Origin of the sequence: Streptomyces nodosus (assembly GCF_008704995.1) — a bacterium.
GTDB lineage: Bacteria > Actinomycetota > Actinomycetes > Streptomycetales > Streptomycetaceae > Streptomyces > Streptomyces nodosus.
This window is the reverse complement of record NZ_CP023747.1, coordinates 3,115,846-3,231,188: the sequence shown is the minus strand read 5'-3', so window position 1 is coordinate 3,231,188 and position 115,343 is coordinate 3,115,846. Positions and strand designations below refer to the sequence as shown.

The 115,343-nt window shown below is 71.1% G+C and carries 98 protein-coding genes, 1 tRNA gene, 2 pseudogenes and 1 riboswitch (1 of these 102 running past the window's edge); of the genes and pseudogenes, 64 read left to right on the top strand and 37 right to left on the bottom strand.

Translation table 11 applies throughout. The features are described 5' to 3' along the window. Positions 1–391, top strand: the end of a protein-coding gene (locus CP978_RS14570; RefSeq protein ID WP_052454123.1) for a cellulose-binding protein. The gene continues 494 nt to the left of window position 1, outside the view; 391 of the gene's 885 nt are visible here — the last part of the coding sequence; its start codon lies beyond the left edge, outside the window; it ends in the stop codon at positions 389–391. 75 nt (positions 392–466) lie between these two features. Here CP978_RS14570 and CP978_RS14565 read toward each other — a convergent pair. Further along, positions 467–1,756 (bottom strand): annotated as a pseudogene (locus tag CP978_RS14565) (MFS transporter). Positions 1,757–2,450: 694 nt separating this feature from the next. Between CP978_RS14565 and CP978_RS14560 the strand changes: the two are divergent. The 4 genes from CP978_RS14560 to CP978_RS14545 all read left to right on the top strand — a co-directional run bounded on the left by CP978_RS14560 (position 2,451) and on the right by CP978_RS14545 (position 10,570). Then, positions 2,451–3,239, top strand: coding sequence for an ABC transporter ATP-binding protein (locus CP978_RS14560; protein ID WP_043440980.1), 789 nt, complete (start codon positions 2,451–2,453; stop codon positions 3,237–3,239). Further along, entirely contained in the window at positions 3,236–5,815 is a 2,580-nt protein-coding gene (locus tag CP978_RS14555; protein ID WP_043440978.1) for an ABC transporter permease, read from the top strand. Before CP978_RS14560 ends, CP978_RS14555 begins: the two co-directional genes overlap by 4 nt. Positions 5,816–6,118: 303 nt before the next feature. Next, the gene (gene mfd / locus CP978_RS14550; RefSeq protein WP_043440975.1) at positions 6,119–9,658 is read left to right on the top strand and encodes a transcription-repair coupling factor; all 3,540 of its coding nucleotides are present in this window, start codon (positions 6,119–6,121) and stop codon (positions 9,656–9,658) included. A 183-nt stretch (positions 9,659–9,841) separates the two neighbouring features. Beyond that, positions 9,842–10,570, top strand: a complete 729-nt coding sequence (locus CP978_RS14545) for an HNH endonuclease family protein (RefSeq protein ID WP_043440972.1) — start codon at positions 9,842–9,844, stop codon at positions 10,568–10,570. 21 nt (positions 10,571–10,591) lie between these two features. Here CP978_RS14545 and CP978_RS14540 read toward each other — a convergent pair whose 3' ends face one another. Continuing rightward, complete coding sequence (locus CP978_RS14540; RefSeq protein ID WP_043448621.1) at positions 10,592–10,792, bottom strand: DUF397 domain-containing protein; 201 nt, start codon at positions 10,790–10,792, stop codon at positions 10,592–10,594. Positions 10,793–10,800: 8 nt separating this feature from the next. Further along, entirely contained in the window at positions 10,801–11,652 is an 852-nt protein-coding gene (locus tag CP978_RS14535; RefSeq protein ID WP_043440969.1) for a helix-turn-helix domain-containing protein, read from the bottom strand. A 209-nt stretch (positions 11,653–11,861) separates the two neighbouring features. Here CP978_RS14535 and CP978_RS14530 point away from each other — a divergent pair, with 209 nt between their 5' ends. Further along, positions 11,862–12,284 (top strand): ATP-binding protein, encoded by a 423-nt coding sequence (locus CP978_RS14530; protein WP_043440967.1) that lies wholly within the window; start codon positions 11,862–11,864, stop codon positions 12,282–12,284. A gap of 87 nt (positions 12,285–12,371) precedes the next feature. On the opposite strand, the gene CP978_RS14525 is transcribed toward CP978_RS14530, so the two are convergent. Both CP978_RS14525 and CP978_RS14520 read right to left on the bottom strand, forming a co-directional pair. Further along, positions 12,372–13,103, bottom strand: a complete 732-nt coding sequence (locus CP978_RS14525) for a hypothetical protein (RefSeq protein WP_043440963.1) — start codon at positions 13,101–13,103, stop codon at positions 12,372–12,374. Positions 13,104–13,198: 95 nt separating this feature from the next. Further along, positions 13,199–13,897 carry an Rv1352/Rv1906c domain-containing protein gene (locus CP978_RS14520; RefSeq protein ID WP_043440959.1) on the bottom strand — a complete coding sequence of 233 codons (699 nt, stop codon included), beginning with the start codon at positions 13,895–13,897 and terminating at the stop codon, positions 13,199–13,201. Positions 13,898–14,142: 245 nt separating this feature from the next. Here CP978_RS14520 and CP978_RS14515 point away from each other — a divergent pair, with 245 nt between their 5' ends. The 4 genes from CP978_RS14515 to CP978_RS14500 all read left to right on the top strand — a co-directional run bounded on the left by CP978_RS14515 (position 14,143) and on the right by CP978_RS14500 (position 19,459). Continuing rightward, positions 14,143–16,185: an N-6 DNA methylase gene (locus CP978_RS14515; RefSeq protein WP_150478223.1), complete on the top strand. Its 2,043-nt coding sequence runs from the start codon at positions 14,143–14,145 to the stop codon at positions 16,183–16,185. Positions 16,186–16,347: 162 nt separating this feature from the next. Then, a complete protein-coding gene (locus CP978_RS14510) occupies positions 16,348–16,935 on the top strand; it encodes a hypothetical protein (RefSeq protein WP_043440955.1) in 588 nt (195 codons plus the stop codon). Between the two features lie 17 nt (positions 16,936–16,952). Further along, entirely contained in the window at positions 16,953–18,455 is a 1,503-nt protein-coding gene (locus tag CP978_RS14505) for a serine/threonine-protein kinase (protein WP_174498723.1), read from the top strand. A gap of 176 nt (positions 18,456–18,631) precedes the next feature. Next, positions 18,632–19,459: a glycoside hydrolase domain-containing protein gene (locus CP978_RS14500; RefSeq protein WP_043440950.1), complete on the top strand. Its 828-nt coding sequence runs from the start codon at positions 18,632–18,634 to the stop codon at positions 19,457–19,459. A 359-nt stretch (positions 19,460–19,818) separates the two neighbouring features. Here the strand turns inward: CP978_RS14500 and CP978_RS14495 are convergent, their stop codons facing one another. After that, a complete protein-coding gene (locus tag CP978_RS14495) occupies positions 19,819–20,034 on the bottom strand; it encodes a hypothetical protein (protein WP_144401452.1) in 216 nt (71 codons plus the stop codon). A gap of 662 nt (positions 20,035–20,696) precedes the next feature. On the opposite strand from CP978_RS14495, the gene CP978_RS14490 reads away from it, so the two are divergent. The 12 genes from CP978_RS14490 to CP978_RS14435 all read left to right on the top strand — a co-directional run bounded on the left by CP978_RS14490 (position 20,697) and on the right by CP978_RS14435 (position 34,307). Then, complete coding sequence (locus CP978_RS14490) at positions 20,697–20,960, top strand: hypothetical protein (protein ID WP_144401451.1); 264 nt, start codon at positions 20,697–20,699, stop codon at positions 20,958–20,960. Between the two features lie 342 nt (positions 20,961–21,302). Next, entirely contained in the window at positions 21,303–21,953 is a 651-nt protein-coding gene (locus CP978_RS14485; RefSeq protein ID WP_043440946.1) for a SurA N-terminal domain-containing protein, read from the top strand. Positions 21,954–22,117: 164 nt separating this feature from the next. After that, positions 22,118–23,143: a nucleoside triphosphate pyrophosphohydrolase gene (locus tag CP978_RS14480; RefSeq protein ID WP_052454122.1), complete on the top strand. Its 1,026-nt coding sequence runs from the start codon at positions 22,118–22,120 to the stop codon at positions 23,141–23,143. Between the two features lie 96 nt (positions 23,144–23,239). Further along, positions 23,240–24,556 (top strand): cytochrome P450 family protein, encoded by a 1,317-nt coding sequence (locus CP978_RS14475; RefSeq protein ID WP_052454121.1) that lies wholly within the window; start codon positions 23,240–23,242, stop codon positions 24,554–24,556. A 177-nt stretch (positions 24,557–24,733) separates the two neighbouring features. After that, positions 24,734–25,726: a LysM peptidoglycan-binding domain-containing protein gene (locus tag CP978_RS14470; protein ID WP_043440942.1), complete on the top strand. Its 993-nt coding sequence runs from the start codon at positions 24,734–24,736 to the stop codon at positions 25,724–25,726. Between the two features lie 199 nt (positions 25,727–25,925). Further along, positions 25,926–26,093, top strand: a riboswitch (cyclic di-AMP (ydaO/yuaA leader). A 4-nt stretch (positions 26,094–26,097) separates the two neighbouring features. After that, positions 26,098–26,793 carry a LysM peptidoglycan-binding domain-containing protein gene (locus CP978_RS14465; RefSeq protein WP_043440938.1) on the top strand — a complete coding sequence of 232 codons (696 nt, stop codon included), beginning with the start codon at positions 26,098–26,100 and terminating at the stop codon, positions 26,791–26,793. A 326-nt stretch (positions 26,794–27,119) separates the two neighbouring features. After that, positions 27,120–28,406: a phosphopyruvate hydratase gene (gene eno, locus CP978_RS14460; protein WP_043448616.1), complete on the top strand. Its 1,287-nt coding sequence runs from the start codon at positions 27,120–27,122 to the stop codon at positions 28,404–28,406. A 97-nt stretch (positions 28,407–28,503) separates the two neighbouring features. After that, positions 28,504–28,989, top strand: coding sequence for an FtsB family cell division protein (locus CP978_RS14455; RefSeq protein ID WP_043440936.1), 486 nt, complete (start codon positions 28,504–28,506; stop codon positions 28,987–28,989). Between the two features lie 121 nt (positions 28,990–29,110). Next, positions 29,111–29,716 carry a DUF501 domain-containing protein gene (locus tag CP978_RS14450; protein WP_043440934.1) on the top strand — a complete coding sequence of 202 codons (606 nt, stop codon included), beginning with the start codon at positions 29,111–29,113 and terminating at the stop codon, positions 29,714–29,716. Next, a complete protein-coding gene (locus CP978_RS14445; protein ID WP_043440932.1) occupies positions 29,713–30,690 on the top strand; it encodes a Ppx/GppA phosphatase family protein in 978 nt (325 codons plus the stop codon). Before CP978_RS14450 ends, CP978_RS14445 begins: the two co-directional genes overlap by 4 nt. A 551-nt stretch (positions 30,691–31,241) precedes the next feature. Then, entirely contained in the window at positions 31,242–32,624 is a 1,383-nt protein-coding gene (locus CP978_RS14440) for an NAD(P)/FAD-dependent oxidoreductase (RefSeq protein ID WP_079162147.1), read from the top strand. Positions 32,625–33,014: 390 nt separating this feature from the next. Next, complete coding sequence (locus tag CP978_RS14435; RefSeq protein ID WP_043440927.1) at positions 33,015–34,307, top strand: SAM-dependent methyltransferase; 1,293 nt, start codon at positions 33,015–33,017, stop codon at positions 34,305–34,307. A 95-nt stretch (positions 34,308–34,402) separates the two neighbouring features. On the opposite strand, the gene CP978_RS14430 is transcribed toward CP978_RS14435, so the two are convergent. Further along, positions 34,403–36,925, bottom strand: a complete 2,523-nt coding sequence (locus CP978_RS14430; RefSeq protein WP_043440926.1) for an ABC transporter permease — start codon at positions 36,923–36,925, stop codon at positions 34,403–34,405. Between the two features lie 53 nt (positions 36,926–36,978). Continuing rightward, complete coding sequence (locus CP978_RS14425; protein WP_043440923.1) at positions 36,979–37,749, bottom strand: ABC transporter ATP-binding protein; 771 nt, start codon at positions 37,747–37,749, stop codon at positions 36,979–36,981. A 415-nt stretch (positions 37,750–38,164) separates the two neighbouring features. Here CP978_RS14425 and CP978_RS14420 point away from each other — a divergent pair. The 4 genes from CP978_RS14420 (at position 38,165) to CP978_RS35625 (ending at position 40,136) form a co-directional block, all read left to right on the top strand. Then, a tRNA-Leu gene (locus CP978_RS14420) sits at positions 38,165–38,248 on the top strand. 278 nt (positions 38,249–38,526) lie between these two features. Further along, a complete protein-coding gene (locus CP978_RS14415) occupies positions 38,527–39,144 on the top strand; it encodes an exonuclease/endonuclease/phosphatase family protein (RefSeq protein ID WP_052454120.1) in 618 nt (205 codons plus the stop codon). A gap of 126 nt (positions 39,145–39,270) precedes the next feature. Continuing rightward, positions 39,271–39,600: a MazG-like family protein gene (locus CP978_RS14410; RefSeq protein ID WP_043440921.1), complete on the top strand. Its 330-nt coding sequence runs from the start codon at positions 39,271–39,273 to the stop codon at positions 39,598–39,600. 14 nt (positions 39,601–39,614) lie between these two features. Further along, positions 39,615–40,136 carry an NUDIX domain-containing protein gene (locus CP978_RS35625; protein ID WP_227745373.1) on the top strand — a complete coding sequence of 174 codons (522 nt, stop codon included), beginning with the start codon at positions 39,615–39,617 and terminating at the stop codon, positions 40,134–40,136. 137 nt (positions 40,137–40,273) lie between these two features. Here CP978_RS35625 and CP978_RS14395 read toward each other — a convergent pair whose 3' ends face one another. Next, a complete protein-coding gene (locus CP978_RS14395; protein WP_043440919.1) occupies positions 40,274–40,831 on the bottom strand; it encodes a GNAT family N-acetyltransferase in 558 nt (185 codons plus the stop codon). 10 nt (positions 40,832–40,841) lie between these two features. Further along, entirely contained in the window at positions 40,842–42,170 is a 1,329-nt protein-coding gene (locus tag CP978_RS14390) for a hypothetical protein (RefSeq protein WP_227745372.1), read from the bottom strand. A gap of 227 nt (positions 42,171–42,397) precedes the next feature. On the opposite strand from CP978_RS14390, the gene CP978_RS14385 reads away from it, so the two are divergent. The 6 genes from CP978_RS14385 (at position 42,398) to CP978_RS14360 (ending at position 49,411) form a co-directional block, all read left to right on the top strand. Next, positions 42,398–42,913, top strand: coding sequence for an ATP-binding protein (locus CP978_RS14385; RefSeq protein ID WP_052454119.1), 516 nt, complete (start codon positions 42,398–42,400; stop codon positions 42,911–42,913). A 477-nt stretch (positions 42,914–43,390) separates the two neighbouring features. Further along, positions 43,391–44,596: a hypothetical protein gene (locus CP978_RS14380; RefSeq protein ID WP_052454118.1), complete on the top strand. Its 1,206-nt coding sequence runs from the start codon at positions 43,391–43,393 to the stop codon at positions 44,594–44,596. After that, positions 44,593–45,498 (top strand): lactate/malate family dehydrogenase, encoded by a 906-nt coding sequence (locus CP978_RS14375; RefSeq protein ID WP_043440917.1) that lies wholly within the window; start codon positions 44,593–44,595, stop codon positions 45,496–45,498. Before CP978_RS14380 ends, CP978_RS14375 begins: the two co-directional genes overlap by 4 nt. Further along, positions 45,495–46,628 carry a phosphoenolpyruvate carboxykinase (ATP) gene (locus CP978_RS14370; protein ID WP_043440915.1) on the top strand — a complete coding sequence of 378 codons (1,134 nt, stop codon included), beginning with the start codon at positions 45,495–45,497 and terminating at the stop codon, positions 46,626–46,628. The genes CP978_RS14375 and CP978_RS14370 overlap by 4 nt, the downstream gene beginning before the upstream one ends. A gap of 381 nt (positions 46,629–47,009) precedes the next feature. Continuing rightward, positions 47,010–48,185 carry a 4-hydroxybenzoate 3-monooxygenase gene (locus tag CP978_RS14365; protein ID WP_043440914.1) on the top strand — a complete coding sequence of 392 codons (1,176 nt, stop codon included), beginning with the start codon at positions 47,010–47,012 and terminating at the stop codon, positions 48,183–48,185. Between the two features lie 338 nt (positions 48,186–48,523). Beyond that, a complete protein-coding gene (locus tag CP978_RS14360; RefSeq protein ID WP_043440912.1) occupies positions 48,524–49,411 on the top strand; it encodes a Bax inhibitor-1/YccA family protein in 888 nt (295 codons plus the stop codon). A gap of 149 nt (positions 49,412–49,560) precedes the next feature. On the opposite strand, the gene CP978_RS14355 is transcribed toward CP978_RS14360, so the two are convergent. Continuing rightward, positions 49,561–49,788 carry a DUF4287 domain-containing protein gene (locus CP978_RS14355; RefSeq protein WP_043440911.1) on the bottom strand — a complete coding sequence of 76 codons (228 nt, stop codon included), beginning with the start codon at positions 49,786–49,788 and terminating at the stop codon, positions 49,561–49,563. A 101-nt stretch (positions 49,789–49,889) separates the two neighbouring features. Here CP978_RS14355 and CP978_RS14350 point away from each other — a divergent pair, with 101 nt between their 5' ends. Continuing rightward, positions 49,890–50,201 (top strand): hypothetical protein, encoded by a 312-nt coding sequence (locus CP978_RS14350; RefSeq protein WP_079162145.1) that lies wholly within the window; start codon positions 49,890–49,892, stop codon positions 50,199–50,201. Positions 50,202–50,211: 10 nt separating this feature from the next. On the opposite strand, the gene CP978_RS14345 is transcribed toward CP978_RS14350, so the two are convergent. From CP978_RS14345 to CP978_RS14335, 3 genes are all read right to left on the bottom strand, one after another. Beyond that, entirely contained in the window at positions 50,212–50,985 is a 774-nt protein-coding gene (locus CP978_RS14345) for a hypothetical protein (protein ID WP_043440908.1), read from the bottom strand. A gap of 268 nt (positions 50,986–51,253) precedes the next feature. Beyond that, positions 51,254–52,474, bottom strand: a complete 1,221-nt coding sequence (locus CP978_RS14340; protein ID WP_043440906.1) for an acetyl-CoA C-acetyltransferase — start codon at positions 52,472–52,474, stop codon at positions 51,254–51,256. 197 nt (positions 52,475–52,671) lie between these two features. Further along, complete coding sequence (locus CP978_RS14335) at positions 52,672–53,721, bottom strand: SGNH/GDSL hydrolase family protein (RefSeq protein ID WP_174498634.1); 1,050 nt, start codon at positions 53,719–53,721, stop codon at positions 52,672–52,674. A 183-nt stretch (positions 53,722–53,904) separates the two neighbouring features. Between CP978_RS14335 and CP978_RS14330 the strand changes: the two genes are divergently transcribed. Further along, positions 53,905–55,296: a cystathionine beta-synthase gene (locus CP978_RS14330; protein WP_043440901.1), complete on the top strand. Its 1,392-nt coding sequence runs from the start codon at positions 53,905–53,907 to the stop codon at positions 55,294–55,296. 393 nt (positions 55,297–55,689) lie between these two features. Here the strand turns inward: CP978_RS14330 and CP978_RS14325 are convergent, their stop codons facing one another. Beyond that, the gene (locus CP978_RS14325; RefSeq protein WP_162484964.1) at positions 55,690–56,124 is read right to left on the bottom strand and encodes a hypothetical protein; all 435 of its coding nucleotides are present in this window, start codon (positions 56,122–56,124) and stop codon (positions 55,690–55,692) included. A gap of 225 nt (positions 56,125–56,349) precedes the next feature. Between CP978_RS14325 and CP978_RS14320 the strand changes: the two genes are divergently transcribed. Together CP978_RS14320 and CP978_RS14315 are read left to right on the top strand one after the other, a co-directional pair. Then, positions 56,350–57,192: a MurR/RpiR family transcriptional regulator gene (locus CP978_RS14320; protein ID WP_043440891.1), complete on the top strand. Its 843-nt coding sequence runs from the start codon at positions 56,350–56,352 to the stop codon at positions 57,190–57,192. Positions 57,193–57,473: 281 nt separating this feature from the next. Continuing rightward, positions 57,474–58,040, top strand: a complete 567-nt coding sequence (locus CP978_RS14315; protein WP_043440889.1) for a hypothetical protein — start codon at positions 57,474–57,476, stop codon at positions 58,038–58,040. Between the two features lie 11 nt (positions 58,041–58,051). Here CP978_RS14315 and CP978_RS14310 read toward each other — a convergent pair whose 3' ends face one another. The 5 genes from CP978_RS14310 to CP978_RS14290 all read right to left on the bottom strand — a co-directional run bounded on the left by CP978_RS14310 (position 58,052) and on the right by CP978_RS14290 (position 62,000). Continuing rightward, complete coding sequence (locus CP978_RS14310) at positions 58,052–58,426, bottom strand: roadblock/LC7 domain-containing protein (RefSeq protein WP_043440888.1); 375 nt, start codon at positions 58,424–58,426, stop codon at positions 58,052–58,054. A 16-nt stretch (positions 58,427–58,442) separates the two neighbouring features. Next, positions 58,443–58,958, bottom strand: coding sequence for a roadblock/LC7 domain-containing protein (locus tag CP978_RS14305; protein WP_043440886.1), 516 nt, complete (start codon positions 58,956–58,958; stop codon positions 58,443–58,445). A 40-nt stretch (positions 58,959–58,998) separates the two neighbouring features. Further along, a complete protein-coding gene (locus tag CP978_RS14300) occupies positions 58,999–59,886 on the bottom strand; it encodes a hypothetical protein (protein WP_043440884.1) in 888 nt (295 codons plus the stop codon). Then, a complete protein-coding gene (locus CP978_RS14295) occupies positions 59,883–60,281 on the bottom strand; it encodes a hypothetical protein (RefSeq protein ID WP_150478222.1) in 399 nt (132 codons plus the stop codon). The genes CP978_RS14300 and CP978_RS14295 overlap by 4 nt, the downstream gene beginning before the upstream one ends. A 252-nt stretch (positions 60,282–60,533) precedes the next feature. Next, positions 60,534–62,000, bottom strand: coding sequence for a type III PLP-dependent enzyme domain-containing protein (locus tag CP978_RS14290; protein ID WP_079162144.1), 1,467 nt, complete (start codon positions 61,998–62,000; stop codon positions 60,534–60,536). A 129-nt stretch (positions 62,001–62,129) separates the two neighbouring features. Between CP978_RS14290 and hutU the strand changes: the two genes are divergently transcribed. The 4 genes from hutU (at position 62,130) to hutI (ending at position 67,724) form a co-directional block, all read left to right on the top strand. After that, positions 62,130–63,794: a urocanate hydratase gene (gene hutU, locus CP978_RS14285; protein ID WP_043440878.1), complete on the top strand. Its 1,665-nt coding sequence runs from the start codon at positions 62,130–62,132 to the stop codon at positions 63,792–63,794. Between the two features lie 107 nt (positions 63,795–63,901). Continuing rightward, on the top strand, positions 63,902–65,104 hold the full coding sequence (locus CP978_RS14280; protein WP_043448602.1) for an allantoate amidohydrolase: 1,203 nt from the start codon (positions 63,902–63,904) through the stop codon (positions 65,102–65,104). Continuing rightward, a complete protein-coding gene (locus CP978_RS14275) occupies positions 65,101–66,492 on the top strand; it encodes a formimidoylglutamate deiminase (RefSeq protein ID WP_043440875.1) in 1,392 nt (463 codons plus the stop codon). The genes CP978_RS14280 and CP978_RS14275 overlap by 4 nt, the downstream gene beginning before the upstream one ends. A 23-nt stretch (positions 66,493–66,515) precedes the next feature. Continuing rightward, complete coding sequence (gene hutI / locus CP978_RS14270) at positions 66,516–67,724, top strand: imidazolonepropionase (protein ID WP_376697991.1); 1,209 nt, start codon at positions 66,516–66,518, stop codon at positions 67,722–67,724. A 159-nt stretch (positions 67,725–67,883) separates the two neighbouring features. On the opposite strand, the gene CP978_RS14265 is transcribed toward hutI, so the two are convergent. Continuing rightward, positions 67,884–68,822, bottom strand: coding sequence for an RNA polymerase sigma factor SigF (locus CP978_RS14265; protein ID WP_376697932.1), 939 nt, complete (start codon positions 68,820–68,822; stop codon positions 67,884–67,886). 237 nt (positions 68,823–69,059) lie between these two features. Here CP978_RS14265 and CP978_RS14260 point away from each other — a divergent pair, with 237 nt between their 5' ends. Together CP978_RS14260 and CP978_RS14255 are read left to right on the top strand one after the other, a co-directional pair. Beyond that, on the top strand, positions 69,060–69,428 hold the full coding sequence (locus tag CP978_RS14260; RefSeq protein ID WP_043440869.1) for an STAS domain-containing protein: 369 nt from the start codon (positions 69,060–69,062) through the stop codon (positions 69,426–69,428). 251 nt (positions 69,429–69,679) lie between these two features. Continuing rightward, complete coding sequence (locus CP978_RS14255; RefSeq protein WP_043440866.1) at positions 69,680–70,219, top strand: ATP-binding protein; 540 nt, start codon at positions 69,680–69,682, stop codon at positions 70,217–70,219. A 120-nt stretch (positions 70,220–70,339) separates the two neighbouring features. On the opposite strand, the gene CP978_RS14250 is transcribed toward CP978_RS14255, so the two are convergent. Continuing rightward, entirely contained in the window at positions 70,340–71,836 is a 1,497-nt protein-coding gene (locus tag CP978_RS14250) for an oligopeptide:H+ symporter (RefSeq protein WP_043440863.1), read from the bottom strand. 566 nt (positions 71,837–72,402) lie between these two features. On the opposite strand from CP978_RS14250, the gene CP978_RS14245 reads away from it, so the two are divergent. Continuing rightward, positions 72,403–73,080 carry a response regulator transcription factor gene (locus CP978_RS14245; protein WP_043440861.1) on the top strand — a complete coding sequence of 226 codons (678 nt, stop codon included), beginning with the start codon at positions 72,403–72,405 and terminating at the stop codon, positions 73,078–73,080. Between the two features lie 209 nt (positions 73,081–73,289). Next, positions 73,290–74,567: an ATP-binding protein gene (locus CP978_RS14240; protein ID WP_043440859.1), complete on the top strand. Its 1,278-nt coding sequence runs from the start codon at positions 73,290–73,292 to the stop codon at positions 74,565–74,567. Positions 74,568–74,585: 18 nt separating this feature from the next. Here the strand turns inward: CP978_RS14240 and CP978_RS14235 are convergent, their stop codons facing one another. Continuing rightward, complete coding sequence (locus tag CP978_RS14235; protein ID WP_043440857.1) at positions 74,586–75,083, bottom strand: GtrA family protein; 498 nt, start codon at positions 75,081–75,083, stop codon at positions 74,586–74,588. A 279-nt stretch (positions 75,084–75,362) separates the two neighbouring features. On the opposite strand from CP978_RS14235, the gene CP978_RS14230 reads away from it, so the two are divergent. The 3 genes from CP978_RS14230 to CP978_RS14220 are packed head-to-tail and all read left to right on the top strand — an operon-like array spanning position 75,363 to position 78,288. Then, a complete protein-coding gene (locus CP978_RS14230) occupies positions 75,363–76,559 on the top strand; it encodes a 5-(carboxyamino)imidazole ribonucleotide synthase (RefSeq protein WP_174498633.1) in 1,197 nt (398 codons plus the stop codon). Further along, positions 76,556–77,098, top strand: coding sequence for a 5-(carboxyamino)imidazole ribonucleotide mutase (gene purE, locus CP978_RS14225; protein WP_107070390.1), 543 nt, complete (start codon positions 76,556–76,558; stop codon positions 77,096–77,098). The genes CP978_RS14230 and purE overlap by 4 nt, the downstream gene beginning before the upstream one ends. A 5-nt stretch (positions 77,099–77,103) precedes the next feature. Continuing rightward, a complete protein-coding gene (locus CP978_RS14220) occupies positions 77,104–78,288 on the top strand; it encodes a dipeptidase (protein WP_043440852.1) in 1,185 nt (394 codons plus the stop codon). A gap of 43 nt (positions 78,289–78,331) precedes the next feature. Here the strand turns inward: CP978_RS14220 and CP978_RS14215 are convergent, their stop codons facing one another. After that, positions 78,332–78,850: a CbrC family protein gene (locus tag CP978_RS14215; RefSeq protein WP_043440849.1), complete on the bottom strand. Its 519-nt coding sequence runs from the start codon at positions 78,848–78,850 to the stop codon at positions 78,332–78,334. A gap of 82 nt (positions 78,851–78,932) precedes the next feature. Next, positions 78,933–80,090 (bottom strand): acyl-CoA dehydrogenase, encoded by a 1,158-nt coding sequence (locus CP978_RS14210; RefSeq protein WP_043440845.1) that lies wholly within the window; start codon positions 80,088–80,090, stop codon positions 78,933–78,935. Between the two features lie 232 nt (positions 80,091–80,322). Here CP978_RS14210 and CP978_RS14205 point away from each other — a divergent pair, with 232 nt between their 5' ends. Continuing rightward, positions 80,323–81,666, top strand: coding sequence for a UDP-glucose dehydrogenase family protein (locus CP978_RS14205; RefSeq protein WP_043440843.1), 1,344 nt, complete (start codon positions 80,323–80,325; stop codon positions 81,664–81,666). A gap of 153 nt (positions 81,667–81,819) precedes the next feature. Here the strand turns inward: CP978_RS14205 and CP978_RS14200 are convergent, their stop codons facing one another. Further along, on the bottom strand, positions 81,820–82,320 hold the full coding sequence (locus CP978_RS14200; RefSeq protein ID WP_043440840.1) for a CGNR zinc finger domain-containing protein: 501 nt from the start codon (positions 82,318–82,320) through the stop codon (positions 81,820–81,822). Positions 82,321–82,523: 203 nt separating this feature from the next. Between CP978_RS14200 and CP978_RS14195 the strand changes: the two genes are divergently transcribed. Beyond that, on the top strand, positions 82,524–82,883 hold the full coding sequence (locus tag CP978_RS14195) for a VOC family protein (protein ID WP_043440838.1): 360 nt from the start codon (positions 82,524–82,526) through the stop codon (positions 82,881–82,883). Between the two features lie 129 nt (positions 82,884–83,012). On the opposite strand, the gene CP978_RS14190 is transcribed toward CP978_RS14195, so the two are convergent. Continuing rightward, complete coding sequence (locus tag CP978_RS14190) at positions 83,013–84,275, bottom strand: LCP family protein (RefSeq protein WP_043440835.1); 1,263 nt, start codon at positions 84,273–84,275, stop codon at positions 83,013–83,015. A gap of 120 nt (positions 84,276–84,395) precedes the next feature. Here CP978_RS14190 and CP978_RS14185 point away from each other — a divergent pair, with 120 nt between their 5' ends. Next, on the top strand, positions 84,396–84,974 hold the full coding sequence (locus CP978_RS14185) for an acyl-CoA thioesterase (protein WP_043440833.1): 579 nt from the start codon (positions 84,396–84,398) through the stop codon (positions 84,972–84,974). Positions 84,975–85,029: 55 nt separating this feature from the next. Here CP978_RS14185 and CP978_RS14180 read toward each other — a convergent pair whose 3' ends face one another. Continuing rightward, the gene (locus CP978_RS14180) at positions 85,030–86,505 is read right to left on the bottom strand and encodes an LCP family protein (RefSeq protein ID WP_435857921.1); all 1,476 of its coding nucleotides are present in this window, start codon (positions 86,503–86,505) and stop codon (positions 85,030–85,032) included. Between the two features lie 126 nt (positions 86,506–86,631). Here CP978_RS14180 and CP978_RS14175 point away from each other — a divergent pair, with 126 nt between their 5' ends. Next, the gene (locus CP978_RS14175; RefSeq protein ID WP_043440830.1) at positions 86,632–87,660 is read left to right on the top strand and encodes a glycosyltransferase family 2 protein; all 1,029 of its coding nucleotides are present in this window, start codon (positions 86,632–86,634) and stop codon (positions 87,658–87,660) included. Positions 87,661–87,783: 123 nt separating this feature from the next. Here the strand turns inward: CP978_RS14175 and CP978_RS14170 are convergent, their stop codons facing one another. Beyond that, positions 87,784–88,212 carry a hypothetical protein gene (locus CP978_RS14170; RefSeq protein ID WP_144401450.1) on the bottom strand — a complete coding sequence of 143 codons (429 nt, stop codon included), beginning with the start codon at positions 88,210–88,212 and terminating at the stop codon, positions 87,784–87,786. A 139-nt stretch (positions 88,213–88,351) separates the two neighbouring features. On the opposite strand from CP978_RS14170, the pseudogene CP978_RS14165 reads away from it, so the two are divergent. Beyond that, positions 88,352–88,471: pseudogene (locus tag CP978_RS14165) on the top strand (glycosyltransferase family 2 protein); the annotation flags it as partial. A 63-nt stretch (positions 88,472–88,534) separates the two neighbouring features. On the opposite strand, the gene CP978_RS14160 reads toward CP978_RS14165, so the two are convergent. The 3 genes from CP978_RS14160 to CP978_RS14150 all read right to left on the bottom strand — a co-directional run bounded on the left by CP978_RS14160 (position 88,535) and on the right by CP978_RS14150 (position 93,404). Then, positions 88,535–90,178, bottom strand: coding sequence for an LCP family protein (locus tag CP978_RS14160; protein ID WP_043440829.1), 1,644 nt, complete (start codon positions 90,176–90,178; stop codon positions 88,535–88,537). Positions 90,179–90,398: 220 nt separating this feature from the next. Next, positions 90,399–92,183 (bottom strand): LCP family protein, encoded by a 1,785-nt coding sequence (locus CP978_RS14155; RefSeq protein ID WP_043440826.1) that lies wholly within the window; start codon positions 92,181–92,183, stop codon positions 90,399–90,401. Positions 92,184–92,645: 462 nt separating this feature from the next. Continuing rightward, entirely contained in the window at positions 92,646–93,404 is a 759-nt protein-coding gene (locus tag CP978_RS14150) for a TIGR03089 family protein (RefSeq protein ID WP_043440823.1), read from the bottom strand. Between the two features lie 140 nt (positions 93,405–93,544). On the opposite strand from CP978_RS14150, the gene CP978_RS14145 reads away from it, so the two are divergent. Both CP978_RS14145 and manB read left to right on the top strand, forming a co-directional pair. Continuing rightward, positions 93,545–94,948, top strand: a complete 1,404-nt coding sequence (locus CP978_RS14145; RefSeq protein ID WP_227745370.1) for a peptidoglycan recognition protein family protein — start codon at positions 93,545–93,547, stop codon at positions 94,946–94,948. A 144-nt stretch (positions 94,949–95,092) separates the two neighbouring features. Continuing rightward, the gene (gene manB / locus CP978_RS14140) at positions 95,093–96,175 is read left to right on the top strand and encodes a mannose-1-phosphate guanylyltransferase (protein ID WP_043440819.1); all 1,083 of its coding nucleotides are present in this window, start codon (positions 95,093–95,095) and stop codon (positions 96,173–96,175) included. Between the two features lie 62 nt (positions 96,176–96,237). Here manB and CP978_RS14135 read toward each other — a convergent pair whose 3' ends face one another. The 4 genes from CP978_RS14135 to CP978_RS14120 form a co-directional block, all read right to left on the bottom strand. Continuing rightward, on the bottom strand, positions 96,238–97,239 hold the full coding sequence (locus CP978_RS14135; RefSeq protein WP_043440817.1) for a DNA-3-methyladenine glycosylase family protein: 1,002 nt from the start codon (positions 97,237–97,239) through the stop codon (positions 96,238–96,240). Between the two features lie 133 nt (positions 97,240–97,372). Then, positions 97,373–98,758 (bottom strand): coenzyme F420-0:L-glutamate ligase, encoded by a 1,386-nt coding sequence (locus CP978_RS14130; protein ID WP_052454114.1) that lies wholly within the window; start codon positions 98,756–98,758, stop codon positions 97,373–97,375. After that, positions 98,755–99,714: a 2-phospho-L-lactate transferase gene (gene cofD / locus CP978_RS14125; RefSeq protein ID WP_043440814.1), complete on the bottom strand. Its 960-nt coding sequence runs from the start codon at positions 99,712–99,714 to the stop codon at positions 98,755–98,757. Before cofD ends, CP978_RS14130 begins: the two co-directional genes overlap by 4 nt. Positions 99,715–99,840: 126 nt before the next feature. Continuing rightward, the gene (locus CP978_RS14120; protein WP_052454113.1) at positions 99,841–100,401 is read right to left on the bottom strand and encodes a cysteine dioxygenase; all 561 of its coding nucleotides are present in this window, start codon (positions 100,399–100,401) and stop codon (positions 99,841–99,843) included. A 716-nt stretch (positions 100,402–101,117) separates the two neighbouring features. Here CP978_RS14120 and CP978_RS14110 point away from each other — a divergent pair. The 3 genes from CP978_RS14110 (at position 101,118) to CP978_RS14100 (ending at position 106,775) form a co-directional block, all read left to right on the top strand. Continuing rightward, a complete protein-coding gene (locus CP978_RS14110; protein WP_003975777.1) occupies positions 101,118–101,381 on the top strand; it encodes a WhiB family transcriptional regulator in 264 nt (87 codons plus the stop codon). A gap of 262 nt (positions 101,382–101,643) precedes the next feature. Beyond that, the gene (locus CP978_RS14105) at positions 101,644–105,261 is read left to right on the top strand and encodes a glycosyltransferase family 2 protein (RefSeq protein ID WP_079162141.1); all 3,618 of its coding nucleotides are present in this window, start codon (positions 101,644–101,646) and stop codon (positions 105,259–105,261) included. Then, entirely contained in the window at positions 105,258–106,775 is a 1,518-nt protein-coding gene (locus CP978_RS14100) for a DUF5719 family protein (protein WP_043440811.1), read from the top strand. The genes CP978_RS14105 and CP978_RS14100 overlap by 4 nt, the downstream gene beginning before the upstream one ends. A 78-nt stretch (positions 106,776–106,853) precedes the next feature. Here the strand turns inward: CP978_RS14100 and CP978_RS14095 are convergent, their stop codons facing one another. Then, on the bottom strand, positions 106,854–107,303 hold the full coding sequence (locus CP978_RS14095; RefSeq protein WP_079162140.1) for a metallopeptidase family protein: 450 nt from the start codon (positions 107,301–107,303) through the stop codon (positions 106,854–106,856). A gap of 380 nt (positions 107,304–107,683) precedes the next feature. On the opposite strand from CP978_RS14095, the gene CP978_RS14090 reads away from it, so the two are divergent. From CP978_RS14090 to ahcY, 7 genes are all read left to right on the top strand, one after another. After that, complete coding sequence (locus tag CP978_RS14090; protein WP_043440806.1) at positions 107,684–108,061, top strand: DUF3499 domain-containing protein; 378 nt, start codon at positions 107,684–107,686, stop codon at positions 108,059–108,061. Between the two features lie 166 nt (positions 108,062–108,227). Further along, a complete protein-coding gene (locus CP978_RS14085) occupies positions 108,228–109,592 on the top strand; it encodes a phosphomannomutase/phosphoglucomutase (protein ID WP_043440804.1) in 1,365 nt (454 codons plus the stop codon). A gap of 164 nt (positions 109,593–109,756) precedes the next feature. Next, positions 109,757–109,927 (top strand): Trm112 family protein, encoded by a 171-nt coding sequence (locus CP978_RS14080; RefSeq protein WP_079162138.1) that lies wholly within the window; start codon positions 109,757–109,759, stop codon positions 109,925–109,927. Positions 109,928–109,955: 28 nt separating this feature from the next. Beyond that, entirely contained in the window at positions 109,956–111,083 is a 1,128-nt protein-coding gene (locus CP978_RS14075; protein WP_043440802.1) for an SIS domain-containing protein, read from the top strand. A gap of 56 nt (positions 111,084–111,139) precedes the next feature. Further along, positions 111,140–112,291 (top strand): mannose-6-phosphate isomerase, class I, encoded by a 1,152-nt coding sequence (manA, locus tag CP978_RS14070; protein ID WP_043440800.1) that lies wholly within the window; start codon positions 111,140–111,142, stop codon positions 112,289–112,291. Between the two features lie 241 nt (positions 112,292–112,532). Further along, positions 112,533–113,510: a cation diffusion facilitator family transporter gene (locus CP978_RS14060; RefSeq protein WP_043440798.1), complete on the top strand. Its 978-nt coding sequence runs from the start codon at positions 112,533–112,535 to the stop codon at positions 113,508–113,510. Between the two features lie 307 nt (positions 113,511–113,817). After that, positions 113,818–115,275, top strand: a complete 1,458-nt coding sequence (gene ahcY, locus CP978_RS14050; RefSeq protein WP_043440795.1) for an adenosylhomocysteinase — start codon at positions 113,818–113,820, stop codon at positions 115,273–115,275. The last annotated feature ends 68 nt before the right edge of the window (positions 115,276–115,343 follow it).

Sequence of the window (115,343 nt, the reverse complement as noted above, 5' to 3'; positions counted from 1 at the left end):
GCGGGAGGTGCGCCGGCGCACCGGCGCGCTGCTGGCCGAGCAGGAGCGCGAGCACGCCGAGCGCCTGCGGAGCGAGGAGCAGGCGGACGGGGAGCGGGCCGCCGCGCTGGACGCCGCGGAGGCGGAGCGGGTGGCGCGCGCGGAGGAGGCCCTGGCGGAGGCGGAGCGGGCGCTCGGCGAGGCGAAGGACGCGGCCCGGCACGTCCAGCGGGACGCCCAGGCGCACGCCGCCGAGCTGATCGCCGAGGCGCGGGTCCGGGAGGAGCGCATCGCCCGGGAGACGGAACGGGTGCTGCGGGAGCACGGCGAGCAGTGGGACTGCGTACAGGCCCAGATGGACCATGTGCGCAACAGCCTCACCATGCTGACCGGGCGGGCTCCCGCGGAGTAGGGGGCTTCTCCGGACCGTGGTTCGTGGGGCCGGCCCCACGAACCACGGTCCGGAGGGCCGGCACCGGCCCTCCGGTCAGCTGTCGAGCACCGGGAAGCGGCGGGGCGCCAGCAGAAGCAGGACGAGGAAGGCGAGTGCCGCCGCGCACGAGGCCCCCAGATAGACCGCATGGACGGCGGAGGCGATCGCCCTGCGGGTCGCCTCGGACGCGGAGCCGTGGTCCAGGGCCCGGGTCACCGCGTCCAGATCGCCCGAGCCGCCCAGCCGGGAGGCCAGGACACCGTTGGCGATCGCACCGAACACCGCCGCCCCGGCGGTCTGGCCGGTCTGACGGCAGAACAGCACGGACGCGGTGGTGGTGCCGCGCTCCGACCAGCCGACCGTCGAGGCCAGCTCAGGGTCCAGACGGAGAGCACGAACCCGGCCCGCCACCGGGGCGAGTCCGAGCACCGCCTGGGCGTAGGTCGGCAGAAAGACGGTCGGGGCCACCATCAGCAGCCCCAGCGCGCCCAGCGCCAGGTTGACGGCGGCGATCGTACGGCGCCGCCACACCCACCCGGGGATGATCGGTTCCGCGGCCCGCCGCTCGACCGCCACCACCAGCGCGATCAGCGCGAGGCCCGTGCCGAACAGCGTCAGCGAGGGCGCCGACAGCCAGGGCCAGGCGACCCCGCCCTGCACCAGCGCCGTCAGCAGGACGCCCCCACAGGCGAACACCGTGAGCGCCCCGGCCCAGTCGACACGGGGACGGGGGCCCGGCTCCCGGTCCGGCTCGCGCAGATGGCGGACGATCAGCCACAGCGCGACCGCCCCCACCGGCAGATTGATCAAGAAGATCCACCGCCAGTCGGCATAGGTGGCGAGCACCCCGCCGAGCGCCGGACCCGCCACCGCGGACACCGCCCAGACCGTGGACAGCTTGGACTGGATCCTGGGGCGTTCCTTGAGCGGATACAGGTCGGCGGCGAGCGTCTGCACCGTGCCCTGGAGCGCGCCGCCGCCCAGGCCCTGCACGATCCGGAACGCGATCAGCGCCCCCATGTTCCAGGCCAGTGCGCACAGCAGCGAGCCGAGCAGAAAGAGCACCGCGCCCACGATCAGCACCGGTTTGCGGCCGACGGTGTCGGAGAGCTTCCCGTAGACGGGCAGCGTCACCGTCACGGCCAGCAGATAGCCCGAGAACAGCCAGGAGAAGACGGAGAAGCCGCCGAGATCGCCGACGATCTGCGGCACCGCGGTCGAGACGACCGTCGAGTCCAGGGCGGCCAGTGCCATCGCGAGCATCAGCGCGGCGACGACGGCACCGCGTCTGTCGGGCCGGGTGCGCCGCCCGGTCTCGCGTGTCGCAGCTCCGGTCGTGTCCACCGAGCGCCCTCCCCTTGTATATGTCAGCCGCACGCAAGTTTCCCATCCGGACCGGCTCCGGGGGAGTGGCCACCCCGACGCGCCGGGAGGACGACCCCTGAGGCGGGGCCGGGGACGGCCCTGACGGGGCGGAGGGCCCCCGGCGCCGCGGCGGCGGAACACCCTCCGGAGTGACGGCGGGGGAAGCGCCCCGAAATGGCCGGAGAACGGCGGGGCTTGACCTTGACGCGACGGGAGGGTGGAGCCTGTCGCGTCAGGAGGAGGATTCCGGACCGCACCGCGCGGGGACCGGGCCCGCGCCGGGAGGAGGAGCCCGGCTGCGCCGGACTGTGGAGACGACCCTGAGAAAGTCTCCGCCTCGGGGTGGAGGGCCCCTAGGGGGCGCTCCGTACTACGGCCCGGGGAGTCTTCGTCCGGACGGAGGACGAGCGGCGGCCGGGGCGTTCTTAACCTGGTTTTACGCCTCGGGGGAGCGGCGGGCACGTACGGGGGTCGTGCCGGCCGCAGTGGAAGGGGTGGGGTTATCCCCCGGGCAAGACGGGGCCGGGCACCAGCGCGCCGGGATCCCCTCCGACACCAGACTGTTCACGCGGTCGGGCGATGCCCGGACACCCCTCGGCAGACCGCACCACACCACCGACAGAACCGATCGGGACCACACGTCCCCTTCGAAGACCGACATAGGAGACCTGACATGACATCGGCCGTGACCATTCCCAGGCACGGGGGCACTGGAGGGCGTACGGCCGTAGCCGCGCAGGCGCGGCAGGTCGTCAAGGCGTACGGGGCCGGGGAGACCCGGGTCGTCGCCCTCGACCACGTCGACGTGGACATCGAGCGGGGCCAGTTCACCGCGATCATGGGCCCCTCGGGGTCCGGCAAGTCCACGCTGATGCACTGCCTCGCCGGGCTCGACACCGTGACCAGCGGTCAGATCTTCCTCGACGACACCGAGATCACGGGTCTGAAGGACAAGAAGCTCACCCAGCTGCGCCGGGACCGGATCGGGTTCATCTTCCAGGCCTACAACCTGCTGCCGACGCTGAACGCGATAGAGAACATCACGCTGCCCATGGACATCGCGGGCCGCAAGCCCGACCGCGCCTGGCTGGACCGGGTGGTGGAGACCGTCGGCCTGGCCGGCCGGCTCAAGCACCGGCCCACCCAGCTCTCCGGCGGCCAGCAGCAGCGCGTCGCCGTGGCCCGCGCCCTGGCCGCCCGTCCCGAGATCATCTTCGGTGACGAGCCGACCGGAAACCTCGACTCCCGGGCCGGCGCCGAGGTGCTGGGCTTTCTGCGCCGCTCGGTGGACGAGCTGGGACAGACCATCGTGATGGTCACCCATGACCCGGTCGCCGCCTCCTACGCCGACCGTGTGCTCTATCTGGCCGACGGCCGGATCGTGGACGAGATGCGTCAGCCCACCGCGGACCAGGTCCTGGACCGCATGAAGGACTTCGACGCCCGGGGGCGCACCTCATGACCGTGCTGAAGACCTCGATGCGCAACTTCTTCGCGCACAAGGGACGCATGGCCCTGTCGGCCGTCGCGGTCCTGCTGTCGGTGGCGTTCGTGTGCGGCACGCTCGTCTTCACCGACACCATGAACACCACCTTCGACAAGCTCTTCGCGGTCACCTCCTCGGATGTGACGGTGAGCGCCAAGGGCGCCTCGGACGACGGCGAGACCACCTCGGGGAACGGCAGACCGCCCGTGCTGCCCGCCTCCGTGGTCGACCAGGTGCGCAAGGCGCGGGGCGTGAAGTCGGCTCAGGGCACGGTGTTCTCCACCGCGGTGACCGTCGTCGACGCCGACAAGAACAACCTGTCGCCCACCAGCGGCGCCCCCACCATCGTCGGCAGCTGGAACGGCAACGACGCCCGCACCATGAAGATCACCTCCGGTGCGGCGCCGAGCGGCTCCGACCAGGTCATGGTCGACGCCGACACCGCCGACAAGCACCATCTGGGGCTCGGCGACGAGATCGGTGTGATCACCGCGGTCGGCACGCACACCGCGAAGATCTCCGGCATAGCCGCCTTCACCGTCACCAACCCCGGTGCCGCGATCTTCTACCTGGACACGCCGACCGCACAGCGGACGCTCATAGGCGAGCCCGGCGTCTACACCAACATCGATGTCACCGCGGCCCAGGGCGTCAGCGACGCCCGGCTGAAGAAGAACGTGGTGGCGGAGATCGGCGCCGGCTACAAGGTGCAGACCGCCAAGGAGACCGCGGACGCCAACCAGAAGGAGGTCGCCGACCTTCTGAACGTCATGAAGTATGTGATGCTCGGCTTCGCGCTGATCGCCTTCATGGTCGGCATCTTCCTGATCATCAACACCTTCTCCATGCTGGTCGCCCAGCGCACCCGGGAGATCGGCCTGATGCGGGCCATCGGCTCCTCCCGCCGGCAGGTCAACCAGTCGGTGCTGGCCGAGGCGCTGTTGCTCGGTGCCTTCGGGTCCGTGCTCGGGGTCGGCGCGGGCATCGGCATCGCCGTGGGGCTGATGAAGGTCATGGGCTCGGTCGGGATGAAGCTGTCCACCGACGATCTGACCGTCACCTGGACGACCCCGGTGGTCGGCCTGGCGCTCGGTGTGGTGGTCACCGTCCTGGCGGCCTATCTCCCGGCCCGGCGCGCCGGCAAGATCTCCCCGATGGCCGCACTGCGTGACGCGGGCGCCCCGGCCGACGCCAGGGCGGGCCGGATCCGCCTCCTGGTCGGCCTGGTCCTCACCGTCGCCGGCGCCGGGAGCCTGTATCTGGCCGCCCAGGCGGACAAGGCGAACGCCGGTTCGCTCTGGCTCGGTCTGGGTGTGGTCCTCTCCCTGCTCGGCTTCGTGATCATCGGACCGCTGCTCGCCGGCGGTGTGATCCGGGTGCTCGGCGCGATCCTGCTGCGGGCCTTCGGCCCGGTCGGCCGCATGGCCGAACGCAACGCGTTGCGCAACCCGCGCCGCACGGGAGCGACCGGTGCCGCCCTGATGATCGGCCTGTCCCTGGTGGCCTGTCTCTCGGTGGTCGGCTCCTCGATGGTCGCCTCGGCCACCGATCAGCTCGACAAGACCGTCGGCACGGACTTCATCGTCCAGAGCGACAGCGGCCAGCTGTTCACCAAGCAGGCGGTCAAGGCGGTGAAGTCCACACCGGAGCTGGCGCGGGTCACCGAGTACCGGCTGCTCGACGCCGCGCTGACCACCCCCGACGGCCGCACCTCCAAGAAGGAGATGCTCAACGCCGCCGACCCGACATACGCACAGGACCTGCGCACCAAGACGGTCGCGGGCGACCTGGCGGACGCCTACAAGCCCGACTCGATGTCGGTGCCCGAGGGCTTCGCCAAGAAGCACGGCATTACGCTCGGCTCCAAGGTCCAGGTCGACTTCAAGGACGGCACCGCGGGACGGCTCACGGTCCGCGCGATCACCAGCGACGACGTGGTGATCGACAAGGGCGCGATGTACACCTCGATCGCCACGGCGGCCAGGTATGTGCCCGCCGACAGCATGCCGCTGGACCTGCTGCTCTTCGCCACGGCCAAGGACGGGCAGCAGGAGGCCGCGTACAAGGCGCTGAAGTCGGCGCTGCACGACTACCCGCAGTACACCGTCCGCGACCAGACCGACTACAAGCAGGAACTGAAGGACCAGATCGGCCAGCTGCTGAACATGATCTACGGTCTGCTGGCCCTGGCGATCGTCGTCGCGGTCCTCGGTGTGGTGAACACCCTGGCCCTGTCGGTGGTGGAGCGGACCCGGGAGATCGGCCTGATGCGGGCGATCGGCCTGTCCCGGCGGCAGCTGCGCCGGATGATCCGGCTGGAGTCCGTGGTGATCGCTCTCTTCGGTGCCCTGCTGGGCCTGGGGCTCGGGATGAGCTGGGGCGCCACCGCCCAGAAGCTGCTGGCTCTGGAGGGACTCAACGTCCTGGAGATCCCCTGGCCGACGATCATCGCGGTGTTCATCGGCTCCGCCTTCGTAGGACTGTTCGCGGCCCTGGTCCCGGCCTTCCGGGCGGGCCGGATGAACGTACTGAACGCCATCGCCACGGAGTAGCCGCCGCGGCGCGCCACCGACGGGGAGCGGGGCGACGGGGGACGGAACGTACAGGCCCGGTGCGGGCGAGCGACCAGCTCACCTGCACCGGGCCTGCCCCCGTTCCATGGGCTCCCGGGGCCCGTGCACGGGAGCCCTTTCGGCGTGCCGGGGCGGACCCGGGGGTGGCGGGCGGGTGGCCGCGCGATGTCCGGGGCCCCGGCGGACGCGGGAGCAGCGTCGTACGCTGGACACCCCGGCCCGGATGCTCGAAACCTTGCGGCCGGGTGTTCGTGTTGCCCACCCGGGACGGGAAACCCCTTCATGAGCCTGCACGGTCTGCTCGACGCCGTCGTCAAGGACGCCGCACTCGCGGAAGCGGTGAAGGCCGCCACCGACGGCAACCGGACGCATGTCGACCTGGTCGGTCCCCCCGCGGCGCGCCCCTTCACCGTGGCCGCGCTGGCCCGGGACGCGGGCAGGCCCGTACTCGCCGTGACCGCGACGGGACGCGAGGCCGAGGACCTCGCCGCCGCGCTGCGTTCCCTGCTGCCGCCCGAGGGCATCGTGGAGTACCCCTCCTGGGAGACCCTCCCGCACGAGCGGCTGAGCCCGCGCAGCGACACCGTCGGCCGCCGTCTCGCCGTCCTCAGGCGCCTGGCCCACCCGAACGCCGACGACCCCGAGACCGGCCCGGTCTCCGTGGTCGTCGCCCCGGTGCGTTCCGTGCTCCAGCCCCAGGTCAAGGGGTTGGGCGAGCTGGAGCCGGTCGCGCTGCGCACGGGCGAGCGGGCCGATCTCCAGGACACCGTGGAGGCGCTGGCCGCCGCCGCGTACGCGCGGGTGGAACTGGTCGAGAAGCGCGGCGAGTTCGCCGTGCGCGGCGGCATCCTGGACGTCTTCCCGCCCACCGAGGAACACCCCCTGCGCATCGAGTTCTGGGGCGACGACGTCGAGGAGATCCGCTACTTCAAGGTCGCCGACCAGCGCTCCCTGGAGATCGCCGAGCACGGCCTGTGGGCGCCCCCGTGCCGCGAGCTGCTGCTCACCGACGAGGTACGGCGCCGGGCCGCCGCCCTGGCCGAGGAACACCCCGAGCTGGGCGGACTGCTCGGCAAGATCGCCGAGGGCATCGCCGTCGAGGGCATGGAGTCGCTGGCCCCGGTCCTGGTCGACGACATGGAGCTGCTGCTCGATGTGCTGCCCGCGGGCGCCATGGCCGTCGTCTGCGACCCGGAGCGGGTGCGGACCCGGGCCACGGACCTGGTGGCGACCAGCCAGGAGTTCCTCCAGGCGTCCTGGGCGGCCACCGCGGGCGGCGGGGACGCCCCGATCGATGTCGGCGCGGCCTCCCTGTGGCCCCTCGCCGACGTCCGGGACCGGGCCCGTGAGCTGGGCATGCTCTGGTGGTCGGTGTCGCCGTTCGCGGTGGACGACGAACTGGACGCCCTGGACGGGGACACCCTCAAGCTCGGTATGCACGCCCCGGAGACCTACCGCGGCGACACCGCGAAGGCGCTCGCCGACACCAAGGGCTGGCTCGCCGACGGCTGGCGCACGGTGTTCGTCACGGAGGGCCACGGACCGGCCTCCCGCACCGTCGAGGTGCTGGGCAGCGAGGGCATCGCGGCCCGCCTCGACACCGACCTCGGACAGCTGGCCCCTTCGGTGGTGCAGGTGGCGTGCGGCTCGATCGAGTACGGCTTCGTGGACCCGGGGCTCAGGATCGCCGTCCTCACCGAGACCGATCTGTCCGGCCAGCGGTCGGCAGGCCGTGACGGCGCCCGGATGCCGGCCCGCCGGCGCAAGACGATCGACCCGCTGACCCTGGAGTCCGGCGACTACATCGTGCACGAGCAGCACGGTGTGGGCCGCTACATCGAGATGGTGCAGCGCACCGTGCAGGGCGCGACCCGCGAGTATCTGGTGGTGGAGTACGCCCCCGCCAAGCGCGGCCAGCCCGGCGACCGCCTCTACATCCCCACCGACCAGCTGGAGCAGATCACCAAGTACGTCGGCGGCGAGGCCCCGACCCTGCACCGGCTGGGCGGCGCCGACTGGACCAAGACCAAGGCGCGTGCCAAGAAGGCGGTCAAGGAGATCGCCGCGGATCTGATCAAGCTGTACAGCGCGCGGATGGCGGCGCCCGGCCACACCTTCGGCGCGGACACGCCCTGGCAGCGGGAGCTGGAGGACGCGTTCCCCTACGCGGAGACGCCCGACCAGCTGACCACGATCGCCGAGGTCAAGGAAGACATGGAGAAGTCGGTCCCGATGGACCGTCTGATCTGTGGTGACGTCGGCTACGGCAAGACGGAGATCGCGGTCCGGGCCGCCTTCAAGGCGGTGCAGGACGGCAAGCAGGTCGCGGTGCTGGTGCCCACCACCCTGCTGGTGCAGCAGCACTTCGGCACCTTCAGCGAGCGCTACTCCCAGTTCCCGGTGAATGTGCGGGCGCTGTCCCGTTTCCAGACGGACACCGAGGCGAAGGCGGTCCTGGAGGGGCTGCGGGAGGGCTCGGTGGATGTCGTCATCGGCACCCACCGGCTGTTCTCCTCGGAGACCAAGTTCAAGGACCTGGGCCTGGTCATCGTCGACGAGGAGCAGCGGTTCGGCGTCGAGCACAAGGAGCAGCTGAAGAAGCTGCGCGCCAATGTCGATGTGCTCACCATGTCGGCGACCCCGATCCCGCGCACCCTGGAGATGGCGGTGACGGGCATCCGCGAGATGTCCACCATCACGACCCCGCCGGAGGAGCGGCACCCGGTGCTGACCTTTGTGGGGCCCTACGAGGAGAAGCAGATCGGCGCCGCCATCCGCCGCGAACTGCTGCGCGAGGGGCAGGTCTTCTACATCCACAACCGGGTGGAGTCGATCGACCGGGCCGCGGCCCGGCTGCGGGAGATCGTCCCGGAGGCGCGGATCGCCACGGCCCACGGCCAGATGTCGGAGCAGACGCTGGAACAGGTGGTCGTCGACTTCTGGGAGAACCGGTACGACGTCCTGGTCTCCACGACGATCGTCGAGTCCGGCATCGACATCTCGAACGCCAACACGCTGATCGTGGAGCGCGGCGACAACTTCGGCCTCTCCCAGCTGCACCAGCTGCGCGGACGCGTGGGCCGCGGCCGGGAGCGCGGCTACGCCTACTTCCTGTACCCGCCGGAGAAGCCGCTCACCGAGACCGCCCACGAACGCCTGGCGACCATCGCCCAGCACACCGAGATGGGCGCGGGCATGTATGTCGCGATGAAGGACCTGGAGATCCGCGGCGCGGGCAATCTGCTCGGCGGCGAGCAGTCGGGCCATATCGCGGGCGTGGGCTTCGACCTGTATGTGCGGATGGTCGGCGAGGCGGTCGCGGACTACCGTGCCTCGCTGGAGGGCGGGGTGGAGGAGGAACCGCCGCTCGAGGTCAAGATCGAGCTCCCGGTCGACGCCCATGTCCCGCACGACTACGCGCCCGGCGAGCGGCTGCGCCTCCAGGCCTACCGTGCGATCGCCTCCGTCAACACGGAGGAGGACATCAAGGCCGTACGGGAGGAGCTGGCCGACCGCTACGGCAAGCTCCCGGAGCCGGTGGAGAACCTGCTGCTGGTGGCCGGTCTGCGGATGCTCGCCCGGGCCTGCGGGGTCGGCGAGATCGTCCTTCAGGGCACCAACATCCGCTTCGCCCCGGTGGAGCTGCGGGAGTCCCAGGAGCTGCGGCTCAAGCGGCTCTACCCGGGCACGGTCCTCAAGCCGGCGCTCCACCAGGTCCTGGTGCCCCGCCCCAAGACCGCGAAGGTGGGCGGCAAGCCCCTGGTCGGCCGCGAACTGCTCGGCTGGGTGGGGGAGTTCCTCACCACGATTCTGGGCTCCTGACCGGTTCTCCGGGCTGACGCGGCCGGGCTCTCCCTCAGGTGCCCGGTTCGCGCTCGGCGTACACCCTCTGACCTGGGACAGTGGTGTGCACATGACCCTTTGCCAGCTACCGTGAGCGCAGCAGAAGTTCACCCGTAAGGGTGCGGTGCACGACCGGTGAGGGCAAGGGGAGGACAGAGCGTCATGCGTCTGAGGGGTGGGATCGCCGCCGCTGTTGTGGTGCTGGTCGCCGTGAGCGGCTGCACGACCGGAACGACGGGGTCCTCGGGCTCGGAGAGGACGACGGGCCCGCGGGAGTCGTCGACGGGGAGCGCCGCCCTCGCCGCGCTCGACTCGCTGAGCGTCAAGAAGCGGGCCTCGACGACCGGTTACAGCCGGGACCGGTTCGGCAGCGCCTGGGCGGACACCGATTCGAACGGCTGCGACACCCGTGACGACATACTCAAGCGGGACCTGAAGGACGTGAAGTTCACCGACGGCAGCTGCAAGGTCGCCTCGGGAGTGCTCTCACCGGACCCGTACAGCGCCGAGGACGTCACCTATGCGCGTGGCCGCAGCCTGGTGGACATCGACCATCTCATCGCCCTCTCGGACGCCTGGCAGAAGGGCGCCCAGGACTGGGACCCCAGCAAGCGGATAGCCCTCGCCAACGACCCGCTCAATCTGCTCGCGGTGGGCGCGACCCCCAACCGCAGCAAGGGTGACGGCGACGCGTCGACCTGGCTCCCGTCGAACAAGCCGTACCGCTGCACCTATGTCGCCGCGCAGGTCGCGGTGAAGCAGAAGTACGAGCTCTGGGTGACGACCGAGGAGAAGGCGGCGATGAAGGAGGTCCTGTCGACCTGCCCCGACCAGGCGCTCCCCTCCGGCGGCAACCCCACGAAGGCCCCGGACCGCTTCCACGCCCGCTGAGCCCACCCCGCGTCGAAGCCCTCAGGATGCGCCCGGGGCGCGGTTCTTGAGGGCTTCGACGAAGACACCGAACGCTTCCGCGGGGAAGGTGAGGGTGGCCCTGGCGGGGGCCTTTGAGTCGCGGACGGCTATGTGGGGGTCCAGGCTCGCTATCTCTACGCAGTCGTTGCCCTCGCCGCCACCGGAATAGGACGACTTCCTCCATCGGGCGGGGGTGGTCATGCTGCTCCTCACAGTTCCTTGGCCAACTCGTGGATGAGGTCACGTGATTGCTCCGGGGGGAGCGACGCCGCCTTCACCCTACGGAAGAGCATTCGAAAATGCTCCAGTTGGGCTGCTGAGTCGACGAAGGCCGTCCCGTGCGGTGCGTCGCGTACGACGGTGTCCAGACGGGGAACGGCTCCGCCCAGGTACACCATGGTGCTTCCGGCGCCCGCGAAGTCGTCCAGTGCGAAGGGGATGACCCGGACGGTCACATGGCCGGCCTCGGACATGTCGAGGATGCGTGCCAGTTGAGCCCTGGTGGCGGCGCGTCCGGCCACACTGATGCGCAGTGCCGCCTCGTGGATCACGGTCTCGTAGGACATCGGGGTCGGGCCCTCGACGACAACCTTCCGCTTCATGCGGTGATCCACCCGCAGCTGCACCTCTGTCTCCGGGAACTCCGGGTTCATATAGGCGAAGAGCGCGCGGGCGTACTCCTCCGTCTGGAACAGCCCTGGCACGTGCAGGACGGCCACGTCGTGACGAAAGGTGGCGTGGTGATCGAGTTCGGCGAGATCGCAGTAAGCGGCCGGGAGAACGCCTCGGTACTCCTCCCACCAGCCCTGGGTGCGATCGGTGGCCATGTCCACCAGGGCGTCGACCAGATCTCCGTCGGAGCAGGCGTAGTTCGCGGCCAGTCGGCGGAGCCGCTTTTCACTGACGCCCGTGAGACCGGCCTCGATCTGGCTGATCTGTGGAGGGCTTACCCCGAGCAGGGCCGCGGCGTCACGTGCGGTGAGTCCCGCCTCGTCGCGGAGCCTGCGTAGCTCCGCGGCCAGCCGCAACTGACGTGCCGTCGGCTCATGCCTCAGCGCCATGGCATCCCCCTTCCAACGCGCCCCTGGACGCAACTCGTTCGTGGGGGAGACTACGCGACCGCCTTGCCAGACTTAAACATGTAGGTCTACGTTCGGTAGCGCGACGCACACGCAACGGAACCCCGGGGCACCGGAACCGCACCGCTTCGTCCTGCCGTGACGGCGTCGCCCTTGCACCGATTCCCCCACTCAGCGAGCGGAGTTCACCCATGCCTGAAACCGGTCCCGTGTCCAGTGAGCCCTGGGAATACTGCCTCTACATCCCCAACGACCCCCGTGCCGTCACCGTCAGCCGCCGTACTCTTCGGCTGATCCTCACCCTGCATGGGCTGATCCGGCTGGTCGACGTGGCCGAGTTGCTGGCGGCCGAGTTGGTCTCCAATGCCGTACGGCACACCAAGGGGCCCGCCGCGCTGCGGTTGCGCTGGGCCTCGGGGGTGCTGCGGATCGGGGCGTGGGACGCGGACCCCGCGCCGCCGGAGCCGCCGGTGCCGTGGGAGCGGTCCGTCGACCTGGAGGACGGGCGGGGGCTCGCGCTGGTCAAGGCCTGTGCCGACCTGTGGGGGTGGCAGCCGCTGTCCCGGGAGGGCAACCGGGGCAAGGTCGTCTGGTGCGAACTGGCCGCCGGGTGACCGAGGGTACGAACGGAGCGGGCGGCACCGGGTGCGCCGGACCGCCCCCTCCGACGGTCCGGATCACGCGGTGCCACCCGCCTGGTATCAGTCGCCCAGCTTGTCCAGGTCGATGACCTTGCCCTTGGGCGCGTCGACGGGCACCGGCTTGCCGAAGTCGGTGAAGGTGATCGCGACGGGGTCCTTCTTGGAGTCGCTGGTGACCTTCAGGAGGTAGGGCTTGCCCTCGGTGGCGACATACGCCGTGTAGTTCTCCTTGCCGTCCTTCTCGTGCAGGACGATCGCCGGAACTCCGCCGACCTTCGTCGCCGCGCCGCGCTTGGCGTCCGTGCTGCCCTCGTCGGTCCCGGCCAGTACCGTGTCGAGATCGCAGAACCCCGCCATGTCCTCGGCGTCCTTGCCCGTGGCGGCCGTCTTGGTCCACTTCCCGGCCATGAAGGACACCACCGCGTCGGTCTCCTCCTTGGAGTCGCCCTCGCCCTGCGCGCGCAGGAACTCCTCGTCGTACTTCATGTAGAGGGTGTCGCTGGTCTTGATCAGCTCGGCCTTGCCGGTTCCGCCCATGCTGATGGTTCCGGCGCACTGGCCCTTCTTGTCCAGGGCCATGTCGATCTGGATCGTGCCGCCGGTGTCGTCGTCCTGGACGTCCCCCTTCATGCGCAGCGACGGTGCGCCGGTGGTGGCCTTCATGGCGCGTTCGGCGATCTCGCTTCCGGAGAGCCCGGCGAACGGCCCCTCGGGCTTCTTGTCGGCACAGCCGGTGAGTCCGGCCGTGGCCGCGGCGGCGAGGCAGAGGGCGGCAAATGCGGTGCGACGCATGGGAGTTCCTTGAGGGTGATGTGACACGCGATGCGATGAGAGGGTGCCGGGGCGGGGCGGCGCGGTGAGCCGCCCCGGCCGGGACCCGGCGGGCGTCAGGAGGACTTCGTCCAGTCCTTGCAGCCCGTGGTCTTGAAGTAGGCGTCACCGGCGGCGACCGTGACGACGGCGGTCCCGGTGACGTTGTCGTTGGCCGCGATGGACTCCAGGGAGTGCAGGGCGTCCTTGGTGCGTTCCCAGTAGCACCCGTCGTCCTTGTTGCCGGCGGACTTGTAGGTGCCGGGGGCGATGTCGACGCCGACCCGGAGCATCCCCGCGTCGCCGCCGATCTTCCGGGTGTCGGGCGCCCCGGACGGCTTCCCCTCGACGGTCTCCCAGCCCTTGCAGTCGTTCGTCTTGAAGAGCTTGTCGCTGGCCTTGACGGTCACATAACTGGTGCCGGTGACATTGTCGTTGGCGAGGATCGACTCGAACTCGCCCGAGGCGTCCTTGGCGCGCTCCCAGTAGCAGCCGTCGGAGTTGCCGGTCGTCTTGTAGGTGCCGGGCTGGATGTCCTTGCCGACCACATAGCTGCCGTCGCCGTCGAACGCCGGGGCCTTGCCTTCCTTGTCCTTGGCGCCGGCCCCGCCCTTGTCGCCGGACCCCGGTCCGGAGTGCTGTCCGGAGGGCGCGGAGCCCTTGTCGGCCGTGTCGGTCCTGCCGTCCTTGCCGTCGCCGCCCCCCGCGGTGGACACCGCCCCGATCACGACGACCCCGACCACCGCACCCAGCGCGATCTTGCCCTTGATGCCCATGACAGTCCCCTCCCCCCGCGATCCGCCGCTGTCCCGACGGATCGCTCGTTCGATGGGTTAATAAGACCAGAGCTTGTGAACCGAGTCAACACGATTCACGTCTCAAGTCCTATGCACACGCGTGAAGGGGGAGATATTGCGTGCATCGGTATGCTCGATGCCACACGGAAGGTGCGGAGCGTGTGCGGGGAACCGGGACGACGCCGCACCGTCAAGGGCCGCACGGGGCAGAGGGGAGCCGGTGGGTGGAGGACAACGGGACAGAGGTGACCGCCGCCGGTATCGCCCGGCTCGCGGGGGTCGGCCGGGCCGCCGTCAGCAACTGGCGCCGCCGCCACCCCGACTTCCCCCGGCCGGTCGGCGGCACCGAGACCAGCCCCTCCTTCGCGCTCACCGAGGTGGAGGACTGGCTGCGCCGCCAGGGCAAGCTCGCCGAGGTGCCGCTGCGGGAGCGGGTGTGGCAGCAGCTGGCCGGCCATCCGGAGGGGCCCCTGACGGCGCTCGTCCAGGCGGGCTGTGTCCTGGTGCTCGTGCATGACCGGCCCGGCGCCTGGAAGGAGGCGAGCGACGGATCCGACGCGCACCTCGTCGAACTGCTGCCCACCGCCCTCGAACAGGTGCTCGCGGTCCGATTCGGCGCGCCCGTCGTGCCCGTCCCGGACGCCGAACGGCTCCGGGCATCGGCCCCGCTGCTGCGCGGCGTCGCCGAACTCGCCGCCGAACTCGGCGCCCCGGGGGCGTACGAGTTCCTCCTCGGCCGGCACCTCGACGCCAACCCCCGCCAGTACACGCTCACCCCGGGCGGTCCCGCGGCCCTGATGGCCGACCTCGCGGGACCCGCCCGCACCGTCCTCGACCCGGCCTGCGGCACCGGCGCCCTGCTGCGCGCCGCCGCCCCCGTCCCCGACCAGCGGCTGCACGGCCAGGACAGTGACCCCGGACTGGCCGCCCTCACCGCGCTGCGCCTCGCCCTGCACACCGGGGCGGCCGTGCGCACCGCAGCCGGGGACAGCCTCAGGGCGGACGCGTTCGACACCCTCAGGGCCGATGTGGTGCTGTGCCACCCGCCGTTCAACGAACGCAACTGGGGTCATGACGAACTCGCCTACGACCCCCGCTGGGAGTACGGCTTCCCGGCCCGCACGGAATCCGAACTCGCCTGGGTGCAGCATGCGCTGGCCCGCCTCAGGGACGGCGGCACGGCCGTCCTGCTGATGCCGCCCGCCGCCGCTTCCCGGCGCTCCGGCCGCCGCATCCGGGCCGATCTGCTGCGCCGCGGCGCCCTGCGCGCCGTGATCGCCCTGCCGGCCGGCGCGGCACCCCCGTACAACATCCCCCTGCATCTGTGGGTGCTGCGCCGCCCCGAACGGGCGCCCGCGCACCCGGAGCTGCTGGTCGCGGACGGCGGCGCGGCCGTCGCCGAGGCCCGGGGCGGCCCGGACTGGGCGTCCGTGCGCACCGCGGTCCTCGACGCCTGGCGCCCGTTCGCGCGCGGCGGCAGCACCCCGGAGGTGCCGGGCGTGAGCCGCTCCGTACCCGTCATCGAACTGCTCGACGACGATGTGGATCTGGCCCCAGCCCGTCATCTCCCGCCGCCCGCGGCGGGCGGCGGCGCCGAGGAGCTCACGGCCCTCAGCGCCCGCCTCGGCGAGACCCTCCGCCGCACCGCCGAGCTCTCCCCGCCCTTCCCCGCGCCCTCGTCCGGTGGCGCCCCTCTCGGCACCGCCGAGCCGGCCCGCTGGTCGCTCACCACCGTCGGCGAACTCGCCCGCGGGGGTGCCCTGGTGATGCGTACCGGAGGGAACGGCCCGTCCGCGCGGGTGCTCACCGACCATGACGTCCTGGCCGGCTCCCCGCCGTCCGGGACGCTGCCCGCGGTCGGGGAGGAACCGGTGCTCGTGGAGGAGGGCGACGTGGTCGTGCCCGTCCTCGGCGGCGGTGCCGTCGCACGGGTGATCGACCGGGCGACCGCCGGAGCCGCCCTGGGGCGCAACCTCACCCTGCTGCGCCCCGACCCGGCCGCGCTCGACCCCTGGTTCCTCGCCGGCTTCCTGCGCGGCACCGCCAACAACCGCCAGGCCAGCAGCTACGCCTCCACCGCGACCCGGCTCGATGTGCGCCGCCTCCAACTGCCCCGGCTCCCCCTGGACCGGCAACGCCGCTACGGCGAACGCTTCCGGGCGCTCGCCTCGTTCGAGGAGGCGCTGCGCCTCGCCGGCCGCCTCGGGGAACAGCTCGTCCGCGGCCTGTACGACGGACTGACGGACGGCACGGTCGCACCGGACTGACCGGCCCGGGCGCTGTCGCGCACCGCACCCGCGACAGCGCCCCGCCCGCACCGTTCGACCGGGGACACAACGGTTCCGCGCAACCCGTGACCATGTGTCCGAGGAGGGCTATACGCTCGGACTTCGACCTTCGTCCGTCCTCACCACGGTCCAGGAGCAGCCATGTACGGCCACGGCGCGCAGCCGCCCACCCGCACTTCGGGCACGGTCATCTTCCTGCGCGTACTGATCGCCGCCGTCGGCATCCTCAGCTGCGGAATGCTCGCCTGCCTCCCGCTGTGCCGGGTGGCCATGCTGCGCGGAAAGGCGAGGGACTGGGTAATGGCCGCGGTCAGCCTGCCGCTGTCCATCGCCTGTCTCGCCGCCGTCGGCGAGCTCCCGGAGGACGACCTCTGGAGCGACATCGCGCTGTGCGGGCTCCTGCTGCTCGCCGCGTACAGCACGGTCTACTTCCTGGTCGTCGACATAACCCAGCACCGCGCCGCACCGCCCGCCGGTCCGACGCCGTCGCAGGCCACGGCCTATGCGCCGCCGAGCTATCCGGCCCCCGCGCCGCCGCAGCCGGGCTACGGCTACCCGCCCGCGCAGCCGTACGCCGTCACCCATTCCACGCCGGTGCCGCCGGCCCCGTACAACCCGGTCCCGCCGCCCCCGCAGCCGCCGCATCCCGCCCCCGCGCGCATCGACCAGGTCCGGGCCGAACTCGACGAGCTCAGCGACTACCTCCGCAAGCATGAGGACGGCCGGTGACCATGGCGACCGGACGCATGGTCGCCGGACGCTACGAACTGTCCACGATCATCGGCCAGGGCGGCATGGGCCAGGTGTGGACGGGGTACGACCAGCGCCTGGACCGGCGGGTGGCCGTCAAGCTGCTGCGCCCGGACAAGGTGGCCGGCCAGGAGGCCGACGAACTGCGCCGCCGCTTCGTGCGGGAGTGCCGGGTGACCGCGCGGGTCGACCACCCCGGGCTGGTCACGGTGCACGACGCGGGCAGCGAGGGCGAGGAGCTGTTCCTCGTGATGCAGTACGTCGACGGGGCCGACCTCGCCGACCACCTCGCCGAGCACGACCCCTATCCCTGGCAGTGGTCGGTGGCCGTCGCCGCGCAGCTGTGCGCCGTGCTGTCGGCCGTGCACGCCGTGCCGATCGTGCACCGGGACCTCAAGCCCCGGAATGTGATGGTCAAACAGGACGGCACGGTCACCGTCCTCGACCTCGGTGTGGCCTCGGTGATGGACACGGACACCACCCGCCTCACCCACACCGGCTCCCCCATCGGCTCACCCGCCTATATGGCGCCCGAGCAGGCCATGGGCGGCGCGGTCGGCCCGTACACCGACCTCTACGCCCTCGGGGTGCTGCTGCACGAACTCCTCAGCGGGCAGGTGCCTTTCACCGGAACCACCGCCCTCGGCGTGCTGCACCGCCACCTCTACGAGCCGCCCGTCCCGGTACGCCAACTGCGCCCCGAGGTGCCCGAGGCGCTCGAAGCGCTCGTGCTGCGCCTGCTCGCCAAGGACCCGCAGCATCGTCCGGCCTCGGCCCAGGAGACCTACGAGCAGCTGCTCCCGCTCCTCCCTGGGCGCGGTATGCCCACCGGCGCCCCCCTAGACCCCACCCGCCCCTTCCTCCGTCCGCACGCCCCGTGGCCGGACCGGGCCCGCGTCCCGGCCCCCCGTCCGCAGCCGGCCACGGCGGTCGGGAGACCCGATGTCGCGGCGGCCGTGGACGAGGTCAAACGGCTGCTTGGGGAGGGCCGTGTCACCCAGGCCGTGGACATCCTGGGCGCCATCCTTCCGGCCGCCGCCGCCCAGCACGGCGAGCACTCACCGGTCGTCCGCACGCTGCGCAAGCAGTACGCGGCCACCCTCATGGACGACGGCCAGTACCGCAGAGCCCTGCCCGAACTCCGCCGCCTCGCCGACGAACGCGCCACCGAGTCGGGCCAGGCCGATCCCCAGTCCCTGCGGTTCCGCTACGATGCCGCCCAGTGTCTGGAGCAGCTCGGGGAACCGGCGGCGGCACTCGCGGAGTACCGGGCCCTGCTGCCGTACTACGAGAACCAATATGTGTCGGGGGATCCGGAGATCGCCCTAGAGGTCCGGCGCCGCATCGGCCATCTGCTGCTCGCCCTGGGCGACCGTCCGGCCGCCCAGGACACCCTGGTGCGGCTCCTGCACGATGTGGAACGCCTGCGCGGGCCCGGTCATCCGCTGGCCGCGGACATCCGCCGGACCCTGCAGTGGCTGGGGCAGGTGCACGTCTGAGACGCCTGCCCGGCACCAGGGCGGGGCGCTCGGGTTTGCGGTGACTTGAGGGAAACTTGTGCGGTCCGAGGGGGTTCGTTTTCCGGCCGCAGAGACGCCGTCCCATAGGTTTCCTGCGCTTGCGTCCCATACGAAGTTCACATACGAAGATCGCACGATCAGGGGTGGGGTAATTCATGTCGGGCCATCGACAGTCCAAGAAGCGCAGATACATCGTCTGGGGGGTCACCGGGGTCGCCGTGGTCGCGGGGGCCGGGATCGCCGCCCAGACCTCCATGGCGGCCACCACCTGGCCCGCCCAGAAGACCTTCACCGGGCGTGCCTTCGACGCCTGCACCGCGCCGTCGCTCGCCGCGATGAAGGCCTGGAACACCGGCTTCTACGGCGCCGCCGCCGTCTATGTCGGCGGCAAGAACCGCGGGTGCGCCCAGCCCAACCTCACCGCCTCCTGGGTGAAGTCGGTCAGCGCCCAGGGCTGGAAGCTCATACCGCTCTACGTCGGCGCCCAGCCGCCCTGCCAGACCAGCGCCAACCCCGAGCGGCTCACCGCCGCGACCGCGGCCTCGCTCGGCGCGAGCGACGCCAAGGACGCGGTGGCCAAGGCCTCCGCGCTCGGCATGAAGGCCGGCAGCGCGATCTACCTCGACATGGAGCCGTACGACACCGCCGACAAGGCGTGCAACGACGCGGTGCTGACCTATGTGCGGGCCTTCACCAAGGGGCTGCGCGACAAGACCTACCGGGCCGGCTACTACGGCTTCACCAGCTCCAGCGCCAAGGCCGTCGCCACCGCGACCAACAAGACCGACCTGCCGGGCAACCTCTGGTACGCGCTGTGGGACGGGAAGAACACCACGACCTCGGACTGGCCGTGGGGCAAGACCCAGTACACCGACCACAGCCGCGCCCATCAGTACATGGTCAACAGCAAGGAGACCCGCGGCGGTTACACGATCACCGTGGACCGCGACGCCTGGGACGCGCCGGTGGCCATCACCGGCTGAGCGGGTCCCGGGGGCCGCGGTACGGCCCGCCACCGGGTGGCGCCAGGCGCGTATCCCTGTGTTGAGAATGAATGGGACAAGGGCGCCCATGGTGAGGCTCAGGGCGTCGAAGCCGGAAATGTGACCGAGACGCACGCGCACCAGGGAGACGATCCCCCACGCGAGCAGCAGTGGTGAAAAGACCAGGGCACGTTTCCGTTCCGGAGTGTGGTACTCGACCCGGGCGGCCTCGCGGGCTTCCTCATCGCCGGACGACATATTGGTCCTCGCCTTCCAAAACGGGGGTGCCGCACGCATCTTGTGCGTGCGGCACCCCCGTACGTGTTCCCTGGTCGGTTCGGGTGCTCAGGTGGGTGTGGTCAGCTTCTGAAGAGGATGAATGAGAAGACGACCCAGGCCACGATGCCGCCCGCCGTGGTCCAATTCACCCACTGTGGCGGTTCGTATTCCTTGTCGGGAACGTTCTCGCCCGCCGCTTTTCGGCGGTTGAGTTCCTTGCGTCTACCGCGCGGAAAGAACAGTGGGAACGATATGGCGGCGACAGTGCCGCCGAGCATGAATAGCAGCGCGTCCATCGACTCGCCTCTGGCGCGCCCCAGGGCGAGTCCGCTGCCGAGTGCGGGAAGCATCCAGAGCAGGAGCGACCGTTGTTTCCAGTCGGCAGTGAGTGCGATGTAGCAGCTATCGATCGCTTTACAGCAATCGCATGAATGGAGTCCGCAGAAAGAAGGTCATCTCTGCCCATTCGAAAAGGCAAATGCTAAGGACGGCCTTTGCGGAAGCGTCAGAAGCGCTCCAATCCCCCGAGGGCCGCTTCAATGCGCCCCGCTTACTATTCTCACGGAGCTCTACGCCCAACCCCTTAGGCGTAAAGGTGACGCCCAGGCCGCACATGGATACATGCCTACGCGCGCGACGCAACGACGAAGAAACGTTGATGCTGAAGCGATCTCCGTCCAATGTCCCAGAAGTTCCACGCTTAAGTATCTTCTGCGAGATCACCCCGGGAGCCCCGAAGTCACCGATTTCCATAGTGCGCCCACCGGAGAGGATCAGGCTCCAACGCTCGTGTCGCTCTGCTGACGAAATTATGTCTCGGCGCGAAGACGGAGCTCGCATCAGCACAACTTTGCCCAGCGGCGTCGTCGCTTCGCCGTACATCCCTTCCTCTTCGGAAGGGTTTCTCCATTTGCTGAGCGTAACGCTCCTCTTTATCTCCATTTATTCCGCCCTTCGCGTGAGACTTCGGAGTCGGGTATGCGTACTCGGCCTAGGCCCGAACGGCGAGGGACTCGGGTCCCTGGCCGGCCGTATCCAGGTCGGCAAGAGCTGGACAGCCGCCAACCGTCCGCTCTACACCGCCGTCCCTGACGTGCGCGGAGACGGCCAGCCGGGCCTGTGGGCCACCGGAAACAACGGTGATCTGTACACCTACGCCGACATCCGTGGCGCGGGCACGGTTATCGGCACGGGACTCCAAGGCTTCCGTTCGTTGAACTGACCCAGGCCCGTCCCGCCCGCGAGGCGAGCACGGCCCCGACGGTCATGGAGCCCTCCATGATTCACGATCCCCGGGGTACCGTGCTCGCCTCTCCATCTTCTTCATGGCCGTGGCGTCGGCGTGCGTCCCGTCTGATTGAGGGGGCACGTCGCGGCGCCACCGTGGACCGCGACGCCTGGGACGCGCCGGTGGCCATCACCGGCTGAGCGGGCCCGGGGTGCGACGGTGCCCGAAGTCGACGGGAATCGTTGGTCGAATGGGTTGGCCAGAGCCTGGCCACTGCCTACTATCGATCACCGCAAGACTTTGTGCACCGCCGCACAATCTCCTCGGGAGGCCACCTTGCACCGCCGTCGTACCGCGATCGCCCTCAGCGCCGCCCTGGTCGCGGCCCCCCTCCTCACCGCGTGCGGCGGCGCCCCGCATGCCGGTGCCGCGGCCGTCGTGGGCGGCGAGCGGATCACGGTCTCCCAGCTGGAGGGCCGTGTGAACGAGGTGCGCGTCGCCCAGCGCGCCGCCGCCCCGGACGAGGCCCAGTACGAGCAGACGGTCTCCCGGACCAGCAGCCTCACCCGGGACACCCTTCACACCATGGTCCTCGACCGGGTCCTGGACCGGGCCGCCAAGGACGCGGGGGTGAGCGTCTCCCGCGGCGATGTCGCCGAGATGCGCAGCGGCCTGGAAGCCCAGGCCGGCGGCCCCAAGGCCCTGCAGTCGGCGTGGCTGATGCAGTACGGGGTGGCCCCCAAACGCCTCGACGCCAGCCTCCGCACGGAGGTCAGGGCGCAGAAGCTGGCGGTCGCGCTCGGCATCGACATGAACACCACCGAGGGCAAGACCACGTTCTGGAAGGCGATGTCCCAGGCCTCCAAGGACCTGCATATCGACCTCAACCCGCGCTACGGCGCCTGGGACGTGGAGAAGAGCAGCCGGGTGGACGGGAAGACGCCCTGGATCCAGGAGGCCACGGCGGAGCCGCAGCAGCCGGCGTAGCGGGGGCATGGCGGGGACGGGGCTGCAGGGCCCGTTCCACCGGCCCCGGGCCGGGCTTTTCCCGGGTCGGCCCGTGGCCCTGCTCCGGACTGTTCATCGGACTGAGCTGCCGGGCCTGTGGACAATCTCCGGGTCACCTCCGCGGCGTGCGTTACGTTCGAATCGTGAACACCACCAGCCCCCGCGAGGACGGTCCGTACGGGACCGACGACGCCCCTGACCCTGCCCCCGGCCGGGTCGTCCTGCTCACCACCAGCCACCGGGTCGCGCCCGGCCTGCTGTCCTGGCCCGCATGGCAGGCGCTGCGCGCGGCCGACCGGGTCCTGTGCGCGGACGGCGCCCACCCCCAGCTGCCCTATCTGCGGGAGGCCGGCACCGCCGTGGAGGAGGCCGCCCCCACCGCCCAGGAGCTGGTCGACGCCTGCGCGGGCGGGCGGACGGTGGTCGTCGTGGCGACCGGCGAGGGCGAGCCGCACCTCACCGACGGACTGGCCCGGCTGGCGGGCTCCGGCCGCGTCCGGATGCCCGAGCTGGAGCTGCTCCCCGCGTCGTACGACCTGCCCGGGGCCCGCCTGCTCGATCTGGTCCAGGTCATGGACCGCATCCGCGCCGAGTGCCCCTGGTCCTCGCGCCAGACCCATGAGGGCCTGGCCAAGTACGGCATCGAGGAGGCGTACGAACTGGTCGAGGCGATCGAGACGGGCGACCGCGAAGAACTGCGCGAGGAACTGGGCGACGTCCTGCTCCAGGTCGTCTTCCACTCCCGGATAGCCGAGGACGACCCGGACACCCCCTTCTCCATCGACGACGTGGCGGGCGGCATCGTCGCCAAGCTGATCCATCGCCACCCGCATGTCTTCGGCGACGAGACCGCGACGACGCCCGAGGAGGTCAAGGAGCACTGGCTGCGCACCAAGGCGGTGGAGAAGCAGCGCACCTCGGTGACCGAGGGGGTGCCCCTGGGCCAGCCGGGGCTCGCCCTGGCCGCCAAGCTCTCCTCCCGCGTCCGCACCGCCGGCCTGGACGTCCCGCTCCCGAAGGGCGAGGACATCGGCTACGAACTCCTGGCGATGGCGGCACACGCGGAGGCGGAAGGAGTCGACCCGGAGGCCGCCCTGCGCGCCGCGGCACGCGCCTACCGGGACGCGATCCGCACCGCGGAGGCCACCGGCCGGCAACCCACCGGCTGAGCGGCGGCCGGGCACCGGGCCGAGGAGCGTGGCGCCCGGCGTCTGGTCCGGCCGGCGCGGGGGCGTGGGGCGGCGCCGCTCGGATACCGTCGGGGAGTGAACGGCCAGCCCCAGACCCCCGGCACCGCCCCCGTGCCCCCCGAACTCTTCACCTGGGAGTTCGCGAGCGACCCCTACCCCGCCTACGCCTGGCTCCGCGAGCACGCGCCCGTGCACCGGACGCGGCTGCCCAGCGGTGTGGAGGCCTGGCTGGTCACCCGGTACGCCGACGCCAAGCAGGCCCTTGCCGACCAGCGGCTCAGCAAGAACCCGGCGCATCATGACGAGCCCGCACACGCCAAGGGCAAGACCGGCATCCCCGGTGAGCGCAAGGCCGAGCTGATGACCCATCTGCTCAACATCGATCCGCCGGACCACACCCGGCTGCGCCGACTCGTCTCCAAGGCCTTCACACCCCGGCGGGTCGCCGAATTCGCCCCGCGCGTGCAGGAACTGACCGACCGGCTGATCGACGGCTTCGCCGGGCGGGGCAGTGCCGACCTCATCCATGAGTTCGCCTTCCCGCTCCCCATCTACGCCATCTGCGACCTGCTCGGCGTCCCGCGCGAGGACCAGGACGACTTCCGCGACTGGGCCGGGATGATGATCCGGCACGGCGGAGGGCCGAGGGGCGGGGTCGCCCGGTCCGTCAAGAAGATGCGCGGCTATCTCGCCGACCTCATCCACCGCAAGCGCCAGGCCCTGTCCGAGGAGCCCGGACCCGGCGAGGACCTCATCTCCGGGCTCATCCGGGCCTCCGACCACGGCGAGCACCTCACCGAGAACGAGGCCGCCGCCATGGCCTTCATCCTGCTCTTCGCCGGGTTCGAGACCACCGTCAACCTCATCGGCAACGGCACCTACGCCCTGCTCACCCACCCCGGTCAGCGGGCCCGTCTCCAGGACTCCCTGGCCCGCGGGGAACGCGGACTGCTGGAAACCGGGATCGAGGAACTCCTGCGCTACGACGGCCCGGTGGAACTGGCCACCTGGCGCTTCGCCACCGAGCCGCTCACCGTCGGCGGGCAGCGGATCGCCGCCGGGGATCCGGTGCTCGTCGTGCTCGCGGCCGCCGACCGGGACCCCGAGCGGTTCGCCGACCCCGATGTGCTCGATCTCACCCGTCGTGACAACCAGCATCTGGGATACGGCCACGGCATCCACTACTGCCTCGGCGCCCCGCTGGCCCGGCTGGAGGGACAGTCGGCGCTCGGCACCCTCCTCACCCGTCTCCCGGACCTCCGCCTTGCGGTGGATTCGGCCGATCTGCGCTGGCGCGGTGGGTTGATCATGCGTGGATTGCGTACGCTTCCCGTGGAGTTCACACCGGTTCCGGGGAAAGGTCGCAGAGAATCCCCGGAATCCACCGGATGAAAAGGTGAACCCGCCGACGGCCGGGAAAACATGACAGCTCCTCAGCTTCGTGATCCCGACGTGATCTGCGCTGCATTGACTTGTGACAAGCGACCGACTGCCAATAGATTCACGCAGCAACGCGGTGGTCGCCACAACCGCCGCGCCGACCATTGCTGTCGTGCGAAAGGCAAGCGCATGCTCTCCGGGAACGGCCGTCATCGTCGCCCCCGTCAGGCTCCGGCCGTTCTTGTCGCGGCGGGGGTGACCGGATCGGCGATCGCGATCCCGCTCCTGGGCGCCACCGGCGCGAGCGCGGCCACCGGTGCCACCTGGGACCAGGTCGCGCAGTGCGAGAGCGGCGGCGCCTGGAGCGCCGACACCGGCAACGGCCGCTACGGCGGCCTCCAGATGACGCAGGGGGAATGGGAGTCCCACGGCGGCCTCGACTACGCCTCCAGCCCCGACCGCGCGAGCCGCTCGCAGCAGATCGCCGTCGCCGAGAAGATCCTCGACGAGCGCGGCGCCTCCTCCTGGGCCTCCTGCGGCTTGGTCTCCGGCCTGGAGCAGGACTCCGGCTCCGCGGGCGTCGACACGGGTCTGGCGAGAGACGCGTCCGGCGCTCCCTCCTCCGGTTCCGGCGTGGTGGGCTTCGGACTGTCCGAGTCGCCCGACAGGGTCACTCCGGTCACCCCGGCACCCTCTTCGTCCCCCTCGTCGGAGGCGACCGCCGACTCCGAAGGGAGCGACGCCGGTGCCGGCGCCTCCCAGGAGTCCACCGCCCCGTCCGACCAGAAGAGCGGCAGCGCCGACGAAGGCGACAAGTCGGGCAAATCCCAGGAGCAGGGCGCCCCTTCGGGTGAGGAGGTCGACGACGCCTCCGGCGGCGGACGGCACCGCGGTGGCAGCGCCGAAGAGACCGCCGTGGACGGACGCGACGACGACACGACGGGCCGGCACGCCTCGCGCAGCTCCGACACCGCGCGGGACGCCGGGGCCGACGCCGAGGCCGGCACCTACATCGTCCGCGCCGGGGACAGCCTGGCGGGCATCGCCCACTCGCTCGGCGTCAAGGGCGGATGGTCCGCGCTGTACGACGGGAACAAGCAGACGGTCGGCACCGACCCCGACCACATCGTCCCCGGTCAGAACCTTGCGGTCGACGATGGACAGTCGGCGGACCAGCACTGAACTGAGTCCCGGACGGGGGCACTTAGTGCCCCGTTTCCTTCATCGATGTCCGTTTTGGCGAGGGTGAGAGATGGGTCTCAAAGGCCCTGATCGTCTTTGGAAATCGGCGGATCGGCTGCTTACGGTCATGTCCGCTCGCCACCGCGGGCCCCGACGGTCGCAACGCCGAATCCTGCCAGCGGCCGTACGGGAACAGTCGTCGCGCCATGCGCCGCAGGCAGGAGCGGGGGACCCAAGGTAAGTGCCGCGCCCGGGAGTTGACCGGGAACGGCTTGGGGTGGAGCCGCGCGTCCAGGGGACGCGCGGCCGGGCAACTCAACCGGCCCGAACCCGACAGCTCACCTCGCAGGCGTCGGTGAGGGGATCGAACCATGCTGTGTTCCGGCAAGAGCAGTCGTCGCCGCCCGTCCAAGGCCGTCCGCGCCATCACCTTCGCCGGTGTCACCGGCGCCGCCGTCGCCGCGCCGCTGCTCGTGGCCGGCAACGCCTCCGCCGCCACCGCCGCCGAGTGGGACGCCGTCGCCCAGTGCGAGTCCGGCGGCAACTGGTCCATCAACACCGGCAACGGCTACTACGGTGGTCTGCAGTTCTCGAACTCCACCTGGGCCGCGTTCGGCGGTACCGCGTACGCCCCGCGCGCCGACCTCGCCGGCAAGGCGCAGCAGATCGCCGTCGCCGAGAAGGTCCTCGCGGGTCAGGGCAAGGGCGCCTGGCCGGTCTGCGGCAAGGGCCTGTCCGGCACCCCGTACAACGGCGCCGCCGCCGGCACCTCCTCCGGTGCCTCCGCCGGTGGTGCGAAGACCTCCCGTCCGGCCGCCCCGCAGCAGGCCTCCCGCGGCGCCGAGCGTCCGGCCGCGCAGAAGACCGTCACCGCCCCGGCCGGCCAGAAGGCCCAGAAGATCCGGAAGGGCGACGGCGAGTACAAGGTCGTCAAGGGCGACTCCCTCAGCTCGATCGCTGCGGAGCACCATGTCCGCGGCGGCTGGAAGAAGCTGTTCGAGCTGAACAAGGACATCGTCAAGAACGCCGACCTCATCTACCCGGGTCAGCAACTGCACCTGAAGTGACGGCCCTCCGGCGGTCCGACCGCAAGGCCCTCGTGCACCGACCTCCCCGCTGACGGCCGGGTGAGGGCCACCCCGTCCCCGCGGTCGCCCCGTCCCCACGGTCCCCCCGCTCCGGCGCGTGTTCCCCCGCACGCCCGGAGCGGGGCTTTTTCGCCCGTACGACCGCTGAATTTCACCGGGCTTTCACTCCCCCCTTTGTTCCGGGCGGGAACAATGTGTACGGTCACTCTGTCCGTGGGACGGTCGGTCGGCCGGCCGCTGACCCCGGACGGTTAGGCTCTAGTCGCAAGGTGCCCCGCACTCTCAGCGTCACATCCATGAAGGAGATGCTCGTGCCGTCCATCGACGTCGTCGTAGCCCGGGAAATCCTGGACTCCCGAGGCAACCCCACGGTCGAGGTCGAGGTCGGCCTCGACGACGGGAGCACCGGGCGTGCCGCCGTCCCGTCCGGCGCCTCCACCGGTGCCTTCGAGGCCATCGAGCTCCGTGACGGTGACCCCAACCGCTACCAGGGCAAGGGTGTCGAGAAGGCCGTCCTCGCCGTCATCGAGCAGATCGGCCCGGAGCTGGTCGGCTACGACGCCACCGAGCAGCGCCTGATCGACCAGGCGATGTTCGACCTGGACGCCACCGACAACAAGGGCTCCCTCGGCGCCAACGCCATCCTGGGTGTCTCCCTCGCGGTCGCCCACGCCGCCTCCGAGGCCAGCGACCTCCCGCTCTTCCGCTACCTGGGCGGCCCGAACGCGCATCTGCTGCCGGTGCCGATGATGAACATCCTGAACGGCGGCTCGCACGCCGACTCCAATGTGGACATCCAGGAGTTCATGATCGCCCCGATCGGTGCGGAGTCCTTCTCCGAGGCGCTGCGCTGGGGCACCGAGGTCTACCACACCCTCAAGAAGGTGCTGAAGGGCAAGGGCCTGTCGACCGGTCTCGGCGACGAGGGCGGCTTCGCGCCGAACCTCGGCTCCAACCGTGAGGCCCTCGACCTCATCCTGGAGGCCGTCAAGCAGGCCGGGTACGTCCCCGGCGAGCAGATCGCCCTCGCGCTCGACGTCGCCGCCTCCGAGTTCTACAAGGACGGCAAGTACCTCTTCGAGGGCAAGGAGCGCTCCGCCGCCGAGATGACGGAGTACTACGAGGAGCTGGTCGCGGCCTACCCGCTCGTCTCCATCGAGGACCCGCTGTTCGAGGACGACTGGGCCGGCTGGAAGGTCATCACCGACAAGCTCGGCGACAAGGTCCAGCTCGTCGGCGACGACCTGTTCGTCACCAACCCCGAGCGCCTCGCCCGGGGCATCGAGGACGGCGCCGCCAACGCCCTGCTGGTCAAGGTCAACCAGATCGGCTCGCTGACCGAGACCCTCGACGCCGTCGAGCTGGCCCAGCGCAGCGGCTTCAAGTGCATGATGTCCCACCGCTCCGGCGAGACCGAGGACGTGACGATCGCCGACCTGGCCGTCGCCACCAACTGCGGCCAGATCAAGACCGGCGCCCCGGCCCGCTCCGAGCGTGTCGCCAAGTACAACCAGCTGCTGCGCATCGAGGAGATCCTCGACGACGCCGCGGTGTACGCCGGCCGCAGCGCCTTCCCGCGCTTCAAGGGCTGAGCCGTCCAGGGCCACGGCCCAGTCGTACGTACGTCCCCGTACTCGGTCCCGTACCGTGTGCGGGGACGTACGTGCGTATGAAGGGGAGGCGGGAGACATGGCCGTGAAGGACCGTGACCGGTTCTCCACCGCGACCAGGCTGCGGCTGCTCGGGGAGCAGACGGCGGCTCGGGTCTACCGCTCCCAGACCAGACGCCAGGCCCGCCGTTCCCGGCTCACCGGGCGGGCCGCCCTGCTCGCGCTCGTCCTGTGCTCGCTGATCGTGGCGCTGGCGTACCCGATGCGGCAGTACGTCTCCCAGCGCGCCGAGATCGCCGACATGGAACGCCGGCAGGAACAGGCACGCCAGCGCGTCGAACAGCTGCGCGATCTCAAGGCACGCTGGCAGGATGACGCCTATGCGCAGCAGCAGATCCGGCAGCGGCTGCACTATGTGATGCCGGGGGAGACCGGTTACATCGTGATCGACCCGGACGCGGTCGAGCAGTCCCGGACGAACCGTGCGACCGCCGCGCGCCCCTGGTACACCGGCATCTGGGACGGGATCGACCGGTCCGACGCCCTCGAGAAGCCGGGCCGGTGAGCCGTCCCGCCGGACCCCGCGCCGGGTGAACCACCGGGCCGTCGCGCGCCGATGACGCGGTGACCGGCCCCGCGGCCGAACCCCTGCCCGGACGAATCAGTGACCGATGAGAAAGACAATCATGGAAACCGCCCCGCCGCCCACCCCGCGCACCGAGCCCACCGACGCCGACGTCGAGGCCATCCAGCAGCAGCTCGGACGCCCCCCGCGCGGGCTGCGCGCGATCGCCCACCGGTGCCCCTGCGGGCAGCCGGACGTCGTGGAGACGGCGCCGCGGCTCGCCGACGGCACTCCGTTCCCGACGACGTACTACCTGACCTGCCCGCGCGCCGCCTCCGCGATCGGCACGCTGGAGGCGAACGGCGTGATGAAGGAGATGACGGAGCGCCTGGCCCGGGACCCGGAGCTGGCCGCCGCCTACCGCGCCGCGCACGAGGACTACATCGCCCGCCGGGACGCCATCGAGGTCCTGACGGGCTTCCCGAGCGCGGGCGGTATGCCGGACCGGGTGAAGTGCCTGCATGTGCTGGTGGCGCACTCGCTGGTGGCCGGCCCGGGCGTCAACCCGCTCGGTGACGAGGCGATCGCGATGCTGCCCGAGTGGTGGCGCAAGGGGGCGTGTGTGGCGCCCGCGGGGCCGCCGTCGGGCGACGACTGGCAGACGGAGACCTCCGAAAGCGGCTGGTTCGCCTTCAAGCCCGTCGACCCCGAGGAGGGCGACGCATGACCCGGGTCGCCGCCGTCGACTGCGGCACGAACTCCATCAGGCTCCTGATCGCGGACGTCACCGGGTCCGGGGACGCCCCGGGCACCGGAACCACCGCCGAACTCGTCGAGCTGGACCGGCGGATGACCATCGTCCGGCTCGGTCAGGGCGTGGACCGCACCGGGCGCCTCGCCCCGGAGGCCCTCGAACGCACCTTCGCGGCCTGCCGGGAGTACGCCGGGCTCATCAAGGAGCACGGCGTCGAGCGGATCCGCTTCGTCGCCACCTCCGCCACCCGGGACGCGGAGAACCGGGACGAGTTCGTCCGCGGGGTCCTGGAGATCCTCGGAGTCGAGCCCGAGGTCATCTCCGGCGACCAGGAGGCGGAGTTCTCGTTCACGGGCGCGACCAGGGAGCTGGCCGGCCGCGAGGACCTGGCCAAGCCCTATCTGGTCGTGGACATCGGGGGAGGGTCCACGGAGTTCGTGGTCGGCGAGGAGCATGTGCGTGCCGCGCGCTCCGTCGACGTCGGCTGTGTCCGTATGACCGAGCGTCATCTCCTGCGCGACGGGGCCGTCACCGACCCGCCGGCCCCCGAGCAGATCGCGGCCGTACGGTCCGACATCGAGTCCGCGCTGGACCTGGTGGAACGGACGGTGCCCCTGCGTGAGGCCCGGACGCTGGTCGGGCTCGCGGGCTCCGTCACCACCCTCTCGGCCATCGCCCAGGACCTCCCCGGGTACGACACCGCGAGGATCCATCACTCCCGTGTCTCCCGCGAGCGGGTCCGGGAGATCACCGAGTGGCTGCTGCGGTCCACCCACGCCGAACGCGCGGCGATCCCCTCCATGCACCCCGGGCGCGTGGACGTCATCGGCGCGGGCGCCCTCGTCCTGCTCACGATCATGGAGCGCACCGGGGCCGAGGAGGTCGTGGTCAGCGAGCACGACATCCTTGACGGCATCGCTTTCTATGCGGCCGAGTCGCCTTCATAGGCGATCCTCGACGGGATCGCCTATGACGCGGCCGAGTCGCCGTCGTAGGCCGTCCTCGACGGGACCGCCCGGCACTTCGCGCCCCGCGGCGGACGACTCTCCGGCGGTGCGCACGGCCCGGTGCCTCATGGCGCCGGGCCGTCCGTTTTCTCCACCGATTCCCCTCTACCAGGCGGTAGCTTCTGCGGGGTGATGTGCCCCTCGGCGAGGGTCCGCCAGGAATGTTCGTGAAGTTCTTCACAAGGAAAACGTCCCTGTTGAGCGGCCTTTTGGCCGCAGTGGGCCGTACGGGGGGCTCAGAGGGTCTTCGGGGATGCTCACGCGAGCGTTCCGAGGGGGTCCGCGCCGACGCCGCGCAGGGTCCGCCGGGGGGCTCTTCGGGGTGAGGAGGAGCAGCTCACGCGGCCTTTACAACGGGCGGTCAGGGGCGGGGCGTTGCCCTCGCGGTCATGGCCCGCGCCACGCGGGCGGCGCAGTGTAGCAGATACCCCCGGCAACCTTGTGAAGGGGCGCACGAGCGACCCCCCTGGGTCAGGTGGATACTCGATGCCATGAGCACCACGGAGCGTCCCAGGATCCTCGTAGTAGGCGGTGGGTACGTAGGCCTGTACGCAGCTCGTCGCATTCTCAAGAAGATGCGCTACGGCGAGGCGACCGTCACGGTCGTCGACCCGCGCTCGTACATGACCTACCAGCCTTTCCTGCCCGAAGCCGCCGCCGGCAGCATCTCCCCCCGGCATGTCGTCGTCCCGCTGCGACGCGTGCTGCCGAAGGCGGAGGTCCTCACCGGCCGGGTCACCACCATCGACCAGGACCGCAAGGTCGCGACGGTGGCCCCGCTGGTCGGCGAGGCCTACGAGCTGCCCTTCGACTACCTCGTCATCGCGATGGGCGCGGTCTCCCGCACCTTCCCGATCCCCGGTCTCGCCGACCAGGGCATCGGCATGAAGGGCATCGAGGAGTCCATCGGCCTGCGCAACCATGTGCTGGAGCAGCTCGACAAGGCCGACTCCACGACCGACGAGGAGATCCGGCGCAAGGCGCTCACCTTCGTCTTCGTCGGCGGTGGCTTCGCCGGTGCGGAGACCATCGGTGAGGTCGAGGACATGGCCCGGGACGCGGCCAAGTACTACAACAACGTGTCCCGTGAGGACATGCGCTTCATCCTCGTCGACGCCGCCGACAAGATCCTCCCCGAGGTCGGTCCCAAGCTCGGCCAGTACGGCAAGGAGCACCTCGAGGGCCGGGGTGTCGAGATCTATCTGTCCACCTCCATGGAGTCCTGCGTGGACGGCCATGTGGTGCTGAAGAACGGCCTCGAGGTCGACTCCAACACGATCGTGTGGACCGCGGGCGTCAAGCCGAACCCGGCGCTGGCCCGCTTCGGTCTGCCGCTCGGCCCCCGCGGCCATGTGGACACCGCGCCCACCCTCCAGGTCCAGGGCACGGACTACATCTGGGCCGCCGGCGACAACGCGCAGGTCCCGGACCTCGTCGGCCGCAAGGCGGGCAACGAGAACGCCTGGTGCCCGCCGAACGCCCAGCACGCGCTGCGTCAGGCCAAGGTGCTCGGCGACAATGTGATCTCCGGAATGCGCGGCTTCCCGCAGAAGCCGTACTCGCACGCCAACAAGGGCGCCGTGGCCGGTCTCGGCCTCCACAAGGGCGTCGCGATGATCGTCGTCGGCAAGACGAAGATCAAGCTGCGCGGCCGCCTGGCGTGGTACATGCACCGCGGCTACCACGGTCTGGCCATGCCGACCTGGAACCGCAAGATCCGTATCTTCGCGGACTGGACGCTGAGCATGTTCCTCAAGCGCGAGATCGTCTCGCTCGGCGCCATGGAGTCGCCGCGCGAGGAGTTCTACGAGGCCGCGAAGCCGGCCCCGGTCGCCGCCGCGAGCAAGACCGAGGAGAAGGCCAAGGCCTCCTGACCTCGAGGCCGCCGATCGCCCCGCGATCGACCTCGCTCGTCGAGCCCGCCGAAGGGCCCCCGCCATCCGTGGTGCGGGGGCCCTTCGGCTTTTCCGTATTTCTTCTCATTCATTCTTATTTCCGCATATTCCTGTGTATTCCTCCGCGCTCCTCCGTATTTCTGTGTACTCCTTCCGAAGTGCCGTGCTCACTTCACTCCCTCGGGTGGGACGGACTCCGCTCCGATGCGGTGAATTCCGTGGCGCATACAGGTTTTTGCTCAGCTGTGACGCCAACGGGGGACTGCGGCACGGCCCCGTAGGTGTTTACGTGGTGTCGGACATTCCGGGACCCGTTCCCCGCGCCCGACCCGGTTCGAGCAGGGGATGACCCCATCGGAGGTGTGCACCATGGCCGATGCCGCGCCGCGGTTGAAAAGCCTCGTCGAACAATTGCTGGGAGCCCCGTTCCCGTTGCGCGTCCGCGCCTGGGACGGATCGGAGGCAGGACCGCCCGATGCCCCGGTGCTCGTCGTGCGCAACCGTCGTGCCCTGCGCCGTCTGCTCTGGAAACCGGGCGAGTTGGGCCTCGTCCGGGGCTGGGTCGCCGGGGACCTGGCCGTCGAGGGCGATCTCTACACCGCCCTCGGCCAGCTCGCGGGCCTTCTCTGGGAGCGCGGCGACGACGCCCGCACCCTCGCCCAGGCGCTCCGCGACCCCCGGGTCCGCGCCGCCGTCCGCGGGCTCGCCGCGATGGCGGGCCCCTTCCCGCCGCCCCCGCCGCCCCGCGAGGAGGTCCGCAGGGCCCGCGGCCACCTCCACACCCGGCGCAGCGACCGACGGGCCATCAGCCACCACTACGACGTCGGGAACGACTTCTACGAGCTGGTCCTGGGCCCGTCCATGGTGTACTCCTGCGCCTACTGGGCCGCTCCCGACGGCACCCTGGAGGACGCCCAGCGGGACAAGCTCGAACTGGTCTGCCGCAAGCTGGACCTGAGGCCCGGCCTGCGGCTGCTGGACGTCGGCTGCGGCTGGGGCTCCATGGCGGTGCACGCCGCCCGCGAGCACGGGGTGAGCGTCGTGGGCGTCACCCTCTCCCAGGAGCAGGCCGTCTACGCCCGTAAGCGGGTCGCCGACGAGGGACTCACCGACCGGGTGGAGATCCGTGTGCAGGACTACCGCGATGTGGCCGACGGGCCGTACGACGCGATCTCCTCCATCGGCATGGCCGAACACGTCGGCGCCGAGCGGTATCTGGAGTACGCCCGCGATCTGCACGCCCTGCTGAAGCCCGGCGGGCGGCTGCTCAACCACCAGATCGCACGGCGGCCCCAGCGGGACGAGTCCTCGTACAGCGTCGACCCGTTCATCGACGCCTATGTCTTCCCGGACGGCGAGCTGGCTCCGATCGGCACCACCGTGACCCAGCTGGAGCGCGCCGGGTTCGAGGTGCGTGACGTCGAGTCCCTGCGCGAGCACTACGCCCTCACCCTGCGCCGCTGGGTCGCCAACCTGGAGGCCCACCGGGAGCAGGCGGAGCGCCTCGCCGGCCCCGGCCGTGCCCGGGTCTGGCGCCTCTACATGGCCGCCTCCGCCCTGTCCTTCGAACGCAACCGCATCGGCGTCAACCAGGTCCTCGCGGTACGGACCCCGGAGCCGGGCGCGTCCGGGGTGCCGCTGCGCTCCCGTACCTGGAACTGACGGACGACAGGGGTCGTACGGCCTACGACGGCGCGGGGCCCCGTCCGGTCATCACCGGACGGGGCCCCGCGCCGTGGCTGCTTCCTGCCGTACCGCTACTCCGACTTGATCGCCGTCAGCATGTTCAGACGGGCCGCCCGCCGGGCCGGCCACAGGGCCGCCAGCACGCCGACCACCGCGGCCAGGGCGAGGAAGAGGGCCATCCGGTCCCAGGGCAGGATCAGCTCGAAGGTCGTCATCTTCGTCCCGAGCAGCCGGCCGGCCGCCCAGCCGAAGAACACGCCAAGACCGATGCCGAGCACTCCGCCGAAGAGCGAGATGACCAGGGACTCCAGGCGAACCATCCGCTTGATGCCCTTGCGGTCGAGGCCGATCGCGCGGAGCATCCCGATCTCCTGCGAGCGCTCGAAGACCGACATGGCCAGGGTGTTGATGACGCCGAGGACGGCGACGATCACGGCCATGGCGAGCAGGCCGTAGAGCATGTTCAGCACCGTGGTGAACACCTGCCCGATGCTGTCGGAGATATCCTTCTTGTCCTGGATCTTGATGGCCGGGTTGTCACCGAGCGCCTTCACCAGGGTGCTCCTGGCCGAGTCGGTGGCGCCGCCGGACATCTTGACCATGATCTGCATGTCGGACGGGTTGCTCTGGTGCGGGGCCAGGGTCGCGGTGTCCACCATGATGCCGCGCATGATCTCGGTCTCCTGATAGACACCGGCGACCGTGAGCTGCTGCTGCTTCCCGTCCTCGTAGTTGACGGTGAACCGGGAACCGGCGCTCCAGTGGTGGTCCTCGGCGGTCCGGTCGTCGACGACGATCCGGGTGCCGCCGACCGCGAAGGTGCCGTCGTCGACCGTCAGATGGGTCAGCTCGCCGATGGTGGATCCGTCGACGCTGGTCAGGAACTCGGTCTTGCCGTCGATGCGGGAGGGCGCGTTGCGCAGCGGGCTGCTGGCGGCGACCCCGTCGGCGGACTTGACCGCCTGTTCGAGGTCCGGGGAGAGGTTGTTGCCGTTCGCCATGGAGACCACATAGTCCGCCTTGAGCGCGGAGGCCGCCATCTTGTCGATCGCGTTCCCCAGGCTGCCCGCCACCACCGTCAGCGCGGTGATCAGGGTCAGACCGATCATCAGGGCGGAGGCGGTGGCCGCGGTGCGGCGCGGGTTGCGCACCGAGTTCTGCCGGGCCAGCTTCCCGGCGACCCCGAAGACCCGCAGCACGGGTGCGGTGGCCGCGATCAGCGGACGGGACAGCAACGGGGTGAGGACGAACACGCCGAGGACGAGGAGCCCCGCGCCGAGACCCATCGGGGCCTGGGCGTCCGTGGCGTCCATGGTGGTGGCGTAGAGGACGGTGACGAGGCCGGCCGAGGTGAGCAGGGCGCCGAGCGTGTTGCGCAGCACCAGGGACCGGGTGGTCGCCTGTGCATGGACGCTGTTCATCGCGGCGACCGGGGGGATCCTGGCGGCGCGGCGGCCGGGCAGCCAGGCGGCCAGCATGGTGATCAGGATGCCGACGGCGAGGGCGGCGACGACCGTGCCGGGGCTGATGACGAGCGGGCCGTCCGGCATGGTGCCCAGACCGCTCACCAGCGAGCGCAGCGCGGCGCCGATGCCGATGCCGGCCACCAGACCGACGACTGCCGCGACGGCGCCGACCGCGAACGCCTCGATCAGCACGGAGCGGGTGACCTGACGGCGGGACGCGCCGACCGCGCGCATCAGCGCCAGTTCCTTGGTGCGCTGGGCCACCAGCATGGTGAAGGTGTTGGCGATGATGAACGTCCCGACGAACAGCGCGATCCCGGCGAACACCAGCAGGAAGGTGCGCAGGCTGCTGGTCGCGTCGGCGATCTGCCGGGCCTGCTCGTCGGCCAGCTGCTTGCCGGTGGTGGAGGTGACGTCCGCGGGGAGGATCTTGTCGAGCTCGGTGCGCAGGGCGGTCTGGCTGGTGCCGGAGGCGGCCTTCACATCGATCTCGTCGTAGGCGCCGGGCTTGTGGAACAGCTGCTGCGCGGTGGCGGTGTCGAAGAGCGCGAGGCTGCCGCCGGCGGCCACATTGCCGTCGTCGGTGGTGAAGATGCCGACGATCTCGGGCGTCAGCACGGGACCGTCGATCGAGATCCGTACGGTGTCGCCGACCCGGTAACCGGCGCGACGCGCGGTCTCGGAGTCGACGAGGACCTCGTTGTCGCCCTTCGGGGCGTGCCCGCCGACGAGCGGATACCGGGGGTCGTCGGTCCCCCAGTAGTTCCCGCCCTGGGAGCGGAAGCCGCCGCCGATGAGCTTGCCGTCCTTGTCGGCGATGGCGGTGAAGCCGTTGACGACACCGATGGCGGTCTCGGCGCCCGGGGTCTTGGCGGCCTTGTCGAGGAGGGCCTGCTTCAGTTCGGGCCGGGCGCGGACCTTGTCGCCGGTGCTCCGGCTGCGGTCCGGCTGGAGGGCCACGTCGACCTGGTCGAATCCCTTGGCGGAACTCTTCTGGTAGGCCTCGGAGATGGTGTTGGTGAACACCAGGGTGCCCGACACGAAGGCCACGCCGAGCATCACGGCGAGCACGGTCATGAGCAGCCTGGCCTTGTGCGCGAGCACATTGCGCAGGGCGGTACGGAACATGTCCTAGTCCAGGGGCTGGGGGTGTGCGGCGGGTCGGTGGGGGTGCGCGGGGCTCAGCTGGTGCGGCCCTTGGCGTCGAAACGCTTCATCCGGTCCAGCACCGTCTCCGCGGTGGGCTCGTGCAGCTCGTCCACGATCCGCCCGTCCGCCAGGAAGATCACCCGGTCCGCATAGGCCGCCGCCACCGGGTCGTGGGTGACCATCACCACCGTCTGCCCCATCTCCCGTACGGAGTTGCGCAGAAAGCCCAGCACCTCCGCGCCCGACCGGGAGTCCAGGTTTCCGGTGGGCTCGTCACCGAAGATGATCTCCGGCTTGGAGGCCAGCGCCCGCGCCACCGCGACGCGCTGCTGCTGACCACCGGACAGCTGCGAGGGCCGGTGGCCGAGCCGGTCCGACAGACCGACCATCCCGATCACCTTGTCGAGCCACTCCCGGTCCGGCTTGCGGCCCGCGATGTCCATCGGCAGGGTGATGTTCTCCAGCGCGGTCAGCGTCGGCAGCAGGTTGAACGCCTGGAAGATGAAGCCGATCCGGTCCCGGCGCAGCCGGGTGAGCTGCTTGTCCTTGAGGGCGCCGAGTTCGACGTCGCCGATGCGGACCGACCCGGACGAGAAGGAGTCGAGCCCGGCGACACAGTGCATCAGGGTCGACTTGCCCGAGCCCGAGGGCCCCATGATCGCCGTGAACTGTGCCTGCGGGAAGTCCACGGTGACCTGGTCGAGCGCCACCACCTGGGTCTCGCCCTGGCCGTAGACCTTCGACAGTTCCGTGGCGCGGGCGGCCACCGTGGTGGTCCGGTCGGCGAGGGGGGTGCTGGTCACGGGGGTGCTCCTACAGGGACGAGGACGAGGAAGGGGACGTGTTCCATCGTCGCCGCCGCCGGGGCCCGTGGAGTCAGCCGCTGTTCCCGTTCCGGGGGCAGTCTCTAGTCGGACCGGTCCCCGCGCCCGTCATACCTGGGGATGACGCCGTCCCTGAGACCGCCCCGGACGGGCGGCGGCCGCACGGTCCCGTGGAACCGCTCCCGCCGCCCTCCTTCCGTGCGGTGAAATTCCGTCATTCCCCATACACGGGCTGTGGTTGCCCGAGACGCTATTGGCGAGTGAGGACGGCCCCTGTCGAGTGCTGATGCACCCTCAGACATCAATAAAATAAGACAACATCGCATCGACCACCCGCTGTTCGAGGGGGGGCGTCCCGATAGGCTCGGAGCACTCGATGCGGAGCCCATGGCCTGCCCGGATGGTGGAATGCAGACACGGCGAGCTTAAACCTCGCTGCCCTTCGCGGGGCGTACCGGTTCAAGTCCGGTTCCGGGCACTTCATCCCTTATGTCGCATGACCTGCGACAACGGCCCTCTGGGGCCGTTTCTTTTTCTCGGAACTGGCGCACCACTGGCGCATGCTGTCCTAGTCTGCCCGTTATGGCATACGTGAAGGCGATGAAGAACAGCGAGGGTGTGGTCACCAGCCATCGCGTTCGCTGGCGCCTGGGGGGCGCACGCACGGGGGACAAACGGACATCGAGAACCCACCCGCCGCCGATGTCACAGTGACGCTCAACGTCTCAGGTAAGGGGCGCTGATGGCCGTTACAGGGTGCGGCACCTACCAGGCGATCATTCCGAGACCGCCGACAGCGCGGGCTGCAATCTCCTCGCCTCCCGCTTCGAGGCAGCCGGGTATGACGTGGTGTTCCCGCGGCCCGGCCGGGGCGAGCGCGGCGTGATGGTTGGCTCTCGCCTCGCCGCCCGGCCCGGCCCTGCCTCCGTCGACTACCTGCCGCACCGTTGCGTCTCCGTCACCGTCGACACCGACGAGGGACCGCTCGATGTCATCGGCCTGTACGTGCCCTCACGGGACGCCGAAGCGAAGACGACCAGGAAGCGGACCTTCCTCGAACAGTGCCGCACGGGCATCCCGCAAGCTGGCGACGCGTTGCGCCTGGTGCTGGGCGACTTCAACATCTTGGAACCCAACCACGTGCCCCGATACCGGTTCTTCCAGCAGTTCGAGGACGGCTTCTACGAATGGCTGGGGACCGCCGGGTACGCGGACGCCTTCCGCGCCCTGCACCCGGACGCGGCCGAGTACTCGTGGGTCGGCCGGACCGGCGACGGCTACCGCTATGACCACATGCACGCTTCCCAGGCCCTGGCGACCGCCCTGCGCGGGTGCGCGTACGTGCACGGCGTAGGGCCGGCCAGGACCGGCTGACGGACCATTCGGCGCTGTCGGTGTCGCTGGCCGTCCAGCCCGTGACGCCGCTTGTTGTGACCGCCCCTGACCGGGCCGCCGATCCGGCGCCCGCACTGTTCTGACCGATCGAGCAAGGAGGACGCAGTGGCAGACCGCACTTGGGAGCAGGTGGACCGGCTGCGGAAGTGGCTGGACGAGGAGGCCGCGGAGGCGAGCCCGGCGGACGTGCGGCTGCTGCGCGTGCTGAAGATCGGGGAGGAGTTCGGGGAGGCCGCGGAGGCCCTGCACGGTGCACTCGGCGCCAACCCGCGTAAGGGCCGCTCCCACGACTGGCCGGACGTTCAGAAAGAGCTGGCCGACGTCATCGTGACGGCCATGGTTGCCCTCGCCACGATCAGCCCGGACGCCCGGCATGTTTTCGACGAGCGACTTGACGCCTTGGTGGACCGGGTCTTGCCGCAGTCGGGCAGCTGAGCCCGTGTCCCCCGGTGGCCGTCCGATGTAAGACGCCTCCGCGGTGGCGGACCCGGCGAGGGCGGCGTGACGTCGGGGCACGGGCTCCAGGCCACCCGGTGACTGCCGCGTTACTCATGACCGATCCGGCGGACCGGCTCCTCATTGTGCGTCCGGTCAAGGCCGGGGCGGCGAAGTGGCATCTGCCCGGCGGACTCGTTGAGGAAAACGAGTCTCCGTCGGACGCCGTCCGTCGGGAAGTACGGGAAGAGCTCGGGCTCACCGTGACCGTGGACGAGCGCGACCTGGCAGCCGTCGAGTGGCTCCAGGCCACCCGGGCCGGTCGGCGGGACCGTCTCGCATTCCTGTTCTCCGGGCCTGTGCTCTGCCCGGAGGACACTGAGCGCATCCAGTTGCAGCGGGTCGGCCCGTGCGCTTGCTGCCGGCGCCCGACCCACAAATACGGTTGCGGGGGCCGTCCACTGTGCCAGTGGTGCATGGCGCCCGTTCTGGCGCGGTACGGCAATACCATCCGCTACGTCAGCACCCGGCCGTAGCGGCGGCGGCCGGCGCTCCCGGACTCCCGGAGGACAGGTTGCCGCGGTGGTGATGGTCAGCGGCTGATGCGGAGCAGGGGAGCGGGGTGAGAAAGCTCGGCCACAGCGCATGGTCCAGCCTTGGCGAGCGTGGAGCGCTACACCGAGGCGGTGGAGTTCCACTCTCGATCGAGGATCGCGTGCACGACGGAGTCCCGCCACTTTCCAGCTTTGTGGATGTGCTCGCGGATCACCCCTTCTTCGACCATGCCGACGGCCGTCATGGTCTTGGCAGAGGCTTTGTTGAGAGGCGACCGCGCTCCCCAGATGCGGTGCAGGCCAAGGTCGTCGAATCCGAGCCCAAGGAGCAGTCGAAGCATCTCGAGGCCGTTGCCAACGCCCCATGTATCGGGGCGCAGCGCGAAGCCGATGGTGGCTCCGCGCTGCTGGTGGGGGTCGGTGGCCAGTCGGCCGAACCCGACCAGTTCGTTCGTGTCCCGCTCGATGACGGCGAGGGCGTATTCCGTGCGGGGGGTTGCCGTGGCGGAGGCGACGGAGCGGTGCAGTATCTGGCCGACCTGTTTGCGGGTGCGCGGCTCGAACGAGAGGTGTTGCGTGGCCTCGGGGCTGCCGTAGATGGCCAGCATGGCATCGACGTCCTCAGGTGTCAGTTCACGGAGGCTGAGGCGTGGGCCGGAGCGCGAGACCGGATACATGTATCGGACTTTACCCGCGGGGGAGAGCCGGCCGGTGGGCAGGGAAGGCTTCGATCTCCGCGCGGAGGTCGCGGGCGGTGACGGCTGTACGCGCGGGGCTGGCCATCAGTGCTTGGCGGACACGCAGCGCGCTCACCACGATGCCGTTGTTCCGGTGGGAGACAGGCAGGTCCAGGACTGGGCGGATGGCCTGTGCTGTTCCGTCCAGGTCTCCGCTGAAGAGGCGGATCAGGGCCAGGTCGCACTGGGAGCCTGCGAGGTCTCCGAACGCCCAGGTCGGGCTTCCGCGGTCGCTGAACCCGAGCACGGCCTTTTCTGTCTGGGCGGCGAGCTGAGCGCCCCCGTTGCCGAGGAGCGCTTCCGACTCCACTGTGTAGTAGAGCTGTTTTTCCGGGGCGTAGGTGAAAAGGCCGCCGAGCTGGTCCAAGTCGTCGTGGACGACGCGCTCACGTCGTTCTGCGGCCTGCTGGTTGGCGGCACGTACGGTCTCTTCGTCGCCGAGGACGGCGGCGGCGCGGGCCTGGAGGCCGAGGAGCCACAGCCCTACGGTTCCGCGGAGGGCCGCGGCGGTTTCAGCGCCTTGGCCGGCGTAGTGGTAGGCGTCATCGGGCTTGTTGGCCCAGTAGGCGATCAGGGACTTGAGCCCGTCGGTGAGGGCGATGAGCCCGGGGTGCTCGGCGTCCTTGGCGCAGGAGGCGGCCACCCGGGTCATGGTCATGGCCTCGTGCGGGACTTCCATGTCGTTGAAGCCCTTGGCGACAAGGAAGGACAGGATCGCTGCCTTGACGTTCAGGTCCCGCAGCTGTGACGGCCGGACGCGGCCGCCTTCCAGAAGCCGGAAGACCTGCTCCTGGGTCGCGATCAGATCGTCCCAGATTGCTGACAGGGGCTCGCGCGGGTACGCAGCGACGAGGCGCGTCACTTCGTCGTCGAGCAGGCCGAGCGTGTCATCACCCACCCTCTCGCGGTCTTTCCCGAGGAGGAATTCCTTCGCGCGCAGCACAGCCATCGTGCCCGTCCTTTTCATTTCAGTCAGGTCCACACCGGCCTCGGCGTGGGATGGAGTCAGCGACGCGCTGGTCAGCGGGTTGAAGTTCGGCGATGCCCCCTCGGGAACTTCGGTCCACAGGTCCTCGACGCTGTAGCCCAGCATCTCGACGACGACCGGACGGAAAGCGCGCTGCGGCTTGCGGCCCTCGTAGAACCATCCCTCGACCGTTTTTGAGGCCGGGTCGGCGTTCTGCAGGCCAAGCCTCTCTGCCGCCTCCCGGTACAGCGGAAGGACGTCCTCAGGCGTTCGCACGCCACGCGCTTCGAGTGCTTGTCGGAAGAACAACACGGCGCTTACCTCTTCTTCCGGTCGCCTAGCACGTCACTGCCACGACGGTAGAACGCTGTTGCTCTCAAGTTGCCCCATATGGACGGTACTCAGCGGACCCGGGGGACGTCCGGGGAAAAGTCGAGGAGAACCGTCAACGTCCCCCTCAAAAGCCGGGGCCGGGTTGGGGGTAGAGCCGTCCGCGCCGGGTTGCAAGGCTCTTACCGACCGTCGCTGAGAGTGCCCGGATGAGCACAATCCTGGACCAGGGAGATTCCCCCATGCGCCCCAGAGATGCCGGATCGACCAGCCTGCTGATGGAGCCTCCGCGCTCAGTCCCCAAGGGACCGACGGCTGTTCTGCCGGCCTTCGACATGGCGCTCCGATCCGAACCGACCAGCGTGCGGGTTGCCCGGCGCGTCACGAAGGCGTGGATTCGCTGCCACTGCCGGATGACGGAAGACCAGGTTGACGCCGTCGTGATCGTCGTGTCGGAGCTCTGCACCAACGCGGTGCAGCACGGCCGACGCGAGTCCATCGACGTGCGGGGCTGGATGTCGGCGCCGGACGAACTCCGCATCGAGGTGCACGACAACTCGCCCTCGCCCGTCCCCGCGCCTTTCCACGCCGGTACCGAGCAGGAGAGCGGGCGCGGCCTGGTTCTCGTTGACGTTCTCGTCACCGAGCTGGGCGGCAGTTGGGGATTCACGGAGGATGGCACGTGCGCTTGGTGCTGCCTTGCCTTACGGGGGGAGGCCCGGTGATCGCGCCGGTTCAGCGCTGGACCCGCCCCGCACCCCGGTGGACACCACCGCCACTCGACGGCGAGGAGCTGGCGACCGTCCTGGCGAGGCTGCGCGAGTGGGAGGCGTTCGACGGGGGAGGCCCTGCGATCACTGGACGGCCGTCGGGCATCCGCGCCGGATGGGCTAGACCCTTAACGAGCTGCTGGAGCGGCTCATCGCTGCCAAGTGCCTCAAGGAGGCGGCATAGAGCGCTGTCCGGTGGCCCGAATGCCTTCGGCCCAGGCCATCGGACAGGACAACTCCCGGCGCGGAGAGGTACTCCAACGCCCCTCCCCCGTGGCGTACGCACCTCTCCGCGCCGGGGCTCCCCCCTTCGCCGCCATCGGGCCTGACCGCTCCCGACCAAGGCGGCTCTCGTCCTGCCGCCTGCCCCATGACGCACCCCGAAACGTGACCAGCACCCAGAGGAAGCGCGATCCCACAAGGAGACGGCCGGTGACCCTCACTACGAGCGAGACCACGACGGTGAGTGCGGCGCTGCTGCACACCGCTAGCCAGCGGATCATCACCCGCGCAGTTGCAGAGCTGTGGCCGAACAAGGACGTCGTCCTTGGCCCGCAGTGCCCGAGCGTCACGTCGTACGTCTGCCGGGTCATGGTGGACGGCGAGGAGGTGATTGCCAAATACAGTTGGCTCGGTATGTCCTTGGTGTCGATCCTGTGGGGCGCCGCAGGGACGTGGGAAGAGGTCCAGGAAGCGCAGCGTGCCTACGTCGCCAGCGCCGAGCTGCTGACCGCGCGCGAGGCTCAGAACCTGGAGTTCCTACGGAAGCTCGGCCGTCCCCGGGTGTGCGGGACCGCGGGTCTGCACGGCGGAGTCCTGTTCACGCAGGTCGTCGCTGGTACACCGTTGGCCGACGGGCTGTCCGCCCGTCCGTGGGAGACGGGCGCGCTCCTCGAGGCGGTCCTCGACGCGCTCGGCGATCTGCACGGCCCGGCCGGCGCCGAGTGTCTGCGCGGAGCGGCGCCGATCGGCGAGCGATCCGTCGTCGGCGTCTTCTGCCGGAAGTTCAACGGCCTGAGCACCACCGCCTATCTGCGGGCGCTCGGCCGGGACAGCGGGCTCCCGGAGTACGAGCGCCGCGAGATCATCGAGCTGGTGCAGAACGCGGTGTGGCGGCTGCTCCGGATGTCCAGTGCGATCTCGCCCCGCCGGGACACCGTCGTGTTCGGGGACCTCAAGCCCGAGCACGTCTTCACCGACAGCGGGCACCTCGTCTTCATCGACCCGGCCGTGCAGTGGGCCGTCGGTCCTCAGCCGGACGTCGCGAAGCTCACCGGCCGGGCCCTCCTCCTCGCTGTCGGCCACCCGGAGCCGCAGACCGGACGGCAGATCGTGCAAGGCGTCGCGTCCACGCTCGCCCGGCACATCGCGGCACTGCCCGAGCGGGAACGAGCGGCCCGGCTCCGGGAGGTCCTGGTCCTGTGGCTCATGGACACCGTGAGCATCCTGAGCACCTGCCTCAGCGCGCCGCCGGGGCTCCCCCTGGCGCCCCATCAGCAGGCCCTTGTCGCCCAGGCCCGCACGGTCGCGGGTGTCGTCGACCGGGTGAGCGCCCTCCTCGTGGGGTCGATGGCCGGCCCCCGGCTCCTGGACGCGGTCTTCTCCGAGGTGGAGCACACCGCGGGGAGCGCGCGGTGAGCGGCCCGGGGGTGGGGATCGTTGGGGCGGGTGCCGTCGGGCAGACCGTCGCCGCGAGCCTGGTTACCGCGGGCTTACCTGAACGTCTTCTCGTCGTGTCCCGGCGGCCTGGCCCGGTGCAGGGCTTAGCCGCCGATCTCCAGGACCTCGCGCACACCGCCCGCTCCCGGTCCCTGGTCGAGGTTGGTGAGGTCGCCGACCTTCACGGCTGCGATGCGGTCGTGATCGTCCTGCGGACCGACTTCAAGAACACGGCCGAGCGGGACATCCGGCGCGGCGGGGCGGCGGCGAACGCTCCCGCTCTCGGCGAGCTGGCGCGGGAACTGCGCGGGTACGGCGGGACCGTCCTGGTCGTGACGAACCCGGTCGACCTGATGGCCCGCCGGTTCGCCGACGTGTCGGGCTGCTCGCGGGTCTTCGGGATCGGGTCGAACCTCGACTCGGCGAGGTACCGGCTCCTGCTGGCGGGGTACGCCCAGGTCTCCCCGGAGTTGGTGCGCGGTCATGTGATCGGCGAGCACGGCGACCGTGCCGTGGTGTGCGCGTCGACGACCACCGTCGGCAGCCGCCCGGTCGCGGTCTCGGTGCGCGCTGTGGTGGAAGACCTCCAGCGGCGCCCGGCACTGATCCGTAACGGCATCGGCCGCACCCGCTGCGGGCCCGCGGGCGCGGTGCTCTCCACGCTCCGCAAGGTCCTCGGCCTGGTCGACGGCATCGAGGAGCTGTCCGTCCCGTACGGGGACGTCTACCTCGGAATTCCGCTCCGCTTCACCGGTGGCCAGGCCGCACCGTCCCTGCCTTCCCTCACTCGTTTTGAACGCCTGCGTCTGGACTCTGCGGCCAGCAGTCTCCGCGACGCCTACGCCCAACTCCCTGCTCTTCCCGAGAGGATCGCTACATGATCAGCGCTACTCGACTTGAGGCCGCCGACGCGGCCGTCACCGTGCTCAGCAACCGGTCAGAGGTCACGGACTGGGCCCTGCGCTACTTCGGCCCGTGGTGGAACGCCACATCGGTGGATGCCGTCGCCGTGTGCGCCGGGGCTGTGCTGATCGCGGAGGTCACGCCGGACGCCTACAAGGGGATCACCCGTCTCGTCCACGACGGCCGGCTCACTGAGGCCGTCGACTACGCGAAGCACCCGCTGCTGATGGCGCGCGACGACGAGGACATCATCGCCGCATCGCCGAGCGAGGGGATCGCGTACCGCAGCACGCCGTCCTCGGGCCGTCTCGTCCTGGCCGGTACCGAGGCACAGCCCCTCGCCCTCGCCGCCGCGCGCCTCGCGCGGGAGGCGATCCGCGGCCAGCTCCTCCGTGATGGGTGGGCCGTGCTCCACTCCTCCGCGGTCGTACGGCCGGACGACGGCGCGACCCTCCTCGCCTTCGGGGACAAGGGGGCCGGGAAGACCACCACGGCGCTGCTGCTCGCCTCGCACGGCTGGCAGCTCCTCGCCAACGACCGGGTGCTGGTCCGGCCGACGGGCGAGCGGGACGTCGAGGTCGTGCCCTGGCCGTCCGCTGCCGCGCTCGGCCTCGGCCTGCTCCACTCGCTCGGCTGGGACTACAAGGCGCGCGAGCACCTGCGGGCCGGAGGCAGCTTCCACCCGACGCAGCACGAGTCGGTGACCGAGGCGCTGCTTGCCGGCGACCACACGCCGCTGTGGGAGAACGCGAAGCGGGAGCGGAAGGTCCAGGTGTTCCCGGACCAGTTCCCGGACCTGTTCGACGTGCCGCTGGCCGCCGGCGGTCGGGCGGCCGGCCTCCTCTTCCCCCAGGTCGACGCCGACGCGGTGCCGGACGTCATCGGCGGCACCCGGACGCTGAGGGAGGCGGACTTCATGTCGGGGGCGACGGAGGACCGGTACCCCGACGTCTTCGGGCAGGGCCAGGGCGTGGACGGCGGCGGCCGGGAGAACGCGCGGGCCGAGGTTGCAGCTCGCCTTGCCGAGCTGCCGCATCGCGCGGTCCGGCTGAGCCACGACATCCCAGCGAGCGCCGCGGTGCTGTGCAAGGCCGCGGACGGGATCTGACGGCCCGGCACGCGTCTGCCTTGCGCGCTTGGTTCAAGTCCGGTTCCGGGCACCTTCATCTATATATGCGCTCCTTCGGTGGTATCCCGCCGGCCGGTCCGGCGTGGATCCCCCGGTGCCCGGGTCCGGGGTGTGCGGCAGGGGTGCCGGTGCCGTGGTGTGCGCTGCCGGGCCGGGTGTGCGGTGGACGCCGGTGAAGGCGTCGGGGCGCGGCCCGTCATGTACCGGGCCGCGCGACGTCCGCTGATGAGGTTTCGTCGATCGTCGGGTCCAGGCGTTGACAGAGGGATGCTGAGGCCGGACACTCGGCTTCGATAGAAGTGAAGGAAATTTCACCAGGCGAACCAGACGAACAAGCTGTATGTGTTGAGGGGTGTCGGAATGCGTACCACGGTCGGCATCATCGGGGCAGGGCCCGCCGGGCTGCTGCTGGCGCGGCTGCTGCGCAACGAGGGCATCGACTCGGTCGTGCTGGAGAGCCGGGACCGGGGCTACGTCGAGCGCCGCCAGCGCGCCGGGATCCTGGAGCAGGGGACCGTCGACGTGCTGCGGGCCGCGGGTGCGGGTGAACGCATGGACCGCGAGGGGCTGCGCCACGACGGGATCGAACTGCGCTTCGCGCGCCGCCGCCACCGCATCGACTTCCCCGCGCTCACCGGCGGCAGCTCGGTGATGGTGTACGCCCAGACCGAGGTCTGCAAGGACCTCATCGCGCTCCAGCTCCGGGAGGGCGGGCCGCTGCTGTTCGAAGCGGAGGCGCTGGCCGTCGAGGGCGTCACCACCGAGCGACCCCGGGTCCGCTTCCGGCACAAGGGCCAGGAGGACGTCCTGGAGTGCGACTACGTCGTCGGCTGCGACGGCTTCTGGGGGGTGTCCCGCAAGGCGGTCCCCGCGGAGCTGTCCCGGGTCTTCGAACGCACCTATCCCTTCGGCTGGCTGGGCATCCTCGCCGATGTGGCACCCTCGCACGACGAACTCGTCTACGCCCGGCACGAGCGGGGCTTCGCCCTGCTGAGCATGCGCACACCCGTCACCTCCCGCCTCTACCTCCAGGTGCCGGAGGGTACGGACGCCGGGGAATGGTCCGACGACGAGATCTGGGACGAGCTGGAGCGGCGCCTCGAGACCGCCGACGACTGGACGCTGGCCCGGGGACCCGTCACCGCCAAGTCGGTCACCCCGATGCGGAGCCATGTCCATGAACCGATGCGCCACGGACGGCTGTTCCTCGCCGGGGACGCCGCCCATATCGTGCCGCCGACCGGCGCCAAGGGGCTCAACCTCGCGGTCGGGGACGTCACCACCTTCGCGCGGGCCCTGACGCATCGGCGGGACACCGGGTCGAGCGACCGGCTGGACGCCTACTCCGAGACCTGTCTGCGGCGCGTCTGGCAGGCCGAGCGCTTCTCATACGAGATGACCACGCTGCTGCACCGCTTCCCGGACGCCTCCCCGTTCGACGAGCGCATCCAACTGGCCCGGCTGGAGCGGCTCGCCCTCTCGCGCGCCGCCGAGACCGATCTCGCCGACGGCTACACGGGATTCCCGCTGGAGTGATCCGCCGAGGGCGGCCCATCGGACCGACCCATCGGACCGACCCATCGGACCGGCCTGTTGGGCCGACCCGCTGGAGTGAGCCGTCGGAGTGACCCGGCCGGCGGGCCCGCCCGAGTGACGTGGCACACACGGCGGAACACGCGGCGGGTCCCCGGCCGGTCTCGACTGTGTCCCAAGTCGGTCAGGGAGCGAGGCGGTTCCTCGCCGGGAAGAAGGTTCACACGTAGCGTGTTGCGGACAAGGCGGAGGGAAAGATCCTTCCCAGGCACTAGGGTCAATCCTTTGCCTACCCATTACTCTTGAGCCAAGGCCGCGCAGGGTGGCCATGGAGGAGTGAAATGAGGAGCAGCAACCCGGTCTTCTCGCGACGGGGGTTCAGCCGCGACAACGGCTACGCGGGCTTCAACACCGCGCCGCAGGCCGGGGGAGCCGCTGCCGGTACGCAGGGCAACCCGTACGCGCAGGGAAATCCGTACGCTCAGAACCCCTACGCCCAGAACCCGTACGCACAGCAGACGCAGCCCGGCGCTCCGCCCGGGGCCCCGGTCTCCACCGGCCGGATGACGATGGACGAGGTCGTCACGCGCTCGGCGATGACGCTCGGCACGGTCACCGTCGCCGCGGTCCTCGCCTGGGCCGTGCTGCCGGTCACGTCCACCAGTTTCGGTCTGGCGATCGGCTCCGGCCTCATCGCGTTCGTGCTGGCGATGGTGCAGTCCTTCAAGCGGACCCCGTCGCCCGCGCTGATCCTCGGGTACGCCGCCTTCGAGGGCGTCTTCCTCGGCGTGGTCAGCAAGATGTACAACGCGCAGTGGAGCGGCGCACCCCTCCAGGCCGTGGTCGGCACCCTGGCGGTGTTCGGCGCCACCCTGCTCGTCTACAAGGCGGGCTGGATCCGGGTGACCTCCCGGTACGCCAGGATCGGCACCGCCATCGCCATCGCCTTCGTCCTGGCCATGGCGGTCAACATGCTGCTGGTCGTCTTCGGGGTCGCCCCCGACGGCGGACTGCGCAGCATGGGCCCGCTGGGTGCGATCGTCGGCGTCATCGCGATCCTGCTCGGCGCCTTCTTCCTGACCCTCGACTTCAAGCAGATCGAGGACGGCATCACCTACGGCGCGCCGCGCGAGGAGGCCTGGCTGGCCGCGTTCGGCCTGACCGTGCACCTCGTCTGGATCTACCTGGAGATGCTGCGGCTGGTCGCCATCTTCAGCAGCAGCGACTGAGCGGTGCCGGTGCCCGAGGGCAACCGGCGAACCGCGAAGGGCCCGCGCACCGTGCACACGGTCCGCGGGCCCTTCGCCGTGACGGGGGCCGTTCCGGTCCGGGTCGCGGGGGCTTGGTCCGGACGGGCCGTCGATGCGCTGGTGCGCGCTCAGAGCAGTTTGCGCGCGGCCCTCCTCAAGTCGTACTCGTGAATGATCGCCTTGGCGTGCCCGTACGCGAGATCGTGCTCGTGCCGGAGCCAGCTGACCTTCTCCTCGAAGCAGAGGGCGGGGCCTTCGTCGACGGTGCGGAGCCAGTCGGAGACTTCACGACCGGTGCAATGGGGGATACGGGCGAGCAGATTGCGGTGGGTCTCCTCGGAGAAGATCTGGGACATCGGCGCCTCCGGACGCACTCGATGAAGCCGGTCCTTCAGGTCACCGTGCCCGAGCGTCCGCCTGTTGGCAACAGTCGTGCCGCGACGCGTAGTCTCGCGGCGTGCTTGATACGACGCCTTTGACCCAGGCCGTGGACCACTTCGCCGACCGGCTGCGGGCCGCTCCGCAGAGCCGGCTGCAACGCAGCGCGGCGGCCGAGGCCCTCGGTCTGGCCAGGGAGTTGGCACGCCGTGCCCAGCTCCTGGAGGACCCGTCGGCCGAGCCGCGGGAGATGCCGGACGCGGGCATGTTCGCGGCCGCCGACCAGATCACGGTCGCCGCGCACGATCTGGCCGTGGTCCTGACGGACGAACGAGAGCTCGCCGAGGCCGTGGCACTGGTGGAGGAGGCGCAGAAACGCGCCGGGGTGTGACGGCGGCGGGCTACAGGGAGGCGATGACGCGGTCCGCGAGGATATAGACGCTCTCGTCACCGCACTCGAACGTCAGCGCGTACGCGCCCGAGACACCCGAGCCACCCAGCAGGACCGGGGGATGCCCGTCGCTCAGGGCCTCCGCCAGCCGCTCCGCGGTCTCGCGGTGCCCCGGGGTCATGCACAGCGTCGTACCGTCCGCGAACACATAGACGTCGAGGGTGCCCAGCGGGCCCGGGCGGACGTCCGAGAGCTCGGTGCGGGAGGCGGCCAGGTCCTCCAGACAGGCGACCGTGCGCTCATGGTCGTTCACCACGGGGGACGGGGCCGGTACGAAGTCGGGGTGCGAGGGGTGGCGGCGGCGGGCGGCCGCCAGTTCGGGGGAGTCGCCGGCGAACTCGATCTCCTCGGCGGTGGACTCGGCCACCGGCTCCAGGCCCGCGAAGTCCGACGGACGGGGCAGGAACAGATCGCTGTCGGACAGACCGAGCAGGGTGGGGGTGTCGGCGATGTCCCTGGCCTCCTGGGCGGCCCAGAAGGCCCGCGCCTCGGCCAGTTCACGCTCCCGTTCCTCGGCGAGCGCCTCGGCCACGGCGGCCCGTATCTCCTCCGCGTCGGCGGTGGAGCGGGCGGCGGGCACCAGCCCGCGCGTCTGCGCGGCACGGCTCGCGACGAGTTCGGTGTGCAGGGCCGCGACATGTCGGCGCAGCGACCGCACGCTGCACAGGACGGCGACGCCCACGCCCGCCGTGGCGGCCGTGGTGAGCAGCAGAGCTATCGGCATGGCGCTCACTGACGTACTCCCGGTTCACAGTCGACCCCCGACTTCCTACATCAGCTTGAAGGGTGGACTAACCAGCTGTCAGTGCGTGATGTCACGAAACGGACAGGACCTGGCCCCGGTACCGACCTGTGAAGCGGCCTGACCTGCCCAAACCCCTTCTCGGGGGAGATAGGTCACATCCTGGGGATGATTGAATCACAAAATGGCCCGAAGCCCCCTGGCGGACGGGGCTCCGGGCCTTCGCGCGGGGCGCGACGGCGTCACGCGGTCAGGAGAGGCGCTCGATCACCATGGCCATGCCCTGGCCGCCGCCGACGCACATCGTCTCCAGGCCGAACTGCTTGTCGTGCCACTGGAGGGAGTTGATCAGGGTGCCGGTGATGCGGGCGCCGGTCATGCCGAAGGGGTGGCCGACGGCGATGGCGCCGCCGTTGACGTTCAGCTTCTCCAGCGGGATGCCCAGCTCGCGGTAGGAGGGGATGACCTGCGCGGCGAAGGCCTCGTTGATCTCGACGAGGTCGATGTCGCCGATGGTGAGACCGGCGCGCCTCAGGGCCTGCTTGCTGGCCTCGACCGGCCCGAGACCCATGATCTCCGGGGAGAGCGCGGACACCCCGGTGGACACGATCCGGGCCAGTGGGGTGAGGCCCAGCTCACGGGCCTTGGTGTCGCTCATGATGATCACGGCGGCGGCGCCGTCGTTCAGCGGGCAGCAGTTGCCCGCGGTGACCCGGCCGTCGGGCCGGAAGACGGGCTTCAGGCCGGCCACGCCCTCCAGGGTGACGCCGGCGCGGGGGCCGTCGTCCTTGCTGATCACCGTCCCGTCCGGGAGGGGCACCGGGGTGATCTCGCGCTCCCAGAAGCCCTTGGCGATGGCCTGCTCGGCGAGGTACTGCGAGCGGACGCCGAACTCGTCCATCTCCTCGCGGGTGATGCCCTTCAGCCGGGCGAGGTTCTCGGCGGTCTGGCCCATCGCGATGTACGGGTCGGGCAGCAGGCCGTCCTCGCGCGGGTCGTGCCAGCCGGCGCCCTCGGACCCGGCGACGGCGGCGGTACGGGCCTCGGCGTCGGCGAAGAGCGGGTTGTGGGTGTCCGGGAGTCCGTCGGAGGTGCCCTTGGTGCTGCGGCTCACCATCTCGACGCCCGCGGAGACGAAGACATCACCCTCACCGGCCTTGATGGCGTGCAGGGCCATCCGGGAGGTCTGCAGCGAGGAGGAGCAGTAACGGGTGACGGTGCACCCCGGGAGGTGGTCCATCCCCAGCTGTACGGCGACGATCCGGCCGAGGTTGTGGCCCTGCTCGCCGCCGGGGAGGCCACAGCCGAGCATCAGGTCGTCGATGTCCTCCGGGTCCAGTGCGGGGATCTTGTCCAGGGCGGCCCGGACGATCGTGGCGGTGAGGTCGTCGGGGCGGAGGTCCTTCAGGGAGCCCTTGAAGGCGCGGCCGATGGGGGAGCGGGCGGTCGAGACGATGACGGCTTCGGGCATCACGGCTCCAGTGCACGAGGAAAGGCAGGGCTGTGAGGGAAGTTACCCGTACGTACGGTGAAGGTCACGGGAGGCGGAGTGTGACGCGGGCCGCACTCTCCCTGTGCTCGTCCACCGGTGCGCGGGACTCCCGCCCGGCCCGTGGGGGGAGTCCCGCACGGACCGGGCGGGCGGGGCGGCGGCCCGGAGTCGTCCGCTCAGGTCGTGGGCTCCGGGGCCGTGGCCGGGGCCGCCTCCGGGGTGGGCAGACGGCGGCGGCGCCTGCGCTTGAGGAGGGCCCAGGGGCCCCGGGGCCCCGTCGGCAGGGCGGCCGTGACCTCGGTGCCCGCCTCCGACGCGGCCTCGGCGGCGGCGCGGGCCACCGGCAGGAAGCCCTCCCGGCGCGAGGCGTCCGGGCGCTCCTCCTCCGCCGGCCACAGGCCCAGGGCCGCGCAGACCGTCGGCAGGACCGCCATCGCCGCGGTGGCGTAACCCTCCGCCGAGGGGTGGTAGTTGTCGGGGCCGAAGAGCTCCCTCGGGTTCGCCGCGAACTCGGGGCCCAGCAGATCGCCCAGCGACACCGTGCGGCCCCCCTGCTCGACGACCCCGATCGTCTGGGCCGCGGCCAGCTGCCGGGAGGTGCGGCGGGCCAGCCAGCGCAGCGGCTGCTGGACCGGCTCGATCGTGCCGAGGTCGGGGCAGGTGCCCACCACCACCTCCGCGCCCGCGGTGCGCAGCCGGCGGACCGCCGCCGCCAGATGGCGCACCGAGCGCGTCGCCGGCATCCGGTGCGTGACATCGTTCGCACCGATCATGATCACGCAGATGTCGGGCACCTGCCGTTGGTCCTCCAGCGTCAGCGCCACCTGGCGGTCCAGATCGTCCGACTGTGCCCCGGGAAGGGCCACCACCCGCAGCTCCACCGGGCGTTCCGCCACCGCGGCCAGGCCGGAGGCCAGCAGCGAGCCGGGCGTCTGGCGGGAGCGGTGCACGCCCTGCCCCGCGGCCGTGGAGTCACCGAGCATCGTCAGCCGCAGCGGCGGCTCGTCGCTCTCGGACCCTCGTGAGCGGGGGTAGCCCCAGCCGTACAGGCCGTCCGCGCTCGGCGGGTGCGGGCTGTGCCCGTTGCCCACATGGCGCTTGGCCATCTGCACCTCGGCGAGCAGCAGTCCGACGGCGGCCGCGCCGACCAGTCCGATCCCGCCGCCGCCGTATGCCGCGCCCGCCGCGATGCGCCGGGCCACCCTCGCCCTAGACATGCTCGACATGCGTCGCCGCCACCTCCTCTTAGCCCGCCCTACATCCACTGCTTGCCCCGTACGCACCGTCGTCCAATCTTGACGAGGGGTGAACGCCCGGGACGGCCCGTGCGCACGGGCCGTCCCGGGCACGGGACCGCTTACGCTGGCGGAACCATCAGGACCACTTCTTTGCAGCAACCGGAGACAACGGTGCAATTCCACGACTCGATGATCAGTCTCGTCGGCAACACCCCGCTGGTGAGGCTCAACCGCGTGACCGCCGGGATCCAGGCGACCGTGCTGGCGAAGGTCGAGTACTTCAACCCCGGCGGTTCCGTGAAGGACCGGATCGCCCTGCGCATGATCGAGGCGGCCGAGAAGAGCGGCGAGCTGAAGCCGGGCGGCACGATCGTCGAGCCGACCAGCGGGAACACCGGGGTGGGCCTGGCGATCGTGGCCCAGCAGAAGGGCTACAAGTGCATCTTCGTATGCCCCGACAAGGTGTCCACGGACAAGATCAACGTGCTGCGGGCCTATGGCGCCGAGGTGGTCGTGTGCCCGACGGCGGTGGACCCGGAGCACCCGGACTCCTACTACAACGTCTCCGACCGTCTGGTCCGTGAGACCCCCGACGCCTGGAAGCCCGACCAGTACTCCAACCCGAACAACCCGCTGTCGCACTATCACTCGACCGGCCCCGAGCTGTGGGAACAGACGGAGGGGAAGATCACCCACTTTGTCGCCGGCGTCGGCACCGGCGGGACCATCTCCGGCACCGGGCGCTATCTGAAGGAGGCCAGCGGCGGGCGTGTCCAGGTGGTCGGCGCCGACCCCGAGGGCTCGGTGTACTCCGGCGGATCCGGGCGTCCCTATCTGGTCGAGGGCGTCGGTGAGGACTTCTGGCCGACCGCCTACGACCGGACGGTCGCCGACGAGATCGTCGCCGTGTCCGACAAGGACTCCTTCCAGATGACCCGGCGGCTGGCCAAGGAGGAGGGGCTGCTGGTCGGCGGCTCCTGCGGCATGGCGGTCGTGGCGGCGCTGCGGGTCGCCGAGCGTCTGGGGCCGGACGATGTCGTGGTCGTGCTGCTGCCCGACAGCGGACGCGGCTACCTCAGCAAGATCTTCAACGACGAGTGGATGGCGGACTACGGCTTCCTGGAGGACGCCGGCCCCAGCGCCCGGGTCGCGGACGTGCTGCAGGACAAGGCCGGCGGCACCATCCCCTCCCTCGTCCATATGCACCCCGACGAGACGGTGGGCCAGGCCATCGAGGTGCTGCGGGAGTACGGCGTCTCCCAGATGCCGATCGTCAAGCCCGGCGCCGGTCACCCGGATGTGATGGCCGCCGAGGTCGTGGGGTCCGTCGTCGAGCGTGAGCTGCTGGACGCCCTGTTCACCAAGCGCGCCTCGCTCGACGACCCGCTGGAGAAGCACATGTCCGCACCGCTGCCGCAGGTCGGCTCCGGCGAGCCGGTCGGGGACCTGATGTCCGTGCTCGGCGACGCCGACGCGGCGATCGTCCTCGTCGAGGGCAAGCCGACCGGAGTGGTCAGCCGGCAGGACCTGCTGGCGTTCCTGGCCAAGGGCGGCAAGCAGTAGGCAGCCGCCGCACGGCGCATCGGCCGTGGGCGCGGCACCGCCGGAAGAAGGGCTTCGCGGAAGTGGTACGCGTACGTCACGTCCGCGAAGCACCGGCTTAACACGGCTCCGGCACAGTAAGGGGTGTCGGCAGGACGAGGGGAACGCCACCGGGGCGCCGAGCACCGGATGCGCCCCTCATCGGCCGGCAACCGAAACGGCGCCAGGGACATCCGGAGCGGCTCCCGGACCTCCATGGACGCCACGGACGCGCAGCCGGCCCATGCGGGCCCCGCGTCCCTCGCGGGGACCGCCGTCGTCCCGCCCCCCGGCAACGGGGGTGCGGCGGTCCCCGCGCATCTCTTCATCGGCGCCGTCGGCAGGGCGCCCGGGGTGACCGCCGTGGTGGGCGTGTCAGTCCTTCCAGCCCTCGTCCTGTGAGGACTTGGTGTGGAGGCCGAAGAGGCCGGGATGGGTCCGGGCCGCCTGGACCACATTGACGCCGACGATGCCCACCCAGGCGAGCAGCACACCGGCCAGATGTCCGAAGGCGCCGGCGATCGCCGAGAGCGGTATCGCGAGCACCAGCGACACGACGGCGAAGCCGAAGCGCTCGCCCCAGGAGTCCGTGGTCCCCGGCGACCGGGCGCCACGGGCCACCGTCATCTGCTGCTCGGCCAGTTGCCGCCGCAGCCGACGGTCGATCGTGCCGTCGAGGCGCTGCTCGATCTTCTCCATGAAGGAATCGACCAGCGCCGACTCGTACTCCTCGCCCAGCTCCCTGCGGGCCTGAAGGGTGGCGTGGAGTTCCTTCTTCAGGTCGGCGTCCCGCGCGTCCATACCGGTCATACACACCACGCTATGGGAAGCGCGACCCCCGACGCACTGGGGGTAACCCCCCTCTTGAGCCGGGGGCCGCCGGGACCTCCTCCCGGCGGCCCCCGGCTCTGCATATCGCCATGCAGGGCTCTTGGTGTTTGAATACAGCCAGAGTCAGAGGTGTGCGGTGGTGTCACAGGTGTCCGGACAGCTGAGTGACGGGCCTCCTGCCCGTCGCCGGAGGGGGAGCACGTCATGAGCGTGGCCGACGGCCCTGCCGCACGGTTGCAGGCGCTCTTCGAGGGGCACCGGCTCACGCCGACCCAGCGGCGGATCGCGCACAGCATGGTGCGGCGGGCCGCCGATGTGCCGTTTCTGTCGAGCGTCGAACTGGCCGAACTCGCCGGTGTCAGCCAGCCGTCCGTCACCCGCTTCGCGGTCGCCCTCGGCTTCGACGGCTACCCGGCGCTGCGCAGACACCTGCGTGAGGTCGCCCCCGCGGAGCAGGCACCCGAGGCGGGCTCGTACAACGAGTACCAGCAGGCCGTCGAGGCCGAGATCGAGAACCTGAGGCATCTGGCGGAGCTGCTGGCCGACCCGCGGCCCGTCCAGAAGGCCGGACGGATCCTGGCCGCCTCCCGCCCGCTGCCGGTGCTGGGCCTGCGGGCCGCCGCCTCCCAGGCCTATGGCTTCGCCTACTTCGCGGCGAAGGTCCATCCGGACGTCCGGCTGCTCAACGAGGGCGGCACCATGATCCAGGACCGTGTCGACGCGGCCGTACGCGCGGGTGCGAGCGCCCTGCTCTGCTTCGCGCTGCCCCGGCATCCCCGGGAGGTCGTGGACGCGATGGCCTATGCCCGGCAGGCGGGCCTGACGGTGGTCACGGTCGCCGACTCGGCGTTCGCCCCGGTGGCGAAGGTCTCGGACCTGCTGCTGCCGGCCGCGGTCGGCACGGGGCTCGCCTTCGACACGGCCTGCGCCCCGATGCTGCTCGGCCGGGTCCTGCTGGAGGCGATGTGCGACGACCTGCCCGAGGCCCAGGCCCGGTTGGAGGAGTTCGACGCGCGGGCGGCGGCCAGGGGACTGTTCGTGGAGTAGCCGCGCGGGCGCCGGTTCAGGGCGTCCCGGGGCGCCGGACATGTCTCCGGGCGCCGGTTTTTCAGGCTCGTCTCACATTCGCTCGCTAGCCTGCGCGGCCTGAGGCACTTCAGGACGCGACGGGAGGCCGGAACGTGGCACGCGGAGGACGCCGAGAAAGCCAAGACCGCCAAGACCGCCAAGACCGCCGAGAACGCCAAGACCGCCAAGAACGCCAAGACCGCCAAGACCGCCAAGAACGCAGAGGACACCGAGAACGCGGAGGACAAGGCCTGGCTCGGGTGGCCGTCGTGGTACGGGCCGGGGCCGCACCGTTGTGGTGGCTCGGGGTGTTCGCGGCGGGCATCGGGGTGCTGGTGCCGGGAGCGACCGGACGGCGTGTCGGTGTGACGGCCGGGGCGGCCCTGTTCCTCGTCGCGGCCGCCGTCGTCGCCTGTGCCCGCCGCAAGCGGTACACGGCCCTCGCCCGGGGCGCCGTCCGCGCCGGCCGGTACGACGTGCTCCAGGACCGCGCGGTCACCGTCCGCACCTGGCGGCGCGGCCACCGCTGGTGGCTGCTCGCCGCCTTCGCCGCCGCGCTCGCCGGGTCCCTGGTGGTACCGGCCGCCGGAGGCATGCTGCTCGCCGGGACCGGCGCCGGACTGTGGCTGAAGGCCGCCTGGCTGGGACGTCGCGAGCAGTACGGCGAGGCACTGCTGTGGGTGCGCGTGGACTGGCTCGGCCGGTACGGCGGCGCACCCGCGGGCAAGCGGGTCAAGGGCTACCGCGGCACCGGAGTCGCGGCCGGCGACGCGGCCCCGGGCGGGGCGCGCCGCCGTACCGCGGTGCTCGCTCAGCGGACGGGCTGACGGCCCGTGGATCAGACCTCCAGGTCCTCCTCGATCCTCTTCAGCTGGTGACGGGCCATCGCCAGATTGGCGCGCTTGCCGTCGAGGACGAGATAGAGGAAGAGCCCGTTGCCGCCGCGGCTGGTGAGCAGCCGGATCAGGTGGTACTGGTCGGACAGCGTGATCAGGATGTCCTCGATCTGCCCCTTGAGGCCGAGGTGTTCCATGGTGCGCAGCTTGGCGCGCACCACATCGGTGTTGCCCGCGGCCGCCACGGTGAGGTCGAAGTCCTTGCTGCCGCCCATCGTGCCCAGCGCCATGCCGCTGGTGTAGTCGACGAGGGCGACTCCGGTCGCGCCCTCGATGGCGGCGAGCGCCTCTTTCAGTGCGGTTTCGGTGTTGGCCATCTGCTGGTGTGTCCTTTCAACTTTCCGTGGTGGTGTGCGCGTTCGCGGTCGAACGGGGACTCGCGGGGGTGCGCTTGGGGAGGGTCCGCGCGGGGGCGGACCCGAGTGCGGCCGTGGTGGACGGACGGGGGGTGCCGGGCTGTGCCGGCCCGATCCGGGGGGCGGTCGCGTCGACGAGTTCGCCGATACGGGCGCTCGCACGCCGGCCCTCCAGATGCAGGCGGCCGACGTTGACCCGGTCCTGGGCCAGCAGGGTGAGGACGGCGCTGCGGCCCGCCGCATAGCCGGCCACATAGCCGTGGACGCCGCGGACCAGCAGTTCACGGAAGTCGCCCTGGCCCGTCGCCTCCGCCAGCCGTAGGGCGACGCCCAGCGCGGCGGCGGTGAGCGCGGCGACCCCCTCCGGTTCCACTCCGGGGGCGTCCTGGGCGAGGACGAGTCCGTCGACACTGGCGGCCAGGGCGCCGGTAAGCTGGGGAATGCGGGCTCTGAGCCGGTGGATTTCGGCGAGGACTTCGGCTTCCGCGTCCATCAGGGGGCTCCTCTCGGCGGGGCGTTGGCGTTCGAGCCGGTCAAAGGGCCTCCAGCGCATCCCTCAGCCTCTTCAGGAAGGTGATGTGGGGGTCGGCGAAAGGCGCCTGCTGTGCGGCGGGAACGGGTGTCTCGGCAGCAGGGGCGGAGACGGTGGCGCGGGCGGGTGCGGGGGCGAGCGGGGCGGGCACGGTGGCGCGGGCGACCGGGGCGGGGACGGCGGCAGGGGCCGCGACGAGGCCCGCGGCGGCCAAGCGGCGCAGATCCACCAGGGTGTGGAACGCGGGACGGCCCAGGGCGCGCGAGATGTCCGCCGCCGTCCGTAACCCGTTGATCCGTTCGAGCACCGCTCGCTGACGGGAGGTGACCGCCGGGCCCGCCGGGAGGCCGGTGCGCACCAGCGGATCCCGGTCCGTCGCCGGATCGGGCCAGATGCGGTGCAGCAGCTCACGGCGGCGCAGCGTCTCGCGTGCCACCGCGGCCACCGGCACCGGGCGCACCGGGCCGAGCCAGTGGGCCTCCCCGTACCGGAAGCGGGCGGGGGCGCCGCTCGGGCCGAGCACGAAGTACGCCGCGTCGTACAGCGCCCCCAGGTGGCACAGCTCCAGCGCGCCCTGGCCGATCCGGCCGCTGTCCACCAGGAACCGTCCCACCTGCCGGAGCGGCCCGGCCTGGGCGATCGCCTCCCGCCAGCCCTCCTCGTCCAGTGCGCCGCGCGCGATCAGCAGGGCGTCCAGGCCCGGGGTCGCGGGGCTCTCGGCGTACACCAGCTGTCCGCCGGACAGATGGAGCATGCCGCCGTCGCGCATCAGCACGCCCGTGGCCCGCTCGGCGGCGAGCCGGTCGAGCAGGGGGGAGATGCCGTTGCCCGGGATCTGGGTCCGCTGCCGCACGGGCAGCGTCGGCGGGGGCGTCCGTACCGTGGTCATCCCACCACCAGCCGTGCGGCCATCTCGCCGAGCCGGATACGGGCGAGGGCCAGATTGCCCTCGGTACGGGCCAGCCACAGATGCAGGAAGACGCTGCTGTCGAAGGTGGTCGGGACGAAGCGCAGCAGGTGATAGCTGTCCCGGTTGGCGATGATCAGGTCCTCCACCGGGCAGGTGCCCTCGGACCAGTCGGCGCCCTCCTCCGGGGCGAACGCCCGGTGTTCGGCGGCCAGCCTGGCCAGTTCGGCCGCCTCCGCCGCGGTCGTCTCATGGTCACCGCCGGGTGCGTCCCCGACCGTGCCCAGGGCGAGCCCGCTGGTCCAGTCGACCACCGCGGCGCCCCGGGCGCCGGGCAGTCGCATGGCTTCCAGCAGGCACTCGTCGATTCCGGGCACCGTGGCTCCCCTCCCGCCTCGGGTACGGCTGAGTGACGCCGACGCTACGCAACGTGTGCGCGACGGGTGAGCGATCTGGCATTTTCCGGTGGAACATGCGCCGGGCCGCTAGGGTAGGTCGATTTTGCCCGTGCACAGGACCGTCGGAGCGGATCCGGCTCCACCCGGCTGACCTGCGAAGACGCGGGCGGTGCGGAAGGGCGCGGGCGGTGTGCAGGGGGAGCGGGCGCCCGGGAGGGGCGCGCGCCGCCCTCAGAGCTCCGTCAGTGCGCCGGTGTGCCCCCCGCCCGACTCGGCGACGATCTCATCGAGGGTCTGCGGCTCCCGTACGACCGCGAACCGCGTCCCCTCGGTGCCCGGTGCATAGCCGTACACCCCCGGGCGGGCCAGGGAGTTGTACGCGTAGTGGTGGGCGAAGTAGTACGCCCCGGTGTCCAGCGCCGCCGCATGGTCGCCCTGCTCCAGGAGCGGCAGCGCCTGCCCCTCGGCCAGCAGATCGCCCGCGAAGCACGCCGGACCGGCCACGTCCTGCACCACATGGGGCCCCTTCTTGGGGCGTCCCTGGGCGTCGTACGCCGCGATCCGCAGCGGCCAGGACGCCGGCGCGTACACCGTGCGGGTCGCGACCTGGACGCCCGCGTGGGTGACGGCGACGGCCCGGCCGCCCGCGCGCTTGGCGTACTCCACCCGCGCCACCACCGTGCCGTGCTTGGCCAGCAGCGACCGCCCGAACTCGGTGACCAGCCCGTACCGCCCGCCGAACAGTGCGGGCACCGCCTCCGACAGCAGCCGCGCGTACTGCGCATGGGTCGGTGTCGTCGCGTCCGAGGCGAAGTTGACCGGAAGTCCGCCGCCGATGTCGATCGTGTCGATCTGACGGCGCCCGACCCTCCGGTTGATCTCCTCGGCGAGTTCATGGATCTCCGCGACGCCCCGCGCCATCAGCGACAGCGGTACGCCCTGCGAACCGGAGTGCGCATGCAGCCGGGTCAGCCAGGGCCGCTCGGCATACGCGCGCACCAGCCATTCGCGCGCCCCCTCGTCCCGCAGCGCCACCCCGAACTTGGAGGTGGCGGTCGCGGTGGACAGCGCCTCGATCGCACCGGACCCGATCTGCGGATTCACCCGGATCCCCAGAGGGGAGGAGGTCTTCGCCGTGCGCATGAGGCCGTCGAGCCGCTCCAGCTCCTGGGGATTGTCCACATTGACGGCGATACCCAGCTTCAGCGCCTCCCGCAGCTCGGCCGTCGTCTTGGCGGGTGCGTCCAGCACGATGTGCTCCGGCGCCGTCCCGGCCGCCCTCGCCAGCGCCAGCTCCCCGGGGCTCGCGACCTCCGCGCCGATGCCCTCCTCCCGCAGCAGCCGCAGCACCGGCACCAGGGGGGTCGCCTTCACTGCGAAGGCGTGCAGCACCGGGGTGCCGGGGGCGACCACCGCCTCGAAGGCCGCCCGCAGCGCCGCCGCCGACTCCCGGATGCCGACGACGTCCAGGAGGCCGACGACCGTGGCGTCCGGCCCCAGCAGCCCCTGTTCGACGGCGGCGCGCACGGCCGTGTCCCGGCGCGCCACCCGCCCGGCGTCGTCGGGGCGCCCGTCCCCGCTCGTCCGTCCCGTCCCGCCGTGTCCGTCACTCGTCTCCACCACGACCCCCGTCCTCGCGTCCCTGCCGAAGCCGCCGTCGCAGTCACCGTCCGTGCGGCCCTGCCCCCAGCCAAACATCCCCGGCCACGCCACGCTGACGCATGCATGTATTGACTAGTTCTATTCAGATGGTCAGGATGTGAATAACCACCGCAACAGTCGCCGCGCGCCCCCGGCCGCGTGCGGCCGTCCCCCAGGAGGCAGACCATGTCAGGACCCCGCCCCGTCGTGGCACCGCGCGGCACGGAATTGAGCGCCCTGGGATGGCAGCAGGAAGCCGCCCTGCGGATGCTGCAGAACAACCTCGACCCCGAGGTCGCCGAGCACCCCGACAAGCTCGTCGTCTACGGCGGCACCGGCAAGGCCGCACGCGACTGGCGCTCCTTCGACGCGATGGTCCGCACGCTGAAGACCCTCAAGCAGGACGAGACCATGCTCGTCCAGTCCGGGCGTCCGGTCGGCGTGATGCAGACCCATGAGTGGGCGCCGCGCGTCCTCATCGCCAACTCCAACCTCGTCGGCGACTGGGCCAACTGGGAGGAGTTCCGCCGCCTGGAGGCGCTCGGCCTGACCATGTACGGGCAGATGACCGCCGGCTCCTGGATCTACATCGGCACCCAGGGCATCCTCCAGGGCACCTATGAGACCTTCGCCGCCGTCGCCGCGAAGAAGTTCGGCGGCACGCTGGCCGGGACCATCACCCTGACGGCCGGACTCGGCGGGATGGGCGGCGCCCAGCCGCTCGCCGTCACCATGAACGACGGCGTCGCGATCTGCATCGACTGCGACCCGCGCGCCATCGAGCGCCGTATCGAGCACCGCTATCTGGATGTGAAGGCCGACTCCCTGGAGCACGCCCTCCAGCTGGCCGTCGAGGCACGCGACCGGCGCGTGCCGCTCTCCATCGGCCTGCTCGGGAACGCGGCCGAACTCGTCCCCCAGATGCTGGCCATGAGCGCCCCCGTCGACATCGTCACCGACCAGACCTCGGCCCACGACCCGCTGGCCTATCTGCCGGTCGGGGTCGCGTTCGAGGACATGGCCGACAGCGCGGCCAAGGACCCGGCCGGCTTCACCGCACGCGCCCGCGAGTCGATGGCCCGGCACGTCGAGGCGATGGTCGGCTTCATGGACGCGGGCGCCGAGGTCTTCGACTACGGCAACTCGATCCGCGGCGAGGCACAACTGGCTGGCTACGACCGCGCGTTCGCCTTCCCCGGCTTTGTGCCCGCCTATATCCGGCCGCTGTTCTGCGAGGGCAAGGGCCCCTTCCGGTGGGCCGCGCTGTCCGGCGACCCGGCCGACATCGCCAGGACCGACCGGGCGATCCTCGACCTGTTCCCCGAGAACGAGTCTCTGGCGCGCTGGATCAAGATGGCCGGCGAGCGCGTCCACTTCCAGGGCCTGCCCGCCCGGATCTGCTGGCTCGGCTACGGCGAGCGGGACCGGGCCGGTGAGCGGTTCAACGACATGGTGGCGAGCGGCGAGCTGAGCGCCCCGGTCGTCATCGGCCGGGACCACCTCGACTGCGGGTCCGTCGCCTCGCCTTACCGGGAGACCGAGGCGATGCTCGACGGCTCGGACGCGATCGCGGACTGGCCGCTGCTCAACGCCATGGTGAATGTGGCGTCGGGCGCGTCCTGGGTGTCCCTCCACCACGGCGGCGGGGTCGGCATGGGCCGCTCGATCCACGCCGGGCAGGTGACGGTGGCCGACGGGACGCCGCTGGCGGGGGAGAAGATCCGCCGGGTGCTGACGAACGACCCCGGCATGGGCGTCATCCGGCATGTCGACGCCGGTTACGACATCGCGGAGTCGGTCGCCGAGCAGCGGGACGTGCGGATCCCGATGCGCGAGGGTGACGACGCGTGAGCGAGCAGCACGGTGCACCGGCCGGTCCCGCCCCTGCGGGGGCCGGCGCCCCGACGGCGGAGGCGGGCGGGGCACGGCCCGCGCCCGGCGGTGGCTCCTTCCACCAGATGTGGCGCGAACTGCGGCCCATCGGCCGCCACCCCGACTCCGGCGGCTACCGCCGCTTCGCCTGGACGGATGCCGACACCACCTGCCGGGCCTGGTTCCGGGAGCAGGCCGAGTCCCGCGGACTCGCCTTCGAGGTGGACCGGAACGGGAACCAGTGGGCCTGGCTCGGCGACCCCGCCGCGGGAGACGCCGTCGTCACCGGCTCCCACCTGGACTCGGTGCCCGACGGCGGTGCCTTCGACGGGCCCCTCGGGGTGGTTTCCTCCTTCGCGGCCCTCGACGAACTGCGGGCGCGGGGCGCCGCGTTCCACCGGCCGCTGGCCGTCGTCAACTTCGGGGACGAGGAGGGCGCCCGGTTCGGGCTCGCCTGCGTCGGCTCCCGGCTGACCGCCGGGCAGCTCACCCGCGAGCAGGCGTACCGGCTGACCGACGCCGACGGAGTCACCCTGCCGAGGGCCATGGAGGCCGCCGGATACGACCCCGACGCCATCGGTCCCGACCCGGAGCGGCTCGCCCGGATCGGCGCGTTCGTCGAACTCCATGTCGAGCAGGGCCGGGCCCTCGACCTGAGCGACGAGAGTGTGGGCGTCGCCAGCGCCATCTGGCCGCACGGGCGCTGGCGGTTCGACTTCCGGGGCGAGGCCAACCATGCGGGCACCACGCGGCTCGTGGACCGGCGCGACCCCATGCTGTCCTACGCCGACACCGTCCTCGCCGCCCGCCGGGAGGCCGAGCGGGCGGGCGCCGTCGCCACCTTCGGAAAGATCGCCGTGGAACCCAACGGCGTCAACGCGATCCCTTCCCTGGTGCGCGGCTGGCTCGACTCCCGCGCCGCCGACCAGGAGAGCCTGGACGGCGTGGTCGACGGGATCGAGAAGGCGGCCCGGGCATACGCGCGGGCGCAGGGCGTGGACCTGGACGTCGTCCGGGAGTCCTTCACCCCCGTCGTCGAGTTCGACCATGTCCTGCGCGACGAACTCGCCCGCATCCTGGGCAAGGACAGCGATCTCACGGTGCCGGTCCTCGGCACCGGCGCCGGACACGACGCCGGGATCCTGTCCGGGAGCATCCCGACCGCCATGCTGTTCGTGCGTAACCCCACCGGTGTCTCTCACTCACCGGCCGAGTTCGCGGCCGAGGACGACTGCGTGGCCGGGGTGCGCGCACTGGCCGACGTACTGGAAGGGCTGGCCTGCCGATGACCGAGACCCCCTTGCGGACCTACTGGCTGGAGCATGCCTGGCTCGGCACCCGGGTCGAGCCGGGCGTGGCGCTCGAGGTGCGCGGCGACCGCGTCGCAGCCGTCCGCACCGGTGTGCCCGCCCCGCCATCCGGCGCCGAGGTGCTGCGCGGGCTGACCCTCCCGGGGCTGGCGAACGCCCATTCGCACGCCTTCCACCGGGCCCTGCGCGGCACCGCCCAGGCCGGCGGTGCGTCGCCGGGCCGGGGCGACGGTGACAACACGGAGCGGGCGCCGGAGTCCTTCTGGGCCTGGCGGGACGTCATGTACGCGATCGCCCACCGGCTCACCCCGGAGAGCTACTTCGCGCTCGCCAGGGCCACCTACGCCGAGATGGCGCTGGCGGGCATCACGGCCGTCGGCGAGTTCCACTATCTGCACCACGCCCCGGACGGCGCCCGGTACGCCGACCCCAACGCCATGGGCGAGGCCCTGATCGACGCCGCCGGGGAAGCCGGCATCCGTATCACCCTCCTCGACACCGCCTATCTCTCCTCCGGCTTCGGGGAGCCGCCCAGCGCCCGGCAGCTCCGCTTCTCCGACGGCACCGCGGACGCCTGGGCCGAACGCTGTTCAGTTCTCAAGGAACGGGATCACGCACGGATCGGTGCGGCGGTCCACTCCGTACGGGCTGTGCCGGCGGAGCAGTTGGCGACGGTGGCGCGCTGGGCGGAGGAACGGCGGGCCCCGCTGCATGTGCATCTGTCCGAACAGACGGCGGAGAACGACGCCTGCCTCGCGGCACACGGCTGCACCCCGACCCGTCTGCTCGCCGACCACGGTGTCCTCGGCCCCCGCACCACCGGTGTCCACAACACCCATCTGACGGAGGAGGACATCCGGCTGATCGGCTCGACCGCCACGGGCACCTGTATGTGCCCGACCACCGAGCGGGACCTGGCCGACGGCATCGGTCCCGCCAGGGCCCTGCAGACGGCCGGCTCCCCGCTCTCCCTGGGCTCCGACAGCCATGCCGTCATCGACCTGCTCGAAGAGGCCCGCGCGATGGAGCTCAACGAGCGGCTGCGCACCCGGATGCGGGGCCACTGGACGGCCCCTGACCTGCTGCGGGCGGCCTCCGCCGACGGGCATGCGGCGCTCGGCTGGCAGGACGCGGGCTCCCTGGAGCCCGGCGCGCTCGCCGACTTCACGACGATCGCGCTCGACTCGGTCAGGACCGCGGGACCGCCGGCGAGCAGGGGCGCCGAGACGGCCGTATTCGCCGCGACCGCCGCGGATGTGCGTCATACGGTCGTGGGCGGGCGGCAGATCGTGCGCGACGGGGCGCACACCCGGGTACCGGATGTGCCGCGGGCGCTGGAAGAAGCCGTCGCGGCCCTGAGCGCCTGATGCCCGCCCACGGGCAGCGCCCGATGCCCACCCATGGACCAGCCACCCACGAGGAACCCATGAGCAGCACGGTCATCACCAACATCGCCAGTCTGGTCACCAACGATCCCTCCCTCGGTGACACCACTCCCCTCGGTCTGATCCAGGACGCGGCCCTCGTCGTCGACGGCGACCGCGTCGTCTGGATCGGTGAGTCCAGCAAAGCACCCGCCACTGACAATCGGGTCGACGCCGGCGGCCGGGCGGTGATCCCGGGCTTTGTGGACTCTCACTCCCATCTGGTCTTCGCGGGTGACCGCACCGAGGAGTTCAACGCCCGTATGTCGGGCCGCGGCTACTCCGCGGGCGGCATCCGCACCACGGTGGCGGCGACCCGGGCGGCGACCGACGTGGAGCTGGAGGCGGGCCTGGTCCGCTATCTCGCCGAGGCCCTCCGGCAGGGCACCACCACCATGGAGACCAAGTCCGGCTACGGCCTGACGGTCGAGGACGAGGCGCGTGCCCTGCGCATCGCCGCCGCGCACACGGACGAGGTCACCTATCTCGGCGCCCATGTCGTCTCCCCCGAACACGCGGACGACCCCGCCGCCTATGTGGCCCTGGTCACCGGTGAGATGCTCGACGCCTGCACGCCGTACGCCCGGTGGATCGACGTCTTCTGCGAGAAGGGCGCCTTCGACGGCGACCAGGCCCGCGCGATCCTCACCGCGGGCCGGGACCGGGGCCTGCACCCGCGGATCCACGCCAACCAGCTGTCCTACGGGCCGGGAGTGCAGCTCGCCGTCGAACTCGACGCGGCCAGCGCCGACCACTGCACCCATCTCACGGACGCCGATGTGGACGCCCTGGCGAACAGCCGTACGGTCGCCACGCTGCTGCCCGGCGCCGAGTTCTCGACCCGCGCCCAATGGCCCGACGCCCGCCGTCTGCTGGACGCGGGGGCGACGGTGGCCCTGTCGACGGACTGCAACCCGGGATCGTCCTTCACGTCCTCGGTGCCCTTCTGCATCGCGCTGGCCGTACGGGACATGGGCATGACCCCCGACGAGGCGGTCTGGTCGGCCACCGCGGGAGGGGCCCGGGCCCTGCGCCGCACGGATGTCGGCCGCCTCACCCCGGGCGCGTACGCCGACCTGGCGGTCCTGGACGCGCCGAGCCATGTCCATCTGGCGTACCGGCCGGGGGTGCCGCTGGTCTCCGAGGTGTGGCGGCGGGGCGTACGCGTGCATTAGTGCCGCGGCAGGCAACGTTCGCCCGTCAAAAAGCGGCGCGAACGTCGCCCGCTGCGGGACCGGCACGGCGGAGACGACGCCGACGGTGCCCGCCCGGCTCATTCCGGGAATCGGACGGGCACCGTCAGGGACGAAGGGCGGTGGGGCTCGTCCCGGCCGTCATTCCTCGAGCGTGAGCCCCTTGCGCAGCCGCACCAGCGTCCGCGACAGCAGCCGTGACACATGCATCTGTGAGATGCCCAGCTCGTCACCGATCTCCGACTGCGTCATATTGGCGACGAAACGCAGCGACAGGATCTTGCGGTCGCGCGGCGGGAGTTCGGCGATCAGCGGCTTCAACGACTCGACGTACTCGATGCCTTCGAGCCCGTGGTCCTCGTACCCGATGCGGTCCGCGAGCGCGCCCTCGGAGTCGTCCTCGGCCGGCTGCGCGTCGAGGGAGCTCGCCGTATAGGCGTTGGACGCGGCCATGCCCTGGACGACCTCCTCCTCGGAGATGTCGAGGCGCTCCGCCAGCTCCGCCACCGTCGGCGCGCGGTCCAGCTGCTGGGCGAGTTCGTCCCCGGCCTTCGCCAGATCGAGGCGGAGTTCCTGCAGTCGGCGGGGGACCCGCACCGACCACGAGGTGTCGCGGAAGAAGCGCTTGATCTCCCCGACGATGGTCGGCATCGCGAAGGTGGGGAACTCGACGCCACGGCTGAGTTCGAAGCGGTCGATGGCCTTGATCAGGCCGATCGTGCCGACCTGGACGATGTCCTCCATCGGCTCGCTGCGCGAGCGGAAGCGGGAGGCGGCGAACTTCACCAGCGCCAGGTTCAGTTCGACGAGTGTGTTGCGGACGTACGAATATTCGTGCGTGCCCTCTTCGAGGGACTCCAGTCGTGCGAAGAGAGTCTTGGACAGGGCCCGCGCGTCCACCGCGCCCACCTCGTCATAGGGCGGGATCTCCGGAAGGTCGGCGAGACCCTCGGGCTCGGTGGAACCGCCCGGCGGGGCGAGGTCGTCGGTACTGCTGTGGGCCCTGTGGTCCAAGAGGGGTGCCGACGCCGCCCTCTGGGTCTGCGATGCGTCGAGCCGGGGTGACATGAGGTCCTCCATCGTTCTCGGCATATGGCTGCCGATGCCAATACGTGCACTGCGGTGTGCGGCGCCTCCAAAGCCGGCCGTGTCGAATGGGTGTCCTTACTAGCCCTACCCGCTCTTGTCAGCCCACCGCAAGTGCACTCTGGGGTGAAATGCCCGAATTGGCAGGGTTGTTCGGGTGCTGAGGGGTGGCCCGAAGGCGTAGTGTTCGAGTGCGTCCACCAACAGCCACGACGTCGGGAGAGAGACGGCATGGACCGCGGGACGGTCGGCAGCGCACAATCGGGCCGACTTCTGGTCGAGGTGCGGCAGGAGGGCACGAGTGCTGTCGTGACCCCGGCGGGTGAGTTGGATCACTACACCGCCGATCTGCTGCGCGAACCGCTCGAGGAGTTCCTGGGGCGAGGTTTCTCACGCCTGGTCGTGGACTGTTCGCAGCTCGAATTCTGTGATTCCACCGGACTGAATGTGCTGCTCGGTGCCCGGCTGAAGGCCGAGGCCGCGGGCGGCGGGGTCCATCTGGCGGCGATGCTGCCCGTGGTGGCCCGGGTTTTCGAGATCACCGGTGTGGACGCCGTCTTCACCGTTCACGACACGCTGGACGCGGCCCTGGTCGAGTAGCGCGGTCGGAGCGCGACCGGGATGTCACTGTGTGACCGGCACGTTACGTGCGTCACAGTTTCCCGGCCCGATCCATGGGTGTTCCGGCGGCCCGGCCGGGCAGGAGACATGCTGAAACATGTCGGCAGCCAGGGCGAAAGCCGCACGAAGAAGGCCCGTACGAACCGGACGAGAGACAATCGGCGGAAGCGCCGTCGAACACGTACTGAGACTTGAAACGTGAACTGGTGAATCGGTGAGGTGAAGCGCTGATGAGCACCACCCGGCCCCACTCGCCGGGCGACCGCGGGCCGGAGCCCAGCGGCGCTTGCGGAACACCCGCGCGGGATCTCTCCGCCGACGGTGTCTCCCCCGGCACGCCCGGGGAAGAGCCGCCCTCCGGCCGGCAGGCGCGCAGGCTGAGCTTCGAGGGTCGCAGCGGCGTGGTCCCGCTGGCCCGCGACTTCACCCGCCAGGCGCTGTACGCATGGGGCTGGCTGCCCGCCGGCACCGCCGACCGGCGGGCCGCCTCCGAGGACGTGCTGCTCGTCGTCTCCGAACTGGTCACCAACGCATGTCTGCACGCCGACGGCCCGGAAGAGCTGTGGATCACCTGCGACAACAAGGTGCTGCGGATCGAGGTCTCCGACCGCGGCGCGGGCCAGCCGGCGCCGCGCACCCCGCACCGCGCGGGACGCCCCGGCGGCCACGGGATGTTCATCGTGCAGCGGCTCTGTCTGGACTGGGGGGTCGTCCGCACCCCCGGGATCGCCGGCAAGAAGGTCTGGGCGGAGCTCGGCGCCCCCGCCTGACGCCCCGTCCCGCGCGGCACGCCTGCCGGGTTCCGGGTCCGGGAACGCCGAAGGCCGCCGCACCCCGGGGTGCGGCGGCCTTCGCGCAGGCTCAGGACAGCTGTCCGGCGCGGGCCGGTGTCAGCGGACGTTGCCCATCAGCTGCTTGACCTTGTTGCGGTACATCCACACCGCCACACCGGCGACCACGGCGAGCACGGCCTCCAGGGCCACGATGCCCGTCTTGTTGAGGTCGACGCCCGCGAGGGAGAGCAGGCCGGTCGTGGCGTCGCCCGCGGTGACGGCCAGGAACCAGACACCCATCATCTGGGAGGCGTACTTGGCCGGCGCCATCTTGGTGGTGACGGACAGGCCGACCGGGGAGAGCGTCAGTTCACCGACGGTCTGCACGAAGTAGATCGCGACCAGCCACAGCGCCGCGGCCTTGTGACCGCCCCCGGCGATCGACAGCGGGGCCAGGAAGAGGAAGAAGGACGCGCCGACCAGGATCAGACCCGAGGCGAACTTCACCGCGGTGCTCGGCTCCTTGCCGCGCCGGTTCAGTGCCAGCCACAGCCAGGCGAAGACCGGGGCCAGGGCCATGATCAGGACCGGGTTGACGGACTGGTACCAGGAGACCGGGAAGTTCCAGCCGAAGACCGTGTTCTTGGCCGAGGAGTCGGCGAAGATCGACAGGGTCGAGCCGCCCTGGTCGTAGATCATCCAGAACACGGCGGCGGCCACGAAGAACCAGATGTACGCGGTCATCCGGGACTGCTCGGTCCGGTCCAGCTCCTTGTCCCGCTTGATCCGTGCGATGACCAGCACCGGAATGACCAGGCCGAGGAGGGTGATCGGCACCAGCAGCCAGTTCAGCGTGTAGACACCGGAGAAGCCGACGATCGCGTAGAAGACGATCGCGAGGGCCGCCCAGAACGCGGACTTGCGCAGCAGCGAGACCTTCTCGGCGGCGGACAGTGGCGTGGGGACCACCTTCGACCGCTCGCTCAGGTGACGGCCGCCGAGCAGGTACTGGCCGAGGCCCAGCGCCATGCCGAGCGCGGCGAGCGCGAAGCCCGCGTGCCAGTCGAATTTCTCGCCGACCGTGCCGATCGCCAGCGGAGCGATGAAGGCACCCAGGTTGATGCCGATGTAGAAGATCGTGAAGCCGCCGTCGCGGCGCGGGTCGTCCGGGCCGTCGTAGAGGTGGCCGACCATCGTGGAGATGTTGGCCTTCAGCAGACCCGAGCCGATCGCGACCAGGCCGAGCCCGGCGAAGAAGGTGCCGGAGAAGGGCAGGGCCAGCGTGAGGTGGCCCAGCATGATGATGAAGGCCGACACGGCGACCGTCTTGCGGGGGCCGAGCACCCGGTCGGCGAACCAGCCGCCGGGCAGGGCGAGCAGATACACGAGCGAGACGTACACCGAGTAGATCGCGGTCGCGGTGGCCGCGTTCATGTGCAGGCCGCCCGGTGCCACCAGGTACAGCGGGAGCAGGGCCCTCATGCCGTAGTAGGAGAACCGCTCCCACATCTCGGTCATGAAGAGGGTGGCCAGTCCGCGGGGGTGGCCGAAGAAGGTCTTCTCGGGGCCGGGGGTGCCCGGGTGGACCGAGTCCTTCGTCTGGCTGGACGCCATGGTCGTTCCTTGCTGGTCGGGGCTAGCGCGTGGGGGTCCCCTGTTCGAACGAAGCCGAGAACTTCGGGGAGTCGCACGCCCGGAGGGGCGGCCGGCACCGGCGGGACGGTCGTCCACCCCACGCCCACGAGGTGTCCGCTCCGGGTCTCGGAACGGCGGACGGCGACCACCGGGATCCACGCCTCGGCACACAGCGGTGCACTCGAGGCCCGGCCACAGGTCATTCCTTTGAAGGCTGGTGGCTACCAGCCCGCACGCAAAAGGGACCCTCAGCGTCAGTGCCCGCCGAAGGTCCCAGGTGGTGCTACAGGCGTAGTGGTCACCATACGTCATGACAGCGCCCGACAAGAAAGGACTTGAGACGCGGATCACAGGTGATTCCGGAATGCGGACACCCTTTCGAAGGTTTCCCCCGGGGATCACACCCCAAAGCCATAGGGCTGACTCCGCTCCGTCACCGCGGGCGTTTTTCGTTCAGCATGACAGCCAAAGGTAAGAATCCCCCTCCTTCGGTCACAGTCACGCTCACACCTCTGCCGCAGTCGTCGGCGGACTACCATCACCCCATGACCCGTGTACTGCTCGCCGAGGACGACGCGTCCATCTCGGAGCCGCTGGCCCGCGCCCTGCGCCGGGAGGGTTACGAGGTCGAAGTGCGCGAGGACGGACCCACCGCGCTCGACGCCGGAATGCAGGGCGTCGTCGATCTGGTCGTGCTGGATCTCGGACTGCCCGGGATGGACGGCCTGGAGGTCGCCCGTCGGCTGCGTGCCGAGGGCCACACCGTTCCGATCCTCATCCTGACCGCCCGTGCCGACGAGGTGGACACCGTCGTCGGCCTCGACGCGGGCGCCGACGACTACGTCACCAAGCCCTTCCGGCTCGCCGAGCTGCTCGCCCGCGTCCGGGCGCTGCTGCGGCGCGGCGCCGCGGAGCCGGCTCAGCCGCCCGCCACACACGGGGTGCGGATCGACGTCGAGTCGCACCGCGCCTGGATGGGCGACGAGGAACTCCAGCTCACCGCGAAGGAGTTCGATCTTCTGCGGGTACTCGTCCGGGACGCGGGCCGGGTCGTGACACGGGACCAGCTGATGCGCGAGGTCTGGGACACCACATGGTGGTCCTCCACCAAGACCCTGGACATGCACATCTCCTGGCTGCGCAAGAAGCTGGGCGACGACGCGGCCAACCCGCGCTACATCGCGACGGTACGAGGCGTGGGCTTCCGCTTCGAGAAGAGCTGACGGCTCCGCCGAGGGGCAGGAACACCGTACGGCCGACGCGCCGAGGTTGCCGGGCCGTACGGCCGTGCGGCGGTCGTGGACGCGGCCGACCGCCCCGGGGTGACCGCCAAGGCGCCGGAGGCGGCGGGTGCCGCGGACCGGCACCGGCGGGACCGGGCGGTGGACCGAGGCACACTGGTCGTCGTCCCTGTTCCCCGCCGGAGGCCTCCGTGCGTCGTCGTCTCATCCAGTCCACCCTCGCCGTCGTCCTCGTGGTGATCGCCGTCTTCGGTGTCTCCCTCGTGATCGTCGAGACCCGGACGATCAGTACCAGCGCCCAGGAGCGCGTCGACTCCGAGGCGCTGCGGCTCGCCAGCATCGTGGACAGCCGGCTCCTCGGCGACGAGAAAGTCACCTCCGGGCTCTTCAGCGACCAGGTCACCGGCGACACCTACGCCGTGATCGACATTCCCGGCCAGGCCCCCATCCGCGTCGGTGCCCGGCCCAGCGGCGACGTCATCCACTCCACGGCCATGGGGGAGGAGGGCGAGCGGATCCGCGTCGAGGTGCCCCGTTCCTCCGTCACCCGGGAGGTCGGCCGTACGCTGCTGATCATCGCCCTGGTCGCGCTGCTCGCGATCGTCGCCGCGGTGCTGCTCGCGGTGCGCCAGGCCAACCGTCTCGCCTCCCCGCTCACCGACCTCGCCGAGACCGCGGAACGCCTCGGCTCGGGCGACCCCCGGCCGCGGCACAAGCGGTACGGGGTGCCGGAGCTGGACCGGGTCGCCGACGTCCTGGACTCCTCGGCCGAGCGGATCGCCCGGATGCTCACGGCCGAGCGGCGCCTCGCCGCCGACGCCTCCCATCAGCTGCGCACGCCCCTCACCGCGCTGTCCATGCGTCTGGAGGAGATCACCCTCACCGACGACCCGGAGACCGTGAAGGACGAGGCGACCATCGCACTCACCCAGGTCGAGCGGCTCACGGACGTGGTGGAGCGGCTGCTGACCAACGCCCGTGACCCGCGTACCGGCTCCGCCGTCTCCTTCGACCTCGACGAGGTCATCCATCAGCAGCTCGCCGAGTGGCGGCCCGCCTACCGCAGTGCCGGGCGTGCGATCGTCAGCTCAGGGAAGCGGCATCTGCGGGCTGTGGGGACTCCGGGCGCGGTGGCCCAGGTGCTGGCCGCCCTGATCGAGAACTCCCTGATGCACGGCGGCGGCACGGTCGCCCTGCGCACCCGGGTCACCGGCAACCAGGCGGTGGTGGAGGTCACCGACGAGGGCCCGGGCGTACCGCCCGAGCTGGGATCCCGCATCTTCGAGCGCACGATCAGCGGCCGTAACTCCACCGGCATCGGCCTCGCCGTCGCCCGCGACCTCGCGGAGGCCGACGGCGGCCGCCTGGAGATGCTCCAGACCAAGCCCCCGGTCTTCGGCCTGTTCCTCTCCCGTACGCCGCTGAGGACGGCCGCCACGGGCGAGGAACCGGAATCGACGGTCCGCTAGGCCCCCGGGCCGGCGCCGTCAGCGCTCCGGCCCGGAAGGTTCCGCCGCCTGGAGCACCGACTCCGCGTCCACCACGGTCTCGTCGGCCGGCAGGGCCCGGAAGACCCACGAGCGGTAGGACCAGAAGCGGAACAGCGTGCCGAGGGCGATGCCGAGGAACTTGAAGACGTTGCTCTCCAGCGGGCTGTCCCAGCCGAACCCATAGGTCGCCACGTACAGCACGCCGTTCTCGATCACCAGGCCCGCCGCGCTGAACAGCAGGAACAGGGTCATCTCCCGGGTGCGGCCGCTCTTGTCGCGGTCCCGGTAGGTGAAGTGGCGGAACCCGATGTAGTTGAAGACGATCGCGACCACGGTGGCGATCACACTGGCGCGGACCACCTGGAGATGGGTGACGTTCCGTACCAGATTGAACACCAGCAGATTGACCAGCAGCCCCGCCCCGCCGACCGCCCCGAACTTGGCGAGCTCGCGCACCAGCCGGTCGAGCTGCCGGCGTGCCGTGCCGTGGGACATGTCCTTCAGGCCTGTGGAGCCACTGCCCATCGTGTCGCCTGCCCCCGTCGCGTCGGCATTGCGGTCGTGTCGGTCCGTCGTATCGGCCGATCGGCGGGGCACGCCGAGCGTTCCGTGACCCCGTCATGCTAACCAGCGGCCGTGGCCCCTGCCCGAGGACCGGTTCATCCCGAGGTGCACCCGTTCATGGGTACGACGGACGAGCCGCCGTCGTGGTGCCCCGCGCCCGGCCGCAGGGACGAAAACCGGCCGCGGTGGCGCGGCCGATACCCTGGGTGCGTGACGTTTCCGGTAGTCGGCATGGTCGGCGGTGGCCAGCTCGCTCGTATGACCCACGAGGCAGGCATTCCGCTCGGCATCAGGTTCAAGCTTCTCAGTGACACTCCCCAGGACTCCGCGGCGCAGGTCGTCAATGACGTCGTCATCGGCGACTACCGCGACCTGGAGACGCTGCGTGCCTTCGCGCGGGGCTGTGATGTGATCACCTTCGATCACGAACATGTCCCCACGGAGCATCTACGGGCCCTGGAGGCGGACGGCGTCCGCGTCCGCCCGGGCCCCGACGCGCTGGTGCACGCCCAGGACAAGGGCGTGATGCGCGCCCGGCTCGACGCGATCGGGGTGCCGTGCCCGCGCCACCGCATCGTCAGCGACCCGGGGGACGTCGCCGCCTTCGCGGCCGAGCTCGCCGAGGGCGAGGGCGCGGGCGAGGGCGAGGGCGCGGGCGAGGGCGACGGACGGACGGACGGCTTCCCGGTCGTCCTGAAGACCGTCCGCGGCGGCTACGACGGCAAGGGCGTCTGGGTCGTCGACTCGGCCGAGGAGGCCGCCGAGCCGTTCCGGGCCGGCGTTCCCGTCCTCGCCGAGGAGAAGGTCGACTTCGTGCGGGAGCTCGCGGCCAATGTCGTACGGTCGCCGCACGGCCAGGCCGTGGCCTATCCGGTGGTCGAGTCGCAGCAGGTCGACGGGGTCTGCGACACCGTGATCGCGCCCGCCCCCGGCCTCGACGAGGAACTGGCGCTCAAGGCCGAGCAACTGGCCCTGACCATAGCCAAGGAACTCGGCGTGGTCGGCCATCTCGCCGTGGAGCTGTTCGAGACCCGCGACGGCCGCATCCTCGTCAACGAGCTGGCGATGCGCCCGCACAACTCGGGGCACTGGACCCAGGACGGCTCGATCACCTCGCAGTTCGCCAACCATGTCCGGGCCGTCCTCGATCTGCCGCTGGGCGATCCGCGCCCGCGCGCCAGGTGGACCGTCATGGCGAACGTCCTCGGCGGGGACTACCCCGACATGTACTCCGCGTATCTGCACTGCATGGCCCGTGACCCGCAGCTCAAGATCCATATGTACGGCAAGGACGTGAAGCCCGGCCGCAAGGTCGGCCATGTCAACACCTACGGCGACGACCTCGACGACGTGCTGGAGCGCGCCCGTCACGCTGCCGGCTATCTGAGAGGCACCATCACCGAATGAGCGCCCCCTCCCTTCCCCTGGTGGGCATCGTCATGGGGTCGGACTCCGACTGGCCCGTCATGGAGGCCGCCGCCAAGGCCCTCGACGAGTTCGAGATCCCCTACGAGGTCGACGTCGTCTCCGCGCACCGTATGCCGCGCGAGATGGTCGCCTACGGCGAGCACGCCGCGGACCGCGGCCTGAAGGTGATCATCGCGGGCGCCGGCGGTGCCGCCCATCTGCCCGGCATGCTCGCCTCCGTCACCCCGCTGCCCGTCATCGGCGTCCCGGTGCCGCTGAAGTACCTGGACGGCATGGACTCGCTGCTGTCGATCGTGCAGATGCCCGCCGGGGTGCCGGTGGCCACGGTCTCGGTGGGCGGGGCCCGCAACGCCGGTCTGCTCGCGGCCCGCATCCTGGCCGCGCACGACGAGGAACTCCTCGGCCGCATGCGGGACTTCCAGCAGGACCTCAACGACCAGGCCACCGAGAAGGGCAAGCGCCTGCGGTCCAAGGTCGACGGGTCCGGGGCCGGCTTCGGCTTCGGTTCGGGGAAGTGACGCCGATGACCACGCCCTCCCTGGAGACGGCCCGCCGGCTGCTGCGCGAGTTCCCCGTCGTCGACGGACACAACGACCTGCCCTGGGCGCTGCGCGAACAGGTCCACTACGACCTGGACGCCCGCGACATCGCCCACCACCAGAACGCCCATCTGCACACCGACCTGCCGAGGCTGCGCGAGGGCGGGGTCGGCGCGCAGTTCTGGTCGGTGTATGTGCGCAGCGATCTGCCCGACGCGGTGCCGGCCACCCTGGAACAGATCGACTGCGTACGGCAGCTGACCGCGCGCTACCCGGACCAGTTGCGCCTGACGCTGACCGCCGCCGAGATGGAGGCGGCGCGCGCGGACGGCCGGATAGCTTCCCTGATGGGCGCGGAGGGCGGTCACTCCATCGCGAACTCCCTCGGCACCCTGCGCGGGCTGTACGAGCTGGGCGTGCGCTATATGACCCTCACCCACAACGACAACGTCGCCTGGGCGGACTCGGCGACCGACCGGCCGGCCGTCGGCGGGCTGTCGGAGTTCGGCCGTGAGGTCGTGCGCGAGATGAACCGGCTCGGCATGCTGGTCGACCTCTCGCATGTGGCGGCGACGACCATGCGGGACGCGCTGGACACCTCCGAGGCCCCGGTGATCTTCTCGCACTCCTCCGCGCGAGCGGTGTGCGACCACCCGCGCAACATCCCCGACGACGTCCTCGAACGCCTGCCCGCCAACGGCGGCATCGCGATGGTGACGTTCGTACCGAAGTTCGTGCTCCAGGCGGCCGTGGACTGGACGGCCGCCGCGGACGAGAACATGCGCGCGCACGATCTGCACCACCTGGACACCACCCCCCAGGCGATGAAGGTCCACCAGGCCTTCGAGGAGCGCAACCCGCGCCCGGTCGCCACGGTGGCGACGGTCGCCGACCATCTGGACCATATGCGCGAGGCGGCCGGCATCGACCACCTCGGCATCGGCGGTGACTACGACGGCACGCCCTTCACCCCGGAGGGCCTCGACGACGTCTCCGGCTATCCGAACCTGATCGCCGAACTGCTGGAGCGGGGCTGGTCCACCGCCGACCTGGCCAAGCTGACCTGGCAGAACGCGGTACGGGTGCTCGGCGAGGCCGAGGACGTGGCCCGTGACCTCCAGGGCAAGCGGGGCCCGTCGAACGCCACGCTGGAAGAGCTGGACCGCTGACGCGAAGGGGGCGCGGGCCGTCTCCCGCGCCCCCGGTCGGCGTTCAAGTGAAGTCTGCGTACGCCAGATGCCCCGCGCAGACACGGCAGCGGAACAGATAGGCGGTGGGCTGGCCGTCGGCGTCCAGGGAGGCGAAGAAGGTCTCCCCCAGGGTCGCCCGCAGGTTCTGCGCGGCCTCCGGGTACCGCGCCAACTCCTCGGTGCCCACCCGGCCCAGATATGCCGCCGCGTCCCCGCAGTGGGTCAGCCAGCGCTCCTGCTGCCAGCCGGAGAAGCCCGGGGTGCGCTGCTCGACGGTGCGGATCACCGAGGTCGGCGCCTCACCCGTGACCTCCGTGAACTGTGCCTCGAAGCGCTCCGCCGCGCAGCCGTCCGCGATGCACCACGGGCACAGCTCGGCACGGACGTCCGCCGCCGCGTAGACGGGACCCACATAGACGTACCCGCGCCGTTGCCCGCAGCACAGGCACTCCGTGTCCCCGGCGACCACCGAACCGGTGGCCATGGGGTCCGGGTGGTACGGGAAGGACGGCAGTTCCGCCGTCGTCACCGGATCTTTCATGTGCCCACCCTGCCGTATGACGCGAAGGGGCACCCCGCAGGGTGCCCCGAAACCACCGCGCATCATCGCAACAGGCCGCGCACTACGGCAGGTTGCGCGCCATCACGATCCGCTGGACCTGGTTCGTGCCCTCATAGATCTGGGTGATCTTGGCGTCGCGCATCATGCGTTCGACCGGGTAGTCGCGGGTGTAGCCGTAGCCGCCGAGGAGCTGGACCGCGTCCGTGGTGACCTCCATCGCCGCGTCGGAGGCGAAGCACTTGGCCGCGGCTCCCTGGAAGGTCAGGTCGCTGTCGCCGCGCTCGGACTTGGCCGCGGCCGTGTAGGTCAGCTGACGGGCGGCCTCGATCTTCATCGCCATGTCGGCGAGCATGAACTGGACGCCCTGGAAGTCGCCGATCGGCTTGCCGAACTGCTTGCGCTCCCGGACGTAGTTCTTGGCGTAGTCGAAGGCGCCCTGGGCGATGCCGAGGGCCTGCGCGGCGATGGTGATGCGGGTGTGGTCCAGGGTGCGCATCGCGGTGGCGAAGCCGGTGCCCTCCTCGCCGATCATGCGGTCGGCGGGGATCCGGACGTTGTCGAAGTAGACCTCGCGGGTGGGGGAGCCCTTGATGCCGAGCTTCTTCTCCGGAGCGCCGAAGGACACCCCCGGGTCGGACTTCTCGACGACGAAGGCCGATATGCCCTTGGAGCGCTTCTCGGGGTCGGTCACCGCCATGACCGTGTAGTACTCGGAGACACCCGCGTTGGTGATCCAGCGCTTGACCCCGTTGAGGATCCAGTGGTCGCCGTCCCGGACCGCCTTCGTCTTCATGCCGGCCGCGTCCGAGCCCGCCTCCGGCTCGGACAGGCAGTACGAGAACATCGCGTCGCCCTTGGCCAGCGGGCCCAGGTACCGCTTCTTCAGCTCCTCGGAGCCGGAGAGCATCACCGGGAGGGAGCCCAGCTTGTTCACGGCCGGTATCAGCGAGGAGGACGCGCAGACGCGCGCCACCTCCTCGATCACGATGACCGTGGCGAGTGCGTCCGCGCCCGCGCCGCCGTACTCCTCGGGCACATGCACCGCGTGCAGGTCGCCCGCCACGAGGGCGTCCAGCGCCTCCTGCGGGAAGCGGGCCTCCTCGTCCACCGCGGCGGCATGGGGCGCGATCTTCGCCTCGGCCAGCGCACGGACGGCGTCCCGGAGCATGTCGTGCTCCTCCGACGGGCGGTACAGGTTGAAGTCAGCCGATCCGGCCAAGGTCTCTCACGCTCCCAAAGAGGTGCTGCTGACGCTAACTACCGTTAAGTAACCCGAATTTTAGAGGTACGTCCATGGGGGGCGTACGTGAGCTTGGCGACAGCGGGGAGACTGCCCCCGGGACCGCCCCGCTATGCTCGGGCACCGGTTCACCGCCGCACCCGCCCGCCGCCCCGGAACACCCCCTCGACGGCGGCTCCCGTGGGTCGGCGCCTATCGGACGGGAGCACCCATGAGCCTCAGGATCACCGTGATCGGCACCGGCTATCTCGGCGCCACACACGCCGCGGCCATGGCCGAGCTCGGGTTCGAGGTACTGGGGCTCGATGTCGTCCCCGAGAAGATCGAGATGCTCCAGCGGGGCCGGGTCCCCATGTACGAGCCCGGTCTCGAGGAACTGCTGCACCGGCATGTCGCCGGCATCGAGGGGTCCAGCGGGCGGCTGCGCTTCACGATGGACTGGGCCGAGGCGGCCGCGTTCGGCGACATCCACTTCATCTGTGTGAACACCCCGCAGAAGCACGGCGAGTACGCCTGCGACATGTCGTACGTCGATGCCGCGCTAGCCTCCCTCGCACCGCATCTGACGGGCCCCGCGCTGGTCGTCGGCAAGTCCACGGTGCCGGTCGGCTCCGCGGACCGGCTGGCCGCCTATCTCGTGGAGCACTCCCCGGCGGGCGCGGACGCCGAACTGGCCTGGAACCCGGAGTTCCTGCGCGAGGGCTTCGCCGTCGAGGACACCCTGCACCCCGACCGGATCGTGGTCGGCGTGCGCAGCGAGCGCGCCGAGAAGCTGCTGCGCGAGGTGTATGCGACCCCGGTGGCCGAGGGCTCGCCCTTCGTCGTCACCGACTTCCCCACCGCCGAGCTGGTGAAGACCGCCGCGAACTCCTTCCTGGCCACCAAGATCTCCTTCATCAACGCGATGGCGGAGGTCTGCGAGGCCGCGGACGGCGATGTGGCCAAGCTGGCGGAGGCCATCGGGCATGACGACCGGATCGGAAGGAAGTTCCTGCGGGCCGGCATCGGCTTCGGCGGCGGCTGTCTGCCGAAGGACATCCGGGCCTTTATGGCGCGCGCCGGAGAGCTGGGCGCCGACCAGGCGCTGACCTTTCTGCGGGAGATCGACTCCATCAACATGCGCCGCCGTGGGCAGATGGTCGAGATGGCGCGGGAGGCGCTGGGCGGCAGCTCCTTCCTCGGCCGGCGGGTCGCGGTGCTCGGCGCCACCTTCAAGCCGGACTCCGACGACGTTCGCGACTCGCCCGCGCTGAACGTCGCGGGACAGATACACCTCCAGGGCGGCCAGGTCACCGTCTACGACCCCAAGGGCATGGAGAACGCCCGCCGGCTCTTCCCCACGCTCGGGTACGCCGGCTCCGCCCTCGAAGCGGTCCGCGGCGCCGATGTCGTGCTGCACCTCACGGAGTGGCGCGAGTTCCGCGAGCTGGACCCGGCCGAGCTGGGCGAGGCGGCGACCTCCCGGGTGCTCCTCGACGGCCGTAACGCCCTCGACCCGGAGCTGTGGCGCCGGGCGGGGTGGACCTACCGGGCGATGGGCCGCCCCACCGCCTGAGCGCGGCGCCGTCCGAGGGCCGGGTACGGCCGGAACGGCGGACGGAGAGCGGGTGACGCCGGTCCGGCCGAGGCTCAGTCGGCCGGACCGGCGTCCTGTTGCATTCTGCCGCACGACCGCCCGGCGCGAGCGCCAACCGGCCGGATCGGGCGCCTATTTCGCCCGGTACCGGCGCATCTTCGCGCGCGCGCCGCACACCGACATCGAGCACCAGCGGCCCTTCCCGGCCGGACTGCGGTCGTAGTACGCCCAGTGGCACTCGGGCAGTTCGCAGGCCTTGAGGCGCAGCCAGGTGCCCGCGGTGAGCGCCTCCGCGACCGCCGCCGCCACCCGGGACAGCAGGGGTCCGTCCTGGGCGGGGGCGAGGGCCGCCGAGCCGTCCCGGGCGTCCACGGCCACATACAGCGGTGCCCCCGCGAGCAGCTCGCCCAGCGGGGTCACCGCGCGGTGCGGGGGGTGGCCCGCGTGGGCCAGACAGACGGCGCGCAGCGACTCCCGCAGCGCGCGTACGTCCGCCAGCTCCCCCTCGTCGACGCCGAACTCGGCGCGGCCCTCGGGGGTGTCCAGCCGGTCCGCGCCCGTTTCCAGGTCCACGGTGTTGACCAGGGCCTCCACCAGGGCGAGACCGCCGGGAGCGGGGGGTCTCTCACTCATGTCTGCGACCTCATGGACGCGACGTTACCTCTCGGTTCCCCCGTGCTTCTTTTCCCCTTGCGACGTTACCCCCGATAGGGCAGCATGCGGTAACGGTTACCCGTTGAGGCGCTCCATGAGTAACGCGCCTCCGTGGGTGACTCCCTCTTCAAGAGGTGTCCGAGAGGTGTCCGAGAGGAAGCCGAGAGAAAGTGAGGGGAGCCATGGCTCTCGCCAAGCTGGGCGCCGTCGTCCTGGACTGTCCCGACCCGCGTGCGCTCGCCGGTTTCTACGCCGAGGTGCTGGGCGGCACGGTGGAGGGCGACGACGAGTGGGCCGTCCTGAAGGCGCCGGACGGCCGTTCGCTGGCCTTCCAGGCCGCGCCCGGGTTCGTACCGCCGAAGTGGCCCGCGCCCGATCACTCGCAGCAGTTCCATCTGGATCTGACGGTCGACGACCTGGACGCGGCCGAGAAGGGTGTTCTCGCGCTCGGTGCCGGGCCGCTGGACACGGAGGACCGCTCACGCACCTGGCGCGTCTACACGGACCCCGCGGGGCACCCGTTCTGCCTCTGCGCCTGCTGAGAACCGGGGGCCGTGCGTGGCGTCCCGGGCGCCGGGCTGCCGGGGACCTGCCCGGTCCCGGGGAGAACGCGAGGGGCCCCGCCGAGCGCGATCGCTCGGCGGGGCCCCTCGGGCGTCGGACGCCGGTGCTCAGTCCCCGGAGACCGTCACCTTGTCGTCGTTGTTCAGCTCGTTCACCAGACTCTTGACCTTGGCCTTGTCCCACAGCAGATTGCCGCCGGTCGAGCCGGCCAGCGGCATGTTCATCGAGGTGCCGTCGCCGCCGCTGACGCCCTTCATCGCCCAGAACATCGAGGCCAGGTTCCACAGGCTCATATCGGTGTCGACCGTCAGGGAGTCCAGGCCCGCACCCAGCGTCGGATAGAGCTTGAAGGGGTTCAGCACGGTCGACGGGGTCGCCACCTGGTGGGCCAGGGCGGCGAGGAACTTCTGCTGGTTCTTGGTGCGCTGCAGATCGCTCGCGGCGAACGCGTGCCGGGTGCGGACGAAGGCGAGGGCCTGTTCGCCGTCCAGCTTCTGCTTGCCCGCCTTGAAGTCGGCACCGGAGTACTTGTCCTTGAAGCCCTTGTCGATGGTCATCTCGACGCCGCCGACCGCGTCCACGATGTTCGCGAAGCCGCCGAAGCCGATCTCCGCGTAGTGGTCGATGTGCAGCCCGGTGTTGTACTCGACGGTGCGGACCAGCAGTTCGGGGCCGTCCTCCGCGTAGGCCGCGTTCAGCTTCACATGGCGGCCGGTGCCCTGGTAGGTCTTGCCGGAGGTGGAGCCCTTGTACGTCGGTATCTCCACATCGGAGTCACGGGGCAGCGAGATCAGCGTCGGGCCGTTGTCGCCGGTGTGCAGGATCATCATCGTGTCCGTGCGCTTGCCCTCGGCGGACCCGGTGTGCAGCTTCTTCTTGTCCTCGTCCGACATGCCTGCGCGGCTGTCGGACCCGACTATCAGATAGTTGGTGCCCTTGCCGGCCTCGGGCCGGTCGATGACCTTGGAGAGGTCGACCTCCCGGTGGAGCTTGGAGTCGGCCCAGAAGTAGGTGGCCACCGAGGTCACCACCAGCACGGTGACCAGGGTGATCGCGGTCCACTTGATCCGGCGCCGCCAATTGGGCGCCGGGCGCGAGCCGTACGGCCCCCCGCCGCCCGGCCCCTGCGCACCGCCGCCCTGGGCGCCGTAGACCTGGCCCGTGTTGTAGCCGTCGTCGTAGCCCGGACCGTCCTGGTACGTCGGCTGCCGTGGCACCCCGCCGTACGGCGGCGCCGGCTGAGGGCCGCCCGGCGTGCGCCGGACCTGCCGCGTCACACGCGGGCCCTCGGGCTGCGCGCTGGGGCCGCCGCGTCCCTGACGGTTTCGGCGGCGCTGGTCGTCGGGCCATCCCTCGGGCCAATCGTTCATGGCCCCCAGTGTGCCGGGTCGGGGTACGGACCCCACAAGGGTCGGCGAGAAACGGGATCGGGGCTGTTGCGAAGCTGACACAAAAATCCCGGATCGGTGGCCCGGCATAAGGTGGACGCCATGACAGACCAGGCCCCCGCCCCGGAAACAGAATTTCCGGTCGAAACCGCGGGTGATCTCCCCGGGAAGCCCACCTCCGCCTCCCGGACCACCCTCAGCCACATCATGACCCACAACGACACCAATCTGCTGGGCACCGTGCACGGTGGCGTGATCATGAAACTTGTCGACGACGCGGCGGGAGCCGTGGCCGGCCGGCACTCCGGAGGACCGGCCGTCACCGCGTCCATGGACGAGATGGCGTTCCTCGAGCCGGTCAGGGTCGGCGACCTCGTCCATGCGAAGGCTCAGGTCAACTGGACCGGCCGCACCTCGATGGAGGTCGGCGTACGGGTCCTGGCCGAGCGCTGGAACGAGTCGACGCCGCCCACCCAGGTCGGCTCCGCCTATCTCGTCTTCACCGCGGTCGACGCCGACGGCAAGCCCCGGCCGGTGCCGCCGGTCGTCCCGGAGACACAGCGGGACGAGCGCCGCTACCAGGAGGCCCAGATCCGCCGTACCCACCGACTGGCCCGCCGTCGCGCGATCAAGGAACTGCGGGAGCGGAGGGCGGCGGAGGGGTACCAGGACCTGAGGTGACGGGCAGGGCGCCGGGGCCGGGGCGACGGAGGACGCCGCCCCGCGTGGCCGTCCCCTACCGGCACACCGCCTCGTCGCCCGTCAGCACCGTCTGCTCGCTCTCCTGCGGCTTCGGCGGCTCCGCCGCCTTCACCCGCCGCACCTCCTTGAAGTCCGGCCCCGCGATCACCTTCAGCGTCGGCCCCTGGCCCGGTGCCGCGCGCAGTTCACTGCCCGGGAGGGCCGCCGCCAGGGCCTTCGCCGAGCGGTCCCAGCGCGGGTCGTAGAGGACGACCGTGTGCGGGACCGGGTGGTCCGTCGCGGCCGTCGGCTGCCGTGTCGTACGGAAGCCGGTGGCCGCAAGCCCGTCGTCCATCCGCTTGCCGAGTCCGTCCGTGGTCGTCCCGTTCTCGACCTGCACCCGGATCTGGTCCGGGGGCACGTCCACGCTCACCGCGGACGGGCCCTTCCTCGTCGGCCGGCGAGGGGCGATCGGCTTGTCGTCACGCAGCGCGCGGAACAGCTCCCGGGCCTTCGCCTCGTCCCACTTCACCGTCGAGCCCAGGCCCTTGACCTGGAAGGTCATCTCCCCGATCGGCACCGTCGTGAACTCGGAGGAGCGCGGCGAGAAGTTGCGCATCGCCCGGCCCAGACGGAGCAGTTCGTCCGTCCCCAGCCCCCGGTCGGCCCGCACCGAACCCAGCACGGCCCCCGTGACATCCCGGAACTTCATCGGGTTCAGCAGCACGCCCGAGGATGTCGCCCGGTCGAACAGCGAGGCGAGGAACCGCTGCTGCCGCTGCATCCGGCCCAGGTCGGAGGCCCCGTCGACATGCCGGGACCGTACGTACTGCAACGCCTGTCCGCCGCCCAGCAGATGAGAGCCCGCCGCCAGATCGAGCCCGGTGTAGGAGTCCTTCAGCGGCTGCGTGGTGCAGATCCGGACACCGCCGAGCACATCCACCGTCTTCATGAAGCTGACGAAGTCGACCTCCAGATAGTGGTCGATCTTGAGATGGGTCATGCTCTCCACGGTGCGCACGGTCAGATTCGGGCCGCCCTCCGCGTAGGCCGCGTTCAGCCGGAGCGGACGGGCCTCGCGCCGGGCCCCGGTCGTCGGGTCGGCGTGCTCCGGCACCTCGGCGTACGAGTCGCGCGGCAGGCTGACCACGGTGGCCCGGTCCCGGTCCGCCGAGAGGTGCACGATCATGATCGTGTCGGTGCAGTGACAGGCGGTCCCGCCTAGGTGGTACGCCCGCCGGTCCTCGGCCGAGATCTTCTCCCGGCCGTCGGTGCCGACCAGCAGGAGGTTCATCCCGTGGCCCGCCGCCGGGCGGTTCTTCATGTCCTTGAAGGGATCGACGCGGGGGATGCTCTCGTCGAGACCGGCGATCACCGCGTGCCCGATGCCGGCCGCGGCGAGGACCCCCACGGACAACAGGGTGGCCGTCCGCGTGGCCCAGCGGGGCCTCTTCCACCGGACGGGCGGCCGTCGGGAGGGAGTCCGGCGGGCCGGCTGACGGCGCGCGGGCGAGCGGGTCTGCGTGGGCACAGGGGAGACCTCCGCGGGGCTGGGCGTGGGATCCCTGAGCACCGTAGGCCGGTACGATTCCCGGCCCCCGGCGGCGCCCGGGCGGCGCGCACCGGTATCCCCCGTTCGCGGTAACGTGAGCCCCCTATGAACACCAAGCCCGACGTGCAGCTGCCCGCCGTGTCCGTGATCATGCCGGTTCTCGACGAGGAACGGCATCTGCGCGGAGCCGTCCAAGCGATCCTCGCCCAGGAGTACGGCGGCGAGATGGAGGTCGTGATCGCCCTCGGTCCGTCCACGGACCGCACGGACGAGATCGCGGCCGAGCTGGTCCGTGAGGACCCGCGTGTGCACACGGTCCCCAACCCGACCGGCCGCACGCCCGCCGCGCTCAACGCCGCGATCAAGGCCTCGCGCCACCCGGTCGTGGTCCGCGTCGACGGCCACGGCATGCTCTCGCCGAACTACATCGCGACCGCGGTGCGTCTCCTGGAGGAGACCGGGGCGCAGAACGTCGGCGGCATCATGCACGCCGAGGGCGAGAACGACTGGGAGCGCGCGGTCGCCGCCGCCATGACCTCGAAGATAGGAGTCGGGAACGCCGCCTTCCACACGGGCGGTGAGGCCGGCCGGGCGGAGACGGTCTACCTGGGGGTCTTCCGTCGTGAGGCTCTGGAGCAACAGGGCGGCTACAACGAGGAGTTCATCCGCGCCCAGGACTGGGAGCTCAACTTCCGGATCCGGGAGGCGGGCGGCATCATCTGGTTCTCGCCCGAGCTGAAGGTGTCGTACCGTCCCCGGCCCTCGGTGCGGGCCCTCGCCAAGCAGTACAAGGACTACGGGCGCTGGCGGCATGTCGTCGCCCGCTACCACGAGGGCTCCATCAATCTGCGCTATCTCGCCCCGCCGACCGCGGTCTGCGCGATAGCGGCGGGCATCGTGGCGGGTGCCGCGCTGACCCCGTGGGGCCTGGTGATCCCCGGCGGTTATCTCGCGGCGATCGTCGCCGGCTCCCTCCCGGCGGGCGGGGGCCTGCCGCTGAAGGCACGGCTCCAGATCCCGGTGGCCCTCGCCACCATGCACATGTCCTGGGGCTGGGGCTTTCTGACCAGCCCGAAGGCGCTGGCGAAGAAGGTCATCGCGTCCCGGCGGCCGGCTGTGGTCAGCGAGGCCTGATCGGTCCGATACCCGGGAGGGCCCTGGGCGCCCACGCAGCACAGAGGTCTATGCCCCCTGCAACGGGTGGACGCATGTCGGCCCGGAACCTGAGCGTTCCCGGGCCGACGCAGCGAATGGATGTCAGCACACGGAGCTGGTGGATCCTCCGGTCGAGTTCAGGTAGCCGGTGGCGTGCGTGCAGTATTTGGAAGTGTTGGCCGCAGGACCCCACAGCTCGGAACGCGTGGTTTTGTTCACGGTCGCCTGGCCGTAGTCGGTGCCGGAGTCCGACTCATTGACAATTTTCACATAAAGGTCCCAAGAGGAGTGCGTGTCCCGGTACTGCTGCCAGACGTAGATGTAGGCGTAGTTGTAGCCGCAGCCGTAGTACTGCTTGACGGACGCGGCTTCCATTCCTCCCACGGTCAGAACGCGCGTCGTCCCGATCTGGGAGACGCTCGAGCATGAGGACGGCGTGGAAGCGGCGGCGCTGGGGGCGGCGACGATACCGAAGCCGATCAGCGCGGCAAGGGAGGAAAGAACTGTTCCGAACTTTTTAGTAATGTTCATGTCTAGATGCTTGCATGAAAGATCAACAGGCGAAAGCCCTTGCTATGCAAGGGAGTTGACGCTGTCCGTCTTGTGTAGCGGCTCCATGCAAGACGCCAAGAGGCTACGAGGGCCTCTGTGCATGCCTTGGTGAGTCTGTGTCACGGTGGCCCTCGCCACCATGCACATGTCCTGGGGCTGGGGCTTTCTGACCAGCCCGAAGGCGCTGGCGAAGAAGGTCATCGCGTCCCGGCGGCCCGCGGTCGTCGCGGCCGACTGACCGCATCGCCCGTCCGGCGCGCCCGGGGCCCTTCCCCCTGCGGGAGGGCCCCGATGCATGCGGTCACCAGGAGTAGCTCGGGTCCACCTTCATGCACTCCTTGGCGGCCCCGTTGAGGATGTTCGCGGACTCCGGGGTGGTGTTGTCCTCCGCGGGCGCCTTGTAGTCGGTGCCGGTCCGCCAGTCGGAGCCCACGACCAGGGTGACTCCGGAGACATCCGTCGACTGCTGCACCGAACTCAACGGAAGCCCCAGCACGTCGGCCAGCCGCTGGGCGTCGCCCTTGAGGTCCGCGGTGGGGAAGCGGATCACCGTCTTCTCCTCGGAGAGCAGCGTGGAGGAGTCGGCCCTGGCCGCGGTGAAGCCCTTGCCGACCAGCAGCTGGGCCACCGCGCTCGCCCGTCCGGACGCCGGCGCCAGGGTGGACGAGCGGGTGCCGTTCTGCACCTGTACGGCGATCTTGTCGTCGCTGTCCAGCGGAGCCTCGGTCTTCTCGGCCACGGGCTTCTTCTTCGTGTTCTTGCCGTCCAGCGGGATGTCCTCGCGCACCAGGCGGAAGAGCTGGTCCGCGTCGCCCTCCTTGGGCACTACCCGAACCCCGACGTAGACGTACGGCATCGTCGTCATCGTGATGCGCTCGGTGGGCACCTTCTTCAGCTCGGTGCTCAGGTCGTAGAGCTTCGTGACGGAGCCGAGCCCCTTGTCGACGGTGAGCGCGTCGGTGGCCTTCTCGGCGAGGTTGCGCAGCTTGTACGGGTTGCTCAGGGTGGCGTTCTCCCTCAGCTGCTGCACCATCGAGCTCATGTACTGGTGCTGGGCCTTCGTCCGGGCTATGTCGCTGCCGTCCTCGAACCCGTAGCGGGTGCGCAGCCACTGAAGGGCCTGCTTGCCCTTGACGGAGGTGGTGCCGGCCTTGAGCTTGAGACCCGAGCCGTGTCCGGTCGAGGTGTGCGAGTAGATGCTCTTGTCCACACACACCGGGACGCCGCCGATCGCGTCCGCCATCGACACCACGCCCGCGAAGTCGACCATCATGAAGTGGTCGATATGGATGCCGGTGAGCTTCTCCCAGGTGGCGACCGTGCAGCCCGGACCGCCGCGGCCCAGCGAGTCGTTGGTCATCGCCAGGGACGTCGTCGCCGGATAGACCTGATGGGTCTCGGGGTCGGTGCACTTGGGGAGTTGCAGCAGGGTGTCGCGCGGCATGCTGACCACCGACATGTTGGTGCGGTCCGCCGAGAGGTGCAGCAGCATCTGGACGTCGGCGCGGGGTGCTCCGCCGAAGGTGTCCCGCGCCCCGCCGAGCTTCTGGTTCTCCGCGGAGTCCCGTGCGTCCGACCCGATGAGCAGGATGTTCAGCGGGGTCTGGCCCGCGGCGTTCGGTGTCGGCGCGGCTGCCCTGTCCTTGGCCTCGCCGAGGTTGAGGTCGCCCTTCTTGAGGTTGTCGTTCAGATGCCGGTAGTAGACGTAACCCGCTCCCGCGGTGCCGAGTATGACGACCGACAGGACGGTGGCCGACCAGCGCAGGACGCGGCGCCTGCGGCGGGGACGCTCTTTGACCTGGCCGTCGTGGACGCGCCCGCCGCCCTGGCCGCCGCCGTTCTGAACGCCGTCGCCGTTCTCTCCGTAAAGACTGTCGTCCCAGCCCAGTTCACCGGCTCGCCCGTCATGGGGCCGGGCCTTCTTCGACCGCACGCTCTGCACCAAGTTCCTGGCCTCCCCATCCCGCGACCGACAAGCGGATCCGTCCCAAGGCCCGGGAGGACATCTCGTCGCGTCTCCGGAACCACCGCTGTGGGCGGGGCGCCCGTCGCACCCCGCCAAATGTGTTCCGCGTCCTGTTGGACGCTCGAAGTGCCCGACGGGATGCACGCCCGTCGGGATGCGGTCGCATCGGATCAGAAGTGCCCGGGGGCCCTCGGGTCCCCTATGAAGCGCACTGGGCCTTGTCGGCCGTGGACTTCTCGACCTCCGGCGCCTTCGTGGGAGCGGTGAGCGGTACGCCCGCGCCCTTGAAGTCCTTGCCCAGCGTCAGGATCATCGCGGGCAGGCCCTGGGCGTTGGTCTCGCTCTCGCCCGGCTTCAGCGCGGATCCGGGCAGCCCCATGATGTCCGCCAGCTTGCGTGCCTGGTCGGCCTGGTCCGGGGAGTACTCGAGGGTCGTCTTGGCGAGCTCTTCCTTCGCGTTGCCGAGCTGGCTGGACTTGGTGACGCCCTGCTGGACCTGAAGCCAGCTGAGCGTCTCCTGTGCGGAGCCGCCCTGAGCACCGCCGTTGTAGATGTCGACCCGGATGTCGGAGGCGGTCGAGCGGGAGCCCTTGAGACGGGCGGCCGCGGCGTCCTTCTTGGCCTTCTCCTTCTTCTTCACCTCGGTGAAGGAGACATCGTTCCTGATCGCCTCGAAGACCGCGGGGGCCTGGCTCGGTTCGAGGATGACGGTCTTCTTGACGACACCGTCCGCCGGGTTGTCCTTCACCGGCACGGTCAGGAAGGTGATGTTCTTCGGCGGCACCTTCTTCAGCTCCAGCGCCACGTCCTTGAGCGTGCTCACCTTGCCGATGCCCTTGTCGACGGTGAGCGCCTTGGTGGCCGCCTCCGCCAGATCGAGCAGCTTGCCGGCGTCGGTGAGGGTGTCGCTGGAGGTCATCTTGCGGGCCAGCGAGCCGAGGAACTGCTGCTGCGCCTTGATGCGGTCCAGGTCGCCCTCGTTGCCGAAGCTGTGCCGGGTGCGCAGGAAGGCGAGGGCCTGCTCGCCCTCGATCGGGTGCGTCCCCTTGGACAGCTTGAGGTGGGACTTCGAGTCGTCGATGTCCTTGGCCACGCAGACGTCGACCCCGCCCACCGCCGTGGTCAGCGTCTTCACGGCATTGAAGTCCACCATCATGAAGTGGTCGGGCGTGATGCCGGTGATCGCCTCGACCGTGCGCATCGTGCAGCCCGGGTCGCGGCCCTCCTGGCCGAGGCTTTCGTTGAAGCGGTGCTGCAGCGTGCCGGGGATGACCTTGGTGGAGCCGTCCGGCTGCTTGGTCGGGCAGTCGGGGATGTCGTCGACGAGGTCGCGCGGGATGCTCAGCGCGGTCGCGTTCGAACGGTCCTTGGCGACATGCAGCAGGATGTTGGTGTCGGCGTGGCCGATGCTGCCCGCGTCCCCGTAGCCCTCGTTGCCCTTGCCGGTGCGCTTGTCGGTACCGATGATCAGTATGTTGAAGGCCTCGTCCTTGCTGAAGCTCTTCTTCCCCGCGCTGCCGATGTCCGTCGTGGTGACGTTCCCCTCGAGGTGCTTGAGGTAGAGGTAACCGGAGGCGGTGACCGCGACCAGGACGAAGGCCAGGCTGCCCCCCGTCCACAGCAGCACCTTCTTGGCCTTGCCCTTCTTGCCCTTCTTGGACTTCCCACGGCGACGTCCCGGCGACGGCTCCGCGGGCGCGCCCCGGCGACGGCGCGGCCCCGGAACGGTGTCCGTGTCGGGGGTGTCCGTATCAGGGACGTCCGTATCCGGGACGCCCGCATCGGGCGACGTCTTCCGGGCGCCGGAAGCGGAGCGCGCGCTCTTCTGCCCGGCGCGCGCGGATGCCCCCCCTCGCGGTCTCGGTACGGGTGACTGCGGTGCGGAAGAAGGCAGTCGCAGTTCGTATTCACCGGTATCCGGGTTGAGCACCCACTGGTCTGCGGGGTCCATGTTGTCCGCCCGCCCACGGCCTTGCGCGTCCACGGTTGTCTGAATCCTCCGTCGGGGCCACGCGGCGCCTTCCCCTCAAGGCGCTCGGGTCTCTGGAACCAGTGCGTGAACCCAGGTCGGACCTCATGGGGTGTGCACCGGAGCGCTCACACTATCCGCCCGGTTCCCCGTCAAGCGACGGCCGTGACAAATTGCACTCCCCTACAACTGGGCAATCCGCCCTATTTCTCAGAGAGTTCTTGGCCCGGGCGGTCATCTTCTTGGCGTGTGCTTTACTCATGGGCGTCCCGAGGTGCGGTGTTTCTCGCGGAAAGTGGTGCGAGACCCGGAGAGCCATCGGGGAAGTGGCAGGCCGACGTTCCCTTTCTGCCGGACTTTCCGTCGCGGTACGACTTCGCACCGTCACCTCGTACGGCCGCCCGATCGCCGCGCCGAATCGCCCACGACTTTCCTCCCGGTGCCGACGGGTGATCCGGACGCGACGCCCGGCGGATCTCAGCGGAGCGCCGTAGCCGAGACCCGCTCGCTCTCGATCCGCTTGGCGAGCGCGTCCTCGCCCAGTTGTCCGAGGTTCCGGCACAGCACCACCGAGCCCCCGGTGGCCAGCGGGGCGTACAGCCCGGCGCTCAACCCCTCCCAGGTGTCGTACGACAGTCCGGACAGCAGGCGCGAGTCGGGTCCCGTCAGGCCCAGCTCCGCCGCGTCCGCGCGGGCCCGCTCCACCACCTCGGCGCCGGTGAGCTCCGCCCCCGCGACGATCAGCGCCGGCTCCTCCGGGTCGACCGGTGCGTACGGCTGGAAGCGGTCGCCCTGGCTCGGCACCTCGACGGCGTAGTCGGCGAAGCCGTCCGGGGTCCGCGGGAAGCGGCCGCCGAGGGGGCGCAGGGCGAGGGCGACGCGTTCCCCGGAGCAGGCGCGCGCGGCGTCGAGGGTCTCGGGTCCGCTGACGACGACATCGGCGGCCCCAGCGTCGCCGCCGATGTCCGCGACGGCGCCGACGGAGGCGCAGGCGAGCAGCCATACCGCCGTCTGCCAGTGCGCAGGCAGCAGCAGGGCGACCCGGTCGCCGGGTTCGGCGGCGAGATCGCCCTGGAGGAGGTTGGCGGTCTTGGCCACCCAATTGGCGAAGGTGGCCACGGAGAGTTCGACGCGTTCGCCCGTGGCGTCGTCGTAGAAGGTGACCAGGGGGCGTGCGGGGTCCGCGGTGAGGGCGGATCGCAGCAGGTCGGCGGGGGTCCGGTCGGTGGCGTTCACGCGCGCAAGAGTACGCGGGGGCAGCTGCCGGGGCTCGGTGGCCGGGGTGGGGGCGGGCCACCGGTTCGGCGGAGCGCGACCGGACGACCCGTCAGTTCCTGGATAGACATATATGTCTGACTATGTCCAAGATCGTGGGCATGCGTGGATACCTTGCTTCCTCGATCGGCGTCAGCTGCACGGCCGCACTGGCCCTGTCCTTCGCCCTCCCGGCCGCGGCGGCCGAACCCCGCACACCCGGCCCGGGACCGGCCCCGGTACGCGGTGTGTCGTCCTCCGAAGGGCCCGACCGGGCGGCCGTCCCCGGCAGCACCCGTTCCCTGGCCCTCGGGCCCCTCACCCCCGACCGTGCCGCCGGCGGGGCGCCCGAAGAGGGGCTGGCCCCTCGGACCGTGCCGTCCTTCTCCCTGGTCGGCGTGGTCTGGGACGACCCGGGCACCGAACTGCACGGCCATGTCCAGATCCGTACCCGGCTGCGGGCCACGAACCGGTGGTCGGCCTGGCAGGAGGTCGAGAACGACCACCACGGCCACGGACCCGACCCGGGCACCGCGGAGGGCCGTTCGGATCGGATGCGCGGAGCGACGGCCCCGCTGTGGGTCGGCGAATCCGACGGCGTGGAGGTACGGGTGCGCGCCGAGGCGGAGCAGCCCGGCGGGACCCGGGTGCCCGCCCTCCCCGACGGGCTGCGGGTCGAACTGGTCGACCCCGGAACGGCGGTCGGCGCGCCCGGTCAGGCGGGGCGGCCCGCCTCGCCCCAGGAGCCGGACGGAGGTGTGCCCGGGCTGGGCTCCATCGAGGCCGCCGTCGACGCCGGCCTCGCCCCCCTGAACAGACCGGTGCTCCCGGCGCTGCCCGCGACCGCGGACGTCCTGAAGGGGGTGCCGGCCGGAAGGGCGGACGAGGCGCCCGGAAGGCGCAGGGCCGGTGCGGAGTCGTACACCGCCCCGCGCCCGCGCATCGTCACCCGCAGCGGCTGGGGCGCCGACGAGAACCTGCGCGAGTCCGGCTTCGTCTACACGGGCGGTCTGAAGGCGGCCTTCGTCCACCACACCGCGACGGGGAACAACTACACCTGCGCGCAAGCCCCGTCGGTCATCCGCAGTATCTACCGCTACCACGTGGTGAGCAGTGGCTGGCGGGACATCGGCTACAACTTCCTCATCGACAAGTGCGGGAACATCTACGAGGGCCGCGCGGGAGGCGTGGACAAGCCCGTGATGGGCGCCCACACCCTCGGGTTCAACAGCGACACCACGGGGATCGCCGTCCTCGGTACCTACACCGGAACCGCTCCGTCGGCCGCCGCGGTGGACGCCGTCGCCGCGGTCTCGGCCTGGAAACTCGGCCTGTACGGCGTGGATCCGCGTGGCAGGACATACCTTCAGTCCGCGGGTGGCAATCTCTACCCAAAGGGTGAGAACGCACGACTGAATGTGATCTCCGGTCATCGCGACGGATTCGCCACGGAGTGCCCGGGAAAGCTGCTCTACGACAGACTCGGCTCGGTCCGCTCCACCGCGGCCCGCTTGCAGGGCCGCTGAGAAGGGGGGTCGGCACCCGGCTGGGTACCTCCCCGCCTCTCACGGTCCTCCGGAACACCTTTAGGGGTCCTCACAACACGGTCTGCATACACTGGCCGGCCGATGGACAGTTCGGCCGGTCCCGGCAGGAAGCAGAGACGACAGGTGACAGAAGCGATTCTCCTGGTCGGCGGCAGAGGAACCCGGCTGCGCCCGCTCACGGTGCACACCCCGAAGCCGATGGTCCCGGCGGCCGGAGTGCCGTTCCTCACGCATCAACTGGCGCGGGCGAAAGCGGCGGGCGTGGAGCACATCGTGCTCGCCACGTCCTATCTGGCCGAGGTCTTCGAGCCGTACTTCGGTGACGGTTCCGCCCTCGGCCTCCGGCTGGAGTATGTGACGGAGGAGGAGCCGCTCGGCACCGGCGGAGCCATCCGCAATGTGGCGAGCCGCCTCCACTCGGGCCCCGACGACCCGGTCCTGATCTTCAACGGGGACATCCTCACCGGCCTCGACATCCGCGCCCTGGTCCGCACCCACGCGGCGACGGGCGCGGATGTGTCCCTCCACCTCACCAAGGTGACGGACCCGAGGGCCTACGGTCTCGTCCCCACGGACGAGACGGGCCGGGTGACGGCGTTCCTGGAGAAGCCCCAGACCCCGGAGGAGATCGTCACCGACCAGATCAACGCCGGGGCGTACGTCTTCCGCCGCTCGGTGATCGACACCATCCCGCCGGGCCGGCCGGTCTCGGTCGAGCGGGAGACCTTTCCCGGCCTCCTGGCCGCCGGTGCCCATCTCCAGGGCATGGTGGACTCGACGTACTGGCTGGACCTCGGCACCCCGGCGGCCTTCGTCCGCGGCTCGGCCGATCTGGTCCTGGGGCGTGCCCCCTCCCCGGCCGTGCCCGGCCGCTGCGGCGACCGGCTGATCCTGCCGACGGCATCGGTCGCCATGGACGCCAAGCTGACGGGCGGCACCGTGGTCGGCGACGGCGCGTTCGTCGGGGAGGGCGCCCGGATCTTCGGCAGCACGGTGCTCGCGGGCGCCGTCGTCGAGCCGGGCGCGGTGATCACGGACTCGCTGATCGGTGCCCGCTCCCGCATCGGCCGGCGCTCGGTCCTCACCGGCACGGTGGTCGGCGACGGGGCGGTGGTCGGCGCGGACAACGAACTCCGCGACGGAGTGCGGGTCTGGTGCGACGCCAGGATCCCGGCGGGCGCGGTGCGCTTCTCCTCGGACCAGTAGGCGACACGCCCCGGGCGCCGCAGGACGCCGGGTGCCCGCTCCACGGAGGGGCGCCCGGCCGCCTACAACCGTCCGATGTCCCCCCGTCGCATCCGCGGGGCGCGCCGCGGCGGCACAGCACCGCTCAGCAGGATCAGCCGTGCCGCCCGGTGCCGTTGACCCGCATACGGTTCCAGGAGCGACAGCATCGCCGCGTCGTCGGCGTTGCGGTCCCCGGCGAGGGCGTGTCCCACGATGCCCGGCAGATGCAGGTCCCCGACGGTCACCGAGTCCGCCGCACCGTGACTGCGCTGCACGGTCTCCGCGGAGGTCCACGGCCCGATGCCGGGCACCACCTCGAGCCGGGCCTGTGCCTCGGCCGGCTCCATCGTCATCGACTGCTCAAGGCGTGCGGCGACCCGCACCGCCCGCAGGATCGTCGAGGCGCGCTTGTCGTCGACCCCGGCCCGGTGCCACTCCCAGGACGGAATCAGCGCCCAGGTGCGGGGTGCCGGGATCACCCACATCCGCTCCGGCGCGGGTCCCGGCGCCGGCTCCCCGAACTTCCGTATCAGCAGCCGCCACGCCCGGTATGCCTCGTCCGTGGTGACCTTCTGTTCCAGGACCGACGGAATCAGCGATTCCAGCACCAGCCCGGTGCGCGTCAGCCGCAGCCCGGGCCGCCGGTGGCACGCCAGTGCGAGCAGCCGGTGCCGTGGCCGGAAGGCGTCGGGATCGTCCGATGCGCCGAGCATCTCGGGCAGTTGTTCCAGCAGCCACTCCGCCCCGGGGCCCCAGGCCTCCGCCGCGGCGGTGCCGGCCCGCAGCGCGACCCGGAGGGTGCCCGGTCCCGTCGGCGTACGGGCGGTCCGCCACACCGAACCGTCCGGGGTGGCCCGGAAGGTGGGATCCCCGGGGCCGCGCCGCAGCGGCCCGAGCACCAGCCCGAGGTCCAGCGGTCCGGGCGGGGTCCAGGTCCGCCGACGGCCCGGCGCCGGGGCCGGCCGTGGCACACCCGGGGGCACGACGACATGCCCACCGCGCGCGGTCGCGGGGGTGGGGCGCTGGGCGAATCGTCCGGCCACGGATGAGGTCCTGGTGATACGGGGGTGTGCTACGAGCATAGAAAGGGGTGCGGCCGGGCGCGGACGGGGCCCGTGCGACCGGGGCGCCGGGACCGGGCAGGCTCCCGGGCGCCCCGTGCTCACGGCACCTCGCTCACCGCACCTCGATGAACGCCTGCGCGTCCCGCCCCGGCCGCGGCCCGGGCTCCTCGGCCGGATGCCCCACCGCCACGGCTCCCATCGGGTCCCAGTCCCCGGGCAGTCCCAGCACCTCGCGGACGACCTCACGGCAGAACATCGTCGACGACACCCAGGCCGAGCCGAGCCGCTCCCCGGCGAGCGCCACCAGGAGGTTCTGCACCCCCGCCCCGGTGGCGACCACGAACATCTCCCGCTCGGCCGCGTCCCGCCGTCCGTCGCCGTAGGTGTGGGACCCGTCCATGACCATGCACGGCACCACCAGATACGGGGCGTTGCGCAGCACATCGCCGCGCCGGACGCGCTTCGCGATCGACTCCTCGGTCTTGCCGTCCCGGCGCAGATCGGCGATCCAGGCGTCCCGCATCGCGTCCAGCAGCCGGGTCCGTGACTCCTCGGACTCCAGCAGCACGAACCGCCAGGGCGTGGTGTGGTGCGGCGCCGGAGCGGTCACGGCGGCGGCCACCGCGCGCCGTACGGCGCCGGGGTCGACCGGCTCGTCGGTGAAGGCCCGTACGGTACGCCGCCCGGTCACCGCCTCCCGTACCGCCTCGGAGGTGCCCAGCCGGAACATGTCGTCGCGGGCCGTGCGCACCATCGCCCGTGCCCCCTCGCCGTCCTCCCGGGCCACCAGGTGCGCCAGCCCGCGCACCACGGCGACGGGCAGTCCGGCGGCCTTGCCCTTGACCAGGTCGCCGGCGGCGGCCAGTTCATCGGCGGTGGCGACGACGGTCGCGCTCAGCGGATTGCCGTGGCTGTCGGTGCCGCCGCGCAGGTCGTCCAGGACATGGACGCCCGCGGCACCGATGGCGACATCGGTGAGCCCGGTGCGCCAGGGCCGCCCGAAGGTGTCCGTGACGATCACGCCGACCTCGACCCCGAGAGCGTCCCGCAGCCCGTCCCGGAGCGCCCGCGCGGAGGCGTCGGGGTCCTCGGGCAGCAACAGCACGGTGCCCGCGGGGGTATTGGAGGCGTCGACCCCGGCGGCGGCCATGACGAGCCCCTGCCGGTTCTCGACGATCCTGAGCGGTCCGCGCCGGGCCACGACCCGCACCGTCTCGGCGTCGATGGCGGCCTCCCGGTCCTCCGCCCGGACGAGGCGCCCCTCCGCCTTGGACACGATCTTCGAGGTGATGAGCAGGACATCCCCGTCGGCGAGTCCGGGCTCACCGGCCGCGATCAGCTTGGCGAGGTCGTCCCCGGGGCGGACCTCGGGGAACCCGGGCAGGGCCCACACCCGGAAGCCGGAAGCTGTGTTGGGGGCGTCCGGCTGCCCGTCCGTCGCGCCGGACGGGGAGTCCGTGACGTCCGTCGAACCGTCCCGGGGAGCCGGCCCGGTCATGACGCCCGCACCTCCTCCGCCAGCCGCAGCGCCTCCTGGGCCATCCGGGCCGTCGCGTCCAGGTCCGTCATCATCAGCGGGACCGCGCGGCAGCGGATGCCCGCGGTCTCCACGCGCTCCACCACGGCCGCGTCCACCGTGTCGACCAGCCAGCCGTCCAGCAGCCCCGAGCCGTAGTGCTCGGCGACCGCCGCCGCCGTGGACTCGACCCCGACCGCCGCGAGCACCTTGTCGGCCATCCCGCGCACCGGGGCGTCGCCGACGATGGGGGAGAGGCCCACCACCGGCACACCGGCCTCGGCGATCCCCTCCCGGATGCCGGGCACGGCCAGGATGGTGCCGACGGAGACCACGGGGTTGGACGGCGGGAAGAGGATCACATCCGCCTCGGCGATCGCCTCCAGGACGCCCGGAGCCGGCTTCGCCTGCTCGGCGCCGACCGGCACGACCGCCTCGGCCGGGACGGAGGCCCGCAGCCGCACCCAGTACTCCTGGAAGTGGATCGCCCTGCGCTCGCCGTCCAGTTCGACGGCGACATGGGTCTCCACGCGGTCGTCCGACATGGGGATGAGCCGGACCCCCGGCTTCCAGCGGTCGCACAGCGCCTCGGTGACCGCGCTGAGCGGATAGCCCGCGCCCAGCATCTGGGTCCGCACGATGTGCGTGGCGAAGTCGCGGTCGCCGAGCCCGAACCACTCCGGTCCCACGCCGTACGCCGCGAGTTCCTGCTTGAGGTGGAAGGTCTCCTCGGCCCGGCCCCAGCCCTGTTCCTCGTTGATGCCGCCGCCGAGCGTGTACATCACCGTGTCGAGGTCCGGACAGACCCTCAGCCCGAAGAGGTGGATGTCGTCGCCGGTGTTGCCGACGACCGTGATGTCCGCGTCGGGCGCGGCCCGCTTCAGACCCCGCAGAAACCGGGCACCGCCGATGCCGCCTGCCAGAACCACAATGCGCATGGACACAGTGTGTCAGCCGCCAGGCCGACTCTGTGAGGGGTGGCCGGAAGGCACAGGGTGTCCGTCGAGCCGGGGGCGGGGCGCGCCCGTCGTATGTGCCCCCGGCTCGGGCGCCGACCGCGTCCGCTATTTCGCCGTGCCCGCTGTGCCCGTCGTGTCCGCCGTGTTCAGCGCGGACGCCGTGTGCGCGGTGTCCGCCGTGGTGACTCGGTCCGCCGCGCACGCCTTGTGATGCATCGGCATCTCGGTCAGCCCAGGGAAATAGATGTGCAGGCTCACCGCCGGTTCCAGCGTGTCGTTCACCACTTCGTGCACATATCCCGGCGCGAAAACCCGTTGCGCCCCCGCACGCAATGCGCGGGTGCCGCGCTCCGTGCGCTCGGTCAGTGCGCCGTCCAGGACGGTCAGCACACCGGACGAGCGCCCGTGGTCGTGCAGCCCGCTGCCCTGTCCCGGCACCCAGGACAGCAGCCACACCTCGTAGCCGGGGCCGGTGCGCAGCCGGTGGTACCAGCGGGATGCGGCGTCGTAACGGACCAGGTGCTCCCACTGGGAGCGGTCGGCGGCGACGGTGCGGGCGAGGCCGGCGAATTCGGCCACGGTGGCCGGATGCTCGCGCGGCGGCTGGAGCAGATGCGGCACTTCGAGGATGTCCCCGGCGATCTGGAGGTCGCTGTCGCTGTTCATTGGGATGCGTGGTTCCTCGGCGGACGAGTACGGGGGGATACGTGGGAAGAGGCGATGTCGCGCGTCGTCCGCCCGGATCACGGGCGGGACGCAGGCCCTGGTGCGGGCGGTGGGGACGACGGTCGGGTCGGGTGGACCCGGGACCGGCCGGAGCGATGAGGAGAGCTCAACAGCCGAGACGGCGACAGCTACAGCGAGCGCGGGCAGCACCGTGGGACCCGGCGGTGCGGGTCTGGCGGAGTGCCGAGTTCGCGAGCATGCCCCCTAGGACACCGGTTCACTCCTTCGCTGTCAACTCGAGGCCCGGAATGTGCGATGTGTTTCACCTCATCCGGTTCATCCGGGGGGTATGAGGTTTGCTCGCAAGGAGTCCCGGACACATGGAGCGCACCGTCCGGCACGCGAACGTCGTTGCGTTCTCGTGATCCCACCGTGATCCGGCTCGCTTCGCCGTTCGTACCGGAACGAGAGCGAACGCGGGGGCGTCTTTCTCTGTGGGGGATCGAAGATCCGCGGGAGCCTCGCGGAGTGTCATGGTTTATGTCGATTTGAACACTTTCCGCAAAGCCTTGGTTCCGCAGAGTGAATAAGGGGCCCAATAGCAGATCTCGGCTTGACTGGCCCGGATCGGCGCACTTGTAATTTCACTCGTGTCGTTCAGCCGGAAACGGTAACGACCGCATCACGGGGACGCGAAAGACAGACGAGGGGCGCACATGACCGAGCTGGTGCAGCAACTGCTGGTCGACGACGCGGACGAGGAACTCGGCTGGCAGGAGCGCGCGCTGTGCGCCCAGACCGACCCCGAGTCCTTCTTCCCCGAGAAGGGCGGCTCCACCCGCGAGGCGAAGAAGGTCTGCCTCGCCTGCGAGGTCCGCTCCGAGTGCCTTGAATACGCGCTCGCCAACGACGAGCGGTTCGGCATCTGGGGCGGTCTGTCCGAGCGGGAGCGCCGCCGACTCAAGAAGGCCGCCGTCTGACCTCCGCCGAGCGGAACGAGCCGTTCTCGCGGTGGCATGGCACGGTCGCACCGGCGGGGGAGACCGCACCGGGCGGTGACCCGGGGAAAAGACGCACATCCCTACGTAACGAACGGCCCGGCGCAGGTGGGTTGTCCACAGGCGGCGGGCCGCGATCTTGTCCAACGGTTAGTGTGGGCCTCCGTCCGAGACTCCTCGCCGCCCCCTGAGGGGCGCCGCGCAGGCGTCCACCGCAGTCCATCGAACCGGGGCCCGTACCTCGATGTCCGTGCACAGTCATACGGCGGCCCAACACGACGCCGCCGCACCAGAGTTCCCGCGTCATGTGGTCACCGCGGTGCTCGTCTCCCACGACGGCGCCCGCTGGCTGCCCGACGCCCTCGCCGGGCTTCTCGGCCAGGAGCGCCCCGTGCAGCATGCCGTGGCGGCCGACACCGGCAGCGCGGACGAATCCGCCCCGCTGCTCGAAGACGCCCTCGGCGCCGACCAGGTCCTGCACCTGGCCCGGCGTACCGGTTTCGGCCAGGCCGTCGAGGAGGCGACCCGTCATGCGGTCGTCCTGACCCCGGACGACCTGCCCTACCTCAAGCGTCCCAGCAGCTGGGACCCCGTCAGCCGCACCTGGCGGGACGAGGCGTACGACATGCCGGAGCTGCCGTACGGCGAACCGGTGCAGTGGCTGTGGCTGCTGCACGACGACTGCGCCCCCGAACCCGACGCCCTGGCCCAGCTGCTGCAGGTCGTGGAGAACGAGATGGAGCTGGGCCGCGACGACGTCGCCGTCGTCGGCCCCAAGCTCCGCGGCTGGTACGACCGCCGTCAGCTGCTGGAGGTCGGCGTCACCATCGCCAACTCCGGCCGCCGCTGGACCGGTCTGGACCGCCGTGAACAGGACCAGGGCCAGCACGACCACGTCGGCTCGGTGCTGTCCGTGTCCACGGCCGGCATGCTCGTGCGGCGCGATGTCTTCGAGGAGCTGGGCGGGTTCGACCGGCATCTGCCCCTGATGCGGGACGACGTCGACCTGTGCTGGCGCGCCCACGCCGCCGGCCACCGGGTGCTGATCGCCCCCGACGCGGTCGTACGGCACGCCGAGGCGGCCTCCCGTGAGCGCCGCACCGTGGACTGTGTGGGCCGCACCGCGGCCTCCCCGCACAAGGTCGACAAGGCGGGTGCCGTCTACACCCTCCTCACCAACGCCCGCACGGCACAGCTGCCCTGGATCCTGCTCCGCCTGGTGATCGGCACCGTGCTGCGCACCCTGGCGTATCTCGTCGGCAAGGTGCCCGGACAGGCCGTCGACGAGATCCGCGGTCTGCTCGGGACGCTGCTGCGGCCCGAGCGGATCATCGCCGGCCGGCGCCGGCGCGGCCGCCCGCAGGTGGAGAAGGGCGAGTTGCGTCCGCTCTTCCCGCCGCCCGGAGCGACGGTCCGCGCCACCGTCGAGCAGGTCGCGAGCAATCTGGTGGGCCGCTCCGACCCCGAGATGTCCGCGGCCGGCCGGCATGGCGGCGCCATCGAATCCGGCCCCGGCGGCGACGACGCCGACTTCCTGGAAGTCGAACAGTTCGCCCGGCTCAAACGCATCGCCCGCAAGCCCGGACCGCTGCTCTTCGCCGTTCTGCTGCTGGTCTCGCTCGCCGCCTGCCGGGCCCTGCTCGGCGGGGGCGCGCTGGCCGGCGGGGCGCTGCTGCCCGCGCCCGCCGACGCCTCCGCGCTGTGGTCCCGCCATGCCGACCTGTGGCATCCGGTCGGTGTGGGCGGCACCCAGTCCGCACCGCCCTATCTGGCGTTCGTCGCCCTGCTCGCGAGCATCCTGTTCGGCTCCACCGGACTCGCGGTCACGGTGCTGCTCGTCTGCTCGGTGCCGCTCGCCGGGGTCACCGCCTACTTCGCCTCTCGGCCCCTCGTCGAGTCCCGGCTGCTGCGCGCCTGGGCCTCCGTCGCCTACGCCTTTCTGCCGGCCGCGACGGGCGCCCTCGCCGGCGGCCACATCGGCACGGCGGTCCTGGCCGTGCTGCTGCCGCTGATCGCGCGCGCCGCCGTCGCGGCAGGCGGATTCACCCGTGCGTCCGGGGCGCGCGGCAGCTGGCGGGCGACCTGGGCGTACGCCCTGCTGCTGACGATCACCACCGCGTTCACGCCGATCGTGTGGCCGATCGCCGTGATCCTGGGTGTGGCGGTGCTCGCGGTGCGCAGGACCGACCTCGTCGCCTACGGGCTGCGCTTCCTCGTCCAGTCGGGCGTCCCGCTGCTGGTGCTCGCCCCCTGGTCGCTGTCGCTGCTGCCGTTCGGTTTCTTCCAGGAGGCCGGTCTCGAGTACGGCAGCGGCGCGGCCTCCGCCACCGATCTGCTCGGCGCGAGCCCCGGCGGTCCCGGCACCGTCAGCGGGCTGATGCTCATCGGTGTCGTCCTCGCGGCGCTGGCCGCCCTGCTGCGCTCCGAACGCCAGGCGGGCATCTGGACGGCATGGACGGTCGCCCTGGTGGCGCTTGTCTTCGCGGTCCTGTCCAACGGCTCCGCCTGGGCCGGACCCGCGACCCTCGTCTACGGTCTCGCGCTGCTGGCCGCCGCCGCGATCGGCGCGGACGGCGCCAAGGCGCGGGTGGCCGAGCAGAGCTTCGGCTGGCGCCAGCCGGTCGCCGCGCTCATCGCGTTCGCCTGTGCGGCAGGTCCCCTGCTCATCGCCGCCGGCTGGATGATCCGCGGTGCCGACGGCCCCGTGGAGCGCCGCGACCCGGTGCAGGTACCGGAGTTCGTCGCCGAGGAGGGCGGCACCTCCGACCAGGCCCGCACCCTCGTCCTCGACGGCCGTTCCACCGCGCGCGTCGGCTACACCCTGGTCCGGGGCTCCGGCGCCCGCCTCGGCGACGGTGAACTCGCCGCGGAGGCCGCTGAGAACCGGCAGCTGGACAAGATGGTCGCCAACCTGGTGGCCGGCTCCGGCGCCGACCAGGCCGACGCGCTCGGCGGCTTCGCCGTGCGCTATGTCCTCGTCCGCAAGGGCGCGCCCCGCGAGTTCAGCCGGGTGCTGGACGCCACGCCCGGCCTGACCCGGCTCAGCCAGCAGGACGGCAGCGCCCTGTGGAGGGTGAACCGCCAGGTCTCCCGCGCCGCGATCGTCACGGGTTCCGCCGAGCCGCGGGCCGTCGCGGCCGGTCCCGTCGAGATCCACACCACGATCCCCTCCGGTGACTCGGACCGTGTCCTGCGCCTCGCCGACACCGCGGACGAGGGCTGGACCGCCACCCTGGACGGCAGGCCGCTCACCCGCACCACGGTCGACGGCTGGGCCCAGGGCTTCCGACTGCCCTCCTCGGGCGGGCGGTTGGACGTCACCTATGACACCCCGTTCACGCACACCGCCTGGGTGTGGGGGCAGGGCGCGCTCGCCGTCGTCCTCGTGGTGCTCGCCCTGCCGGGCCGCCGCCGGGACATCGACGACGACCTCCCCGAGGAGCAGTCCGTGCCCGCGCAGGACATCACCGGCGACGGCCGCCGCGCCCGCCGTCTGCGCGCCCAGGCCGAGGCGGAGGAGGCCGGACCGGACGCCGACGCCCCGCCCGCACCCGGGGAGGAGATGCCCGCCCCCGTCCCGCAGCAGCCGGCGTACGGCGAGTGGGACGCGGCGCCGGAGTACGCGGGCGGTGAGTACGGCACCTACGGCGCCGAGGAGTACCCCGACGCGCAGCAGCAGTACGCGGCGGGCACCTACGAGCAGCAGCAGTACCAGGCCGACCCCTACCAGGGCGCCCAGTACGACCCGTACGCCTACGGGACCACGGCGCCGTACGACCCGACGTACCAGCAGGGCTACGCCACGCCGTACGACCCGGCGCACGGCACCGACCGCGAGCGCCCCGACGGGAGCCAGCAGTGAACCGCACGACCCTGTCCCTGATCGCCGGCACGACCGCGCTGGCCGCCGTCACCGGAGTCGCGGTGCTCTCCGCACCGGCCGCCCCCGCGAGCGACGGCGCCAGGACGGCCGCACGGCTGCCCGTGGAGCGGACCCGGCTGCTGTGCCCCCAGCCGAGCACCTCCGACATCGCCGAAACCTCGTACGCCTCCTTCACGCCCGCCTCGGAGGGCACGGGCAGCGCGGGCAAGGCCGAACTGGTCGCGGCCGGCGCCCAGTCGGGGGACGGCGCGGGCTCCTCGGGAAGCGACAAGGCGGGCAAGGGGAAGAAGCACTCCGATGTGCCGGCCGTGACCCCCAAGGAACCCGGCACACCGGTCACCGCGAGCGTCTCCGGCGCCGACAACCCCGCGCTGATCGCCACCGCCACCGGACGGTTCGCGCCCGGCTGGACCATCCAGGAGACGACCCAGGTCACCGCGGGCAGCGGCCGTGGGCTGCTCGGCATCGGCTGCGGTGTCCCGGACACGGAGTTCTGGTTCCCGGGGGTCTCCACCTCCGAGTCCCGCACCGACTATGTGCATCTGACCAACCCCGACGACTCCGCGGCCGTGGTCGACGTCCAGCTGTACGGCAAGGACGGCACCCTCAAGTCGACGGTCGGCGAGGGCATCACCGTTCAGCCGCACTCCAGCGAGCCCGTCCTGCTGTCCACGCTCATCGACGACCAGGAGAGCGACCTCACGGTCCATGTCAGCGCCCGCAGCGGTCGGGTCGCCGCCGCCGTGCAGGCCCTGGACGACAAACTGGGCGGCGACTGGCTGACCGCCTCCGCCGACCCCTCGGACACCCTGGTGCTGCCCGGCATCCCCGAGGACGCCACCGACGTCCGTCTGATCGCCTTCGCACCCGGCGACGCGGACGCCGACCTCAAGGTGCGGCTGGCCTCGCCCTCCGGGCAGATCACCCCGGTCGGGAACGAGACGCTGCATCTGAAGTCCGGCATGACCACCGCTGTCGACCTCGGCGATGTCACCCGGGGCGAGGCGGGCTCGCTGGTGCTGACGTCCACCGGCACCCCGGTGCCCGTGGTCGCCGCGCTGCAGGTGGTGCGGGGCAAGGACGGCCGGCAGGAGTCGGCGTTCATCCCGGCCACCGCGCCGGTCGGTACCCGCGCCACGGCCGTCGGCAACGGCGCCAAGGACACCACGCTGGCGCTGAGCGCCCCGGACGGTACGGCCACGGTCAAGGTCACCGCCTCCGTGGGCAGCGCGGGCGGCGCCGCGGTGAGCAAGAAGTACACGATCAAGGCAGGCACCACGCAGAACGTGGAGGTGCCCGTGCCGAGCGACCTCAAGGGCACCTATGCGCTCACCGTCGAGCCGCTCGCCGGAGGACCCGTGTACGCCGCGCGCATGCTCCATATGACCCTCGGGGGCGTACCGGCGTTCACGGTGCAGACCCTCCCGGACGACCGGGGCACGGTGGCGGTCCCGGAGGCGGAACAGGACCTGTCGGTCCTGCTGAAGAACTGAGCCGCTGAAGAAGCGGCTGAAGAAGCGACGGTCCCGAAGGGCCGGTCCGGTCTCGCGACCGGACCGGCCCTTGTGGTCTCAGTCCTCGCCGTACCGGGGGTCCACCGTCTCCGGGGTCAGCCCCAGCAGATCCGCCACCTGCTCCACGACCACCTCGTGGACCAGCGCGGCCCGCTCGTCGCGTCCCTTGGTGCGGATCTCGACGGGACGCCGGTAGACGACCACGCGTGCCCGCTTGCCCTCCCCGGCCGGGACGGTGCCGCCCAGGGGGACCGGCTCGTCGCTCCAGCCGTCGGTCGCGCCGTCGAGGCGGGGCACCTCGAGGACCAGGAAATCGATGTCGGCGAGCTGCGGCCAGTGCCGCTCCAGACGCTCCACGGAGTCCTGCACCAGATCCGCGAACGCCTCGGCACGGCTCAGAGCGAGCGGGACCTGGGGCGGTGCGACGGGGCCGCGCATGCCCCTGCCGTGGCGGTCACGGCGACGGGGCCCGGGGGCGGGGGCGCGGGGCGGTACGGGGGTGTCCATCACCGTCGAAGCCTAGTCCCCGCAAGGGCGGGACGCCCGGCTCCGCCGGCTCGCGCCCCGTACGGGCCCGCTCCTTTCTCCGGCCGTCGCGGGACGCGGAGGTGTGCCGGGGCGGCCCGCGTGTCGAGGGATGACCATTCCAGCCAAGGTTGAGCTCGATCCCCTAGCTCTCAAAGACCGCCTACCTCAAGGAAATTGGTGAGATTTGTGCCAAGTGGTGACCGGTTTCGGAGGGGTCCGACACCTTTCCCTGGGGTGTCCACCCAGGTCATCGGGGTGGCTTCGAAGCGACGCACGGTGCACTTCAGGACACGACACGGTGGGGTGACCTGGGGGAGAGTCGTCGCGGCCCGCTCAAGAGTGCGGTACCGTCCAGGGTCGTGAGCCCTGTACGTCGCTGTTCGCGCACCGCTTGCGGCCGACCCGCCGTCGCGACGCTGACGTACGTCTACGCCGACTCGACCGCGGTCCTCGGCCCGCTCGCCACCTACGCCGAACCCCACTGCTACGACCTGTGCGCCGAGCACTCCGAGCGCCTGACCGCGCCGCGCGGCTGGGAGGTCGTCCGGCTGCTGGACGGTTCGGCCCCCGCACGCCCCAGCGGCGACGACCTCGAAGCACTCGCCAACGCGGTGCGCGAGGCGGCACGTCCGCAGCAGAAGCGCGCGGCCGAGGCGGGCGGCGGCGCCCGCACGGCGGACCCGACGGAGGTCGCACGCCGCGGCCATCTGCGGGTGCTCCGCTCACCGGACAACTGAGCCTCCGCGCCGGGATGAGCCACGGCGCGAACTCCCGTGTGAACCCCGGTATGAACCCTGGTATGAACTCCGTGGGAACTGTCCCTCGGGCCTGACCGGACCGCCGCCCGGCACCCCTTCCAGCGGGTAGTTTGGGGTCATCGTCGAGACCTCAGGAGGGTTGGCCGTGGCTGCTGATCTGTCGCAGATCGTGAAGGCGTACGACGTACGCGGGGTGGTCCCGGACCAGTGGGACGAACCGCTCGCCGAGCTCTTCGGAGCGGCCTTCGCACAGGTGACGGGCGCGGACGCGATCGTGATCGGCCATGACATGCGGCCCTCGTCCCCGGGACTGTCGCGTGCCTTCGCCCGCGGGGCGACGCGACGCGGCGTCGATGTCACCGAGATCGGCCTCTGCTCGACGGACCAGCTCTACTACGCCTCGGGCGCGCTCGGGCTGCCGGGCGCGATGTTCACCGCCTCGCACAACCCGGCGCAGTACAACGGCATCAAGATGTGCCGCGCGGGCGCCGCCCCGGTCGGCCAGGACACCGGTCTCGCCGAGATCCGCGCACTGGTCGAGGAGTGGCAGGACTCGGGTGCCCCGGAGCCCGCCGACACGCCGGGGACGATCACCCGGCGCGACACCCTGGAGGACTACGCGGCCTACCTGCGCTCCCTGGTCGACCTGACCTCGATCTCCCGGTTGAAGGCCGTCGTCGACGCGGGCAACGGCATGGGCGGGCACACCGTGCCGACCGTCTTCGCCGGGCTGCCGGTGGACCTGGTCCCGATGTACTTCGAACTGGACGGCACCTTCCCGAACCACGAGGCAAACCCGCTCGACCCGAAGAACATCGTCGATCTGCAGCAGCGGGTGCGCGAGGAGCACGCCGACCTCGGCATCGCCTTCGACGGCGACGCCGACCGCTGCTTCGTGGTCGACGAGAACGGCGACCCGGTCTCCCCGTCCGCGATCACCGCCCTGGTCGCCGCCCGTGAGCTCGCCCGGTACGGCGGCAAGGGCACGGTCATCCACAACCTGATCACCTCGCGGTCGGTGCCCGAGGTCGTCCGGGAGAACGGCGGCACCCCGGTCCGCACCCGGGTGGGCCACTCCTTCATCAAGGCCGAGATGGCGCGATCCGGCGCGATCTTCGGCGGCGAGCACTCCGCGCACTACTACTTCAAGGACTTCTGGAACGCCGACACCGGCATGCTGGCCGCCCTCCATGTGCTCGCGGCCCTCGGCAGCCAGGACGGCCCGCTGTCCCGGCTGGTCGCCGCCTACGACCGCTACGCCGGGTCCGGCGAGATCAACTCCACGGTCGACGACCAGGGGGCCCGGCTCGCCGCGATCAAGGCGGCGTACCAGGGCCGTGACGGCGTCGACATCGACGAGCTGGACGGCCTCACCGTCTCCAGCGCCGACTGGTGGTTCAACGTCCGCCCCTCCAACACCGAACCGCTGCTCCGCCTGAACGCGGAGGCCGGTGACGAGGCGACCATGGAGAAGATCCGGGACGAGGCTCTGGAGATCATCCGGGGCTGATGTCCCGTCGCGTGGCCCCGCCTCCCGGGAGGAACCCCACCGGGAGGCGGGAGCCCGCCCCGCCCCTCAGCCCACGGCCCTCACTCCCCGGCCCGACCGCCGCGTGCCGCCTCCCGCGGCGGTAGTCTGACCAGGCCAAGCGCATCCGCCCGAAGGGACCCCTCATGCCGCTCGAAGCCGGTCTCCTGGAGATCCTCGCCTGCCCGGCGTGCCACGCTCCCCTCAAGGAGGAGGACAGCGAACTGGTCTGCACCAGCCAGGACTGCGGCCTCGCCTACCCCGTCCGCGACGGCATCCCGGTCCTGCTCGTCGACGAGGCCCGCCGCCCCGCGTAACGGGCCGGGCGATCGGAGACTGCCGACCATGCTCGACGAAACGCTGCTCGACGACCCCGAGGCCCTGGCCCGCGCCGACCGCCGCGCACTGCTCCGCGGCGCCGCGGAGGCCGGCGCCCGGGTGCGCACCGCCGTACGGCACGCCGCCGATGCGGGCGTCAACGATCTGAAGCCGGACGGCCGCCCCCGTGCCGTCCTCATCGCCGGCCCCGGCACGGCCTCCGTGGGCGTCGCCGAACTGCTGGACACCCTCGCGGGCGCCTCCTGCCCGGTCACCCGCATCCACCCCACCGGGGTCGCCCCGGCCGCCGGTGCGCTGCGCTGGGAGCTGCCCGGCTGGGCGGGCCCCGTCGACCTACTGCTGATCGCCACGCCCGACGGGACCGAGCCGGGACTGTCGATCCTGGTCGAGCAGGCCTACCGCCGCAGCTGCACCGTGGTCGCCGTGGCACCCGCAGGCTCCCCAGTCACGGACGCGGTGGCCGGCGCCCATGGCCTGTTCGTGCCCATGGCGACGGCCCCGTTCGAGCAGGACGAACCCCTCACCGCGTCCGCGCCCGGAGTGCTGTGGGCCCTGCTCACCCCGCTGCTGGTCCTCCTCGACCGCACCGGACTGCTCTCCGCGCCGCCCGACGTGCTGGGGAAGGTCGCCGACCGTCTCGACCGGGTCGCCGAGCGCTGCGGACCGGCCATCGCCACCTATGACAACCCGGCCAAGAACCTCGCCGCCGAGCTGGCCGAATCCCTTCCGGTGATCTGGACCGAGGGCGTCTCCGCCGCACCCGCGGGCCGTCGGTTCGCCGCCGCGCTCGCCGAGCTGGCCGGCCGTCCCGGGCTCACCGCGCAGCTGCCCGAGGCGCTCGCCTCGCACAGCGTGCTGCTCTCCGGCGCACTGGCCGCAGGCGCCGACCCCGACGACTTCTTCCGTGACCGCGTCGAGGAGGCACAGGCCCTCCATGCACGGGTCGTTCTGCTGCGCGACCGCCCCCTCGGCGGCCTGAGCGCGGCCCCCGCCGCGCGTGAGCTGGCCCTCAGCCATGACACCGCGATCAGCGAGCTCGAACCGGAGGACGGCGGCGAGCTGGAGACCCTCGCGGAACTGATCGCCATCACGGATTTCGCCGCTGTTTACGTGGCGCTCGCTTCGGGGGCGTGATCCTGGGCCCACGCCCACCGACAGCACTGCCGAGTACGACGGAGAAGAAGACACCGATGGATCGCCTCGACAACGCCGTCCGCCCCTACGCCTGGGGCTCCACCACCGCCATCCCCGCGCTCCTCGGCGTGGAGCCGACCGGTGAGCCGCAGGCGGAGATGTGGATGGGCGCCCACCCGGGCGCGCCCTCACGCACCCCGCGCGGCCCCCTCGACGAGTTGATCGGCAAGGCGCCGGAGGAGGAGCTGGGGGAGCGGACGGTCGCCCGGTTCGGCCCCCGGCTGCCCTTCCTGCTCAAGCTGCTCGCCGCCGGCGCCCCGCTCTCCCTCCAGGTGCACCCCGACCTGGAGCAGGCGAGGGCGGGCTATGCGGACGAGGAGCGCCGGGGCATCCCGGTCGACGCGCCCCACCGCACCTACAAGGACGCCAACCACAAGCCCGAACTGGTCTGCGCCCTCACCGAGTTCGACGGACTGTGCGGCTTCCGCGCCCCCGAGGAGGCCGCGGACCTGCTGGCGGGCCTCGGGGTCGCCGCCCTCAAGCCGTACATCGACCTGCTGCGCCGCCACCCCGAGGACGTCGCCCTGCGCGAGGCCCTCACCGCTGTGCTGAGCGCCGACCCCGGGGACATGGCCCGTACGGTCGAGGAGGCCGCGGCCGCCTGCTCCCGCCTCGGCGGCGCCTATGCCCCGTACGCCGAGATCGCCCGCCACTACCCCGGCGACCCCGGTGTGATCGCGGCCATGCTGCTCAACCATGTGCGACTGCAGCCCGGTGAGGCGCTCTTCCTCGGCGCCGGAGTCCCGCACGCCTATCTCAACGGCCTCGGCGTCGAGATCATGGCCAACTCCGACAACGTCCTGCGCTGCGGTCTGACCCCCAAGCACATCGATGTCCCCGAGCTGCTGAGGATCGTCCGCTTCGAGGCGTGCGACCCCGGAGTTCTGCGCCCGGAGGCCTCGTCCGACGGCGAGGAGGTCTACGAGACCCCCACGGACGAGTTCCGTCTGTCCCGCCATGTCCTCGCCGAGGGCGCCGCCCCGCAGGACATCACGCGGGCCACTCCGCAGATCCTGCTGTGCACGGCGGGCTCCGTGCGGGTGGGCGACGAGGTGCTCACCCCCGGCGAGTCGGTCTTCGTACCGGCGGGCGAGAAGGTCGAGGTGTCCGGGACCGGCACGCTCTTCCGGGCCACGTCCGTCGCCTGACCATGTGCGTCGCCTGGCCGCGGTCGTCACCCGGCCACCTTGGCGCCCGTCCGTGGTGGGGCGCCAAGGTGGCCGTGCCGTTAACCGGCGTGGTCCGTGCACAGCCGTCGCACCGGCCCCGCGTACCACCCCGGGCCCTGCTGTAACAATGTCCCATCGCACAGGACGGACACGGCCCGGGGCGGCGCACACGGCCCGTGTGGGCGCCGGGCGGGGCGGGCGACGAAGGGACAACGCTTAGATGAGCGCGTCAGGCGGAACCAAGGCGATCGCGGCGGCACTCGGCGCCAATCTCGCCATCGCGGTATCGAAGTTGGTGGCGTTCGCCTTCAGCGGCTCCTCGTCGATGCTCGCCGAGGGGGTGCACTCGCTCGCCGACTCCGGTAACCAGTTCCTGCTGCTGATAGGCGGCAAGCGAGCCCAGCGCGAGGCCACCCCGCAGCACCCCTTCGGCTACGGCCGCGAGCGCTATGTCTACGCCTTTCTGGTCTCGATCGTCCTCTTCTCGCTCGGCGGCATGTTCGCCGTCTACGAGGGCTACGAGAAGATCCGGCACCCGCACGAACTCGAGAACTGGTACTGGCCGGTGGCCGTCCTGGTCTTCGCGATCCTCGCCGAGGGCTACTCGTTCCGCACCGCCGTCAAGGAGTCCGCCGCGCTGCGCGGCACGCTCACCTGGGTGCAGTTCATCCGCCGCGCCAAGGCGCCCGAGCTGCCGGTCGTGCTGCTGGAGGACTTCGGCGCCCTCATCGGTCTGGTCCTCGCCCTCGGCGGCGTCGGCCTCGCGCTGCTCACCGGTGACGGCATCTGGGACGGCATCGGCACCGTCTGCATCGGTGTGCTCCTCGTCCTGATCGCTCTCGTCCTCGCCGCCGAGACCAAGTCCCTGCTGCTCGGCGAGTCCGCGGGCCTCGAAGAGGTCAAGAAGATCGAGGCCGCGACCGTCGACGGCGACACGGTCACCGGTGTCATCCATATGCGCACCCTTCACCTCGGTCCCGAGGAGCTGCTGGTCGCCGCGAAGATCGCCGTGCAGCACGACGACACGGCCGCGGAGGTCGCCGCCGCGATCGACGCCGCCGAGGCCCGTATCCGCGCCGCCGTTCCCATCGCCCGCGTGATCTACCTGGAACCGGACATCTACAGCGACACCGAGGCGGCCAAGGGCCCGGACGCCGAGGCGACACCCGGCGGCCCGGCACGGAACGCCGGACACTGAGCGGCCCGGCACGGAACGCCGGACACTGAGCGGCCCGCCCGGGCACGGGCGCCGGCCATGCGCGACCGGCCGTCCTGTGAGGCGGACTGGGGAGCGCGTGGCCGCCCGGTGTAGCTTGGAGGCCGAGCCAGACGTCGCTGCTGATGGCGGTCGGGCGGTCCCACCGAGGACCGGCCGAGGGAGAGAGGGCCTCCGACGGACTGCGCTGCGCGCGCGTGGGCACCCTGTGCCCTCCCGGACACTCCCGTGCCCGCCGCCGCGCAGATCAGCCGTACCCACCTCGAACCGATCCCGAGGAGCAGCCCGTATGACGACTGTCGAGAACCGACAGGACTTCAAGGTCGCCGATCTCTCGCTGGCCGAGTTCGGCCGCAAGGAGATCACTCTCGCCGAGCACGAGATGCCCGGCCTGATGGCGATCCGCAAGGAGTACGCCGAGGCACAGCCGCTGGCCGGCGCCCGTGTCACCGGCTCCCTGCACATGACCGTCCAGACCGCCGTGCTCATCGAGACCCTGGTGGCCCTGGGCGCGCAGGTCCGCTGGGCCTCCTGCAACATCTTCTCCACCCAGGACCACGCGGCGGCGGCCATCGCCGTCGGCCCCGACGGCACCCCCGACGACCCCCGGGGCATCCCCGTCTTCGCCTGGAAGGGCGAGACGCTCCAGGAGTACTGGTGGTGCACCGAGCAGGCGCTGACCTGGCCGGACAGCCCCACCGGCGGCCCGAACATGATCCTGGACGACGGCGGTGACGCCACCCTCCTCGTCCACCAGGGCGTCGCGTACGAGAAGGACGGCAAGGTCCCGCCCGTCGAGACCGCCGAGTCGGACGAGCACCGTGTCATCCTCCAGTTGCTCCACCGCACCCTGGGCGAGAACCCCCGGAAGTGGACCCAGCTGGCGTCGGAGATCCGCGGTGTGACCGAGGAGACCACGACCGGCGTCCACCGTCTGTACGAGATGCAGCGCGAGGGCACCCTCCTGTTCCCGGCGATCAACGTCAATGACGCGGTCACCAAGTCGAAGTTCGACAACAAGTACGGCTGCCGCCACTCCCTGGTCGACGGCATCAACCGCGCGACCGACGTCCTCATCGGCGGCAAGACCGCGGTCGTCTGCGGTTACGGCGACGTGGGCAAGGGCTGCGCGGAGTCCCTGCGCGGACAGGGCGCCCGCGTGATCGTCACCGAGATCGACCCGATCTGCGCGCTCCAGGCGGCGATGGACGGCTACCAGGTCACCACCCTCGACGAGGTCGTCTACAAGGCCGACATCTTCATCACCACCACCGGCAACAAGGACATCATCCTTGCCGCCGACATGGCGAAGATGAAGCACCAGGCGATCGTCGGCAACATCGGCCACTTCGACAACGAGATCGACATGGCCGGCCTCGCCAAGATCCCCGGCATCGTCAAGGACGAGGTCAAGCCGCAGGTCCACACCTGGACCTTCCCCGACGGCAAGAAGATCATCGTGCTGTCCGAGGGCCGCCTGCTGAACCTGGGCAACGCCACCGGTCACCCGTCGTTCGTGATGTCCAACTCCTTCGCGGACCAGACCCTGGCCCAGATCGAGCTGTTCACCAAGCCCGACGAGTACCCGACCGGTGTGTACACGCTGCCCAAGCACCTCGACGAGCATGTCGCCCGCCTCCACCTGGACGCGCTCGGTGTGAAGCTCACCCAGCTCCGCCCCGAGCAGGCCGCGTACATCGGCGTCGACGTCGCGGGTCCGTACAAGGCGGACCACTACCGCTACTGACCCCTCAGCAGTGAGTCCCGAGGCAGGCCCCCGCACCCCCGTGCCGGGGGCCTGCCCCTTGATCCGAC

Bases quoted from the DNA above. Each gene is read 5' to 3' on its own strand.
- CP978_RS14560 (WP_043440980.1), top strand. From the start codon at position 2,451: ATGACATCGGCCGTGACCATTCCCAGGCACGGGGGCACTGGAGGGCGT.
- CP978_RS14555 (WP_043440978.1), top strand. From the start codon at position 3,236: ATGACCGTGCTGAAGACCTCGATGCGCAACTTCTTCGCGCACAAGGGA.
- mfd (WP_043440975.1), top strand. From the start codon at position 6,119: ATGAGCCTGCACGGTCTGCTCGACGCCGTCGTCAAGGACGCCGCACTC.
- CP978_RS14545 (WP_043440972.1), top strand. From the start codon at position 9,842: ATGCGTCTGAGGGGTGGGATCGCCGCCGCTGTTGTGGTGCTGGTCGCC.
- CP978_RS14540 (WP_043448621.1), bottom strand. From the start codon at position 10,792: ATGACCACCCCCGCCCGATGGAGGAAGTCGTCCTATTCCGGTGGCGGC.
- CP978_RS14535 (WP_043440969.1), bottom strand. From the start codon at position 11,652: ATGGCGCTGAGGCATGAGCCGACGGCACGTCAGTTGCGGCTGGCCGCG.
- CP978_RS14530 (WP_043440967.1), top strand. From the start codon at position 11,862: ATGCCTGAAACCGGTCCCGTGTCCAGTGAGCCCTGGGAATACTGCCTC.
- CP978_RS14525 (WP_043440963.1), bottom strand. From the start codon at position 13,103: ATGCGTCGCACCGCATTTGCCGCCCTCTGCCTCGCCGCCGCGGCCACG.
- CP978_RS14520 (WP_043440959.1), bottom strand. From the start codon at position 13,897: ATGGGCATCAAGGGCAAGATCGCGCTGGGTGCGGTGGTCGGGGTCGTC.
- CP978_RS14510 (WP_043440955.1), top strand. From the start codon at position 16,348: ATGTACGGCCACGGCGCGCAGCCGCCCACCCGCACTTCGGGCACGGTC.
- CP978_RS14505 (WP_174498723.1), top strand. From the start codon at position 16,953: ATGGTCGCCGGACGCTACGAACTGTCCACGATCATCGGCCAGGGCGGC.
- CP978_RS14500 (WP_043440950.1), top strand. From the start codon at position 18,632: ATGTCGGGCCATCGACAGTCCAAGAAGCGCAGATACATCGTCTGGGGG.
- CP978_RS14495 (WP_144401452.1), bottom strand. From the start codon at position 20,034: ATGGACGCGCTGCTATTCATGCTCGGCGGCACTGTCGCCGCCATATCG.
- CP978_RS14470 (WP_043440942.1), top strand. From the start codon at position 24,734: ATGCTCTCCGGGAACGGCCGTCATCGTCGCCCCCGTCAGGCTCCGGCC.
- CP978_RS14465 (WP_043440938.1), top strand. From the start codon at position 26,098: ATGCTGTGTTCCGGCAAGAGCAGTCGTCGCCGCCCGTCCAAGGCCGTC.
- eno (WP_043448616.1), top strand. From the start codon at position 27,120: ATGCTCGTGCCGTCCATCGACGTCGTCGTAGCCCGGGAAATCCTGGAC.
- CP978_RS14455 (WP_043440936.1), top strand. From the start codon at position 28,504: ATGGCCGTGAAGGACCGTGACCGGTTCTCCACCGCGACCAGGCTGCGG.
- CP978_RS14450 (WP_043440934.1), top strand. From the start codon at position 29,111: ATGGAAACCGCCCCGCCGCCCACCCCGCGCACCGAGCCCACCGACGCC.
- CP978_RS14445 (WP_043440932.1), top strand. From the start codon at position 29,713: ATGACCCGGGTCGCCGCCGTCGACTGCGGCACGAACTCCATCAGGCTC.
- CP978_RS14440 (WP_079162147.1), top strand. From the start codon at position 31,242: ATGAGCACCACGGAGCGTCCCAGGATCCTCGTAGTAGGCGGTGGGTAC.
- CP978_RS14435 (WP_043440927.1), top strand. From the start codon at position 33,015: ATGGCCGATGCCGCGCCGCGGTTGAAAAGCCTCGTCGAACAATTGCTG.
- CP978_RS14430 (WP_043440926.1), bottom strand. From the start codon at position 36,925: ATGTTCCGTACCGCCCTGCGCAATGTGCTCGCGCACAAGGCCAGGCTG.
- CP978_RS14395 (WP_043440919.1), bottom strand. From the start codon at position 40,831: ATGTATCCGGTCTCGCGCTCCGGCCCACGCCTCAGCCTCCGTGAACTG.
- CP978_RS14385 (WP_052454119.1), top strand. From the start codon at position 42,398: ATGAGCACAATCCTGGACCAGGGAGATTCCCCCATGCGCCCCAGAGAT.
- CP978_RS14370 (WP_043440915.1), top strand. From the start codon at position 45,495: ATGATCAGCGCTACTCGACTTGAGGCCGCCGACGCGGCCGTCACCGTG.
- CP978_RS14365 (WP_043440914.1), top strand. From the start codon at position 47,010: ATGCGTACCACGGTCGGCATCATCGGGGCAGGGCCCGCCGGGCTGCTG.
- CP978_RS14360 (WP_043440912.1), top strand. From the start codon at position 48,524: ATGAGGAGCAGCAACCCGGTCTTCTCGCGACGGGGGTTCAGCCGCGAC.
- CP978_RS14355 (WP_043440911.1), bottom strand. From the start codon at position 49,788: ATGTCCCAGATCTTCTCCGAGGAGACCCACCGCAATCTGCTCGCCCGT.
- CP978_RS14345 (WP_043440908.1), bottom strand. From the start codon at position 50,985: ATGCCGATAGCTCTGCTGCTCACCACGGCCGCCACGGCGGGCGTGGGC.
- CP978_RS14340 (WP_043440906.1), bottom strand. From the start codon at position 52,474: ATGCCCGAAGCCGTCATCGTCTCGACCGCCCGCTCCCCCATCGGCCGC.
- CP978_RS14335 (WP_174498634.1), bottom strand. From the start codon at position 53,721: ATGTCGAGCATGTCTAGGGCGAGGGTGGCCCGGCGCATCGCGGCGGGC.
- CP978_RS14325 (WP_162484964.1), bottom strand. From the start codon at position 56,124: ATGACCGGTATGGACGCGCGGGACGCCGACCTGAAGAAGGAACTCCAC.
- CP978_RS14320 (WP_043440891.1), top strand. From the start codon at position 56,350: ATGAGCGTGGCCGACGGCCCTGCCGCACGGTTGCAGGCGCTCTTCGAG.
- CP978_RS14310 (WP_043440888.1), bottom strand. From the start codon at position 58,426: ATGGCCAACACCGAAACCGCACTGAAAGAGGCGCTCGCCGCCATCGAG.
- CP978_RS14305 (WP_043440886.1), bottom strand. From the start codon at position 58,958: ATGGACGCGGAAGCCGAAGTCCTCGCCGAAATCCACCGGCTCAGAGCC.
- CP978_RS14300 (WP_043440884.1), bottom strand. From the start codon at position 59,886: ATGACCACGGTACGGACGCCCCCGCCGACGCTGCCCGTGCGGCAGCGG.
- CP978_RS14290 (WP_079162144.1), bottom strand. From the start codon at position 62,000: ATGTTTGGCTGGGGGCAGGGCCGCACGGACGGTGACTGCGACGGCGGC.
- hutU (WP_043440878.1), top strand. From the start codon at position 62,130: ATGTCAGGACCCCGCCCCGTCGTGGCACCGCGCGGCACGGAATTGAGC.
- CP978_RS14280 (WP_043448602.1), top strand. From the start codon at position 63,902: ATGTGGCGCGAACTGCGGCCCATCGGCCGCCACCCCGACTCCGGCGGC.
- CP978_RS14275 (WP_043440875.1), top strand. From the start codon at position 65,101: ATGACCGAGACCCCCTTGCGGACCTACTGGCTGGAGCATGCCTGGCTC.
- hutI (WP_376697991.1), top strand. From the start codon at position 66,516: ATGCCCACCCATGGACCAGCCACCCACGAGGAACCCATGAGCAGCACG.
- CP978_RS14265 (WP_376697932.1), bottom strand. From the start codon at position 68,822: ATGGAGGACCTCATGTCACCCCGGCTCGACGCATCGCAGACCCAGAGG.
- CP978_RS14260 (WP_043440869.1), top strand. From the start codon at position 69,060: ATGGACCGCGGGACGGTCGGCAGCGCACAATCGGGCCGACTTCTGGTC.
- CP978_RS14255 (WP_043440866.1), top strand. From the start codon at position 69,680: ATGAGCACCACCCGGCCCCACTCGCCGGGCGACCGCGGGCCGGAGCCC.
- CP978_RS14250 (WP_043440863.1), bottom strand. From the start codon at position 71,836: ATGGCGTCCAGCCAGACGAAGGACTCGGTCCACCCGGGCACCCCCGGC.
- CP978_RS14245 (WP_043440861.1), top strand. From the start codon at position 72,403: ATGACCCGTGTACTGCTCGCCGAGGACGACGCGTCCATCTCGGAGCCG.
- CP978_RS14235 (WP_043440857.1), bottom strand. From the start codon at position 75,083: ATGTCCCACGGCACGGCACGCCGGCAGCTCGACCGGCTGGTGCGCGAG.
- purE (WP_107070390.1), top strand. From the start codon at position 76,556: ATGAGCGCCCCCTCCCTTCCCCTGGTGGGCATCGTCATGGGGTCGGAC.
- CP978_RS14220 (WP_043440852.1), top strand. From the start codon at position 77,104: ATGACCACGCCCTCCCTGGAGACGGCCCGCCGGCTGCTGCGCGAGTTC.
- CP978_RS14215 (WP_043440849.1), bottom strand. From the start codon at position 78,850: ATGAAAGATCCGGTGACGACGGCGGAACTGCCGTCCTTCCCGTACCAC.
- CP978_RS14205 (WP_043440843.1), top strand. From the start codon at position 80,323: ATGAGCCTCAGGATCACCGTGATCGGCACCGGCTATCTCGGCGCCACA.
- CP978_RS14200 (WP_043440840.1), bottom strand. From the start codon at position 82,320: ATGAGTGAGAGACCCCCCGCTCCCGGCGGTCTCGCCCTGGTGGAGGCC.
- CP978_RS14195 (WP_043440838.1), top strand. From the start codon at position 82,524: ATGGCTCTCGCCAAGCTGGGCGCCGTCGTCCTGGACTGTCCCGACCCG.
- CP978_RS14190 (WP_043440835.1), bottom strand. From the start codon at position 84,275: ATGAACGATTGGCCCGAGGGATGGCCCGACGACCAGCGCCGCCGAAAC.
- CP978_RS14185 (WP_043440833.1), top strand. From the start codon at position 84,396: ATGACAGACCAGGCCCCCGCCCCGGAAACAGAATTTCCGGTCGAAACC.
- CP978_RS14175 (WP_043440830.1), top strand. From the start codon at position 86,632: ATGAACACCAAGCCCGACGTGCAGCTGCCCGCCGTGTCCGTGATCATG.
- CP978_RS14170 (WP_144401450.1), bottom strand. From the start codon at position 88,212: ATGAACATTACTAAAAAGTTCGGAACAGTTCTTTCCTCCCTTGCCGCG.
- CP978_RS14145 (WP_227745370.1), top strand. From the start codon at position 93,545: ATGCGTGGATACCTTGCTTCCTCGATCGGCGTCAGCTGCACGGCCGCA.
- CP978_RS14130 (WP_052454114.1), bottom strand. From the start codon at position 98,758: ATGACCGGGCCGGCTCCCCGGGACGGTTCGACGGACGTCACGGACTCC.
- cofD (WP_043440814.1), bottom strand. From the start codon at position 99,714: ATGCGCATTGTGGTTCTGGCAGGCGGCATCGGCGGTGCCCGGTTTCTG.
- CP978_RS14120 (WP_052454113.1), bottom strand. From the start codon at position 100,401: ATGAACAGCGACAGCGACCTCCAGATCGCCGGGGACATCCTCGAAGTG.
- CP978_RS14110 (WP_003975777.1), top strand. From the start codon at position 101,118: ATGACCGAGCTGGTGCAGCAACTGCTGGTCGACGACGCGGACGAGGAA.
- CP978_RS14105 (WP_079162141.1), top strand. From the start codon at position 101,644: ATGTCCGTGCACAGTCATACGGCGGCCCAACACGACGCCGCCGCACCA.
- CP978_RS14095 (WP_079162140.1), bottom strand. From the start codon at position 107,303: ATGGACACCCCCGTACCGCCCCGCGCCCCCGCCCCCGGGCCCCGTCGC.
- CP978_RS14080 (WP_079162138.1), top strand. From the start codon at position 109,757: ATGCCGCTCGAAGCCGGTCTCCTGGAGATCCTCGCCTGCCCGGCGTGC.
- CP978_RS14075 (WP_043440802.1), top strand. From the start codon at position 109,956: ATGCTCGACGAAACGCTGCTCGACGACCCCGAGGCCCTGGCCCGCGCC.
- manA (WP_043440800.1), top strand. From the start codon at position 111,140: ATGGATCGCCTCGACAACGCCGTCCGCCCCTACGCCTGGGGCTCCACC.
- CP978_RS14060 (WP_043440798.1), top strand. From the start codon at position 112,533: ATGAGCGCGTCAGGCGGAACCAAGGCGATCGCGGCGGCACTCGGCGCC.
- ahcY (WP_043440795.1), top strand. From the start codon at position 113,818: ATGACGACTGTCGAGAACCGACAGGACTTCAAGGTCGCCGATCTCTCG.